General features: G+C 71.6%; 105 protein-coding genes, 2 pseudogenes and 1 riboswitch (2 of these 108 cut by a window edge). Of the genes and pseudogenes, 60 read left to right on the top strand and 47 right to left on the bottom strand.

Going from position 1 to position 112,795, the window contains the following annotated elements; all coding sequences use genetic code 11:
* From ACIO1C_RS25570 to ACIO1C_RS25605, 8 genes are all read left to right on the top strand, one after another.
* On the top strand, positions 1–344 hold the end of the coding sequence (locus tag ACIO1C_RS25570) for an alpha-galactosidase (RefSeq protein WP_401867439.1). It extends 1,756 nt beyond the left edge of the window; the window shows 344 of its 2,100 coding nt (coding positions 1,757–2,100); its start codon lies beyond the left edge, outside the window; its stop codon occupies positions 342–344.
* 150 nt (positions 345–494) lie between these two features.
* Entirely contained in the window at positions 495–1,253 is a 759-nt protein-coding gene (locus ACIO1C_RS25575; protein ID WP_401867209.1) for an SDR family NAD(P)-dependent oxidoreductase, read from the top strand.
* A 97-nt stretch (positions 1,254–1,350) separates the two neighbouring features.
* The gene (locus ACIO1C_RS25580; RefSeq protein ID WP_401867211.1) at positions 1,351–2,148 is read left to right on the top strand and encodes a FadR/GntR family transcriptional regulator; all 798 of its coding nucleotides are present in this window, start codon (positions 1,351–1,353) and stop codon (positions 2,146–2,148) included.
* Positions 2,145–3,290, top strand: coding sequence for a galactonate dehydratase (dgoD, locus tag ACIO1C_RS25585; RefSeq protein ID WP_401867213.1), 1,146 nt, complete (start codon positions 2,145–2,147; stop codon positions 3,288–3,290). Before ACIO1C_RS25580 ends, dgoD begins: the two co-directional genes overlap by 4 nt.
* Complete coding sequence (locus ACIO1C_RS25590) at positions 3,284–4,108, top strand: hypothetical protein (RefSeq protein ID WP_401867215.1); 825 nt, start codon at positions 3,284–3,286, stop codon at positions 4,106–4,108. The genes dgoD and ACIO1C_RS25590 overlap by 7 nt, the downstream gene beginning before the upstream one ends.
* 74 nt (positions 4,109–4,182) lie before the next feature.
* The gene (locus tag ACIO1C_RS25595; protein ID WP_401867217.1) at positions 4,183–4,824 is read left to right on the top strand and encodes a bifunctional 4-hydroxy-2-oxoglutarate aldolase/2-dehydro-3-deoxy-phosphogluconate aldolase; all 642 of its coding nucleotides are present in this window, start codon (positions 4,183–4,185) and stop codon (positions 4,822–4,824) included.
* Complete coding sequence (locus ACIO1C_RS25600) at positions 4,821–5,732, top strand: SMP-30/gluconolactonase/LRE family protein (protein ID WP_401867218.1); 912 nt, start codon at positions 4,821–4,823, stop codon at positions 5,730–5,732. The genes ACIO1C_RS25595 and ACIO1C_RS25600 overlap by 4 nt, the downstream gene beginning before the upstream one ends.
* A gap of 281 nt (positions 5,733–6,013) precedes the next feature.
* Positions 6,014–6,952, top strand: a complete 939-nt coding sequence (locus ACIO1C_RS25605) for a sugar kinase (protein ID WP_401867442.1) — start codon at positions 6,014–6,016, stop codon at positions 6,950–6,952.
* 43 nt (positions 6,953–6,995) lie between these two features.
* Here ACIO1C_RS25605 and ACIO1C_RS25610 read toward each other — a convergent pair whose 3' ends face one another.
* The gene (locus ACIO1C_RS25610; RefSeq protein WP_401867220.1) at positions 6,996–7,436 is read right to left on the bottom strand and encodes a hypothetical protein; all 441 of its coding nucleotides are present in this window, start codon (positions 7,434–7,436) and stop codon (positions 6,996–6,998) included.
* Positions 7,430–7,930, bottom strand: a complete 501-nt coding sequence (locus ACIO1C_RS25615) for an ATP-binding protein (RefSeq protein WP_401867221.1) — start codon at positions 7,928–7,930, stop codon at positions 7,430–7,432. The genes ACIO1C_RS25610 and ACIO1C_RS25615 overlap by 7 nt, the downstream gene beginning before the upstream one ends.
* 208 nt (positions 7,931–8,138) lie before the next feature.
* Here ACIO1C_RS25615 and ACIO1C_RS25620 point away from each other — a divergent pair, with 208 nt between their 5' ends.
* From ACIO1C_RS25620 to ACIO1C_RS25630, 3 genes are all read left to right on the top strand, one after another.
* Positions 8,139–9,002: a helix-turn-helix domain-containing protein gene (locus ACIO1C_RS25620; protein WP_401867223.1), complete on the top strand. Its 864-nt coding sequence runs from the start codon at positions 8,139–8,141 to the stop codon at positions 9,000–9,002.
* Positions 9,003–9,239: a DUF397 domain-containing protein gene (locus ACIO1C_RS25625; RefSeq protein WP_161312563.1), complete on the top strand. Its 237-nt coding sequence runs from the start codon at positions 9,003–9,005 to the stop codon at positions 9,237–9,239.
* 109 nt (positions 9,240–9,348) lie between these two features.
* Positions 9,349–10,149 (top strand): SAM-dependent methyltransferase, encoded by an 801-nt coding sequence (locus ACIO1C_RS25630; protein ID WP_401867225.1) that lies wholly within the window; start codon positions 9,349–9,351, stop codon positions 10,147–10,149.
* A 164-nt stretch (positions 10,150–10,313) separates the two neighbouring features.
* On the opposite strand, the gene ACIO1C_RS25635 is transcribed toward ACIO1C_RS25630, so the two are convergent.
* The 7 genes from ACIO1C_RS25635 to ACIO1C_RS25665 all read right to left on the bottom strand — a co-directional run bounded on the left by ACIO1C_RS25635 (position 10,314) and on the right by ACIO1C_RS25665 (position 18,990).
* Positions 10,314–11,675 carry a 6-phospho-beta-glucosidase gene (locus ACIO1C_RS25635; RefSeq protein ID WP_401867226.1) on the bottom strand — a complete coding sequence of 454 codons (1,362 nt, stop codon included), beginning with the start codon at positions 11,673–11,675 and terminating at the stop codon, positions 10,314–10,316.
* Between the two features lie 82 nt (positions 11,676–11,757).
* Positions 11,758–13,011, bottom strand: coding sequence for a multiple monosaccharide ABC transporter permease (gene mmsB, locus ACIO1C_RS25640; RefSeq protein WP_401867228.1), 1,254 nt, complete (start codon positions 13,009–13,011; stop codon positions 11,758–11,760).
* A 5-nt stretch (positions 13,012–13,016) separates the two neighbouring features.
* Entirely contained in the window at positions 13,017–14,558 is a 1,542-nt protein-coding gene (mmsA, locus tag ACIO1C_RS25645) for a multiple monosaccharide ABC transporter ATP-binding protein (protein ID WP_401867230.1), read from the bottom strand.
* Complete coding sequence (gene chvE, locus ACIO1C_RS25650) at positions 14,555–15,661, bottom strand: multiple monosaccharide ABC transporter substrate-binding protein (RefSeq protein WP_401867231.1); 1,107 nt, start codon at positions 15,659–15,661, stop codon at positions 14,555–14,557. The genes mmsA and chvE overlap by 4 nt, the downstream gene beginning before the upstream one ends.
* A 7-nt stretch (positions 15,662–15,668) precedes the next feature.
* The gene (locus ACIO1C_RS25655) at positions 15,669–16,661 is read right to left on the bottom strand and encodes a hypothetical protein (RefSeq protein ID WP_401867233.1); all 993 of its coding nucleotides are present in this window, start codon (positions 16,659–16,661) and stop codon (positions 15,669–15,671) included.
* Between the two features lie 110 nt (positions 16,662–16,771).
* Complete coding sequence (locus ACIO1C_RS25660) at positions 16,772–17,830, bottom strand: zinc-binding dehydrogenase (RefSeq protein WP_401867236.1); 1,059 nt, start codon at positions 17,828–17,830, stop codon at positions 16,772–16,774.
* Positions 17,827–18,990, bottom strand: a complete 1,164-nt coding sequence (locus ACIO1C_RS25665; protein WP_401867238.1) for a mandelate racemase/muconate lactonizing enzyme family protein — start codon at positions 18,988–18,990, stop codon at positions 17,827–17,829. The genes ACIO1C_RS25660 and ACIO1C_RS25665 overlap by 4 nt, the downstream gene beginning before the upstream one ends.
* Positions 18,991–19,178: 188 nt before the next feature.
* On the opposite strand from ACIO1C_RS25665, the gene ACIO1C_RS25670 reads away from it, so the two are divergent.
* The gene (locus ACIO1C_RS25670; protein WP_401867240.1) at positions 19,179–19,982 is read left to right on the top strand and encodes an IclR family transcriptional regulator; all 804 of its coding nucleotides are present in this window, start codon (positions 19,179–19,181) and stop codon (positions 19,980–19,982) included.
* Positions 19,979–20,866, top strand: coding sequence for an SMP-30/gluconolactonase/LRE family protein (locus tag ACIO1C_RS25675; RefSeq protein ID WP_401867242.1), 888 nt, complete (start codon positions 19,979–19,981; stop codon positions 20,864–20,866). Before ACIO1C_RS25670 ends, ACIO1C_RS25675 begins: the two co-directional genes overlap by 4 nt.
* Before the next feature lie 27 nt (positions 20,867–20,893).
* Here the strand turns inward: ACIO1C_RS25675 and araD are convergent, their stop codons facing one another.
* The 4 genes from araD to ACIO1C_RS25695 all read right to left on the bottom strand — a co-directional run bounded on the left by araD (position 20,894) and on the right by ACIO1C_RS25695 (position 24,785).
* Positions 20,894–22,621, bottom strand: coding sequence for an L-arabinonate dehydratase (araD, locus tag ACIO1C_RS25680; RefSeq protein ID WP_401867245.1), 1,728 nt, complete (start codon positions 22,619–22,621; stop codon positions 20,894–20,896).
* A complete protein-coding gene (locus tag ACIO1C_RS25685) occupies positions 22,609–23,601 on the bottom strand; it encodes a dihydrodipicolinate synthase family protein (RefSeq protein ID WP_401867248.1) in 993 nt (330 codons plus the stop codon). Before ACIO1C_RS25685 ends, araD begins: the two co-directional genes overlap by 13 nt.
* Positions 23,598–24,269: a GntR family transcriptional regulator gene (locus ACIO1C_RS25690; protein WP_401867250.1), complete on the bottom strand. Its 672-nt coding sequence runs from the start codon at positions 24,267–24,269 to the stop codon at positions 23,598–23,600. The genes ACIO1C_RS25685 and ACIO1C_RS25690 overlap by 4 nt, the downstream gene beginning before the upstream one ends.
* 108 nt (positions 24,270–24,377) lie before the next feature.
* Positions 24,378–24,785, bottom strand: coding sequence for a cupin domain-containing protein (locus ACIO1C_RS25695; protein WP_401867253.1), 408 nt, complete (start codon positions 24,783–24,785; stop codon positions 24,378–24,380).
* A gap of 51 nt (positions 24,786–24,836) precedes the next feature.
* On the opposite strand from ACIO1C_RS25695, the gene ACIO1C_RS25700 reads away from it, so the two are divergent.
* The 4 genes from ACIO1C_RS25700 (at position 24,837) to ACIO1C_RS25715 (ending at position 28,967) form a co-directional block, all read left to right on the top strand.
* On the top strand, positions 24,837–25,799 hold the full coding sequence (locus ACIO1C_RS25700; RefSeq protein WP_401867255.1) for a helix-turn-helix domain-containing protein: 963 nt from the start codon (positions 24,837–24,839) through the stop codon (positions 25,797–25,799).
* Positions 25,800–25,891: 92 nt separating this feature from the next.
* Positions 25,892–26,347, top strand: a complete 456-nt coding sequence (locus ACIO1C_RS25705; protein ID WP_401867257.1) for a YchJ family protein — start codon at positions 25,892–25,894, stop codon at positions 26,345–26,347.
* 301 nt (positions 26,348–26,648) lie between these two features.
* Complete coding sequence (locus ACIO1C_RS25710) at positions 26,649–27,695, top strand: ketopantoate reductase family protein (protein WP_401867259.1); 1,047 nt, start codon at positions 26,649–26,651, stop codon at positions 27,693–27,695.
* A gap of 231 nt (positions 27,696–27,926) precedes the next feature.
* Positions 27,927–28,967, top strand: coding sequence for a GlxA family transcriptional regulator (locus tag ACIO1C_RS25715; RefSeq protein ID WP_401867261.1), 1,041 nt, complete (start codon positions 27,927–27,929; stop codon positions 28,965–28,967).
* Positions 28,968–29,000: 33 nt separating this feature from the next.
* Here the strand turns inward: ACIO1C_RS25715 and ACIO1C_RS25720 are convergent, their stop codons facing one another.
* Complete coding sequence (locus tag ACIO1C_RS25720) at positions 29,001–29,360, bottom strand: cupin domain-containing protein (protein WP_401867263.1); 360 nt, start codon at positions 29,358–29,360, stop codon at positions 29,001–29,003.
* On the opposite strand from ACIO1C_RS25720, the gene ACIO1C_RS25725 reads away from it, so the two are divergent.
* The gene (locus tag ACIO1C_RS25725; RefSeq protein WP_401867265.1) at positions 29,256–30,461 is read left to right on the top strand and encodes an SDR family NAD(P)-dependent oxidoreductase; all 1,206 of its coding nucleotides are present in this window, start codon (positions 29,256–29,258) and stop codon (positions 30,459–30,461) included. The two genes, ACIO1C_RS25720 and ACIO1C_RS25725, sit on opposite strands and share 105 nt — an antisense overlap.
* Here the strand turns inward: ACIO1C_RS25725 and ACIO1C_RS25730 are convergent.
* Positions 30,368–30,850: a nuclear transport factor 2 family protein gene (locus tag ACIO1C_RS25730; protein WP_401867268.1), complete on the bottom strand. Its 483-nt coding sequence runs from the start codon at positions 30,848–30,850 to the stop codon at positions 30,368–30,370. The two genes, ACIO1C_RS25725 and ACIO1C_RS25730, sit on opposite strands and share 94 nt — an antisense overlap.
* A gap of 122 nt (positions 30,851–30,972) precedes the next feature.
* Here ACIO1C_RS25730 and ACIO1C_RS25735 point away from each other — a divergent pair, with 122 nt between their 5' ends.
* Entirely contained in the window at positions 30,973–31,785 is an 813-nt protein-coding gene (locus ACIO1C_RS25735) for a LysR family transcriptional regulator (protein WP_401867270.1), read from the top strand.
* Between the two features lie 293 nt (positions 31,786–32,078).
* Here the strand turns inward: ACIO1C_RS25735 and ACIO1C_RS25740 are convergent, their stop codons facing one another.
* From ACIO1C_RS25740 to ACIO1C_RS25760, 5 genes are all read right to left on the bottom strand, one after another.
* Positions 32,079–32,843 (bottom strand): class I SAM-dependent methyltransferase, encoded by a 765-nt coding sequence (locus ACIO1C_RS25740; protein WP_401867272.1) that lies wholly within the window; start codon positions 32,841–32,843, stop codon positions 32,079–32,081.
* Positions 32,844–32,845: 2 nt separating this feature from the next.
* Positions 32,846–33,517: a DUF2064 domain-containing protein gene (locus ACIO1C_RS25745; RefSeq protein ID WP_401867444.1), complete on the bottom strand. Its 672-nt coding sequence runs from the start codon at positions 33,515–33,517 to the stop codon at positions 32,846–32,848.
* A 14-nt stretch (positions 33,518–33,531) separates the two neighbouring features.
* On the bottom strand, positions 33,532–34,293 hold the full coding sequence (locus tag ACIO1C_RS25750) for a glycosyltransferase family 2 protein (protein WP_401867447.1): 762 nt from the start codon (positions 34,291–34,293) through the stop codon (positions 33,532–33,534).
* Positions 34,294–34,454: 161 nt separating this feature from the next.
* Positions 34,455–35,516: an NAD-dependent epimerase/dehydratase family protein gene (locus ACIO1C_RS25755; RefSeq protein ID WP_401867275.1), complete on the bottom strand. Its 1,062-nt coding sequence runs from the start codon at positions 35,514–35,516 to the stop codon at positions 34,455–34,457.
* A gap of 219 nt (positions 35,517–35,735) precedes the next feature.
* Positions 35,736–36,803, bottom strand: coding sequence for an ATP-dependent DNA ligase (locus ACIO1C_RS25760; RefSeq protein WP_401867277.1), 1,068 nt, complete (start codon positions 36,801–36,803; stop codon positions 35,736–35,738).
* Positions 36,804–36,877: 74 nt separating this feature from the next.
* Here ACIO1C_RS25760 and ligD point away from each other — a divergent pair, with 74 nt between their 5' ends.
* Positions 36,878–37,906, top strand: a complete 1,029-nt coding sequence (ligD, locus tag ACIO1C_RS25765; protein WP_401867279.1) for a non-homologous end-joining DNA ligase — start codon at positions 36,878–36,880, stop codon at positions 37,904–37,906.
* Between the two features lie 93 nt (positions 37,907–37,999).
* Here ligD and ACIO1C_RS25770 read toward each other — a convergent pair whose 3' ends face one another.
* Both ACIO1C_RS25770 and ACIO1C_RS25775 read right to left on the bottom strand, forming a co-directional pair.
* Positions 38,000–40,165, bottom strand: a complete 2,166-nt coding sequence (locus ACIO1C_RS25770) for an OmpL47-type beta-barrel domain-containing protein (RefSeq protein WP_401867450.1) — start codon at positions 40,163–40,165, stop codon at positions 38,000–38,002.
* 62 nt (positions 40,166–40,227) lie between these two features.
* Positions 40,228–42,708, bottom strand: coding sequence for a ThuA domain-containing protein (locus ACIO1C_RS25775; RefSeq protein WP_401867281.1), 2,481 nt, complete (start codon positions 42,706–42,708; stop codon positions 40,228–40,230).
* Between the two features lie 202 nt (positions 42,709–42,910).
* On the opposite strand from ACIO1C_RS25775, the gene ACIO1C_RS25780 reads away from it, so the two are divergent.
* On the top strand, positions 42,911–43,903 hold the full coding sequence (locus ACIO1C_RS25780; protein WP_401867453.1) for a multicopper oxidase domain-containing protein: 993 nt from the start codon (positions 42,911–42,913) through the stop codon (positions 43,901–43,903).
* Between the two features lie 10 nt (positions 43,904–43,913).
* On the opposite strand, the gene ACIO1C_RS25785 is transcribed toward ACIO1C_RS25780, so the two are convergent.
* A complete protein-coding gene (locus ACIO1C_RS25785) occupies positions 43,914–45,959 on the bottom strand; it encodes an NAD-binding lipoprotein (RefSeq protein ID WP_401867284.1) in 2,046 nt (681 codons plus the stop codon).
* 163 nt (positions 45,960–46,122) lie between these two features.
* Positions 46,123–46,839: a TetR/AcrR family transcriptional regulator gene (locus ACIO1C_RS25790; RefSeq protein WP_401867286.1), complete on the bottom strand. Its 717-nt coding sequence runs from the start codon at positions 46,837–46,839 to the stop codon at positions 46,123–46,125.
* 129 nt (positions 46,840–46,968) lie between these two features.
* Between ACIO1C_RS25790 and ACIO1C_RS25795 the strand changes: the two genes are divergently transcribed.
* A complete protein-coding gene (locus ACIO1C_RS25795; RefSeq protein WP_401867289.1) occupies positions 46,969–47,766 on the top strand; it encodes a VOC family protein in 798 nt (265 codons plus the stop codon).
* Positions 47,767–47,824: 58 nt separating this feature from the next.
* Complete coding sequence (locus tag ACIO1C_RS25800; protein ID WP_401867291.1) at positions 47,825–48,103, top strand: WhiB family transcriptional regulator; 279 nt, start codon at positions 47,825–47,827, stop codon at positions 48,101–48,103.
* A gap of 108 nt (positions 48,104–48,211) precedes the next feature.
* On the opposite strand, the gene ACIO1C_RS25805 is transcribed toward ACIO1C_RS25800, so the two are convergent.
* The 4 genes from ACIO1C_RS25805 to ACIO1C_RS25820 form a co-directional block, all read right to left on the bottom strand.
* Positions 48,212–49,186, bottom strand: a complete 975-nt coding sequence (locus tag ACIO1C_RS25805) for an acyl-ACP desaturase (RefSeq protein WP_401867294.1) — start codon at positions 49,184–49,186, stop codon at positions 48,212–48,214.
* 254 nt (positions 49,187–49,440) lie between these two features.
* Complete coding sequence (ddaH, locus tag ACIO1C_RS25810; RefSeq protein ID WP_401867297.1) at positions 49,441–50,217, bottom strand: dimethylargininase; 777 nt, start codon at positions 50,215–50,217, stop codon at positions 49,441–49,443.
* A 206-nt stretch (positions 50,218–50,423) separates the two neighbouring features.
* Entirely contained in the window at positions 50,424–51,041 is a 618-nt protein-coding gene (locus ACIO1C_RS25815) for an ATP-binding protein (RefSeq protein ID WP_401867299.1), read from the bottom strand.
* Positions 51,038–51,331 (bottom strand): recombinase family protein, encoded by a 294-nt coding sequence (locus ACIO1C_RS25820; RefSeq protein ID WP_401867301.1) that lies wholly within the window; start codon positions 51,329–51,331, stop codon positions 51,038–51,040. Before ACIO1C_RS25820 ends, ACIO1C_RS25815 begins: the two co-directional genes overlap by 4 nt.
* A 241-nt stretch (positions 51,332–51,572) precedes the next feature.
* Between ACIO1C_RS25820 and ACIO1C_RS25825 the strand changes: the two genes are divergently transcribed.
* Together ACIO1C_RS25825 and ACIO1C_RS25830 are read left to right on the top strand one after the other, a co-directional pair.
* Positions 51,573–52,457: a helix-turn-helix domain-containing protein gene (locus ACIO1C_RS25825; RefSeq protein WP_401867304.1), complete on the top strand. Its 885-nt coding sequence runs from the start codon at positions 51,573–51,575 to the stop codon at positions 52,455–52,457.
* Positions 52,454–52,666, top strand: a complete 213-nt coding sequence (locus ACIO1C_RS25830; RefSeq protein WP_401867306.1) for a DUF397 domain-containing protein — start codon at positions 52,454–52,456, stop codon at positions 52,664–52,666. Before ACIO1C_RS25825 ends, ACIO1C_RS25830 begins: the two co-directional genes overlap by 4 nt.
* A gap of 93 nt (positions 52,667–52,759) precedes the next feature.
* Here the strand turns inward: ACIO1C_RS25830 and ACIO1C_RS25835 are convergent, their stop codons facing one another.
* On the bottom strand, positions 52,760–53,176 hold the full coding sequence (locus tag ACIO1C_RS25835) for an SsgA family sporulation/cell division regulator (RefSeq protein WP_161312318.1): 417 nt from the start codon (positions 53,174–53,176) through the stop codon (positions 52,760–52,762).
* Positions 53,177–53,365: 189 nt separating this feature from the next.
* Between ACIO1C_RS25835 and ACIO1C_RS25840 the strand changes: the two genes are divergently transcribed.
* The gene (locus ACIO1C_RS25840) at positions 53,366–54,550 is read left to right on the top strand and encodes a WD40/YVTN/BNR-like repeat-containing protein (protein WP_401867309.1); all 1,185 of its coding nucleotides are present in this window, start codon (positions 53,366–53,368) and stop codon (positions 54,548–54,550) included.
* Between the two features lie 40 nt (positions 54,551–54,590).
* Here ACIO1C_RS25840 and ACIO1C_RS25845 read toward each other — a convergent pair whose 3' ends face one another.
* A complete protein-coding gene (locus ACIO1C_RS25845) occupies positions 54,591–54,890 on the bottom strand; it encodes a YciI family protein (protein ID WP_401867312.1) in 300 nt (99 codons plus the stop codon).
* A gap of 67 nt (positions 54,891–54,957) precedes the next feature.
* Between ACIO1C_RS25845 and ACIO1C_RS25850 the strand changes: the two genes are divergently transcribed.
* On the top strand, positions 54,958–55,638 hold the full coding sequence (locus ACIO1C_RS25850) for an endonuclease V (protein ID WP_401867315.1): 681 nt from the start codon (positions 54,958–54,960) through the stop codon (positions 55,636–55,638).
* Between the two features lie 34 nt (positions 55,639–55,672).
* Here ACIO1C_RS25850 and ACIO1C_RS25855 read toward each other — a convergent pair.
* Together ACIO1C_RS25855 and ACIO1C_RS25860 are read right to left on the bottom strand one after the other, a co-directional pair.
* Positions 55,673–56,738, bottom strand: a pseudogene (locus ACIO1C_RS25855) (transposase); the annotation flags it as partial.
* Positions 56,739–56,869: 131 nt separating this feature from the next.
* Positions 56,870–57,370 carry a hypothetical protein gene (locus ACIO1C_RS25860; protein ID WP_401867318.1) on the bottom strand — a complete coding sequence of 167 codons (501 nt, stop codon included), beginning with the start codon at positions 57,368–57,370 and terminating at the stop codon, positions 56,870–56,872.
* Between the two features lie 159 nt (positions 57,371–57,529).
* Between ACIO1C_RS25860 and ACIO1C_RS25865 the strand changes: the two genes are divergently transcribed.
* The 5 genes from ACIO1C_RS25865 (at position 57,530) to ACIO1C_RS25885 (ending at position 65,249) form a co-directional block, all read left to right on the top strand.
* Positions 57,530–57,682, top strand: coding sequence for a hypothetical protein (locus ACIO1C_RS25865; protein WP_401867321.1), 153 nt, complete (start codon positions 57,530–57,532; stop codon positions 57,680–57,682).
* Between the two features lie 399 nt (positions 57,683–58,081).
* Complete coding sequence (locus tag ACIO1C_RS25870) at positions 58,082–59,206, top strand: CaiB/BaiF CoA transferase family protein (protein WP_401867324.1); 1,125 nt, start codon at positions 58,082–58,084, stop codon at positions 59,204–59,206.
* Positions 59,207–59,323: 117 nt separating this feature from the next.
* Positions 59,324–60,538, top strand: a complete 1,215-nt coding sequence (locus tag ACIO1C_RS25875) for an acetyl-CoA C-acetyltransferase (RefSeq protein WP_401867326.1) — start codon at positions 59,324–59,326, stop codon at positions 60,536–60,538.
* An 89-nt stretch (positions 60,539–60,627) separates the two neighbouring features.
* Positions 60,628–62,811 (top strand): 3-hydroxyacyl-CoA dehydrogenase NAD-binding domain-containing protein, encoded by a 2,184-nt coding sequence (locus tag ACIO1C_RS25880; RefSeq protein ID WP_401867329.1) that lies wholly within the window; start codon positions 60,628–60,630, stop codon positions 62,809–62,811.
* A gap of 182 nt (positions 62,812–62,993) precedes the next feature.
* Positions 62,994–65,249, top strand: a complete 2,256-nt coding sequence (locus ACIO1C_RS25885; RefSeq protein ID WP_401867332.1) for a glycosyl hydrolase — start codon at positions 62,994–62,996, stop codon at positions 65,247–65,249.
* 58 nt (positions 65,250–65,307) lie between these two features.
* Here the strand turns inward: ACIO1C_RS25885 and ACIO1C_RS25890 are convergent, their stop codons facing one another.
* Entirely contained in the window at positions 65,308–66,348 is a 1,041-nt protein-coding gene (locus tag ACIO1C_RS25890; protein WP_401867456.1) for a LacI family DNA-binding transcriptional regulator, read from the bottom strand.
* A gap of 132 nt (positions 66,349–66,480) precedes the next feature.
* Positions 66,481–68,007, bottom strand: a complete 1,527-nt coding sequence (locus tag ACIO1C_RS25895; RefSeq protein ID WP_401867458.1) for a M1 family metallopeptidase — start codon at positions 68,005–68,007, stop codon at positions 66,481–66,483.
* 231 nt (positions 68,008–68,238) lie between these two features.
* On the opposite strand from ACIO1C_RS25895, the gene ACIO1C_RS25900 reads away from it, so the two are divergent.
* Together ACIO1C_RS25900 and ACIO1C_RS25905 are read left to right on the top strand one after the other, a co-directional pair.
* Positions 68,239–70,233 carry a Xaa-Pro dipeptidyl-peptidase gene (locus ACIO1C_RS25900; RefSeq protein ID WP_401867335.1) on the top strand — a complete coding sequence of 665 codons (1,995 nt, stop codon included), beginning with the start codon at positions 68,239–68,241 and terminating at the stop codon, positions 70,231–70,233.
* Positions 70,233–71,516, top strand: a complete 1,284-nt coding sequence (locus tag ACIO1C_RS25905; RefSeq protein ID WP_401867337.1) for a M14 family metallocarboxypeptidase — start codon at positions 70,233–70,235, stop codon at positions 71,514–71,516. The genes ACIO1C_RS25900 and ACIO1C_RS25905 overlap by 1 nt, the downstream gene beginning before the upstream one ends.
* Before the next feature lie 10 nt (positions 71,517–71,526).
* On the opposite strand, the gene ACIO1C_RS25910 is transcribed toward ACIO1C_RS25905, so the two are convergent.
* Positions 71,527–72,480, bottom strand: a complete 954-nt coding sequence (locus ACIO1C_RS25910; protein ID WP_401867339.1) for an NAD(P)/FAD-dependent oxidoreductase — start codon at positions 72,478–72,480, stop codon at positions 71,527–71,529.
* A gap of 91 nt (positions 72,481–72,571) precedes the next feature.
* Between ACIO1C_RS25910 and ACIO1C_RS25915 the strand changes: the two genes are divergently transcribed.
* Both ACIO1C_RS25915 and ACIO1C_RS25920 read left to right on the top strand, forming a co-directional pair.
* Positions 72,572–74,209, top strand: a complete 1,638-nt coding sequence (locus tag ACIO1C_RS25915; RefSeq protein WP_401867342.1) for an ABC-F family ATP-binding cassette domain-containing protein — start codon at positions 72,572–72,574, stop codon at positions 74,207–74,209.
* A 156-nt stretch (positions 74,210–74,365) separates the two neighbouring features.
* Positions 74,366–76,018 carry a glycosyltransferase gene (locus tag ACIO1C_RS25920; RefSeq protein ID WP_401867344.1) on the top strand — a complete coding sequence of 551 codons (1,653 nt, stop codon included), beginning with the start codon at positions 74,366–74,368 and terminating at the stop codon, positions 76,016–76,018.
* Positions 76,019–76,237: 219 nt separating this feature from the next.
* Here the strand turns inward: ACIO1C_RS25920 and ACIO1C_RS25925 are convergent, their stop codons facing one another.
* From ACIO1C_RS25925 to ACIO1C_RS25935, 3 genes are all read right to left on the bottom strand, one after another.
* Positions 76,238–78,595 carry a Tex family protein gene (locus ACIO1C_RS25925; RefSeq protein WP_401867346.1) on the bottom strand — a complete coding sequence of 786 codons (2,358 nt, stop codon included), beginning with the start codon at positions 78,593–78,595 and terminating at the stop codon, positions 76,238–76,240.
* Positions 78,596–78,737: 142 nt separating this feature from the next.
* Complete coding sequence (locus tag ACIO1C_RS25930; RefSeq protein ID WP_327233438.1) at positions 78,738–78,857, bottom strand: LPFR motif small protein; 120 nt, start codon at positions 78,855–78,857, stop codon at positions 78,738–78,740.
* 116 nt (positions 78,858–78,973) lie between these two features.
* Positions 78,974–79,837 carry a hypothetical protein gene (locus tag ACIO1C_RS25935; protein WP_401867348.1) on the bottom strand — a complete coding sequence of 288 codons (864 nt, stop codon included), beginning with the start codon at positions 79,835–79,837 and terminating at the stop codon, positions 78,974–78,976.
* Between the two features lie 111 nt (positions 79,838–79,948).
* Between ACIO1C_RS25935 and ACIO1C_RS25940 the strand changes: the two genes are divergently transcribed.
* Together ACIO1C_RS25940 and ACIO1C_RS25945 are read left to right on the top strand one after the other, a co-directional pair.
* On the top strand, positions 79,949–80,917 hold the full coding sequence (locus ACIO1C_RS25940) for a GlxA family transcriptional regulator (protein ID WP_401867351.1): 969 nt from the start codon (positions 79,949–79,951) through the stop codon (positions 80,915–80,917).
* A gap of 26 nt (positions 80,918–80,943) precedes the next feature.
* Positions 80,944–81,591 (top strand): DJ-1/PfpI family protein, encoded by a 648-nt coding sequence (locus tag ACIO1C_RS25945; protein WP_401867354.1) that lies wholly within the window; start codon positions 80,944–80,946, stop codon positions 81,589–81,591.
* Here the strand turns inward: ACIO1C_RS25945 and ACIO1C_RS25950 are convergent.
* Complete coding sequence (locus tag ACIO1C_RS25950) at positions 81,572–82,318, bottom strand: enoyl-CoA hydratase/isomerase family protein (RefSeq protein ID WP_401867357.1); 747 nt, start codon at positions 82,316–82,318, stop codon at positions 81,572–81,574. The genes ACIO1C_RS25945 and ACIO1C_RS25950 overlap by 20 nt on opposite strands.
* Positions 82,319–82,569: 251 nt before the next feature.
* On the opposite strand from ACIO1C_RS25950, the gene ACIO1C_RS25955 reads away from it, so the two are divergent.
* The gene (locus ACIO1C_RS25955; RefSeq protein ID WP_401867461.1) at positions 82,570–83,073 is read left to right on the top strand and encodes an ATP-binding protein; all 504 of its coding nucleotides are present in this window, start codon (positions 82,570–82,572) and stop codon (positions 83,071–83,073) included.
* Here ACIO1C_RS25955 and idi read toward each other — a convergent pair.
* The 3 genes from idi to galE all read right to left on the bottom strand — a co-directional run bounded on the left by idi (position 83,048) and on the right by galE (position 85,885).
* Positions 83,048–83,662, bottom strand: a complete 615-nt coding sequence (gene idi, locus ACIO1C_RS25960; protein WP_401867360.1) for an isopentenyl-diphosphate Delta-isomerase — start codon at positions 83,660–83,662, stop codon at positions 83,048–83,050. The genes ACIO1C_RS25955 and idi overlap by 26 nt on opposite strands.
* Before the next feature lie 110 nt (positions 83,663–83,772).
* Positions 83,773–84,714: a cation diffusion facilitator family transporter gene (locus tag ACIO1C_RS25965; RefSeq protein WP_401867362.1), complete on the bottom strand. Its 942-nt coding sequence runs from the start codon at positions 84,712–84,714 to the stop codon at positions 83,773–83,775.
* 187 nt (positions 84,715–84,901) lie between these two features.
* On the bottom strand, positions 84,902–85,885 hold the full coding sequence (galE, locus tag ACIO1C_RS25970; RefSeq protein ID WP_401867365.1) for a UDP-glucose 4-epimerase GalE: 984 nt from the start codon (positions 85,883–85,885) through the stop codon (positions 84,902–84,904).
* Between the two features lie 325 nt (positions 85,886–86,210).
* Between galE and ACIO1C_RS25975 the strand changes: the two genes are divergently transcribed.
* The 19 genes and pseudogenes from ACIO1C_RS25975 to ACIO1C_RS26065 all read left to right on the top strand — a co-directional run bounded on the left by ACIO1C_RS25975 (position 86,211) and on the right by ACIO1C_RS26065 (position 105,235).
* Positions 86,211–88,058: a DUF5941 domain-containing protein gene (locus ACIO1C_RS25975; RefSeq protein WP_401867463.1), complete on the top strand. Its 1,848-nt coding sequence runs from the start codon at positions 86,211–86,213 to the stop codon at positions 88,056–88,058.
* On the top strand, positions 88,055–88,804 hold the full coding sequence (locus tag ACIO1C_RS25980; protein ID WP_401867368.1) for a sugar phosphate nucleotidyltransferase: 750 nt from the start codon (positions 88,055–88,057) through the stop codon (positions 88,802–88,804). Before ACIO1C_RS25975 ends, ACIO1C_RS25980 begins: the two co-directional genes overlap by 4 nt.
* Positions 88,792–89,853, top strand: coding sequence for an iron-containing alcohol dehydrogenase family protein (locus ACIO1C_RS25985; RefSeq protein WP_327233429.1), 1,062 nt, complete (start codon positions 88,792–88,794; stop codon positions 89,851–89,853). Before ACIO1C_RS25980 ends, ACIO1C_RS25985 begins: the two co-directional genes overlap by 13 nt.
* Positions 89,831–90,616, top strand: coding sequence for a CDP-alcohol phosphatidyltransferase family protein (locus tag ACIO1C_RS25990; RefSeq protein ID WP_401867371.1), 786 nt, complete (start codon positions 89,831–89,833; stop codon positions 90,614–90,616). The genes ACIO1C_RS25985 and ACIO1C_RS25990 overlap by 23 nt, the downstream gene beginning before the upstream one ends.
* A gap of 5 nt (positions 90,617–90,621) precedes the next feature.
* Positions 90,622–91,494 carry a glycosyltransferase family 2 protein gene (locus tag ACIO1C_RS25995; protein WP_401867466.1) on the top strand — a complete coding sequence of 291 codons (873 nt, stop codon included), beginning with the start codon at positions 90,622–90,624 and terminating at the stop codon, positions 91,492–91,494.
* Between the two features lie 153 nt (positions 91,495–91,647).
* Entirely contained in the window at positions 91,648–92,577 is a 930-nt protein-coding gene (locus tag ACIO1C_RS26000; protein ID WP_401867374.1) for an ABC transporter permease, read from the top strand.
* Positions 92,570–93,358 carry an ABC transporter ATP-binding protein gene (locus ACIO1C_RS26005; RefSeq protein ID WP_161307945.1) on the top strand — a complete coding sequence of 263 codons (789 nt, stop codon included), beginning with the start codon at positions 92,570–92,572 and terminating at the stop codon, positions 93,356–93,358. The genes ACIO1C_RS26000 and ACIO1C_RS26005 overlap by 8 nt, the downstream gene beginning before the upstream one ends.
* A 529-nt stretch (positions 93,359–93,887) precedes the next feature.
* Positions 93,888–94,808 carry a squalene synthase HpnC gene (hpnC, locus tag ACIO1C_RS26010; RefSeq protein WP_401867377.1) on the top strand — a complete coding sequence of 307 codons (921 nt, stop codon included), beginning with the start codon at positions 93,888–93,890 and terminating at the stop codon, positions 94,806–94,808.
* On the top strand, positions 94,805–95,755 hold the full coding sequence (hpnD, locus tag ACIO1C_RS26015) for a presqualene diphosphate synthase HpnD (protein WP_401867379.1): 951 nt from the start codon (positions 94,805–94,807) through the stop codon (positions 95,753–95,755). The genes hpnC and hpnD overlap by 4 nt, the downstream gene beginning before the upstream one ends.
* Positions 95,756–95,885: 130 nt before the next feature.
* Positions 95,886–97,274, top strand: coding sequence for a hydroxysqualene dehydroxylase HpnE (hpnE, locus tag ACIO1C_RS26020; protein WP_401867381.1), 1,389 nt, complete (start codon positions 95,886–95,888; stop codon positions 97,272–97,274).
* A gap of 53 nt (positions 97,275–97,327) precedes the next feature.
* On the top strand, positions 97,328–98,386 hold the full coding sequence (locus ACIO1C_RS26025; RefSeq protein WP_401867468.1) for a polyprenyl synthetase family protein: 1,059 nt from the start codon (positions 97,328–97,330) through the stop codon (positions 98,384–98,386).
* A gap of 128 nt (positions 98,387–98,514) precedes the next feature.
* Complete coding sequence (shc, locus tag ACIO1C_RS26030; protein ID WP_401867384.1) at positions 98,515–100,518, top strand: squalene--hopene cyclase; 2,004 nt, start codon at positions 98,515–98,517, stop codon at positions 100,516–100,518.
* Entirely contained in the window at positions 100,518–101,150 is a 633-nt protein-coding gene (locus ACIO1C_RS26035) for a 1-hydroxy-2-methyl-2-butenyl 4-diphosphate reductase (protein WP_401867387.1), read from the top strand. The genes shc and ACIO1C_RS26035 overlap by 1 nt, the downstream gene beginning before the upstream one ends.
* A gap of 5 nt (positions 101,151–101,155) precedes the next feature.
* Positions 101,156–102,175, top strand: coding sequence for an adenosyl-hopene transferase HpnH (gene hpnH, locus ACIO1C_RS26040; RefSeq protein WP_401867389.1), 1,020 nt, complete (start codon positions 101,156–101,158; stop codon positions 102,173–102,175).
* Between the two features lie 117 nt (positions 102,176–102,292).
* Positions 102,293–102,676: pseudogene (locus tag ACIO1C_RS26045) on the top strand (1-deoxy-D-xylulose-5-phosphate synthase N-terminal domain-containing protein); the annotation flags it as partial.
* Between the two features lie 101 nt (positions 102,677–102,777).
* A complete protein-coding gene (locus ACIO1C_RS26050) occupies positions 102,778–102,966 on the top strand; it encodes a hypothetical protein (RefSeq protein WP_401867392.1) in 189 nt (62 codons plus the stop codon).
* Positions 102,963–104,348 (top strand): aspartate aminotransferase family protein, encoded by a 1,386-nt coding sequence (locus ACIO1C_RS26055; RefSeq protein WP_401867394.1) that lies wholly within the window; start codon positions 102,963–102,965, stop codon positions 104,346–104,348. The genes ACIO1C_RS26050 and ACIO1C_RS26055 overlap by 4 nt, the downstream gene beginning before the upstream one ends.
* A gap of 141 nt (positions 104,349–104,489) precedes the next feature.
* Positions 104,490–105,065 carry a helix-turn-helix domain-containing protein gene (locus ACIO1C_RS26060; protein ID WP_401867471.1) on the top strand — a complete coding sequence of 192 codons (576 nt, stop codon included), beginning with the start codon at positions 104,490–104,492 and terminating at the stop codon, positions 105,063–105,065.
* Positions 105,066–105,112: 47 nt separating this feature from the next.
* Positions 105,113–105,235 carry a DUF6126 family protein gene (locus tag ACIO1C_RS26065; RefSeq protein ID WP_237530559.1) on the top strand — a complete coding sequence of 41 codons (123 nt, stop codon included), beginning with the start codon at positions 105,113–105,115 and terminating at the stop codon, positions 105,233–105,235.
* 21 nt (positions 105,236–105,256) lie between these two features.
* On the opposite strand, the gene ACIO1C_RS26070 is transcribed toward ACIO1C_RS26065, so the two are convergent.
* Complete coding sequence (locus ACIO1C_RS26070; protein WP_401867396.1) at positions 105,257–106,069, bottom strand: tyrosine-protein phosphatase; 813 nt, start codon at positions 106,067–106,069, stop codon at positions 105,257–105,259.
* Positions 106,070–106,443: 374 nt separating this feature from the next.
* Positions 106,444–106,605: riboswitch (cyclic di-AMP (ydaO/yuaA leader) on the top strand.
* Positions 106,606–106,609: 4 nt separating this feature from the next.
* Here ACIO1C_RS26070 and ACIO1C_RS26075 point away from each other — a divergent pair.
* Both ACIO1C_RS26075 and ACIO1C_RS26080 read left to right on the top strand, forming a co-directional pair.
* Positions 106,610–107,524: a peptidoglycan DD-metalloendopeptidase family protein gene (locus tag ACIO1C_RS26075; RefSeq protein WP_401867398.1), complete on the top strand. Its 915-nt coding sequence runs from the start codon at positions 106,610–106,612 to the stop codon at positions 107,522–107,524.
* Between the two features lie 159 nt (positions 107,525–107,683).
* Positions 107,684–108,517 carry an SGNH/GDSL hydrolase family protein gene (locus ACIO1C_RS26080; protein ID WP_401867400.1) on the top strand — a complete coding sequence of 278 codons (834 nt, stop codon included), beginning with the start codon at positions 107,684–107,686 and terminating at the stop codon, positions 108,515–108,517.
* On the opposite strand, the gene ACIO1C_RS26085 is transcribed toward ACIO1C_RS26080, so the two are convergent.
* From ACIO1C_RS26085 to ACIO1C_RS26100, 4 genes are all read right to left on the bottom strand, one after another.
* Positions 108,507–109,421, bottom strand: a complete 915-nt coding sequence (locus ACIO1C_RS26085; protein WP_401867403.1) for an STM4011 family radical SAM protein — start codon at positions 109,419–109,421, stop codon at positions 108,507–108,509. The genes ACIO1C_RS26080 and ACIO1C_RS26085 overlap by 11 nt on opposite strands.
* Before the next feature lie 8 nt (positions 109,422–109,429).
* Positions 109,430–110,803 (bottom strand): STM4012 family radical SAM protein, encoded by a 1,374-nt coding sequence (locus tag ACIO1C_RS26090; protein WP_401867405.1) that lies wholly within the window; start codon positions 110,801–110,803, stop codon positions 109,430–109,432.
* Positions 110,800–111,612: an STM4013/SEN3800 family hydrolase gene (locus ACIO1C_RS26095; protein WP_401867473.1), complete on the bottom strand. Its 813-nt coding sequence runs from the start codon at positions 111,610–111,612 to the stop codon at positions 110,800–110,802. The genes ACIO1C_RS26090 and ACIO1C_RS26095 overlap by 4 nt, the downstream gene beginning before the upstream one ends.
* Positions 111,613–111,709: 97 nt before the next feature.
* Positions 111,710–112,795, bottom strand: the 3' portion of a protein-coding gene (locus tag ACIO1C_RS26100; protein WP_401867408.1) for an STM4014 family protein. The gene runs 117 nt beyond the window's last position; the window shows 1,086 of its 1,203 coding nt (coding positions 118–1,203); the start codon falls outside the window, past its right edge; its stop codon occupies positions 111,710–111,712.

The following is a 112,795-nucleotide window of genomic DNA, read 5'->3' on the forward strand; positions in this document are numbered from 1 at the left end:
CGGCGGGGTGGATCGCCCGTTACAAGGATGTGCGTGATGTCGTCCATCACGGAGAGGTCCACCTGCTGAACACCCCGGCCGACGCGACCTGCGGGATCCAGTACGAGGAACCGGGCGGCGGACGGGTTGTCGTCACCGCGTGGAACACCGGCCGCCTCGACGGCGCGCCGCTGGTCCCCGGGCGCGCGGCCCGGCTGCGGCTGCGCGGACTCGAACCGACGGCCCGTTACCTCGACACGGCGTCAGGCATCACCTACAGCGGCGCCCATCTGGTCCATTCCGGCGTCCCGTTCGCGTGGACGGAGCGGTACGACGCGGAGCTGGTCGTACTCACCCGGGAGTGACCGGGCCGGAGTGATCCGGCCGGAGTGACCGGTCCGGGACCGTCGGTCACTAAAGTCTTCACGTCGCCCCCAGGCCCCGTACCGCCGCACAGCCGTCCCACCGTCCCACCGCAGAACAGCCCCCCGCATCCCAAGGAGTCGACCCGCCCCATGAACGGAACCGCCCGCTTCACCGACCGCGTCGCCGTGGTCACCGGAGCCGCCTCGGGCATCGGCGCCGCCACCGCGGAACGGCTTGCCGCCGAAGGCGCGGCCGTGGTCCTCGCCGATGTCGCCACCGAGCGCGGGGAGGCCGTCGCGGCCGGTGTCCGCGCGGCCGGCGGACGCGCCGTGTTCGTCACGGCCGACGTCTCCGACGAGGGCGACTGGGACCGGATCGTGGCCGCCGCGCACACCTACGGCCCGGTCGGCGTGCTCGTCAGCAACGCCTACACCGTGGACGTCGCGCCCGCCCACACGATGACCCTCGCCTCCTGGGAACGACAGCTCGCCGTCAATCTCACCGGCGGGTTCCTCGGCTTCCGCGCCGTCCTGCCCGATCTGCGCGAGCGGCGCGGCGCGGTGGTCCTGACCTCGTCCGTCCACGCCCACAAGGGCATCCCCGGCCACCCCGCGTACGCCGCCTCCAAGGGCGCGCTGCTCTCGCTGTGCGGACAGCTCGCCGTGGAGTACGGCCCCGAGGTACGGGTCAACGCGGTCCTGCCGGGACCGATCCTCACCGCCGCCTGGGACCGGGTGCCGGCGGAGGACCGGGAGCGCAGCGTCGCCGAGACCGCCGCCCGCCGCTTCGGCAGACCGGAGGAGGTCGCCGCCGCGATCGCCTTCCTGGCCGCGGAGGAAGCCTCGTACATCACCGGATCGAGCCTGCTCGTGGACGGCGGCTGGAGTGTGGTGAAGGCGTCGGCCTGACCGCCGGCGCCCGCAGGGCCCTGTCCGGCGGATCGGACAGGCCCCAGGGCACCACCCCACCGCCGGACCCGACCGACCAGCAGAAAGGCATAACGACATGACGCCATACGCGCGCCGCGGAGTGCACGGCCAGACCGTGGAGACTCTTGCGCGCCGGGTGCTCAGCGGGGAGATTCCCGAGGGGGCGACACTCGATCTCGTGGCGTTGCAGAGCGAGTTGGACGTCAGTCTGACCGCCCTGCGCGAATCGCTGAAGGTGCTCGCCGCCAAGGGGATGGTCGACGCTCGCCAGAAACGGGGGACGTTCGTCCGGGCCCGCGCCGACTGGAACCTGCTCGACGCGGACGTGCTGCGCTGGCAGTTCGCGGGCGGCACCAGCTCGGACGCCGACCTCGGCCTGCTGCGCAACCTCGGCGAGGTGCGCGGGATCGTCGAGCCGGCCGCCGTACGGCTGGCGGCCCGGCGCCGCACCGACGCCGACCTCGCGGAGCTGGAGGCGGCCCTGGCCGCGATGGGCGACGGCGGGGGCGAGGCCGCCCACGCGGTCGAGGCCGACCTCGCCTTCCACCGCGCGCTGCTCGCCGCCACCCACAACGAGCTGCTCGAACGGATGGAGATGGTCATCGAGTCCGGGCTGGCCCACCGCGACCAGATCGTGCACAGCTCCCCGCACGGCGAGGACCCCGTGCCCAGCCACCGCGCCGTCCTCGACGCGGTACGGGCGGGGGACCAGGACGCGGCGGAGACGGCCATGCGCGCCCTGCTCGACCAGGCCGTACGCGACCTGGACAAGGTCCACGGGACGCCGGGGGACAGCGACGCGCGGGACACCGGGGCCCGGGGCGGCGACGCGCGGGGCACCACCACCGACACGAAAGGCGCCGAGGCGAAGTGAAGATCGTTCGCGTCGAAACGTTCCTCGTCCCGCCCCGCTGGCTGTTCTGCCGCGTCGAGACCGACGAAGGTGTGGTCGGCTGGGGCGAGCCGGTGGTCGAGGGCCGCGCCGAGGTCGTACGGGCCGCGGTGGACGTCCTCGCCGAGTACCTGGTCGGCCAGGACCCCCTGCGGATCGAGGACCACTGGCAGGTCCTCAGCAAGGCCGGCTTCTACCGGGGCGGCCCGGTGCTCTCCAGCGCCGTCGCCGGCATCGACCAGGCGCTGTGGGACATCGCGGGCAAGACGTACGGCGCCCCCGTGCACGCCCTGCTCGGCGGTCCCGTACGGGACTCCGTCCGGGTGTACGCGTGGGTCGGCGGCGACGAACCCGCCCGGCTCACCGAGGAGATAACCGAGCAGGTCGAGGCCGGTTTCACCGCCGTGAAGATGAACGCGGCCGGCCGCACCTCCTCCCTCACCACCCCGGCCGAGACGGCGGCGGTGGTGGACCGGGTGGCCGCCGCCCGCGCCGTCCTCGGCCCGCACCGCGACGTCGCCGTGGACTTCCACGGCCGGTTCAGCCCGGCGAGCGCCCGCCGCGTCCTGCACGAAATCGGCCCGCTGCACCCGCTGTTCGCCGAGGAACCGCTGCTGCCCGAGCACGGTCACCTGCTGCCGGCCCTGGTGGCCGCCAGCCAGGTGCCGATCGCCACCGGTGAACGGCTGTACGGGCGGGCCGAGTTCCTGCCCGCGCTCGCGGCGGGCATCGCCGTGGCCCAGCCGGACCTCTCGCACGCGGGCGGCATCTCGGAGGTGCACCGGATCGCCTCCCTCGCGGACGCGTACGGCGCGCAGCTCGCCCCGCACTGCCCGCTGGGGCCGATCGCGCTCGCCGCCAGCCTCCAAATTGCCTTCTGCACACCGAACTTCCTCATCCAGGAACAGAGCAGGGGCATCCACTACAACAAGGACGCCGACCTGCTGTCGTACGTGGTCGACCCGGAGCCGTTCCGTTTTGTCGGCGGCCAGGCCCGGCGCACGGAGCTGCCCGGCCTCGGGATCACGGTGGACGAGGCGGCGGTACGGGCCGCCGACCGGACGGGGCACGCCTGGCGCAATCCGGTGTGGCGGCACGCGGACGGCTCGTTCGCGGAATGGTGAGCGCCGTGCCCGCGTCCGTACCGGACGAACCGCCCGCGCCCCGCATCGTCACCGACCCTGCCCACGGCGGCCGTTGGACCTCGCTCACCGCCGGTGGCCGGGAGTGGCTCTGGCACCGCGACGAGCCCCGCAGGGCGGTCGTCCTGCCCGGGGATCCCTTCGCCGACGCCGGAGGCCTGGAGGAGTGTGTCCCCACGGTCCGCGGGACCCCCGACCACGGCGACGCCTGGTCGCGGCCCTGGCGGCGCGACAGCTACGACGAGTCCGAGTCGGTCGACTGCCCCGACTTCCGCCTCACCCGGCGCGTCTCCGCCGGGGCGGGCAGGACCGTGGTCGACTACCGGCTGACCGCCGCCCCCGGCTACCGCTTCCTCTGGGCCGCGCACGCGCTGCTGGAGGTCTCCGGGCGGGCCCGCGCCGTGATGACCGGGGGAGCGGCGGTCCGGCTCTACCCCGACGGGGGCGCCCGGTGGGTCCCGGGCAGTTGGCCGGAGGTGGCGGGGGTACGGCTCGACCGTCTCGGACCCGACGACGGCACGGCGCTCGGCGCGGTGGTCGACGCGCGTGAGGTGTCCGTACGGGACGGCGCCGACGCGCTCCATTTCGCCCTGGAGGCCGGGGACCAGCCGGTCTCCGTGGCCCTGTGGCGCAATCTTGGCGGCTTCCCCGAGGACACGCCGTACCGCTCCATCGGTGTCGAGCCGATGCTCGGCCGGGTCTTCGACCTGGCCGGGGCCGGTGCGGCGGACGCGGCCCGGGTCGGGCCGTCCGGCGAGGTCCGCTGGCGGCTGACCGTGACGGCGACCCGCCACCGCTGACGAGCACGCGGTCATCGTGCCTGCCTGCCTGCCTGCCCGTCCGCTCCGAACCTGAACGAGAGAGGAACCACTCCGTGGATCTGCTGAGCGCCCTGCGCGCCCACCGCCTGGTCGCCATCGTGCGCGGCCAGGACCCCGAGGCCGCGCTGCGGACCGTACTGACCCTGGTCGCGGAAGGCGTCGAACTGGTGGAGGTCTCGCTCTCCGGCCGGGACGCCCTCCGCGTCCTCGCCGGCGCCCGGGCGGCGCTGGGCCCCGACGCGCCGCTCGGCGCGGGCACCGTCCTCACCCCCGAGGACGCGTGGGCCGCGCACGAGGCGGGAGCGGACTTCGTCGTCACCCCGGCGCTCGGCGACGGCGTCACCGCCGCCAAGGAACTGGGCCTGCCGGTCCTCGCCGGGGTGATGACCCCGACGGACGTCGTGGCCGCCCTGCGCCTCGGCGCCGACGCGCTCAAGATCTTCCCGGCCGCGCAGGCGGGCGGCCCCGACTACCTGAAGGCACTGCGCGGCCCCTTCCCCCACCTCCCGTTCGTGCCGGTCGGAGGCGTGGACGCGGCGGCGGCCCGCGCCTACCTGGCGCACGGCGCGACGGCGGTGGGCGTCGGCTCACCGCTGATCGGGGACGCGGCGGACGGCGGGAGCCAGGACGCGCTGCGCGAGCGGGCGCGCGCGTTCCTCGCGGTGGTACGGGACGCGGGGGACGGCACCCGATGAACACGGGCACAGGCATGGACACTCCGGCGTACGCCCCCGTCCCCTGCTGGTCCGACCGCCTCGAACTGGGCGAGGGGATCCGCTGGGTCGACGGGCGGATCGTCCTGACCGACATCCTCACCGGCCGGCTGCTCACCGCCCCGCCCGGCGACCCCGGCCGTACGGGCCCGCTGGATGTCCTGGCCCAGCTGCCGGTGCCCCTCGGCGCGGTCGCCCCCGTCGGGGGCCGCCCCGGCAGCTGGATCGCGGCGGCCGGCACCGGTGTCTGCCTGCTCGAAGCGGACGGGACGACCCGGTGGCGGGGCAGGCCGGAGGACGGCGCGTCCCCGGCGGCCCGGATGAACGACGGGGTCGCCGACCCGCAGGGCCGCTTCTGGGCGGGCAGCATGGCGTACGACGCCGTGGACGGCGCGGGATCGCTGTACCGCCTCGACCGCGACGGCACGCTCACCCGGGTCCTGACCGGCATCACCGTCCCGAACGGCCCCGCGTTCTCCGCCGACGGGACGGTCCTCTTCCTCGCGGACAGCGCGCGTGGCGTCATCAGGACGTACCCCGTCGACCCGGCCACCGGCGGCCTGGGCGAGCCGTCCGTCTTCACCACGCTCGACGCGGGCAGCCCCGACGGCCTGGCCGTCGACCGGGAGGGCGGGCTGTGGACCGCCGTCTGGGGCCGGGGCGTGGTCCACCGCTACCGCGCGGACGGCACGCTCGACCGCGTCGTACCCCTGCCCGCCGTACAGCCCGCCGGGGTGTGCCTGGGCGGGGACGACGGCCGGACGCTGTACATCACCAGCGCACGGACGGGACTCGCGCGCCCCGGCCCGCTCGACGGCGCGGTGTTCGCGGTACGGGTCGAGGTCCCGGGCCCGCCGACGGCGTACTACCGCCCGGTGAGCGCCTCATGAGCGCGTACCCCGTCAACCCGAGCGCCCCCGCCGCCGACCGCGCGCCGGCTCCCGCCGACCGGGCGCCGGCTCCCCGGGGCGGGACGCCCGCTCTCGACCCGAGCGCCCCCGCCGCCGACCGCGCGTCGGCCACCGGCGACCGCGTCTCGGCTTCCCGCAGCGGGACGCCCGCTCTCGACCCGAGCGCTTCCGCCCCCGACCGCGCGCCGGCTCCCGGCACCCGCCCACCCGCTCCCCGTGAACTCACGCCCCCTCCCCGCCCGTTCGGGCCAGGCCCGGTCGTGTGTGTCGGCGAGACGATGGCCGCCCTGGCGCCCGAACCGGTCGCCCCGCTCGACAGCGCCGACCTCCTGCGCCTCGACATCGCGGGCGCCGAGTCGAACGTCGCGATGTACCTGGCCGACCACGGCGTGCCCGCCCGCTGGGTGTCGGCGGTCGGTGACGATCCCTTCGGGCGGCGGATACGGCGACGGATCGCGGCCTTCGGCGTGGACGTCTCCGGGGTACGGACCGACCCGGCGCGCCCCACGGGTCTCCTGGTCAAGAACCCGGGAACGGACGGGACCCGCGTCCACTACTACCGGCGCGGCTCGGCCGCCGCCGCGCTCGGCCCCGAGGTGCTGCGCTCAACGGCCCTGCGCGGAGCGGGACTTGTCCACCTCAGCGGCATCACCCCCGCCCTGTCGGCCAGTTGCCTCGCCCTGGTGGAGGCGGCGCTCGCGCCGGACCGGCCGTACCCCGTCAGCTTCGACGTCAACCACCGCCCCGCGCTGTGGAACGACCGGTCCGCGCCGGAGACTCTGCTCGCGCTCGCCGACCGCGCGGACCTCGTCCTCGTCGGCCTGGACGAGGCCCAGGCGCTGTGGGGTCCCGCCGTCACGGACGCGTCGGCGGTACGCGCGCTGCTGCCGGGCCCGTACACCCTGGTGGTCAAGGACGGTTCCCGTGGGGCGACGGCCTTCCTCGGCCCCGTGCCGTACACCGTGCCGGCCCTGACGGTCGAGGTCGTCGAGCCGGTCGGTGCGGGGGACGCCTTCGCGGCGGGCTTCCTGGCGGGGCTGCGGGACTCGGGTGATCCGGTACGGGCCCTGCGCCTGGGCCACCTCACCGCGGCGTCCGCGCTGCGCGTCTCCTCGGACCACGGACCTCTGCCGTCCGCCGCCCGGATCCACCACTTGCTGGGGGCGGACGACGGGACGTGGGCGACGGCGATGACGTAGCGGCCGCGTGTCCCACGGCCGCGTGCCCCACGGCCGCGTGTCCCTACTGTGCCGCGACCGTCCCCGTGTCCTGCGCCCGCGCCTCGGACCCCCACGCGGGAGTGGTGCCGGCCAGCTGGCACACCATCAGGTAGAACGGGATCGGCGGGGTGTAGGGCGAGGGTGAGTCCGGCCAGTGGATCAGCCGGGGATGCTCCGCCGGTACGTTCGTCCCCACCACGTACCGCGCCGGGGCGGGCCACTTCAGATCGAGGTCGGAGCCGGCCGGCACGATCCACCACCACCAGTCGGTGTCGGCGAAGACGCAGCCCGTCCTGGGCAGCCGGGCCAGCAGCCGGAAGCCGTGCCGCGCCGGGACGCCCACCGCGTCACAGCCCAGCGAGGCGGGCAGCGTGGCCGGCAGGGCCAGCTCCACGCGGCCGGTGTATTCGGGATGGTCGCCGCGCAGCCCACGGGAGAGCCGGTGCAGCGCCGTCCTCAGCACACCGGCTCCGACGCGTGGCCGGGCCAGGCCGGCCGTACCTGCCGTGTCACTCCGTGCGGCAACTCGGCCCAGACGACCCGCCCGGGACCGTATCCCGACGTGTCGTGGGCCCCCCAGCCCGTACACAGGGAATCGATCAGGAAGAGTCCGCGGCCGCCCTCGTCGTCCGAGTGGGGGTGCATCTGGGGCCCGGTCGGGCCGTACCCCTGGTCCTCCACCGCTATGCGCAGGTGGCCCTCGCCCTCCCGTATCTCACAGACGACGTGGTCCCCGGCGGCGTGCACGACCGCGTTGGTCACCAGCTCGGACACGACAAGGATCGCGGTCTGGCAGGTGTCGTCGTCCATTCCCCACCGGGCGAGCCGCTCGGCGGTCAGTTTCCTGGCCCGGCCGACCGACTCCGCGCGGGCCGGCAATTCGAATCCGTAACGCCGGACAACGTTGCCAGGACGCTGGGTGATGAGCTGGGGGGTGGGCGCGTTACCAGGTGCCACGACCGATTCCTAACGGTGGGGAGCCGGCAGACGCGCACAAAACCTCTCCCGTGGCAAGGCGCGGCGACCGTGTGAACTGGTTCACGCCACCACTCTCCACCCGCCGGAGACACTTGGCAAGTAGCACTCTGAATTTTCCAGAGTGCCGTGTTCTTCGTGCTCCGGGCATGGCAGACTGCTGGCATCCGTGCATGGGGAGGTCCCAAAAGTGAGTGAACCGCGGTCAGCCCCGACCGTGGGTCAGGTCGTCCTCGGCAGACGTCTCCAGGACCTGCGTGAGCGTTCCGGGCTCAAACGCGAGGAAGCCGCCAAGCTTCTGCGCGTGGCCCCGGCGACGGTACGCAGGATGGAGACCGCCGAGGTCACTCTCAAGATTCCCTATGTACAGCTGCTGCTCAAGGCTTACGGAATCAACGAGGCGGAGGCCGAGGCCTTCGTCGAGCTCACGGAGGAGGCGAACAAGCCCGGCTGGTGGCAGCGGTTCCACGACATCCTGCCGGACTGGTTCAGCATGTACGTCAGCCTGGAGGGCGCCGCTGCCCTCCTGAGGACGTACGAGCCGCACTTTGTCCCCGGACTGCTCCAGACCGAGGACTACGCACGATCCGTCATGCGGGCAGGCGCCGTGGGACAGGCCAGGCCCGAGGACATCGAGCGCCACGTGGCGCTCCGTATGGAACGCCAGTCGCTGCTCACCCGTCCCGACGCGCCCAGATTCTGGGTCATCATGGACGAGACGGTGCTGCGGCGCCCGGTGGGCGACAGTCCGGAGATCATGCGGGAGCAGATCGACCGGTTGCTCGACACGTCCGCCCTGCCCAACGTGACCCTCCAGATCGCGGAGTTCTCGAGCGGGCACCATCCCGGTACGTACGGGCCGTTCGTGATCTTCCGCTTCGCCGTACCGGAGCTGCCCGACATGGTCTACAGCGAGTACCTGACCGGCGCCGTCTACCTCGACGCGCGACCGGAGGTGGCCACTCACCTGGAGGTCATGGACCGGATGGCGGCCCAGGCCGCCACTGCACCACGCACGAAGGAGATCCTCCGGGATGTCCGCAAGGAGCTGTGAATGGATCCCATATACAACGGCATGCCCGCCGCCGACCTCGGCGCCGAAGGCTGGCACAAGCCGTGGAGCGGCGGCAACGGCGGCAACTGCATCGAGGCCATGAAGCTGGCCGACGGCAGGGTCGCGGTACGCCAGTCCGCCGACCCTGACGGCCCCGCACTGATCTACACCACCGGAGAGATCGCCGCTTTCATCCAGGGCGCCAAGTCGGGCCAGGCGGACTTCCTGCTCACCTGAACCGGGTCCGTTCACCGTTCCCGTCCCACCCGTCCGAAGTTCCCGCTCACAAGTTCCCGCTCACAGACCGCAGTTCCCGCTCACAGACCCTGAGACTCATGGAGCGCACATGACCGGGCACGACGCCATCGACACCACCAGGCCCCACCCGGCCCGGGTGTACGACTGGCTTCTCGGCGGCAAGGACAACTATCCGGTCGACGAGCAGATGGCGCAGCAGTTGCTCGCGCTGGACGCCAGAGCCCCGGAGATGGCCCGCGTCAACCGGGCCTTCATGCACCGCGCCACCCGCTGGCTCGGCATGACGGGCGGGGTGCGGCAGTACCTCGACATCGGTACGGGCATCCCGACGGCGCCCAATCTCCACCAGATCGCCCAGGAGGTCGCCCCCGACTCCCGGATCGTCTACACGGACAACGACCCGATCGTCCTCCGGCACGCGGAAGCCCTGCTCCGCAGTACCCCGGAGGGTGTGACGGAGTACGTCCAGGCCGACGCGCGGGAGCCGGGCGCCATCATCGAGGCGGCCGGCAAGAGCCTCGACCTGAGCAAGCCGGTGGCGCTCTCGCTGATCGCGCTGCTCCACTTCATCTCGGACGAGGACGGCGCGCACGATCTGGTGCGCGCCCTCCTCGCCCCCCTGGCACCCGGCAGTTATCTGGTCCTGTCCCATGTCACCGGCGACTTCGCGCCGGAGACGTCGGACCGGGCGCGCGAGCTGTACAAGCAGCGGGGCCTCACGTTGGTCCCGCGCACGCGCGACGAGTTCGCGGCCTTCTTCGAAGGACTCGAACTGGTCGGGCCGGGTGTTTCCCTTGCCACGCACTGGCGTCCCGAGCTGGGTGAGGTCATCCCTCTCTCCGGCGACGGGCCCATCCCCGGATACGCGGGCGTGGCACGCAAACCGTAAGTGGGTGGGGTACGGGCGGGTGGCGCCGCAGCACTTTTCAGGTGCGCTGCGGCGCCTCGCGCGTCCCCTCCCATCCGCAGGGGACTGGCGCCGGTCTTGGGGGACCGGCGTCAGTCCCGTCAGTTCTTTCCGCCCTGTTCTTTCGGTCCCGTTCTTCTGGCCCGTCAGCTCCGCAGGTACGCCAGCCCGGGGTGGACGTCCGTGTAGGCGTCGAGCAGCCGCCGGGCCACGGCGACCGAGTCGACCAGCGGATGCAGCGCGAACGCGCGTACCGCGTCCTCGCGTGAACCACTCTCCGCCGCCGCGAGCACTGCCCGTTCCACCGCCTTGACCGCCGTCACCAGACCCACCGCGTGGTACGGCAGGGGGTCGACCGACACCGGATGCGCGCCGTTCGCGTCGACCAGGCAGGGCACTTCGATGACGGCGTCCGCGTCCAGCACCGACAGGGTGGTGCGGTTGCGGACGTTGAGGATCAGGGTCGCGCTCTCGTTGCGCGCGACGGCCCGCATCAGGGCCAGCGCGACCTGTTCGTACCCGCCCGATCCCAGGTCCTCGTCGTCCCGTTCACCCACCCCGGCGGCGTCACGGTTGGCCGCCATGTAGGTCGCCTCACGGTCGGCGAGGGTACGGTGCCACGCGCCGAGCGCCGAGCCGTCACCCCCGACAGTGCCGCCGTGGTCCGCCAACTCCGCGTAGAAACCGGCCTGCTGGTCCCGCAGATACGCGCCGCGCGTCCGCTCGGCGCCCCGATAGGCCCGTACGGCCTCGCGGTTGAAGTAGTAGTAGTGCAGATACTCGTTGGGGATGGCCCCGACCGACCGCAGCCACTCCGGACCGAAGAGCTTGCCCTCCTCGAAGGAGCCCAGCAGCTCCGGATCGGCGAGCAGCCGGGGCAGCTGGTCACGCCCCGCCACCCACAGCCCGCGCAGCCAGCCCAGATGGTTCAGCCCCACGTAGTCGATCCACGCCCGGTCCGGGTCCACCCCGAGCACCCGGGCGACCCGCCGCCCCAGGCCGACGGGGGAGTCGCAGATACCGATGACCCGGTCGCCGAGCACCCGGGACATCGCCTCCGTCACCAGCCCGGCCGGATTGGTGAAGTTGATGACCCAGGCGTCCGGGGCCAGCGCCGCCACCCGCCGCGCGATGTCCACCGCGACCGGGACGGTCCGCAGCCCGTACGCGATCCCGCCCGCCCCCACGGTCTCCTGACCGAGCACCCCCTCCGCCAGCGCGACCCGCTCGTCGGCCGCGCGCCCCTCCAGACCGCCCACCCGGATCGCGGAGAACACGAAGTCCGTGCCGCGCAGCGCGTCGTCCAGGTCGGTGGTGACGGTGACCTCCGGCGCGTCCGCCACCCCGTCGGCCTGCTCGGCCAGGACCCGCGCGACGGCCCCGAGCCGGGCCGCGTCCACGTCGTACAGGGTGACGCGGTCGACCCGGCCCTCCGCACGGTCGCGGAGCAGCGCCCCGTACACCAGCGGGACCCGGAAACCGCCCCCGCCCAGAATCGTCAGCCTCATACCCGGTCCGCCTCCACCTCGGTCGCCTGCATGGACCGATCATCCACGAAACGACCGTTGAAGCCGCGGCGAGCCCCGCCCGTCAGGCACCCACCCTGCGTTTGTTCCAGACGTCGAACCCGACGGCGGCGAGCAGCACCAGGCCCTTGATGACCTGCTGGTAGTCCGTGCCGATGCCCACCAGCGACATGCCGTTGTTGAGCACCCCCAGCACCAGCCCGCCGATGATCGCGCCGAACACCGTGCCGACCCCGCCGCTCATCGAGGCCCCGCCGATGAAGGCGGCGGCGATGGCCTCCAGTTCGAAGTTCACCCCGGCCTGCGGCACCCCCGCGTTGAGGCGCGCCGCGTAGACGATGCCGGCCAGGGCGGCGAGCACGCCCATGGTGACGAAGACGAGGAAGGTGACACGCCGGTCCTTCACCCCGGAGAGCTTCGCCGCCGCCTGGTTGCCGCCCAGCGCGTACACGTGACGGCCGACCACCGCGTTGCGCATCACGAAGCCGAAGCCGAGGAGCAGCGCCGCGAGCAGGAGCAGCACGACCGGCACGCCCCGGTAGCTGGCCAGCGTCAGGGTGAAGGCGGCCACGGCCGCCGCCAGCGCCACGCACTTGATCAGGAAAAGATTGCGGGGGAGCACCTCCAGGTCGTACGTCTGCTGCCGCCGCCGGTCCCTGACCTCCTGGAACAGCGCGAAGGCGAGCAGTGCCAGCCCCAGCAGCAGGGTCAGGTTGTGGTAGTTGGTGGACGGCCCGACCTCGGGGAGGTAGCCCGTGGAGATCTTCTGGAAGCCCTCGGGGAACGGGCCGAGCGAGCGGGAGCCCAGGAAGATTTGAGTGGCGCCGCGGAAGAGCAGCATGCCGGCGAGGGTGACGATGAACGACGGGATGCCGACGTACGCGATCCAGAAGCCCTGCCAGGCCCCCGCCACCGCCCCGATGAGCAGGCCGAGGACCAGGGCGAGCACCCAGGGCATCTTGTGCTCGACCATCATCACCGCGCAGGCGGCGGAGACGAACGCGGCCAGCGAGCCCACCGACAGGTCGATGTGGCCGGCGATGATGACGATCATCATCCCGATGGCGAGGACCAGGATGTAGCTGTTCTGGAGCACCAGGTTGGTGACGTTGTTCGGCTTGAGCAGCACCCCGTCGGTCCATATCTGGAACAGCACGACGATCAGGGCGAGCGCGATGAGCATCCCGTACTGCCGCATGTTGCGCCGCGCGGCGTCCAGCAGCAGCGCACCGGTCGTGGTGCGCCCGGAGCCGGACGACGCGGGGCGCGTGCCCTTCGGCGGCGTGCCGCTCGGTGTGTCGGTGGTGACCGGACCCATGTCGACTACCTCGTGTTCTTGGTCATGTGGCGCATCAGGACTTCCTGGGTCGCCTCCGCCCGGGGGATCTCCCCGGTGAGCCGGCCGGCCGCCATCGTGTAGATGCGGTCGCACATGCCCAGCAGCTCGGGGAGTTCGGAGGAGATGAAGACAACGGCCTTGCCCTCGGCGGCGAGCCGGTCGATGACGGTGTAGATCTCGTACTTCGCCCCGACGTCGATCCCGCGCGTCGGCTCGTCCAGGATCAGCACGTCGGGACCGGCGAAGATCCATTTGCTGAGGACGACCTTCTGCTGGTTGCCGCCGGAGAGCCGGCCGGCCTGCTCGAAGACGGTCGGCGCCTTGATGTTCATGCTGGTGCGGTACGACTCGGCGACGCGGGTCTCCTCGTGCTCGTCCACGATGCCGTGGCGGGCGACCTTGGACAGCGCGCCCAGGGTGATGTTCCTGCCGATCGTGTCGATGAGGTTGAGGCCGTACTTCTTGCGGTCCTCGGTGACGTACGCGATGCCGTGCGCGACCGCCTCGGGCACCGTCCGCGTCCGGATCTCCCGGCCGTCCTTGAGGACCGTCCCGCTGATGTCGCGGCCGTAACTGCGCCCGAACACACTCATCGCCAGCTCGGTGCGCCCCGCGCCCATCAGCCCCGCGATGCCGACGATCTCGCCCCTGCGGACCCGTACCGAGACGCCGTCGACCACCTTGCGCTGCTGGTCGATGGGGTGGTGCACGGTCCAGTCCCGTACCTCCAGCGCCGGCTGGGCCGCCGGATCGCCGGCGTACGGGGTGCGTTCGGGGAAGCGGTGGTCGAGGTCGCGGCCGACCATGCCCCGGATGATCCGGTCCTCGGTGAACGACTCCGCCCGCACGTCGAGCGTCTCGATGGTCCTGCCGTCCCGCAGGACGGTCACGGAGTCGGCCACCTCCGCGATCTCGTTCAGCTTGTGCGAGATGATGATCGACGTGATGCCCTGCGCCTTCAACTCCCCGATCAGACGGAGGAGATGGGCGCTGTCGCCGTCGTTGAGCGCGGCGGTCGGCTCGTCCAGGATCAGCAGCTTCACCTTCTTCGCGAGCGCCTTCGCGATCTCCACGAGCTGCTGTTTGCCGACCCCGATGTCCGCGACCCGGGTCTGCGGATGCTCGGCCAGGCCCACCCGCCGCAGCAGGGAGGTGGCGTGCAGGAGCGTCCTGTTCCAGTCGATGACACCCCGGGTGGCGTGTTCGTTGCCGAGGAAGAGGTTCTCCGCGATCGACAGGTACGGGATCAGGGCCAGTTCCTGATGGATGATCACAATGCCCCGGGACTCGCTGGCGCTGATGTCCCTGAAGGCGCAGGGCGATCCCTCGAAGAGGATCTCGCCCTCGTAACTCCCGTGCGGGTGAACGCCGCTGAGCACCTTCATCAGGGTGGACTTGCCCGCGCCGTTCTCCCCGCAGATGGCGTGCACCTCCCCGGGGGCGACCGTGAGGCTGACGTCGGAGAGCGCCCTGACCCCGGGGAAGGTCTTCACGATGGAGCGCATCTCCAGTACGGGGGAGGTCACTTCAGGTCACTCGCCTTGATGTAACCGGAGTCGACCAGCTCGGCCTGGTAGTTGGACTTGTCGACGCTCACCGGGTCCAGCAGGAAGGCCGGGACGACCTTCTTCTCGTTGTTGTAGGTCTTCTCGTCGTTGACCTCGGGCTTCTTGCCGTTGAGTACGGCGTCGGCCATCTGCACGGCCTGCCCGGCCAGCGCCCTGGTGTCCTTGTAGACGGTCATCGTCTGCTGGCCCGCGATGATTGACTTCACCGACGCCACCTCGGCGTCCTGCCCGGTGACCAGCGGATACGGCTTCGCGGACGTCCCGTACCCGTCGGACTTCAGGGCGGACAGGATGCCGATCGAGATGCCGTCGTACGGCGAGAGCACCGCGTCCACATCCTCGGTGCCGTACGCCTTGGTCAGCAGGTCGTCCATCCGCTTCTGGGCCGTGCCGCCGTCCCAGCGCAGGGTGGTGACCTGGTCCAGCGCGGTCTGGTTGCTCCTGACGACCAACTGCTTGGAGTCGAGGTACGGCTTGAGGGTCTTCCACGCGCCCTGGAAGAAGTAGCGGGTGTTGTTGTCGTCGGGCGATCCCGCGAACAGCTCGATGGAGAACGGCCCCTTCCCGCTTCCGTCCTTGAGCCCGAGCTTGTCGACGAGGTAGGAGGCCTGGAGGACGCCGACCTTCTCGTTGTCGAAGGACGCGTAGTAGTCCACGTGGGGGCTGCCGAGGATCAGCCGGTCGTAGGAGATCACCTTGATGTCCTGGTCGGCGGCCTGCTGGAGGACGTCACTGAGCGCCCGGCCGTCGATGGCCGCGATCACCAGCACGTCGACGCCCTTGGTGATCATGTTCTCGACCTGGGACACCTGCTGGTCGACGTCGTCCTCGCCGTACTGGAGGTCGGTCTTGTACCCCAGCTTCTTGAACTGGGCGACCATGTTGTCGCCGTCGGCGATCCAGCGCTCCGACGACTTCGTGGGCATCGCGATGCCGATGGTGGACCCTTCGCCGCCCTTCCTCTTCTCCTTGCCGCCGCCGTCGCCGCTCTGCCCGCAGGCGGCGAGGGAGAGGACGAGGGACGCGGCGGTGACGGTCAGTGCGGCTCGGCGGATACGCATGGGGGCATCAGTCCTTGTCATGGGTGACGGGGAAGCGGGTGAGCGGACCCGGCAGGCGGGAGCCGAGCGGCGACATCGCGCCGTCGGCGCCGTGCCGGCCGAGCAGATCGAGGACGAGCCGTCCGCGGCGCACCCGTTCACGGGCGCCGCTGAGGGCGGTGTCGCGCAGGTGCGCGCCGTACGGGTAGATGGACGGGAACTTCGAGAGGCCGAACTTGAGGTAGAGCGGCGCGCCGCGCCGGATCAACTCCGCCGTCTCGTACATCCGCACATAGCCGCCGAGGTCGTCGGGGGCCTCGATGTAGAGGTCCATGGGGGCGCGGCTGACGCGGCGGATCTCGGTGAGATGGGCGAGCGAGAGGTCGGACGGGACGTTGACGGAGTCCGCGCCCAGACCCTCGAACACCGCGTAGGAGGCCGGGTTGACCGGGCCGATGAGGGCCGAGACCTTGAACGTGGTGTCGGCGGGCAGCACCCCCTGGGCGCGCAGCCGGTGCAGCGACCACAGGACGCCCTCGTCGGCCACGAGCAGGCAGCGGACGCCGAGTTCGGTGGCGCGCAGGGCGTCCTCGACGCAGCCGGCCACCCCGTCGTGGCCGCGGGCCCGCAGTCCGGCCCCGCCCGATCCCGTACGGGTGGAGCCGCCGATGTCCCAGGTGCCGCGCGGTCCGGTGAACAGGCACAGCTCGACGTTCCCGGCCGCGCAGGCGTCCACCATCTCGGTGATGTCGGCGTCCGAGAGCATCCAGACGCCGCTGCCCTGGCTGACGCGGTGGACCGGCACGTCGAGGCGGGACGCCTCCTTGAAGACCTCGGCGAGCGCCTCGGGGCCTTCGACGGACGGGATCTCGGTGCGCCACAGGCCGCCGTCGGGGAAGGAGTGGCGGGAGGCGTCCCCGGGGTGGTCGGGGGGCGCGCCCAGGCCGAGCGCGGCGAGCGCCCGGTCGCCGGGGCGGCGGGGGCCCGGGGGCCGCGGGCCGGGGGGTGGGGCGTCGATCACGGACACGTCCTTACGTTGTTGTTCGGTATGTCGAACGTAGTTCGACATGAGGAGCGGGGGCCGGGCCGGCCGGTGGCGGACCGGCTTTCCGCCGGGTGGCGGACCGGCCGTCAGGGGCGCAGCAGCACCTTTCCGGTGGCGGGATCACCGCCACCGACGCAGGCGATCGCCTCGGCGTACCGCTCCAGCGGGTATTCGTGGCTGATCAGCGGGCCCGGATCCAGCAGCCCGGTGGTGAAGGCCCGGACCGCGAAGGTCCAGGCGCTCGACGGCGCGCCGAACACACTGCGGACCGTCAGCTGGCTCAGCGAGAGGTGCACGGGGTCGATCCCGGCGGCGCCGGCCGCGAACATGCCGGTCAGCACCACCCGGCCGCCGCGCCGGGCGAGCAGGCACGACGAAGCCGCGGTGGTGGGCGCCCCGGCGGTCTCCAGGACGACGTCGAAGTGACCGAAGAGTTTGTCCGCCTCCTCCGGGTGGCGCACCCAGGTCGCGCCGAAGTCCGTGGCCAGGGAGGCCCGTTCGGTGCGGGGGTCGATGACCGTCAGCTCGCCGGGGGAGTGGGCGGCGAGCAACTGGACGGCGAGCAGGCCCAGTGTCCCGGCTCCCACCACCGCGACGCGCATGCCCGGCTCCGGCGCGCCGGCCCGGACAGCGGCGGCGACCACCGCGGCCGGCTCCAACAGCGCGGCGGCCCGCAGGTCGGCGTCGTCGGGGAGCGGATGCAACAGCCGTACGGGGACGACCACATGGTCCGCGAAGCCGCCCGGACGGGTGAAGCCCGTCTCGTCGTACCCGGCCGAGCACAACGACGTCTCGCCGGACCGGCACCGTACGCACACCCCGCAGGCCCGGAAGCCCTCCGCCACGGTCCGGCGGCCGACCAGCTCCGTCCCGACGCCCTCGCCCACCGCCTCGACGGTCCCCGACCACTCGTGGCCCGGGGTGAGGGGGTAGCGGACGTACGCCGCGTCGCGCCGGCCGTCGTACACCTCGCGGTCGCTCAGGCAGACACCGGCGGCGGCGACCCGCACCCGCACCTCGCCCGGCCCCGGCTCCGGTGCGGCCCCGCTCACCAGACGGTGGACGCGGGGCCGGTCGACGACGATCGCGCGGCTGCCCGTCGCGGGAGGTGTCCCCGTGGGCGCGGTCGTCGCGGGCGGGGTCATCGCGGAGCCTTGGGGGCGCGCTTCTCCCACCCCTCGGCCCACAGGTCGAACCGCGCCTGCTGCTGGGGGAATTCGGCCGCCGCGTCCACGTCGAACTCCACGCCGAGCCCCGGCGCGTGGGACACCGGGAAGCACCCGTCCACGGGATCGACCTGGGGCGCCCCCTTCACCACCTTCTTGATCTCCGCGTCGGCGAAGTCGTTGAAGTGTTCGAGGATCTTGAAGTTCGGTGTGCAGGCGGCCAGTTGGAGGCTCGCGGCGGTGAGCACCGAGCCGCCGACGTTGTGCGGGGCGACCAGTACGTAGTGTGTCTCGGCGGTGGCGGCCAGCTTCCTGGCCTCCAGGATGCCGCCGATGTGCCCCACGTCCGGCTGGATGATGTCGGCGGCCCGCGACGCGAACAACTCACGGAACTCGATGCGGTCGTGGACCCGTTCGCCGGTCGCGATGGGCATGTCCACCTTCTCCGCGACCGTGCGCAGCGCCTCGAAGTTCTCCGGCGGTACGGGCTCCTCCAGCCAGGCCGGGTCGTACGGGGCGAGTTCACGCGCGAGCCGTACGGCGGTGGCCGGGCTGAACCGCCCGTGCATCTCCAGCATCAGCTCGGTGTCGGGCCCGATCGCGTCCCTGACCGCCTCGATCAGCGCCACCGCGTCACGGGTCGCGGGCCGGTCCAGCTCGAAGTGCCCGGTGCCGAACGGGTCGATCTTCAGGGCCCGGTAGCCGCGGTCGACAACCGCCCGCGCCGCCTTGTGGTAGGCGTCCGGGGTGCGCTCGGTGGTGTACCAGCCGTTCGCGTACGCCTTCACCCGGTCGGTGACCTTGCCACCGAGCAGCTGCCACACCGGCACGCCGAGCGCCTTGCCCTTGATGTCCCAACAGGCCATCTCCACCACCGCGATGCCCGACATCACGATCTCGCCGGCCCGCCCGAAGTCGCCGTACTTCATGCGCCGTACGAGATCCTCCACGGCGAACGGGTCGGAGCCGGCGACATGGTTGGCCTCGGCCTCGCGCAGATAGCCGATCAGCGCGTCCGTCCTGCCGAGCATCCGGGTCTCACCGACCCCCGTCAGGCCCTCGTCGGTGTGGACGAGGACGTAGGTGAGGTTGCGCCAGGGAGTGCCGACGACATGGGTGCTGATTCCCGTGATGCGCACAGCGGTTACCCCTCGGTCTGTTCGATATTTCGTCACTCGTTCGAAATCGTGGCGTGACCGTATTCAGGGCGCACGAGGGTGTCAATGGGTCGCGCGGCGGTTAACCTGTGTTCGTCATTCCGGTCCATGGCCGGGATACCGAACAGCCGGTGGTCGAAGTACCGATGAGAAGGGGTGGGTGGTCGGTCATGGGACGCTTGGTCCCCGCGGTCACGCGGGCCCTGGACGTGCTCGAACTGTTCCTGGAGAGCGAGGGCCCGCTCTCCGCGCCGGACGTGATCCGCAGGCTCCAACTCCCGCGCACGACCGTGCATGAGCTGCTCACCACCCTGGCCGCCCGCTCCTACCTGGACCCTCTCCCCGGCCAGCCCGGCCGCTACCGCCTCGGGGTCCGTACGTACCAACTGGGCAGCCGGTACGCCGAGCAGCTCGACCTCGCGGCCGAGGGGCAGCAGGTCGCGCGCGAGGTCGCGGAGACGTGCGACGAGACCGTGCACGTGGCCGTCCTCGAAGACACCGACGTCATCTACATCGCGAAGGTGGACTCCACGCACGCCGTCCGGATGGTCTCCGCGGCCGGCCGCCGGCTGCCCGCCCACTGCACGTCGGTCGGCAAGATGCTCCTCGCGTCCCTCACCGAGGACGAGTTGGAGCGGCGCTTCTCGGACGACGCCTCGACGGCGATGTCGGCGGCCACGACGTTGACGCTGACGGCGATGACCCCGGACAGCATCACGGACCCCGAGGTGCTGCGGGCGGAGCTGGCGAGGACCAGGGAGCGCGGGGTGGCCGTCGAGCACCGCGAGTCCAACCCGGACGTGAGCTGTGTGGCGGCGCCGGTACGGGACAGCGCGGGCCGGGTGGTCGCGGCCCTGTCCATCTCCGTGCCGATGATCCGCTGGAGCGACCGACGCGAGGAGGAACTGGCCCGGCTGGCGGTCGAGGGGGCGGACGCGCTCTCCGTACGCCTCGGCCACCGGGGCCGGCGGTGACGGCGCGCGCGACGGGCCCCGTGCACCGGCGCGCGCGGGTCGACGTCGCCGTACGGGAGCGTGCGGTGCTGGGCGAGGGCCCCACCTGGGACCCGGCGACCGGCCGCCTGATCTGGGTCGACATCCTCGGCTCCCGCGTCCACACCCACACCCCGGCCGACGGCAGCCGTACGGTCATGGCCACCGGGCAGCACGTCGGGGCCGCGGCACCGCGCGCCGGCGGGGGACTGGTGGTCAACCTCAGGGACGGCGTGGGGCTGTACGGTCCGGACGGCACGTTCTCCTGGCTGGTCCACGACCCCGTGCCGGGCCGCAGGGGCAACGACGCGGCGGTCGCCCCCGACGGCTCGCTCTGGGCGGGGAGCATGCGCTACGACGAGGCGCCGGGCGGCGGCAGGCTGACCCGGGTGGCGCCGGACGGCACGGCGACCGGACAGCTCACGGTCGGGGTCGGCAACGGCACGGGGTGGAGCCCGGACGGCAGGACGATGTTCTACATCGACAGCCTCACCCGCCGGATCGACACCTACCGCGTCGAGGGCGACGCGGACCACCCCCGCGTCACCGGCCGCCGCACGCTGGCCGTGATCGAGGACGGGGCCGGCTTCCCCGACGGGCTGACCGTCGACGCGGACGGCTGCGTCTGGGTCGCGCTCTGGGACGGCGGGCAGATCCGCCGCTACACCCCGCGCGGCGCACTCGACCGTGTCCTCGAACTCCCCGTACGCCGCCCGACGTCGTGCGCCTTCGGCGGTCCCGGCCTGCGCGACCTCTACCTCACCTCGGCCCGCGTGGGCCTCGCACGCCCGCACCCCCTGTCGGGATCCCTGCTGGTCCTCCCCGACGCGGGGCAGGGGTTGCCGGCCACCCCGTTCGCGGGCTGAGACCGCGCGGCGCGCCCACGCCGGCCCTCAGCCCGCGTACGGATCCGGCACCTCCCCCTCCCGGGACAGGAAGTCGAAGTCGCAGCCCGTGTCGGCCTGGGTGATGTGCTCGTTGTAGAGCGCGCCGTACCCCCGGCCGTATCGCGGCGGCGGCGCGACCCACTCCGCGCGCCGCCGTGCCAGCTCCTCGTCGGACACCTCCAGCCGCAGCGAGCGGGCCGCCACGTCGAGTGTGATCAGGTCGCCGGTACGGACGAGCGCGAGCGGGCCGCCGACGTACGACTCCGGCGCGACATGCAGCACACACGCGCCGTAACTCGTGCCGCTCATCCGGGCGTCGGAGATCCGCACCATGTCCCGCACCCCCTGCTTGAGCAGATGGTCCGGGATCGGCAGCATGCCGTACTCGGGCATCCCGGGGCCGCCCTTCGGGCCCGCGCCGCGCAACACCAGCACATGCCCGGCCGTGATGCCGAGCGCCGGATCGTCGATGGTGCGCTGCATCGTGCGGTAGTCGTCGAAGACGATCGCGGGACCGGTGTGGCGCAGCAGCGCGGGATCGGCGGCGATGTGCTTGATCACGGCCCCGTCGGGGCAGAGGTTGCCGCGCAGCACCGCCACTCCGCCCTCGTCCGCGAGGGGACGGTCACGCGGCCGGATCACCTCCGGGTTGTGGACCACCGCCCCCGCCAACTGCGCGCGCAGGGTGGGGTGTCCCACCGTCGGCCGGTCCAGGTGCAGCAGATCCGTCAACCGCCCCAGGAACGCGGGGAGTCCGCCCGCGAAGTGGAAGTCCTCCATCAAGTACCGCCCGCCGGGCCGCAGATCGGCCAGCACGGGGACCGTACGGGCGATCCGGTCGAAGTCGTCCAGCGTGAGCCGTACCCCGCTGCGCCCGGCCATGGCGATCAGATGGATGACGGCGTTGGTCGAACCGCCCAGCGCCAGCACGGTGGTGACGGCGTCCTCGTACGCCTCCCGCGTCAGCACCCGCGACAGCGTGAGGTCCCGCCCGACGAGGTCCACGATCAGCCGCCCCGACGCGGCGGCCATCCGCTCGTGACCGGAGTCCACGGCCGGTACGGACGACGCGCCGGGCACGGTCACGCCCAGCGCCTCGGCCGCCGCCGTCAGGGTGGAGGCGGTGCCCATCGTCATGCAGTGGCCGGGGGAGCGCGCCAACCCGCTCTCCAGCTCGGCCAGTTCACGGTCCCCGATCAGACCGGCCCGCCGGTCGTCCCAGTACTTCCACATGTCCGTCCCGGAGCCCAGCACCTGGTCGCGCCAGTGACCCGGCAGCATCGGCCCGGCGGGCACGAACACGGTCGGCAGATCCACACTCGCCGCGCCCATCAGCAGGGCGGGGGTGGTCTTGTCGCAGCCGCCCATCAGGACCGCGCCGTCCACGGGGTACGAGCGCAGCAACTCCTCGGTCTCCAGGGCGAGAAGGTTGCGATAGAGCATGGGCGTCGGCTTCTGGAACGTCTCCGACAGGGTGGAGACGGGGAACTCCAGCGGGAAGCCGCCGGCCTGCCACACCCCCCGCTTCACCGCCTGCGCGCGCTCGCGCAGATGGACGTGGCAGGGGTTGATGTCGCTCCAGGTGTTGAGGATCGCGACGACGGGCTTGCCGAGGTGCTCCTCGGGGAGGTAGCCGAGCTGGCGGGTGCGGGCGCGGTGGCTGAACGACCGCAGCCCGGCGGTGCCGTACCACTGGTGGCTGCGCAGTTCGTGCGGGGCCTTCACACGCCCCACGCCCTGACGAGCGCCGCGACCTCGGCCCGGGTCCCGGCGGGCAGGGGACTGCTCGGCGGGCGTACGTCACGGCGGCAGAGGCCGAGCACGGCGAGGGCCTCCTTGACGACGGACACGTTGTCGGCGGAGTGCCGGGCGGCGCGCAGCTCCTCGAACGGGCGGATCCGCTCCCAGACCGCCCGCGCGGCCGGGACGTCCCCGGCGCGCAGGGCGGAGAGCAGGGCGAGGGAGAGTTCCGGCGCCACATTGACCAGTCCGGAGGTGAAGCCGGTGGCGCCGCCGGCCCAGTAGGCGGGCGCGTACAGCTCGGCGAGGCCGGCGATCCATACGAAGCGGTCGGGGCCGGTCCCGGCGGTCCCGCCGACTTCGCCGACCCCGCCGGTCCGGACGTCCCCGCCGGTCTCGCCGGTCCCGCCGGTCGCGTCCCGTCCGGCGTCCTGGGCGAAGGCCGCGAAGCGGGTCGCGTCGGGGACCGCGTACTTCACCCCCACGACGTTGGGGCACAGCGCCCCGAGCCGGGCCAGCGCCCCGGCCGTGATCAGTGGGTCGCGGAGGTACGGGACAACCCCGAGGCCGGGGACCGCGTCGGCGACGGTCCGCTGGTACGCGACCCACCCCTCCTGCGACACGTACGGGTGCACGGGCTGATGCACCATGATCATCGACGCCCCGGTGTCCCTGGCGTGCCGGGCGGCGGCGACCGCCGTGACCAGGTCGTGGCCCACCCCGACGACCACCTCGGCGCGGCCGCCCACCTCCGCCACGGTCAACTCCGTGACGAGGAGGCGTTCTTCGGGGGAGAGGGCGTAGAACTCGCCGGTGTTCCCGTTGGGGGTGACGGTCCGTACACCCGCGTCCAGCAAGCGGCGCAGCAGCGCGCGGTACGCGGCGGTGTCGATGGTTCCGTCGGCGGCGAAGGGGGTCACGGGGATGGCCACGACGCCGGCGAGAGCGGCCCGCACCCGGGAGAGGTCAGTCATGCTTTCCCCTCCGACGCCGAGGGCACTTCCTCCGCCCCCGCCGGGAACGCTCCCCGGACGAAGCGGTCGATGTGGCCGTGGAGCGCCCGCGCCGCGCCGTCCGCGTCGCCCGCGCGCGCCAGCCGCAGGATGTCGCGGTGCTCGGCCGCCTCGCGCTCCCAGGTGGCGTCGGCGGACCAGGCGACCGTGGCCACCAGCGCGGCCTGGTCGCTGACCTCGTCCAGCATCCGCACCAGCAGCGGATTGCCGCACGCGACATGCAGCGCACGGTGGAAGTCCCGGTTGGCGAGGGACCGTTCGGCCGCGTCGTCGGCGGCCCCGGCCCGTACCAGCGCGTCCGCCGCCGCGTCGAACGGGTCCGCCGCGACCACCGAGCGCCGCAGCGCCTCCGGCTCCAGCAGCAGCCGTACGTCGTACACCTCACGCGCCATCGCCGCGTCGACCGTACGGACAGTGACGCCCTTGTACTGGCTCATCACGACCAGGCCGCTGCCCGCGAGCGTCTTCAGCGCCTCGCGCACCGGGGTCTTGGAGACGCCGAACCGCGCGGCCAGGTCCGCCTCGACCAGCGGCTGCCCCGGTGGCAGCCCGCCGGTCAGGATGTGGTGTCTGACGGCCTCCAGCACAAACTGCGTACGGGAGGGGATCGGGACCGGCGTGAAGACCATGGGCGCTCCTCGCTCATCTCACAGATCGTGACTCATATATGACGTATGAAGTACGACGGAGAGGGAGGCTAGGCCCAGGACGCGGCGGCGTCAATGGCACACGGATCGTCAGAGGGCGTGCCCCACGGTCACGTCCACCTGGTCCGGCACCTCCTCGTGCCGGTCGCCCACCGACAGCGTGCCGCTCGGCTCAAATAGGAGGATCGACGCGCCCCGCGCCGAGGACGGCTTGTGCCAGGTGCCGCGCGGGACGACGAACACCGATCCGCGGGCGAGGGTGACGGTCCGCTCGGCGCCGTCCTCGCGCAGGGCGATGAGCAGCTCCCCGTCGAGGACCTGGAAGAACTCGTCGGTGTTCTCGTGTACGTGCCAGACGTGCTCGCCCGCGACCTTCGCGACGCGCACGTCGTAGTCGTTGACGCGCGTGACGATGCGCGGGCTCCAGAGGGCGTCGAAGGAGTCGAGGGCGGTGCTCAGCGCGAGCGGTTCGGCGGATTCGCGGGGTTCGGTGGTCATGTGTCCATGGTCGTTCTGGCGACGGATGAGCGAAAGTGCTAGGAATCGCACATGGCGCAAGATTTCTCGCACCGGGTGGTCATGATCGTCGCTGAGGGCTCGAACCCCTTCGAGATGGGCGTGGCGACGGAGCTGTTCGGCCTGGCCCGACCCGAGCTCGACACGTCCTGGTACGACTTCGAGCTGTGCGCGGAGAGCCCGTCGGTCACGATGCACGCCGGGTTCTTCCAGCTCTCCGGGGTGTCCGGCCTTGAGGCGGTCGACCGGGCGGACACCGTGATCGTCCCGAACCGCCCGGACCCCGGGAACGACCCCTCGCCGGCGGTCCTGGACGCGGTACGCCGGGCGGCGGCGCGCGGCGCCCGGCTGGCGAGCTTCTGCACGGGTTCCTTCGTCCTGGCGGCGGCGGGGGTGCTGGACGGGCGGCGGGCGACGACGCACTGGCGGTGGGCGGACCTGTTCGCGGCGCGGTTCCCCGCCGTACGGCTCGACCCGGACGTCCTCTTCGTGGACGAGGGGGACATCGTCACGGCGGCGGGCAGCGCGGCCGCGCTCGACGCGTGCCTCCAGCTGATCAGGAACGACCACGGGGCGCGGACGGCTGTCGCGGTGAGCCGCCGGCTGGTCTTCGCGCTGCACCGCGACGGGGGCCAGCAGCAGTTCGTGGAACAGCCACTCCCCGAGGTCCCCGACACCTCCCTCTCCCCCCTGCTGACCTGGGCGGCGGCCCGTCTGGCGGCCCCGCTCACCACGGCGGACCTGGCAGCCCACGCCACGATCAGCCAGGCCACCCTGCACCGCCGCTTCCGCACCCAACTGGGCACCACTCCACTGGCGTGGCTCACCACCCAGCGGGTGGCGCTGGCCTGCCGCCTGATGGAGGAGGGAGAGGTACGCCTGGACAGGGTGGCCCGCCTGAGCGGCCTGGGCACGGCGACAAACCTGAGGTCCCAGCTCAAACGCCGCACGGGACTGCCCCCGACGGCCTACCGCGACCGCTTCGCCCCCACGTGACACGGGCACTGACGGCGTCGCTCCCGCCCGTTCCAGCGCCGGGCGGTCGGCGCGCGTCCCGGGCCTCCACGTCCGCGAGGCAGAATGGGGACATGGCCCGACGCCCCCACCGCCAGGCGCGCCCCGCGCGCACCACGCCCGCCTCCTCCCCGGTCTCGCCCTCGACCGCCTCACCCTGTCCCTGCGGTAGGCCCGCGTCGTACGGAGAGTGCTGCGGGCGCTACCACGTCGGCCCCGCCACCGCGCCCACGGCCGAGGCGCTGATGCGTTCCCGCTACAGCGCGTTTGTCGTGCTGGACGCGTCGTACCTGCTCAGGACGTGGGATCCGGCCACCCGCCCCAACGGCCTCGAACTGGACCCCACCACCCGCTGGACCGGACTGGACATCCTGGAGACCACGGACGGCACCCCGTTCCACACCACGGGCACGGTCACCTTCCGCGCCTCGTACACCCAGCAGGGCCATCCGGGCGCCCTCCACGAACGCAGCCGCTTCACCCGCCACGACGGCGCCTGGGTCTACGTGGACGGCACGTACCTGGACTAGAGGGACGGCACGTACCGGGACCAATGGCTGTCCGGGCGGATCGTGCCTGCGAGGCGCCTCCGGCCGGACCTCGCACGATCGTCGTCGCCGCGCGCTCAGCTCCGCGTGGTCGCCGCCGTTGCCGGCACGTCGCGCATTTCCATGGTGTGCCCGAGCGCGCTCCACGCCGTTGCGAGGATGTGAGGCCGGACCTGTACGGGCGTGGCCGCGGGGGCGTAGTCCGGCGTGGCGACGGCGAGTGCGCGGTGACCGCGTCCGACTTGGCCCGCGGTCAGCCATGCCTTCGACCGCAGGGAGCACCATGTCCCATGACACACCGCCGACCTTCCGCGTCTTGATCGTCGGAGCCGGAGCGATGGGCATCGTGTCCGGGTATCACCTGCGACTGGCCGGCGCCGAGGTGACGTTCCTGGTGCGCCCCGAGCGCGTGGAGAAGCTGTCTCGGCCCCAGGTGCTGTACTCCTACGACGACACGGACTTGAAGTACCTCTCCGGCTACCGGGTCCTCTCCGATGTCACGGACGCCGGCGACCGGACCTACGACTACGTCGTCGTGACCCTCGACGGCGCTTCCACGCGATCGGCCGAGGGTACGGCCCTGCTGAACAGCCTCGGGAACGCCGTACGCGGCACTGCCGCCGTCGTCGTCATCGGGGGCATCGGCCTCGGTCTGCGCCAGTACTGTCGTGCCGCGCTCGGCCTCGACGAGGAGCGCGTCATCAGTGGAACGCTCGGCGTCCTGGCCCACCAGGTCGCCTTCACGGACCTTCCGGTCCGCCCGCCCACCCATCCTGACGTCCTGGCGCGGGCCGACGTGGCCTTCCGTCACTGCGGCGGGGGCGGCTTCGCGGTCGAGGACAGATTCCCCGCCGTCGCCGAACGCTTCAAGGCGCTCTACGACGGCTGCGGTGTTTCGTACTGCGACGTCATCGACCACAACCAGTTCCCGCCCCAAGTAGCCCTGGTGTTCCCGATCTTCGCAGCGTCCGAGCTGATGGGCTGGCCCCCGGCCGCACAGTTCACCGATCACAAGGACACCTGGGCACTCGCCGTCGAGGCGGCCCGGGAGGTCGCCTCCGTCGACGAGTACGGCGCCGCGGGCCGGACGGCTGCCGCGCGGTTGAGCGGCGAGAGTCTGACGCGGATGCTGTCGGACTACGAGGAGAAATCCCTGCCGCTGGACTGGAACGCGTTCAACGCCTTCCACCACGGCGGCAAAGTCGCACAGCAGGATCTCGAACTGTTGCGGGACCACGTCACAGCCGGCGAGCGGCAGGGGAGGCCCACGGTGGCGCTGAAACAACTGATCGCCGAATTGACGGCCTTCCGCCGGCGGGAAACCGTCTGACGACCTGCCCGCGCGGCGGGTTCTGGGCACATTCCAGGCGGTCCTTCGGATCGCGCCGCCGCCGGAAGGACGATTCCCCAGGTCCGAATGTGCGGGTTCCGTGTCCCTGTGGGACTGGCCGGCGGGGAGAGGTCGGGTGGAACGTTGTAGAAAGGGGTCGGGCGCCAGGTCGGCCTGGGCCGCCGACGCCGTGCCGGAGCTTGCCGATGGGGGAGAGGTGCTGTGCCGCACATGAGTACGCGCCTCGCCGCCCCGGACCCGGCGCAGCGGTCCAGGAAGCGTGGCGCCCCGGGCCGGGGCACCGGCGCCGCGTCGTCTCCCCGTACGGCTCCGCACGCGGTCGGGATCCTGCTGTACGACGAGATGACCCTCCTGGACGTCGCCGGCCCGCTCGACGTGTTCACCACCGCCAACACCCGCGGCGCCCGTTACGAGATCCGCCTGCTCTCCCTGGACGGCGGACCTGTCACCACGTCGTCGGGCGCGCGCATGCTCGCCGACCTGACCGTGGACGAGGCCGCGGAGTACGACACGCTCATCGTCCCCGGCGCCTGCGCGCTGCCGCCCGCCGGCGCCGATCTGCTGGCAGCCGTCCGGACCCTCCACCGCGGCGCCGCCCGCACGGCGGGCGTGTGCACCGCCGCCTTCCTGCTGGCCCACGAGGGAATCCTCACCGGGCGGGCCGCCACTACTCACTGGCAGTACGCCGAACTCCTCCAGCGCAGCTACCCCGCCGTAAAGGTCGATCCGGACGCCATCTACGTCCAGGACGGCCCTGTCATCACCTCGGCCGGAGTCACCGCCGGCATCGACCTCGCTCTCGCGCTCGTACGGGAGGACCACGGCGCGGCCCTGGCGCGCGACGTCGCCCGCGAACTGGTCGTATTCCTCCAACGCCCCGGCGGACAGTCGCAGTTCACCACCCTGTCCCGGGTCCCCGCCGCCACCAGCGATGCCGTGCGACGCGTCGTCGACGACGTCCTGGCCGCACCCCAGCTCGCCCATACCACCGGCACCATGGCCCGGCTCGCCGGTCTGAGCACGCGCCACCTCACCCGTACACTGCACGCCGAACTCGGCATGACACCGGCCACCTTCGTCGAGGCCGCCCGGCTGGAACTCGCCAAGACGCTTCTCCTGTCCGGCGAGTCCATCACGGCCACCGCGCGGGCGGCGGGCTTCGGCAGCGACGACACACTGCGCCGCAGCTTCACCCGGCACCTCGGCATCACCCCGAGCGACTACCGCCACCGCTTCTCCGCACCCCTCTGACAGCGGGGCCGGCTCCTCTGTCCCGCCCTGATGTCAGCCGTTGATGACGAAGAGCTTCTTGAACGACTTGACGACCGTCCACGTTGTCACCGTGTCCTTGGTGAACGACGCGATGTCGCCCGGAACCATGGTCAGCGTCTCGCCGTCGGGGTACTCGATCAGAAGCTCACCGTCCAGGACGATGACGGTCTCATCGGCGGCGAAGGGGTAGGCGAACGTCCGCGGCTCCGACCGCCACAACCCGGTGAGCAGGGTCCGCTCGCTGTCCGCCGCGGTCGTGCGCAGCCAGTGCACTTCACCGGTGGCCTTGCCGCCTACGACGAACGGTTCCCAGACGGTGGTGTCCGTCGTGGAACGGACGTAGGCAGGGGTGGCCACGGGGGCTTCGGACATGGTGATCCTTCTTCCGTACATTGCTTCTGGCGTGGAACTCGGTCTGAGAAGAGGCGCTCACGCGTTTTTCCTCCCCTCCAGTCTCGAAGCAACGCCGGTACCCGGCCATGGCTGAACGGCCATGGAACACGCACATTCGGACATGCCCCAGATCAGCCCGCGAGCCGTCGGCCATACGCCCGCCTGGCGGGCGGCGTCCTCCAGCGATTAGCCTTCTGGAGGGGGGTCCAGGGCGAGAGGACGCCGCGAGTCGAATGGAGGACAGGCCCGTGTCACGCACACCCTTCGGCCGGGGGTCGACCGCTGACGAGGCCATCACCGGGATCCGGCTCGACGGCGTCCGCGCCGCTCGACCTCGCGGATCCCGCATCCGTGGCCACCTTCACCGATGCGTGGACCGGCCCGCTGCACCTGCTCGTCAACAACGCGGGCGTCATGGCGCTGCCTGAACGACGGCTCAGCCCCACGGGGTGGGAGATGCAGTTCGCCACCAACCACCTCGGACACTTCGCTCTGGCCACCGGTCTGCACGACGCACTGGCGGCCGCGGGAGGCGCGCGCATCGTGTCGCTGAGTTCCCGTGGACATCTGCGGGCCCCCGTCGACTTCGACGATGTGAACTTCGCGACCCGCGCGTACGACCCCCTCGTCGCCTATGGGCAGTCCAAGACCGCGAATGTGCTGTTCGCCGTCGAGGCGGCCAGGCGGTGGGCCGAGGACGGGATCATCGCGAACACGGTGCACCCCGGGGCGGACATGGGGACAAACCTGTCCCGGCACATGCCCGACGAAGTTCTCGACCACACCAGAACCACCAGCCACCAGGCATTCAAAACCCTCGGCCAGGGCGCGGCGACGACCGTCGTGGTCGCGACCTCGCCCCTGCTCGCCCACGTGACGGGGCAGTACTTCGAGGACTGCGACCAAGCAGAAGTGATCGGCCCCGAAGACACCGACATCCCGTCCCACGCCCGCAGTGTTGTCGTACCGGCCGGCCTTCCCCAGGCCTACGCTCCCGGGAACGCCATGGGCTGGTCGAGGATGACGCGGTGGTGGGAGATCTTCCACACCCCGTCCGTGCGGCGCAGTGTGGGGCGGTAGTACCCGCTCTCGATCGGTGTGATCGTGCCCTGTGCGCCGACCGCGCCCGGCGGCCAGCCACCTTCGGGCCGCTCGTCGCCGACGGTGTTGTACACCACGAACTGCGCGTCGATGGTGGCACTGTCCCGGTCCACCTCGATGAGGTGGTCGTGAGTCGTGTGGTGGCTCCAGCCGCGCGGCGGGTGCGGTGTCATCAGCCCAGCGATCGCACCACCGATCGCCTCGGCCCCGACCAGCTCGGTGATCTTCTCCGGGGTGCCGGCGCGGTTGTAGAAGATCTCCGCGGTGGCAGCGGTCTCGAACAGCGCGGACATGGCCGCCCCGTCGCGATGGTCGGCGGCACGCACATAACGGGCGAGGACCTGCTGTACCTGGCGTTCGTCGCTCATGGTGTCTCTCTCCTGAAAGGCTCGGCGGAGACGGGCGGCTCACACCGCCTCCGCTGTCGATATCACCACCTCCGGGCCCGGAGAGCCATGATCATTCAGGCATGAACCGGTACCCTGAAGGTATGGATCGGCTGGAGACGCGGGAACTGGGCTATTTCGTCGCCGTGGCGCGCGAGCTGCACTTCGGCCGTGCGGCGGCGACCCTGGGCATCTCCCAGCCCCCGCTGTCCCGGGCGATCAGCCAACTGGAGCGCCGGATGGGGGTGCCGTTGTTCGAGCGGACGAGCCGGCGGGTGACGCTCACCCCGGCCGGGGAGGTCTTCCTCGTGGAGGCGTACGGGATCCTCGACGCCATGGACCGGGCGGTGGCACGCGCGCGGCACGCCTGCCGCTCGGGACCTCTGCTGATCGCCACCAACCCCGGCACGGGCTCCGGCCTGCTACGGGATCTGGTCGCGGCCCACTCCGGCCTGCCCGGCGGCGGTCCGGTGAAGATGGTGTTCACCCGCGACCAGGCCGCCGCGCTGCGCGCCGGAGACGCCGACGTCGGGATCCTGTGCGCCGGCGACGACCTCAGCGGTCTGGACCGTACGGAGCTGGCCACCGAGCGGACCGTCGCCCTGCTGCCGGCGGGACACCGCCTCGCGAAACGTGCCGCCGTGACGCTGGCGGACCTGCGGGCCGAGGACACCTACCGTCCCGAGCCGCCTGTCGCGGCGGTGGACGAACTGGTCGACCTGGTCTCCGTCGGACAGCTGATCGTGGTGGTGGGGGAGAGCGCCGCCGACCGGTCCGGCCGCGCCGTCGTTCCCGTACCCGTGGCCGATCTCCCGGACACACTCCTGCTGCTGGCCTGGCGCGACGGCGGGCTCACCGAACCGATCGGCGCCTTCCTGCGGGCGGCGCGAGAGGTGACGGCTTCCCCGAGCCGCTGAGGCCGTGGGGCCGGCGGGGCGGGTACGCCCCGAGGTCCCCGAGGCCCAGGCGCGCGGCGCCGCCCACGCGGTCTTCGGCCTGCTGAATGCCACCCCGCACCGCGGGTCAGGCGGGTTCAGGTCTCATGCCGTGCCGCATGGCCACGTACCGGAGCCACCCCACTCCGCATCGCCGGAGGGCGAGATGCCCGCCTGGACGCACACGGCGTCTCGCCCGGCGAGCAGAGCGAGTTGAAGGAGCCCCACCGGACCACGGTGGATCTGGAGGGGCGGACAGCGGTCGTCCGTATGCCTCACGCCGGTCGACAGGCAGGACGGACCGTTACCGGATCCGCCTCCTGACGCAGCGTCACAAACCGCCGCCCCTCCGCCGTCCACTGCTCGGCCGGGACCCAGCCGGTGGTACGGGCCCGGCGCACCAGGGCCCGCGCCCCGACGCGGGACCAGTAGAACGCCTCTCCGGGCGCGCCGTTGCCGTTGTCCACCCGCACCCGCACCCGCTCGTCGAGATCCGGGTCGACCCCGGTGGCCGCGGTCTCGACGATCAGCGAGCCGCCCGGTCCGACGATCCCGGCGAGCCGCCGCAGCAACGCCGACGGGTCGCCGTCGATGCCGATGTTGCCGTCGATCAGCAGCGCCGTGTCCCAATCCCCCTCGCGCGGCAGCGGATCGAACACCGACCTGAGCAGCGCGCTGCCGCCCCCGCGCACGGTGTGTGCCACCGCCGCCGGGCTGATGTCGATGCCGAGCGCGGTACGGCCCCGCGCGGCGAGCGCCGCGACCAGCCGGCCGGGGCCGCAGCCGATGTCGAGGACGGTGCCCCGGCACCGCTCCAGCACCGTCAGATCGGCGCTGTCCGGACCGCCGCACCACCGCTCCACCTCCAGCGGCAGCAGCCACCCGTCGGACCGGCGCAGGAAGAGCGGACCGCGTCCGGCGCGCAGGGCGTCCGTGTACGGGTCGGCGTGCCAGGGCGTGTCGGGAGTACGGCGCCGGCGCGGCGGAACGGCCGACCGGGGCACCGCGGCGGACGTCGTACGGATCTTGGCAAGGCCCATGGTCAACGCACCCCGGCCCGGGATGCCCGGGCGGCCGACCCGGCACCGGTCTCGGTCGCAGCCTGGCCGCGCGCCCCCGTGAACCGCCCCAGCACCGCCGCGAACCGGCTGGCCGGCGCCTCGGCCGCCACCAGCTCCGCGTCCTGCGCGGTGTCGACGTCCCGCAGGACCGGCAGGTCCCGTACCGCGAGCCCCGCCCCGGTCAGCCGCGCCCGCTGCACCGCCCCCGTCTCGGGCACGGACATCGGTACGCCCAGCAGCAGCGAGGGATCCGGTACGGCGAGCCCGAGCGCCCAGAACCCCCCGTCGACCGCCGGTCCGAACCACGCGTCGCACCCCAGCCAGGCGTCCGGCGCGAGCGCCGGTTCCAGCAGCTCGGGGGTGACCTGGGGGGTGTCCATGCCGATGAGCACGGCGGGGCCGCCACAGCCCGCGAACGCGGCGGCGAGCCGCTCGTCCAGCCCGCCCGCCACCTGCGCGACGACCTCGACCCCGTCCGGCAGCCACGCGCCCGGCGCCCCGTCGAGGACAAGCACCCGGTGCCGAACGGGCGCGGCCAGGACGGCGGCCAGCGTGTCGCACAACGCGGCCTCGGCCAGCGCGGCGGCCTCCTCGGCCCGGAAGGGCGGAGTGAGCCGCGTCTTGACCCGCCCGGGCACGGGGGCCTTGGCCATCACCAGGATCGTGGTCACCGCACACCCGCCCGCTCGTCACGAACGTCCCCGGAGAGACCAGCCGCAGCCCCGCTCCCACCGGCCCCGGCCCCCGCCACCGGCTCCTGCGCCAGCACCGCGCGCATGTCGTGGACCGCCTGCCACGTCCCGCGCCACGTGCCCGTCACCTTCGACCTGCCCGTACGCGGCAGATACGGCACGTCCCGCTCCGTCACCCGCCAGCCCGCGTCCGCCGCGCGGACGACCATCTGGAGCGGATAGCCGCTGCGCCGGTCCGTCAGCGACAGGTCCAGCAGCGCCTCCCGGCGGGCCGCCCGCATCGGGCCCAGGTCGTGCAGGCGCAGGCCCGTCCTGCGGCGCAGCATCCGGGACAGCGCGAAATTCCCCGCCCTGGCGTGCGCCGGCCACGCCCCGCGTGTCTGTGGCCTGCGGCGGCCCAGCACCAGATCCGCCCGGCCGGCCGCCACCTCCGCCACAAACGCGGGCAGCAGCCCCGGATCGAGCGACGCGTCGCAGTCGCAGAAGCAGACGAACTCCGCCTCGGCGGCGAGCAGTCCGGCGTGGCACGCGGCACCGAAGCCGCGCCGCGGTTCGTGCACGACGGTCGCGCCGAGCCCGGCGGCGATCTCCGCCGAGCCGTCGGCCGAGCCGTTGTCGACGACGATCGCCCGCCAGCCCGCGGGCAGCCGGTCCAGCACCCAGGGCAGCGCCCGGGCCTCGTCGAGACAGGGAAGTACGACGTCAACCGTCGTGGGGATCGAGTACGTCACGTCCATCACCGTATGAATTCTGAAACCGAGAACAGGGATGCGAGGCCTTACGAAACAGGGACAGCGCCGAGGGCGCGAGCCGCTCCGCCCGTTCGGCCCAAAAACGGGACGAAGCGCTACGGAACGGACTCCGGGGCGGGCCCCGTCTGAGCGGGGGAAGCCCCCGCTCACGGCACCGCCGCCGCCCGCTGCCCCGACCGCGCGAACTCCGCCATGCCCGCCGCGAACCCGACCTCGGGCCGCCACCCCAGCTCCGCCCGCAGCCGCCGCGACGAGGCGGTGATGTGCCGTACGTCGCCCAGCCGGTACTCCCCGGTGACCACCGGATCGGGCCCCCCGTGCGCCGCCGCCAGCGCCCCGGCCATCTCGCCGACGGTGTGCGGCTCGCCGCTGCCGGTGTTGTACGCGCCCAGCGTGCCGGGCTCCCTCGTCCGTACGAACGCCAGCGCCAGCGCGTTCGCCGTCGCCACGTCCCGTACATGCACGAAGTCCCGCCGCTGCCCGCCGTCCTCGAACACCTGCGGCGCCTCGCCCCTGGCCAGCGAGGAGCGGAAGAACGACGCGACCCCCGCGTACGGGGTGTCGCGGGGCATCCCCGGCCCGTACACGTTGTGGTAGCGCAACGAGAGCGCCCGGCCGCCCGTGGCCCTGGCCCACGACGCCGCGAGGTGCTCCTGGGCCAGCTTGGTCACCGCGTACACGTTGCGCGGGTCGGTGCGCGCGTCCTCGTCGATCAGACCCGGCGTCAACTCCGCCCCGCACAGCGGGCATCCGGGCTCGAAGCGGCCCGCCACCAGATCCTCCTCCGCGCGGGGTCCCGGCGCGACGCGGCCGTGCGCGGGGCAGTCGTAGCGGCCTTCCCCGTACACGACCATCGACCCGGCGAGCGTCAGATCCCGTACCCCCGCATCCGCCATGGCGGCCAGCAGGGTGGCGGTCCCCAGGTCGTTGCAGCTCACGTAGTCCGGGGCGTCCGCGAAGTCCTTGCCGAGGCCGACCATCGCCGCCTGGTGGCAGACCGCCTCCACCCCGCGCAGCGCACGGTCGAGGGCCGCCCGGTCCCGTACGTCGGCGTGGATCCACTCCACCTCCGGCGGACGCGCGGGCGGCACGGGATGCGCCGACGACAGCAGGGCGTCCAGGACGACGGCCTCGTGGCCGAGCGCCGTGAGGGCCGTGACGATGTGTGAGCCGATGAAGCCGGCTCCTCCGGTGACAAGTACACGCATGCCGGTGACGCTATGCGCCGGACGGCCCCGCCGCGCCGACGCACGCCGGTGCGTCACCGGTCCGTAAGATCGCGGTCCGCGGCATCGGGGGCGTGCCGGACCGGCGCCCCGCGGGCCGCGCACGCCCGCTCACGAACACCCGCACGCCCGCTCACGAACACCCGCACGCCCGCTCACGAACACCCGCGCGTTTTCCCGCGACGCCCCGCGCCGGGCGCGCTACGCCAGCCCGCTCAGCACCGACGCCAGGTCGTACCCCACCGGCTCCTCCAGTTGCGCGTACGTGCAGCTCTCCGGCGTCCTGTCCGGACGCCACCTCCGGAACTGCGCCGTGTGCCGGAAGCGGTCGCCCTCCATGTGGTCGTACGCCACCTCGCACACCAGCTCGGGCCGCAGCGCGATCCACGACAGGTCCTTCGTGCCGGACCAGCGGCTCGGACCGCCCGGCAGCCGCGCCCCCTCGTGCGCCGCCTCCTCGGCCCACGCGCCCCACGGATGGCCCTCCGCCGTCTCCATCCGCAGCGGCGCCAGCTCCTCGACCAGCTCCGCCCTGCGCCGCATCGAGAACGCCGCGCACACCCCCACGTGCTGGAGCACGCCCCGTGCGTCGTGCAGGCCGAGCAGCAGCGAGCCCACCACGGGACCGCTCTTGTGCAGGCGGTACCCGGCGACCACCGCGTCCGCCGTCCGCTCGTGCTTGATCTTGTACATCGCCCGGAAGTCCGGCCGGTACGGCAGGTCCAGCGGCTTGGCGATCACCCCGTCGAGCCCGGCGCCCTCGTACTGCTCGAACCACTCCCGCGCCCGCTCGATGTCCGTGGTGGCGGGCGCGAGATACACCGGCGGCTCTACGCCGATCAGGGCCGCCTCCAGCGCCTCCCTCCGCTGCGCCTGCTCGATGTCGATCAGCGTGCCGTCCCCGAGGGCCAGCAGGTCGAAGGCGACAAAACTCGCCGGCGTGCGCTCGGCCAGCATGTCCACGCGCGACTTCGCGGGGTGGATGCGCTCCGTGAGCTTGTCGAAGTCCAGCCGCCCGTCGTGGACGATCACGATCTCCCCGTCGAACACGCACCGCTCCGGCAGCCGGTCCCGTACCGCCGTCACCAGTTCGGGGAAGTAGCGGGTCAGCGGCTTGCCGGTCCTGCTGCCGATCACCACCTCGTCGCCGTCGCGATGGATGATCGCCCGGAAGCCGTCCCACTTGGCCTCGTACTGCATCCCGGGCGGGATCGCGGCCACGGACTTGGCGAGCATCGGTTTCACGGGAGGCATCACCGGCAGATCCATGCCCCGATTGTGTCCGGGAACGGTCCGCTCCGCCCGATATGCGCTCCCGGGCCGCCCGGCCTACGGTGGCGCTCATGGGTGCAGCGGGTGCGGCGGTGGAGCTGGAGGCGGGCGGCAGAGCGGTACGGCTGTCCAGCCCGGCCAAGATCTATTTTCCGGAGCGCGGCTTCACGAAGCTCGACGTCGCGCGCTACTACCTGGCCGTGGGCCCCGGGATCCTCCGGGCCCTGCGGGACCGGCCGACAACGCTGGAGCGGTACCCGGAGGGCGTCGAGGGTGAGTTCTTCTACCAGAAGCGGGCCCCGAAGAACCTGCCCGACTGGATCCCCACCGCCCGGATCGAGTTCCCCAGCGGCCGTTCGGCCGACGAGATCTGCCCGACCGAGGTGGCTGCCGTCATCTGGGCGGCGAACCTCGGCGCCCTCACCTTCCACCCGTGGCCGGTACGGCGCGGGCGCACCGATCACCCGGACGAGCTGCGGATCGACCTCGACCCCCAGCCCGGCACGGACTTCAAGGACGCCGTCAGGACCGCGCACGAGCTGCACGGCTTCCTCGACGAGCTGGGGATGCGCGGCTGGCCCAAGACGTCCGGCGGGCGCGGCCTCCACGTGTTCGTACCGATCGAGCCGCGCTGGACGTTCACCGAGGTGCGGCGGGCCGCCATCACGATCGGCCGCCACCTGGAGCGCAGGAACCCGGGGCGGGTGACCACCGCGTGGTGGAAGGAGGAGCGCGGCGAGAAGATCTTCGTCGACTACAACCAGACCGCGCGGGACCGCACGATCGCCTGCGCCTACTCCGTACGGCCCCGTCCGCACGCCCCGGTCTCCGCGCCGCTGCGCTGGGAGGAGCTGGACGACGTGGCCCCGCAGGACTTCGACATCGCGACCATGCCGGTGCGCTACGCCGAACTGGGGGATGTGCACGCGGACATGGAGGAGCACGCGTACAGCCTGGAAGGGCTGCTGGAACTGGCGGACCGGCACGAGCGGGACCAGGGCCTCGGCGACCTCCCGTACCCGCCGGACTACCCGAAGATGCCGGGGGAGCCGAAGCGGGTCCAGCCGAGCCGGGCGCGGCCGGAGGACGAGGACGGCTGACCGGGACGCCGGCGCGCGGCGGTACGGCGAAGGCCCCCACCGCCGGGTGCGGTGAGGGCCTCGGTGTGAAGCCGTGTGCGAAGTGCGGTGTGTCTACAGCTCCTTGATACGGATGTTGCGGTACGAGATCACGTCCGTCGTGCTGTGCACCTGGAGGCCGACGTAACCGGTGGCGTACCGCCGTCCGTCCGTCCCCGGGTCACCGGCGCGCGGCGGCGTGAAGGCCTGTCCGCCGACGTTGTCGAACTCGTTGATCACCACACCGTTGCGCAGGATCGTGAAGTGCTGACCCTCCGCGCGGATCTCGTAGTCGTTCCAGCTGCCCTTCGGGGTGACCCCCGCGCCGCCCAGGCCCACCCGGTCGAAGCCGTACACCGAGCCGGTCTTGTACATGTCGCCGACGGGGTTGTCGAGGATCTGCATCTCGTGCCCGTAGTTGATGGCGACCCACTCGGGCCGGGACTCCTCGGGGTGGTTGTGGACGTTCGGGAAGCGCACGAACACACCGCCGTTGGCGTTGCCCGTGCCCGGGGCGTCGTCGCGGAACTGGAGCTTGAGCGAGAAGTCGCCGTACTTGCGCTCCGGGAACCACAACATGCCCATGCCGTTCACCGTCGTACTGCTGGTGATGGCACCCTCGCCGGACAGCGCGAACTTGCCGCCACCGACCTGCTCCCACTGCGCCAGGGACGCCGCGGTGCCGTCGAAGAGGTCGCGGTAGCCCTCGGTCTGGCCGGGCTTGCCGATCTTCGACTGCTTGGCCGCCTTGGTGATCTTGTTGAACTCGCGCTGGTCGATGACGTTGTCGGCCAGCAGCTTGTCGAGGACGCCGTCCACGTGCTTGAGGAACAGCGCCGCCGAGGACCAGTCCTTCTCGTCCTCGATCAGCTCGTTGATCGTGCACCGGCTACGGGTGAGCCGGTTCGGCACACCGGTGTCGACCGCGCCCACGATGACCGTCAACCGCTCGTCGAACTCAGGGCAGTTGGGCGCCGGGACGCCACCGCCCTGCGCGATGGTGAAGGACACCTGTTTGGCCGCGGACGTGTTGCCGGCCTTGTCCGTCGCCCGGTGCGCCAGCGTGTGGTAGCCGAGCGCGTCGACGATGACGGGGGTGGTGTACGCGAGGTAGGGACCGCCGTCCAGCGAGTACTCGGTCCTGTCCACCCCGGACCCGCCGGCGTCGGTCGCCGAGAGGGTGACCTTGGCGCTGGTGACGTAGGCACCGCTGGAGTTCAGGGTGCCGCTGACGGCGGCCGTGGTCACCGGCGCGGTCGTGTCCTGCGCGGGCGGCGCCACGACGGTGAAGGCGACGGACTTCTCGGCCGTCACGTTCCCCGCCTTGTCGGTCGCCCGGTAGCGGACGGTGTGCGAGCCGACCTGGTGGACCATCACCGGCGCGGTGTACGGCTGCCACGCCGCGCCCGCCCCGAGCGCGTACTCGATGGTGTTGACCCCCGAGCCGGTGTCCGAGGCGGTGACGGTGACCGTGGCCATCGTCAGGTAGTTGCCCGCCGGGTCCTTGTCGCCGCTCACCGTCGCCGAGGTCTCCGGCGCGGTGGAGTCACCGCTCGGTGGCGCCACCACGGCGAAGGAGACGGACTTCTCGGCCGCCGCGTTGCCGGCCTGGTCGGTCGCTCGGTACCGCACGGTGTGCGAGCCGACGGTGTTGACCACCACGGGTGCGGTGTACGGCTGCCACGCGCCGTCCGCGCCGAGCGCGAACTCCGTCGACGCCACCCCGGAGCCCTCGTCGGTGGCCGACACGGCGACCGTGGCGGAGCCGACGTACGCGCCGTCCGTGTTCTGCTGGCCCGTCACGGCGGCCGAGGTGGTGGGGGCGGTGGTGTCCTCACCGCCGCCCGCCTCGGTCACGGTCAGGATGCCCTGCATCTGGCCGTGGCCCGGAATGGTGCAGAAGAAGCGGTAACGGCCCGGGGTCAGGTTGACCTCGACGGTGTACTTGCCGCCGTTGTCGTCACTGGGATTGGCCAGGATGTTGAGCGGTACGTCGTTGTTGTACTCGGGGTCCGACACGTCGAAGGTCAGCGTGTGCGGCATCCCGATGTCATTGCCGGTGGCCACGCTGTTCTCGAAGACGATGGTCGTCGCGCCCGCCACCGCGGTGGTCGGGAAGGTGAGGTACCGGTCGGTACGGCCGCTCGTCGTCCAGTTGAGCACCTGGGCCGCCGCCGTACTGTCGGCCGTACGGTCGCCGGTCCGCCCGTAGGCGGCCGTCGACGTCAGCCCCAGCACCATCAGCAACGCGCCCAGGAGGGCCGTCCACAGGCGTAGAGGCCGGTGTCTCACTGATGGGTGTCTCACTGAGTCGCCTTCCTGGCCAGATCCGCGGCGGCGGGCGTCGCCTCGCCGCCCTTGTACGTCACACGCCACAGCGCGGACTGGGAGTCGGAGGTGAAGAACCCGCGCCCGTAGTCCAGGACGTAGAGCGAGCCGTCCGGCGCGAACTTCCAGTCCATGAGGTTGCGGATGCCGCCGTTGCCGACCGGGATGATCTTCTTCAACGACTCGGCGGTGATGGGCAGTCCGCCCTTGCCGACCGTCTTGGGATCGGTCAGCACCGCGTGGCGCGGATTGTCGGCGTCGTAGAAGTCACCGACGAACCACTTGCCGTCCCAGTACTCCGGCCACGCGTCGGCCGTCGCGGTCGCCGCGTTGTAGCGGTAGAGCGGGCCGTCCATGGTGGCCTGGCCGCCGCCCTTGAGCCACGGCAGCAGGAAGGTGCCTTCCTCGGCCTTGTAGCTGGGTACGCCGTTGGCGTCCCGGGGGAAGTCGGGGCCGCCGCCCTGCGGGGAGTACCAGATGGTATTGCCCGTGATGGGAGGCAGGTTCACCAGGCCGTCGTTGTTGGGGGACTCGTTCTTCGGAGCGTCGCAGTTGTACCAGCCCAGCGGCTTGGTCGGGTCGGGGAGGTTGCGGTCCCGGTACGGCTGCTTGTTGCCCATGCAGAACGGCCAGCCGTGATTGCCCGCCTTGGTGATCGCCGCGAACGTGTCGTACTTCGCGGGACCCCACGTTGTGCTCGGGGCGCCCGCGTCGGGGCCGACCCAGCCCGCGTAGAGGATGTCGGTCTTCTGGTCGACCGAGATGCGTGCCGGGTTGCGCACGCCCATCACATAGATCTCGCCCCGGGTCTTGTCGCCGCCCTCGTCCTGCTCCTCACCTGTGAAGAGGTTCCCGGCCGGCAGGGTGTACGTCCCGTCGGGCTGCGGGTGGATGCGCAGGATCTTGCCGTTGAGGTTGTTCGTGTTGCCCGCGGTCCTGCGGGCGTCCGCGAACGACAGGCCCTTGTAGTTGGGCTGCGGGTTGTTGCCCGAGTAACCGTCGCTGAAACCGGACGAGTTGTTGTCGCCGGTCGCGATGTAGAGGTTGCCCTTCGAGTCCCAGGCCATCCCGCCGCCGGCGTGGCAGCAGCTGTTGACCTGTACGGGCCACTTGAGCAGGACCTTCTCGGACGCCAGGTCCAGCTTGTTCGTCGCCGGGTCCAGTGTGAAGCGCGAGACGCGCCGTTCGGCGATCCGCTTGTCACGGTCGAGCCCGGAGTGCGGGGTGTAGTGCAGGTAGACCCAGCCGTTGGTCGCGAAGGCGGGGTCCAGCTCGATGCCGAGCAACCCCTCCTCGACCTTGATGAGTTCGTCGCCGCCGCCCTTGTTGCCGAAGACGGTCAGCGCGCCCGCGAGCGTGACCTTCTTGGTCACGGGGTCGTAGATGTGGACCTGGCCGAGGCCCTTGCCCATCTCCGGGTTGTTCCAGTCGGTGACGACGGGAGCGCCGTTCGCCCCGCCGCCGCGGCCGATGTACAGCACGCGCCCGTCGGGTGCGACGACCAGGCCGTGCGGCTCGCCGATCTGGTCCTGCTGGCCCGCCTGGTTGGGCTGGGTCACCTTCGCCGCCGTGTAGTTGGCGTCGATGGTCGCCTTGCAGTCGGCGCGCGAGAGGCGCGTGGTCCACTGGAGGGCGCCGCGCAGGTGCTCGCGGAAGTCGGTCTCGGCGTACGACTCGGCCGTACCGCCCATCCCGGTGTAGAAGGACCGGCCGCCGTCGTAGTCACGGCACCAGGAGACCGGGTGGTCGACGCCGTTGGCGCCCGCACCCGGCCGGTAACTGCTCTCCCTGACCTTGGCGACGGTGTGCACCTTGCCGGTCGGGTTGGTCGCCCAGTTGATCCACTTGTCGGGCCGCTTCCACTCCACGGGAAGGCTCTTCGTGGCCGGATTCACCCGGTCGGCGACCTCGACGGTCGCGCGCTGCACGGTGGCCGGGCTGGTGGCCGCGGGCCGCGCGCCGATCAGGCCGGTGAACCAGTCGGAGTACGGCTCGGTACGGGCCGCGTCATGGATGCCGAGGAAGCCGCCGCCGGCCTCCACGTACGACTCAAGACCGGCCTCCTGCTCCGGTTCGAGCACGTCGCCGCCGCCGGTGAGGAAGACGACCGCGTTGTACTTGCCGAGCTTCTTCTCGTTGGTGAAGACCGAACCGTCGTCCGTGGCCTCGGTCTTGAAGCGCCCGGCCGCCGGTCCCGCGAGGCCGATGGCCTCGATGGCCTCGATCCCGGCGTTGACGAGCGGTGACTCCTCGGTGGCCGAGGCGTGGAACACGAGGACCTTGACGTTCTGGCCGCCCGGCGGCGACGGAAGGGCCAAGGCTGTCGGTGGCGGCTCAGGGAACGGTCTCGCCGTGGCGGCGGTGCCGCCCAGCAGGGACGCCGCCATGGTGCCGGCGACCAGGAAAGCGGCCGCCCCGCGCCTGGATCTTGACCGGTGATGTGGTGCGCGCTGCATTGTTCACCCACCCAACTTTGGTCACAGCAACAGCGCTTGAAGCTAGACGTCTTTCGGCGGTCAGCCAATAGCTATGGACGGAATCCCACCAACTTTGTCCTGAGTGTGGATAAACGAAGATCACTGCTCTACCGTGTGGCCGTCCCCGGGGACTCCTGCGCCCCGTCCATCTCCTTACGGCACAGGGGAGTTCGTTATGGCCATGGACAGAAGGAGCTTCAGCCGGCGCCTGTTGGCGGGCGGTGCGGTCGCCGCCACCGGAGCGGCCTCGTTGTCGGTGGCGTCCGCGCCCGCCGCGAGTTCGGCGGAGGCGCCGCCTCCCACCGCGCCCGCCGGGGGCCAGGTGCGCCATCTCAAGCTGTACGCCGAGAAGCTGGCGGACGGTCAGCTGGGCTACGGCTTCGAGAAGGGCGCGGCGACCGTCCCGGGTCCGCTGATCGAGCTGACCGAGGGCGACACCCTCCACATCGAGTTCGAGAACACGACGGACGTGGCGGCGAGCCTCCACGTCCACGGCGTGGACTACGACGTCGCCAGCGACGGCACCCGGATGAACCGGAGCCACGTGGAGCCCGGCGCGACCCGGACGTACACCTGGCGCACGCACACGCCGGGCAAGCGCCCAGACGGCACCTGGCGGCCGGGCAGCGCGGGGTACTGGCACTACCACGACCACGTCGTGGGCACGGACCACGGCACCGGCGGCATCCGCAAGGGTCTGTACGGCCCCGTCGTCGTGCGCCGGAAGGGCGACATCCTGCCCGACAAGCAGTTCACGATCGTCTTCAACGACATGACGATCAACAACAAGACCGGCGCCGCCACGCCCAACTTCGAGGCCACGGTGGGGGATCGTGTCGAGGTCATCATGATCACGCACGGCGAGTACTACCACACGTTCCACATCCACGGTCACCGCTGGGCGGACAACAGGACGGGCCTGCTCACCGGACCCGACGACCCGAGCCGCGTGGTCGACAACAAGATCACAGGGCCGGCCGACTCGTTCGGCTTCCAGATCATCGCGGGCGAACACGTCGGCGCGGGCGCGTGGATGTACCACTGCCACGTCCAGAGCCACTCGGACATGGGGATGGCGGGACTCTTCCTGGTCGCCAAACCGGACGGCACCATCCCGGGCTACGAACCGCACCACCCCGGAACCCCGGCGGACGGGGATCACACGGGCCACTGAGGGGCGCGTGTCAGCGGGTTTCCGGTTCGGGGCGGCCCTTCTCCGGTGGACGTCCTTCCCCGTCCTCCCGGACGGAGCCGGCCGCGGGGGCCCGGACGGTCTCAGCCGCCCGGGCGGGCACGGTCGGGTCGGTCGTGACGACCACCACGTGGTCCCCGGCACCCCACTCACGTCGTTCCCCCTTGCGTGGGTTGAGCCGGATCCCGTAGTCGGGCGCCGACGTCCGCCGGTCGTGACGGCGGTAGCCGATGGCGCATTCGCCGCGGTCGCGGGCGGCGGCCACGACCGTGGCGAAGGTCGCCTCGCACCCCACGCGCACGTACGTCCCCGCCGGACGCAGGCAGAGCAGGCTGCCCTCGGCGGAGAACAACTCGTCGAACACGGGGGCCAGATGGTGGTTCTGCGCGATCTGCGCCATGAGCAGTCCGGTCAGTTCGCCGCTGACGATGACGTCGGAGCCGGGGTTGACGGGTGCGAGGGGGCGGTTGCGGTCGTCGGTGAGCTCGCTGACAACCCGTAACTCCCGCCCTCCGGCCCGTTCCTCCAGCAGTCGCAGCGCCAGCAGGGCGACCAGCGTCCAGTCGTCGGGCCGGTCCGGTCCGTCGCCGGGGTCGGGGCCGAGGACAACCAGACCGTCGTACGGGGCGAGGTCGAGCCCGAGCAGGGTCTCGGGCCGCGACAGGGTGGCGGACCGGAACCGAACGGCCAGCCGGTCCACGCCCTGCGCCGCCTCCGCGTCCGCCCCCGCAGCCGTCGCCGCTACCGCCTCCGGCTCCCGTGGCCCCGGCAGGGCCCGGTCCGTCACGATGTCCAGGACGGAACCGGGCCTGGCCGTGTGCCGGAGCTGCTCCACGACCAGGGGAGCCCGGCGATTCCAGCCGAGCATCAGCAGGTGCGCGGGATTCTCCGGCGGTGGCCGGTCCCCGGCGATCGCCGACGTGTCGACGAGGTGCCGGCAGTCCTCCGGCCCCGCGCCGGCCTCGTCGCGGGCCAGGACGATCAGCCGGCTCCCCGGTGTGACCGTCGTGTCGGCGGGCGGGTTCAGCAGGGTACGGCCCTGCGGGGTGAGCAGCCCGATCACGCAGGAGTCGGCGTGGCCCAGCAGTGCCGTACCGAAAGGAGCGCCGGAGAACGCGGCGGCGTCGGTGAGGTGGAACTCGTCACCGGCGAAGTCGAGGAGGTCGCGCAGGACGAGGGAGAGACCGGGGCGGCCGACACACTGCGCGACGAGCCGGGCCGTGACCGCGTCCGTCTCCAGGATCGTGGCGCGTGGCCCCCCGGCCAGCCGGGCCGCCGCGCGGTAACGGTCGTCCCGTACCGCCGCCAGCACCGGTGGGCCGTCCGGCCCCTCGCCGGCGACCGCGCGCAGCGCGAGCAGGACCCGCAAAACCTCGGGGTCGGACGCAGGCCCGCCCGGGGGCAGCACCAGCACGGTGCTCGCCGTCCGCGGGCTGACCAGTGCCAGTACGGCGGGGTCGCTCGGCGGACCGCTGCGGCAGATGAGCCGGGCGCGGCCGGCCCGGGCGGCCAGTGCCCGCTCCATCCCGGTCTTGTCCCGGTCGGCGAGCAGGACGATGGCCCGGGACCGGTGGGAGGCCTGTGCCGCGACCAACTCTGCTACAACAGTGGCTACTTGGTCGGACCAGCCGAGTACCACCACATGGCCGTGCTCCAGAACCGTCGACCGCCCGCGGCTCAACTCCGCCATCCGTTCGGCCAGGCTGTTGGTGATCACTCCGATCAGGGTCGACACGCACAGCAGGGCGACCAGTCCGAGCAGCGCCGACAGGACCATGCGCAGCGGCGTTCCGGAGATCGCGCCCAGCCGCAGCGTCTCCGCGCTGGTCCGCCACGCCGCCGTCAGCCGGCCCGACAGCGAGTGCGGCGCATCGGGGTCCGTCCACACCAGCAGTGCGCTCACCGGCACGACGACGGCCAGGCAGGTGAGCATCAGCCAGCCCATCAGTGTGCCGGTGCTGCGGGCCAGCGTGCGGTCGAACCGGTAGCGCGCCCGGTCCCGCAGCGAGACCGGGCCCCTCCCCTGGGTGCGTGCCACTCCCACCCCTTCCCCTGTGCCGGTGCCGGTGCGGCGGGTGTGGAGCTGGTCGCCCGCCCCTGCACAGTGCTGCCTCCGGCGGCCGAACACGCCGTGTCCGGGGACCGGTTCACTCTTTCGTGCGGGGGCGCCCACCGCGTACCGGTCTCGGCCACCGGCCGGATCACGCCGTCTCCGGCACCCCGATCTCCCCGGGCCCCTCCGGCAGCGCCCCGGGATCGGTCGCCACCCCGCGCAGCCGGTGCAGGATGCCCTGGCCCGCGCGCTCGTACGCGATCGTCTCGCCGTGCAGCACCGACCGCGCGTTGGCCGCCTCCATCAACGCGACGATCTCGAAGGCCACTTGCGGCACGTCCGTGCCCGCCACGAGGCCGCCCGCCCGCCGCGCCGCGTCCAGGGTGCGTTCGACGTAACTCACCCAGTCCGCACGAGCCTTGGCGATCGCGTCGTGCACCGGGCCGCCGCGCGCGTCGAACTCCGCCGAGACACCGTAGAAGAAGCAGCCGCCGCGGAAGACGCGGTTCGCGGAGTACAGCAGCCAGTTGCGGCACAGCGCCCACACCCGCTCCGCCCCCGGCGCCAGCTCACGCGCGGGCCGTACGACATGCGCGACGTAGACGTCCACGGCCGCCCGTACCGTCGCCAGCTGGAGCTCCTCCTTGGAGCCGAAGAGGGCGAACACCCCGCTCTTGCTCAGCGACAGCTCGGTCGCGATACGGCCCAGGGAGAGGCCTTCGAGCCCCTCCACCGACGCCACGTCCATCGTGCGGTCGAGCACCAGCCGGCGTGTCCGGTTCCCGCGCTCGACGCGCCCGTCCCTGTGTCCGGCCCGCCCGGCGCCGCCCCCGGCCGCCGTTCCGTCCGTCCGTGTGCCGCTCATCCGTCCAGTCTACTGAACGCACGGTCGTGCGGTCATCGTGCGCGGGCGCGGTGCGGTCGCCCGGCATCGGGAGGAGACTCGGAAAACAGGCACCAGGGACCCGAGGGACCCCATGAAGGAGCGCGCGCCATGCTCACCACCCCGTTTGTCACAGGCTCCCCCAACTGGACCGATCTCGCCACACCCGACCTGGAGGGGGCGATCGGCTTCTACCGGGGCGTCTTCGGCTGGGAGTACGTGTCGGCGGGGTCCGACACGGGCGGCTACGGCATGTTCCAGCTGGGCGGGGGGACCGTCGCCGGTGTGATGCCGGTTCCGGAGGGGCAGGCGCCGCCGGCCTGGTCGCTGTACTTCCAGACGCCCGACGCCGAGGCCGCGGCGAAGGCCGTCGAGGAGGGCGGCGGGTCCGTCGTGTACGGGCCGATGGACGTCATGGACCTCGGCAGGATGGCGGTCTTCACCGACCGGGCGGGCGCGGGCTTCGCGGTCTGGCAGCCCGGCGGGAACAAGGGTCTCGACCTGGTCAACGTGCCGGGCGCTCTCACGTGGGGCGAGCTGTACACCCCGGACGAGGACGCCGCGTTCAGCTTCTACAGCGCGGTCTTCGGCTGGGAGGCGATCAGCATGCCGATCCCGGGCGGCAAAGGCACGTACCGGATGGTCAATCCCGCGGGCCAGGGTTCGGACGCCATGTTCGGAGGCTTCGTACCGCTCGGCTCCGACCCGACCGAGGCGGACAGTGACCCGCACTGGCTTCTTTACTTCGCGGTCACGGACTGCGACGCTACAGTCACGAGGGCACGGACACTCGGCGGTACGGTCCGGACGCCACCGGTCGATCTGGAGGGCGTGGGCCGGTTCGCGAAGCTCACGGATCCGTACGGGGCGTCCTTCGCGGTCATGCAGGGCGTCACGCCGGTGATCTGACGGAGCCGGCGATCTTTCGTCCATCAGATGTTTATCGCCGTACGGCAGCCTGTGGCGCATGTCGATCAACACCACGGGGACCAGTACCACCACGAACGGCGTCATCAGCCTGGAACGTGAACTCTCCTGGCAGGAGAGCGCGTTGTGCGCCCAGACCGGGGCGGACTTCTTCTTTCCCGCCCCCGGCTCCTCCACCCGCGAGGCCAAACAGCTCTGTGGCGCGTGCGAGGGCCGCGAGGCATGCCTGTCGTACGCGCTCGACAACGACGAGCGGTTCGGCGTGTGGGGCGGACTCTCCGAGAAGGAGCGCCAGCGCCTGCGCAGGAACCGCGCGTGACACCGGACCCTGCCACCGCCCCCTTACCCGCCTTACAGCGCGACCACCCCGCCGGCCGGGCGTGACAGCACGCCCGGCCGGCAGAAGTGACAGGTGAACGGCTCCGGATCAGCCGGCCGCGCGCGCCGCCATCCGTGCCTTGCGGGCCGCGAGCTTCTCGTCGAACTTGCTGGCCTCTGTGTCCAGCCCGCCCATGTACAACCCCAGCTCCTCCTGCGCCTTGAGACCCTCGGCGCCGAGCCCGTCGATGTCCAAAACCTTGAGGTAGCGCAGCACCGGCTGGAGCACGTCGTCGTGGTGGATCCGCATGTTGTAGATCTCACCTATGGCCATCTGCGCGGCCGCGCGCTCGAAGCCCGGCATGCCGTGTCCCGGCATCCGGAAGTCCACGACCACGTCACGCACGGCCTGCATGGTCATGTCGGGGGCGATCTCGAAGGCCGCGCCCAGCAGGTTCCGGTAGAAGACCATGTGCAGGTTCTCGTCCGTGGCGATGCGGGCCAGCATCCGGTCGCAGACCGGATCGCCCGACTGGTGGCCGGTGTTGCGGTGCGAGACGCGGGTCGCCAGCTCCTGGAACGCCACGTACGCCACCGAGTGCAGCATCGAGTGGCGGTTGTCGGACGTGAAGCCCTCCGACATGTGCGTCATCCGGAACTGCTCCAGCTTGTCCGGGTCGACGGCCCGCGACGTGAGCAGGTAGTCGCGCATCACGATGCCGTGCCGGCCCTCCTCCGCGGTCCAGCGGTGCACCCAGGTGCCCCACGCTCCGTCGCGGCCGAAGAGGGAGGCGATCTCGTGGTGGTAGCTGGGGAGGTTGTCCTCGGTGAGGAGGTTGACCACAAGCGCGATCTTGCCGATGTCGGTGACCTTGGACTGAGCGGGGTCCCAGGCTTCACCGTCCTCGAAGATCCCGGTGAAGTTGCGGCCGTCCGAGAAGGGGACGTACTCGTGCGGCATCCAGTCTTTTGCCACCTTGAGATGACGGTTGAGTTCCTTCTCCACGACCTCTTCCAGCGCGTACAGCAGTCGCGCGTCGGTCCACGCGTCCGAACTGCCGAGGTGGGGAGAGGTGATCGTCACGGGTGCTCCTGGGGACGGGAGGTATTACCTACGGATTCGTAGGTTACGAGACCGTAGGTTAAAGGCACGGTAAGCCGCAGGCCAAGCCTCGGGAACCACGGACCGTCCCGGAGGTGCTGACCTGCGGGGATGAACCGGCGAACAAATACGGATCTACCGGGTGAATGTGCCTCTGTTCCGCCGTTCCGGGCCTGCCCGCCGCTCTCAGGGAGTGACCGACGCCGCGTGAGGTGCGGACGCCGATTCAGGTGTCTTCAGGTGTAGAGGTCCCGCAGCCGCACCGACAGACAGGTCACGCACCCTTCGAGCTTCTCGAACTCGCTGATGTCCACCGGCACCGGCTCGTAGCCGAGATCGGTGAACAGCTCCGCCGTCCTGGGCGCGCTCGCCGCCAGCAGCAGCTTCCCGCCGCCGAGCAGCACCACGTGCCCGCCGGCCTCCTCGGGGACGGGCAGGAAGCGCGGATAGACGGAGTGCACGTCCACCAGTGGCTCGTACCCGATGACCGTGGAGTCGGGCAGCGCCGTCACCGCGGACTTGAGGTGCAGCACCTTGCTCACCGGTACGGCCACGACGCGCGCGCCCAGCGGCTCGAACACCGCACGCAGCTGCTGCACACCGGCCGCGTTCGTCCGGCCGCCCTGCCCCACGTAGATCGTGTCGCCGATCTTGAGGACGTCACCGCCCTCCAGTGTGCCCGGCTCCCACACCCAGTTCACCGAGCAGCCGAGCCGCCCCAGCTCCTCCTCCACCGCGCTGGTCTCGGGCCTGCGGGAGGCGGCGCCCGGCCGGGCTATCAGCGCCACGTTCCGGAACATCACGACGGTGTCCTCGACGAACACCGCGTCCGGGCAGTCGTCGGCCGGTGCCACCTCGACCGTCTCCCAGTCGTGCTCGCGCAGTGTCTCGACGTACCGCTCCCACTGCCGCAGGGCCAGCTCGGTGTCGACGGGAGTGCGTTCGAGATGGGTGACCAGGCCCTCGGCGAGGAGCGGTCCTGGGCGGCGGATCAAGGCTTTCCTGCTGGGCACGGGCGATTCTCCAGGTCCGTGAAGGGTCCGGTTCGTGAAGGGCCCGGTGTGTGACGGGGCCGGTCGCGCCCATCATGACCCGGCGTACCACCGCGATGGAATGCCCCACGGTGCTACGGATGTGCCAGATCCTTCCGGAGGTGGGTGGCGGGCGTGCCGCCCGACGCGTGACCGTGGGGCCGCGTCCGGTACGGCGGTCGAAGCCGTCAGGCCGTTTCGAGCCCCGTGAGTACGCGGCGCAGCAGCGCGACATCCGGCCCCGCGTCCGGCCCCGCGTCCGGCCCCGCGTCCGGCCCCGCGTCCGGGCCGGCGTCCGGCCCGGCGGCAGGCCGCGCCGATGACCGCCGTCGCGGTAGCGGCGCCGAGTGTGGCGGACGAACGGCCAGCTCGGCCCAGACCACCTTGCCGCCTTCGGCGGGGCAGGAACCCCAGCGCTCGGCGAGCCGCTGTACGAGCAGAAGCCCGCGCCCGTGGTCGGCGTCGTCGTCGGCCCGCTTGAGCACGGGTGGTGCGTCCGACGCGTCCCACACCTCGATGACGACGCTGTCCCGCAGGCCGATGAGGCGGACCGTGACGAGAGGGGACTTCTCCCGCCGGTCCCACCCCGGGTTCTTCGTCAGTGTTCCGGTGGCCGCGATGGCGTTGGTGACCAGTTCCGAGGCGATCAGCAGAGCGTCGTCCTCGATGAAGACCGACTCCCACTTGGGCAGGGAGAGCCGGAGGAAGTGACGCGATGTCGAGACAGCCGACCGCACTGCGGACAGGGACAGTTGGTCGAGGAAGTGCACGCTCTGGGTCCGGTACGGCGGTTCCTGGATCGTCATGAGCACTCGTCCAGGCTGATGACCTCTGCGCCGGTGACGTAGGACAGGTGCGTCAGCATGGCGTCCTGGAGCGACCTGTTGAGTGCTAACTCCCGGTAGGAGGGCACGAGTACGTGTTTCGCCTCGGCGTGCCCGACCGCCGCGACCAACTCCGTGAACGCCGAATGTGCTCCCGGCACGTACTCGTAGAACACGGTCGCCAGTTGGAAGCCGTTGGCTTCGGCGTAAGTGTTCAGCTCGTCCTGTTTCTGCTTCGCCTCCTCGTCGCTCATGTCGTCGGGCACACGCATGTAGCCAAAGATCAGCGGATCCATCGCGCTTCGGTCTCCCTTGCCGTGCCTGCGGTCACGCAGTGTGTTCGCAGGGGTTCTGTGGGGTTACCGAGTGAAGCATTGGATTACTCGAATCTGCAACACTCCAGATTGGAAATCTGGAAACAGAATCATCGAACATGCGTCTCCCATTCCACAATGGATATGTGTGTGCTTCCATTTCGGATGTAAGATTGACTCCAGATCAGAGGTAGGCCAAGTGGTGGAAGTGGCAAGCGGTTCGACCGTGCCCCGCCGTCAACTGGGGCGACACCTGCGTGAGCTGCGCAATCGCGCGCGGTTGACCGTACGTGCGGCGGCGACGGCTCTCGAGTGGTCGGATCAGAAGATCTGGCGCATTGAGACCGGGCAAACGTCCATGCGCAGCCTGGATGTTGAGGCCATGTGTCGTGTGTACGGCGCTGACGCCGAGTTGACCAAGGGGCTGATGGGTCTGGCCAAGGAGACAAAGAACCGGGGCTGGTGGCACGCCTACGGCGATGTGATCCCGGAAGGCTTTGACCTCTTCATCGGGCTGGAAGGGGCGGCTGCGAGCCTGCGTCAGTACATCAAGGACCTGGTGCCGGGTCTTGTTCAGACGGAGGACTACGCCCGATCGTTGATCCAGAAGGACAACCCTCGCGTTGACCATGACGAGATCGAACGGCGCGTGCACGTCCGCTTGGCGCGACAGGAACTGCTGACCAGGGTGACCGCGCCGCCTACCTTGGAACTGGCGCTCGGTGAAGCGGTGCTCCGGCAACCGGTCGGCGGAGGTGAGGTAATGGCTCGCCAGTTGCATCGCCTGGCGGAGACGATGGAACTGCCGAACGTTTCACTGCGGATCGTGCCGTTCGCAGCGGGCTTGCACCATGGACTCATGTCCGGGCCATTCACCATCTTGCGATTTCCTGTCAACGGCGACGGCCACCCGATGGAGCCACCCACCGTCTACATGGAGGGCTTCACCGGCGATCTGTACCTCGACAAGCCGCAAGAGATCGAGCGGTACGACCAGGCGTTCACGTCGATCTGGGACGCGGCTCTGAACGCCAAGGACACGCAGAACATGCTTCTACAAGCGGCAAAGGAGTTTGCGCAATGATGAGTTCAGAGCTCACGGGCGCGGTGTGGCGTAAGTCCAGCCGATCCCAGAACAACGGCCAATGCGTCGAAGTCGCCTTTCTTGACGATGGTCGCGTGGCCATGCGCGACACCAAGGACAGCGGAAACGGCCCGGCGCTCGTCTTCACCCCCGGAGAGTGGGCCGCCTTTGAAAGCGGGGTGGTGGACGGCGAGTTCAGGCGGCGTTAGCCGCGGCCGGCCGTGCGCGGCCCAAGGGCGCCCGATCAGCCACTTCGGTCGGGCGCTTCCTGGTGTCCGGCGACGACCCTTCGCGACCGCGCCTCAGCAGGCGTCGCGCAGCAGCACCTTGAGGTCGTGGTCCAGGTCCAGATAGAGGTGCTCGCGGCCGACGGGCACCAGCCCCTGCGTACGTTCCAGGAAGCGGCGCAGCTCCGACGTCCGCAGGTGGACCATCGCCGTCCCCTCCGGGGCGTGGAACTCCACGACCGTCCTGCCGTACCCGAAGGGGCGCACGCGCACGTCCCCCACCCCGCACGGTTCTGTCATCCCGAGCGCCAGCAGCTCACGGGAGAACTCCCAGGTGACGTCAGTGCCTTCCAGCGTCGCCGGGGGTGGGAACGCCATCCGCACCGCGAAGGGGTCCCCCTGGTCGTAGTGCAGCGTCGCGGGGACGGTCTCCATGCGGGGCACGGACGCGACCAGCCGGGCCTGCACGGCCTGTTCGATGACGGGTGACACGGCGTGCTCCCCTTCGACGGATCTGACATGGACCGCGAACGGTCGACTGCTACTTGGAAGACGGCCGGGAGCCCCGATCCGTGCTCGAAATCGAGAGTGACCTGCGTCACCTCTTCGACGGCGCCGCCCGTCGCGGCCGGGACGGCCCGCTCTGGACGGCGCCGGGCGGGTGGGCTAGCTTCCAGCGCCATGAGACCCATGGGGAAGTTGCGGCGAACGGTGCTGGCGGGACTGGCAGTCGGGGTGAGCGGTACGGCACTCGCGGCCGCGCTCGCCGTACCGGCCCAGGCGGACGGCGCGTCACGGCCGGACGCACGGCCGGACGGTACGTCACGCGCCGACCGCGCGGGCGGGGCGCCGGAGGGCCCGGAGCGGACCGGCGGCGGGGCGCTCGACTGGCGGCTGACCGACACCGGCACCGACGCGCGGTTCCGCGGCCTGGCCGCCGTCAGCCGTACGAGCGCCTGGGTCGCCGGCTCGAAGGGCACCGTGCTGCGCACCTCCGACGGAGGCCGCACCTGGCGTGACGTGTCGCCCGCGGGCGCGGCGGAGGCGGAGCTGGAGTTCCGGGACATCGAGGCGTTCGACGGGCGGCGCGCGGTGGCGCTGGCGATCGGGGAGGGCGAGGCGTCCCGCATCTTCCGTACGGAGGACGGCGGCAAGAGCTGGACCGAGTCCTTCCGGAACACCGACGCCCGCGCCTTCTACGACTGCGTCACGTTCTTCGACAGCCGGCACGGGCTCGCCATGAGCGATCCGGTCGACGGCAAGTTCCGCATCCTGTCCACCCAGGACGGCGGTGCGTCCTGGAAGGTCCTGCCGGACGCGGGCATGCCGGCCGCCCTGCCGGGCGAGGCCGGGTTCGCGGCGAGCGGCCAGTGCCTGGTCGCGTCGGGGCCGAAGGACGTCTGGCTGGCGACGGGCGGCGCCGCGACGGCGCGGGTGCTGCACTCCGCCGACCGGGGTCTGCACTGGACGGTCACCGACTCCACCATCCCGGCCGGCGATCCGGCGCGGGGTGTCTTCGGCCTCGCCTTCCGCGACCGGAAGCACGGTCTGGCGGTCGGCGGCGACTACCGCGCCGACCAGGCGTCACCGCGCGCCGCGTCGGTCACCGGGGACGGCGGCCGCACCTGGCGGCAGGCCACGACCCCGCCGCCCGCCTACCGTTCGGGCGTGGCGTGGCTCCCGTACAGCCGCTCCGCGGCCCTGGCGGTCGGTCCGACGGGGACGGACCTGACGACGGACGGCGGCCGCACCTGGCGCACGGTCGACACCGGTTCGTACGACACCGTCGACTGCACCCCGGACCTGGGCTGCTGGGCGGCGGGGGAGAAGGGGCGGGTGGCCCGGCTGGCACCGGCGAAACGCTGAGGACGGGGGCGGCCGGCGACGGAGATTCGGCCCGGCCGCACTACCCGGGCAGCTCCTCGCGGTACGAGGCGAGCGCGGGGGCGGCCTTCGTCGCGGCGAACTCCGTGATCCGGTAGGCGCACACCCCGCCGGTCACGAACGGATCCGTCGCGGCGAGCCGCTCGATCTCCGCGCGGTCGCCGCCCACCGCCAGGATCACGCCGCCGTCGCGGGGGTTCTTGCGGCCGGAGACGAGGAAGACCCCGGAGTCGTACAGGGCGTCGAGCCACGACACATGGGCGGTCAGCAGGGCGTCCACCCGCTCGACGGGCGCGGTGTAGGTCAATTCGAGTACGAACATGATCACCAGACTAACCAACCGCCTCCGGACCACGCCCTGGAATGGCGGATCCCTAAAATGACGGATCATGACACCGTTCGAGATGCCCGCCGACGAGACGGCGGCCCGCGCCGTCCAGGACGAACTGCGCGGGCTGGTCGTCCTGGACGAGCCGGGACCGGAGCCCGGCACCGGCCTGGTGACCGGCGTCGACGTGGCGTACGACGACGAACGGGACGTCGTCGTGGCGGCGGCCGTGGTCCTGGACGCCGCGACCCTCACCGTGGTCGACGAGGCCACCGCGGTCGGCCGCGTCACCTTCCCGTACGTGCCGGGGCTGTTGGCGTTCCGCGAGATCCCGACCGTCCTGGCCGCCCTCGCGGCGCTCACCTCGCCGCCCGGCCTGGTGGTCTGCGACGGCTACGGCCGCGCCCACCCCCGCCGCTTCGGCCTCGCCAGCCACCTCGGCGTGGTCACGGGGCTGCCGGTGATCGGGGTCGCGAAGAACCCGTTCCTGTTCACGTACGACGAACCGGGCGTCGAGCGCGGCGACTCCACCCCGCTCTTGGCGGACGACACCGAAGAGGTAGGCCGTGCGCTGCGCACCCAGAAGGCCGTCAAACCGGTCTTCGTCTCGGTGGGCCACCGCGTCACCCTCCCCACAGCCTGCGCCCACACTCTCTGGCTCGCTGCCGACTACCGCCTCCCGGAAACCACCCGCCGAGCCGACGCCCTCTGCCGCCGAGCGCTGCGCGAGGCGACCGCCTAACGTTCGGCGGACACGGGCGGGGGTCAGCTGCCCGGGTGGGGTCGGCGTCGAAGCGGCGGAGATGGACCTGCCAGCAGCGGTCGACGTCCTGCATGCCGGCGCCGGTCTTGGAGGACCACAGCCATACCGGCGGTGCTTCGCGGTCCTTGGAGAGGTGCTCGACCTTCAGCCGCATCAACGTGCCCTCGACCAGGGGAAGTTCACCGTCGTGGTCGAGCCATGAGGAGCGGTGGGTGAGCCGGGGGTGGACCCGGTCCCATGCCTGGGTCTCAGCCTTGCCGTAGTTGGTGGTGGCGGTGACCGTGGTGATCGCGGGCTCGGGCCAGGTCTCCGGCTGGGTGAACCGGAATTCCGGTCCGTGCCTGGGCGGCCGGCCGCTGACGCCGGGCATCCGCGTCGGCTTCGGCAGCCGCATCACCCGGTCGGAGCGGACCCTGCCGACCAGCTCGACCGGCAGGTCGCGCAGAACCCGGGCCAGGCGGGTGACGTCGTAGCCAGCATCGCTGACAATCACGATAGGCGGGTCCCCCACCTGCCACTGGCCGGCGGAGACGAGCCGTTCAACGACCCCTCGGAGCTGGGCGGCGGTGACCGCGGTCGCGTCGTCTGCCGGGCCGAGCCGGACCGCGTCCAGGAGCGCGGTCCAGGACGTGGCGCCCGGCTCCAGCGCGGCCACGAAGGAGTAGGGCCAGCCGGGGACGAACTGCGAGGCGGTCTTCGCCCGGCCGTAGACGTGGCAGAACAGGCGCTCTGCCGAACACGGTGCATCCGAGCGAAGCCATGGCGACACGTCGACTGCCAAGACCAGGCGTCCGCCGTCGAAACGCGGCAGCGGCGGGCCGGCCAGCACCGTCCGCAGCCGGCCGACGTCGATCCGGCCGTGGTTCAGGCCGCCGTACATCGCTCCGTGCCCACGACGGTGCTCGGGCAGCAGTGTCAAGTCCACCGGGGACTTCACCGCGCCGTCCGCGCACAGCACCGCGTCCGCCCAGTTCGAACAACTCATCGCGCCGAGCGGTCAGACACTCGTAGAACTCGCCCCGGAAGCGTGACGCCTCCGCGAACGCTTCCCTCCGACCAGCATCAGGCAGCAGACTCACTCTCACGGCCTTCGTCTCGTTCACGTGCACCTTGGTCGGAGCACATGATCAGACGAAGGCCGCCCCCACGTCAGCTGAACCGCATAGCCAGAGATCAAGTTCGAGCGGCGTTCGGACGCCTTTTGTGCAGCTCAGGCGGCAACCAGCGAGGCATGGATCCGGCTGACGGCACGCAGGACCTCGTCCCGGTTCTTCGCGCGCTTGATCCATACCGGGAGGCGGGCGGCCAAAGTCATCTTCTGTCCGGTGTCGTACCAGGGCGCTCGTTCGCGCAGCGACGCTTGGACGAAGCGGCGGATCAGGTCGAGATGTTCGAGGTTGTAGGCCCACAACCACCCATGCCGGGTCTCAATCTGGAGCCACAGCGGCATACCGAAATACGGATCCGTCGCGGGTTGAGCGGTGCCACGGGAGAGCGTGACATGACGACCGCTCCACACCCGTGACAGTCCGCAGCTACCACAGACCAGACGTCGCGGCCTGAACAGCATCCGCCCGCTGGGATCGCAGTCTTCGGGCGCTGGAACGACCCGAGCGGCCTTCGCGCAACTGGGGCATCGCACAATGATCGAGCTGATGAAGTCGTACTCGGTACTGCGCGGATCGCGGAACCGACCGGAGAACAAGGCCATCTGGTGAGTATGCAACTGCACCGCAGACCAGCGCATCCCGATTCGACTGGTCACTCCCGGGGCCGCCGGCCACCCCGCCAGGAGCCGGACGAAGGTTGAAGAACAAGCTGAGTATCTGTACGGATATCGCACCGCGCCACCGCCAGGCAGCCTGGGTGCATGACTAACGAGCAGTTCTGCGCCGGACCGGTGGAACCCAGCAAGGCCGAGCGCGCTCTCACCGTCGTGACGGTCGTCGCGGGCGTCCTGATGCTGGTGGGCACGATCGCGGCGATATCCGTCGTGGCTCTCCTCTCCTACGGCCTGGACTAGTCCTGCCACCGCGGGGGATTGAGAGGCGCGAGTCGGACCGTGGCTCGTCCCTGTACGGGCGAGTCCTGGACGCGAACCGGGGCCGCACCGACCTGACGCCCGCCCCGCTCACCAGCGGGCCCGAGGACTGCCTCGAAGAGCTGTTCCGGGGCTTCGGCTGATCATCCCCGCCCGTCGGCGACCGGGAAACCCGAGGATCCGAAGCGGTTTCCGAGCCGCGGACCTCGGCCGAATCCACGCCGACCCGGGAGCCGGGGACCGGATCGGCGGCGTATCCCTCGTACTATCGGGAATCAGGGCTGAGCGCTTGCTCTGGCCGGAAGGCTTGTGCGGCGTGGTGCCCGTTCCTGCCCTCACGGCTGTTCCAGCGGCTGTGCCCCAGTGTTGAGGAGAGCCCCCATGGCCCACGCGGCAGCGACGGGAATCGGTCCGCTGGCGGGTGTACGTGTGGTCGAGCTGGCCGGCATCGGGCCCGGGCCGTTCGCCGCCATGACGCTCGCCGACCTCGGTGCCGATGTCGTACGGGTGGACCGTCCCGGCGGCACCGGCCTCGGCATCGACCCCGCCGCCGACCTCACCAACCGGAACAAGCGCTCCGTACTGATCGACCTCAAGTCGCCCGACGGCGCCGCCCGTGTCCTCGACCTGGTCGAGCGGGCGGACCTGCTGATCGAGGGGAACAGGCCCGGGGTCGCCGAACGGCTCGGCATCGGCCCCGAGGAGTGCCTCGCCCGCAACCCCCGCCTGGTGTACGGCCGGATGACCGGCTGGGGCCAGGACGGCCCGCTCGCCCAGAGCGCCGGGCACGACATCGGCTACATCGCCCTCTCCGGCGCGCTCTCCATGATCGGCAAGGCCGACGAGCCTCCCGCGCTCCCCGCCAACGTCCTCGGTGACTACGCGGGCGGCGCGCTCTACCTCGTCATCGGGCTGCTCGCCGCCCTCCAGCACGCCAGGACCCCGGACGGCGCGGGCCAGGTGGTCGACGCGGCCGTCGTCGACGGCACCGCCCACCTCACCACCATGATCCACGCCATGATGTCCGCCGGCGGCTGGCAGGACCGGCGCGGCGGCAACCTGCTGGACGGCGGCGCCCCCTTCTACGGCTCGTACGAGACCGCCGACGGCGCGTACATGGCGGTCGGCGCGCTGGAGACCCGGTTCTACGACCTGTTCATCGAGCTGCTCGGCATCAAGGACGACGTCCCCGCCCGCAAGGACTTCGGGCGCTGGGACGAGCTGCGCGCCGCCGTCGCCGCCCGCTTCAAGGAGAGGACACGCGCGGAGTGGACGGCGGTCTTCGAGGGGACGGACGCGTGTGTCACCCCCGTACTGACCCTGCGTGAGGCCCCCGCGCACCCGCATCTCGCCACTCGCGCCACCTTCACCGAGCACGCGGGCGTCACCCAGCCCGCGCCCGCGCCGCGCTTCTCCGCCACGCCGGGATCCGTACGCAGATCGCCCGCCCTGCCCGGCGCCGACACCGCCGAGGTGGCCCGGGACTGGGACCTGCCCACCCGGTGAACCACCCGGTGAACCACCCGCTGAACCACCCGGTGGACCCCCGCCGAGCCACTTGCTGAACCACCCGCCGGACCACCTGCCCCCGCCCCTGTGACCGTCTCCGGAAAGGCAGTTGCCGTGAGTACCGAAGCGTATGTCTACGACGCGATCCGCACCCCGCGCGGCCGCGGCAAGGCCAACGGCGCCCTGCACGGCACCAAGCCGATCGACCTCGTCGTGGGCCTCATCCACGAGATGCGGGCCCGCTTCCCCGGCCTCGACCCGGCCGCGATCGACGACATCGTGCTCGGCGTCGTGAGCCCGCTCGGCGACCAGGGCTCCGACATCGCCCGGATCGCCGCCATCGCCGCCGGACTCCCCGACACCGTGGCCGGGGTGCAGGAGAACCGCTTCTGTGCCTCCGGGCTCGAAGCCGTCAACCTCGCCGCCGCCAAGGTCCGTTCCGGCTGGGAGGACCTGATCCTCGCCGGCGGGGTCGAATCCATGTCCCGCGTCCCGATGGGCTCCGACGGCGGCGCGTGGGCGATGGACCCGATGACCAACCTCGCCACCGGCTTCGCCCCGCAGGGCATCGGCGCGGACCTGATCGCCACCCTCGGCGGCTTCACGCGCCGCGACGTGGACGAATTCGCCGCGCTGTCCCAGGAACGGGCCGCCACCGCCTGGAAGGAAGGGCGCTTCCAGCGCTCCGTCGTGCCGGTCCTGGACCGCAACGGACTCACCGTCCTCGACCACGACGAGCACCTCCGCCCCGGCACCACCGCAGACACCCTGGCCGCGCTCAAGCCCTCGTTCGCCGGGATCGGCGAGGCGGGCGGGTTCGACGCCGTCGTCCTCCAGAAGTACCACTGGGTCGAGGCGATCGACCACGTCCACCACGCGGGCAACTCCTCCGGCATCGTGGACGGCGCCGCCCTCGTCGCGATCGGTTCCCGGGAGATCGGGGAGCGGTACGGGCTCACGCCCCGCGCCCGGATCGTCTCCGCCGCCGTCTCCGGATCCGAGCCCACCATCATGCTCACCGGCCCCGCCCCCGCCAGCCGCAAGGCCCTCGCCAAGGCCGGGCTGACCATCGGCGACATCGACCTCGTGGAGATCAACGAGGCCTTCGCGGCGGTCGTCCTGCGATTCGTCGGGGAGATGGGGATCTCGCTCGACAAGGTCAACGTCAACGGCGGGGCCATCGCCCTCGGCCACCCCCTCGGCGCGACCGGCGCAATGCTCGTCGGCACGCTCGTGGACGAACTGGAACGCCAGGACAAGCGGTACGGCCTCGCCACCCTCTGCGTGGGCGGCGGCATGGGAGTGGCCACCGTGGTGGAACGCCTCTGAGCCGCAGGTCCCGCCCCGCGCCCCACGTCCTCACCCCCCTTCTTTCCGTCCGGCCCGTCCCGACCCCTACGGAGCAACGGAGCAGCAGCATGAACGAGTCCGCGTCCCCCACCATCCGCTGGGAGCAGGACAACACCGGCGTGGTCACCCTCGTCCTGGACGACCCGAGCCAGTCCACCAACACGATGAACGAGGCGTTCCGCCGGTCCCTCGTCGCGACCGCCGACCGCGCCGAGGCCGAGAAGGACAGCGTCCGCGGCTTCATCGTCACCTCCGCCAAGAAGACCTTCTTCGCCGGCGGCGACCTCAAGGACATGATCAAGGCGGGCCCCGGTGACGCCCGGCGGATCTTCGAGGGCGGCCTCGCCATGAAGCGCGCCCTGCGGCGCCTGGAGACCCTCGGCAAGCCCGTCGTCGGCGCCCTCAACGGCGCGGCCCTGGGCGGCGGTTACGAGATCGCCCTCGCCTGCCACCACCGCATCGCCCTCGACGCGCCGGGCTCCCGGATCGGCCTGCCCGAGGTCACGCTCGGACTGCTGCCCGGAGGCGGTGGGGTCACCCGTGCGGTACGGCTCCTGGGCATCACGGACGCCCTGCTCAAGGTGCTGCTCCAGGGCACGCAGTACTCCCCGCGCCGCGCCCTCGACAACGGTCTCGTCCATGAGGTCGCCGCCACCCGAGAGGAGATGCTGGACCGGGCGCGCGCGTTCATCGACGCCCACCCCGAGTCCCGGCAGCCGTGGGACGAGAAGGGCTACCGCATCCCCGGCGGCACCCCGTCCAGCCCGCGCTTCGCCGCCAACCTCCCCGCGTTCCCGGCCAGTCTGAGCAAGCAGCTCGCCGGGGCCCCCTTCCCCGCCCCGCGCAACATCCTCGCGGCGGCCGTCGAGGGCTCGCAGGTCGACTTCGAGACGGCGCAGACCGTGGAGTCCCGCTACTTCACCGAGCTGGTCACGGGACAGACCGCGAAGAACATGATCCAGGCGTTCTTCTTCGACCTCAGGGCCGTCAACTCCGGCGGCAGCCGCCCGCGCGGGGTCCCGCCGCGCGAGGCCCGCAAGGTCGCGGTCCTCGGCGCCGGGATGATGGGCGCGGGCATCGCGTACGCGTGCGCACGCGCCGGGCTCGACGTGCTGCTGAAGGACGTCACCCAGGACGCGGCGGAACGGGGCAAGGCGCACGCGGCGAAGGTCCTCGCGAAGGCGGTCTCCCGGGGCCGTACGACCGGGGCCGAACGGGACCGGGTGCTCGCCCGCATCACCCCGACCGCCGACCCCGCCGACCTGGCGGACTGTGACACGGTGATCGAGGCGGTCTTCGAGGACCCGGCGCTCAAGCACAAGGTGTTCCAGGAGATCCAGGAGATCGTCGCGCCGGACGCGCTGCTCTGTTCCAACACCTCCACGCTGCCCATCACGGCGCTCGCCGAAGGGGTGGCGCGCCCGGCCGACTTCATCGGGCTGCACTTCTTCTCACCCGTCGACAAGATGCCCCTGGTCGAGATCATCAGGGGCGAGCGGACCGGTGACGAGGCCCTGGCGCGCGCGTTCGACCTGGTCCGCCGGATCAAGAAGACCCCGATCGTCGTGAACGACGCGCGCGGCTTTTTCACCTCGCGGGTGATCGGGCAGTTCATCAACGAGGGTGTCGCCATGGTCGGTGAGGGCATCGAGCCCGCGTCGGTCGAACAGGCCGCCGCGCAGGCCGGCTACCCGGCCAAGGTGCTCGCCCTGATGGACGAACTGACCCTGACCCTGGCGCGCAGGATCCGCGGGGAGTCGCGCCGCGCGGTCGAGGAGGCCGGCGGTACGTGGACCGGGCACCCGGCGGACGCCGTGATCGACCGGATGGTGGACGAGTTCGGCCGCCCGGGACGCGGCGGCGGGGCCGGCTTCTACGAGTACGCGGAGGACGGCACCCGTACCCGCCTCTGGCCGGGCCTGCGCGAGCACTTCGCCTCGGCGGCGGGCGCCGAGGTCCCCTTCCCGGACCTCCAGGAACGGATGCTGTTCTCCGAGGCACTGGACGCCGTCCGCTGCCTGGAGGAGAACGTCCTGACGTCCGTGGCCGACGCCAACATCGGCTCGATCATGGGCATCGGCTTCCCGGCGTGGACGGGCGGGGTGCTCCAGTACATCAACGGCTACGAAGGCGGCCCGGCCGGATTTGCCACCAGGGCACGGCAGCTGGCGGAACGCTACGGCGAACGCTTCACCCCGCCCGCCCTGCTGGTCGAAAAGGCGACGAAGGGCGAGAGGTTCACGGACGGGTAGGGAGCGTCCGGGGGGACGCCGCAGGGGGTGGGTGTCAGGGGATCCGGATGGGATCGGTCATGACTCACAACTTCCTTGTGTGTCAGCTGTATTGACACTTCCATTTCAAGAGTTTTACGTTCCTTGTACCTGAGAGAGCGCTCTCCGACGACCCTTCCCCCCATGTCTTCGAGGTGCCGTCCATGTCCTTCTCCCGTGCCCGGCCCGTGTCCGCGCTGGTTCTTGTCACCGCGCTCGCCGCCGTCGGGCTGGTCCCCACGGCCACGCCCGCCGCGGCGGCCACCGTGCCCGTGGGCTCCGGCAGTTACACCGACACGCGTCCCGCGGGGACCTCCGGGCCCACCACCGGGACCGGGACCCCGGTCACCCCCAAGGTGACCCCGGCCGCGCGGGCCAAGCCGCTGCCCACCAATGACTGGTGGTCCTCGCTGGCCTTCCAGCGCTACGCCGACAACCCCTGGTCCACGCCGATGTACGGTCATCCGCTCACGTACCAGGCGGTGGCCGGCGGTCTGGAGGTCGGGTATCCGACCGCGCCGACCGTCAGCGGTGACGGCCGGCAGTACGAGTACGCGCACAAGCGCGACCTCACCCTCGGGCTGACCGGGCTCAACTCCGCCGACACCAAGGCCGACGCGTGGTCCGACTGGACCGTCACGCCCTACTGGTCCGACGGCGCCCGCACCCTGCGCGCGACCATCGGCCACGGCCTGCCTTTCGTATACGCCAAGGGCACCGGCGGCGACGCCCGGATCACCACCGCCGCCGCCCCCGCCGTCTTCGCCGACCAGGGCAACGTCCTCGGCATCACCGTCGCGGGCCACCACTACGCGCTGTTCGCGCCGACCGGCGCCGACTGGACGGTCTCCGGCTCCACCGTCACGGCCGGGCTCGGCGCCAAGGACTACTTCTCGGTCGCCGTCCTGCCCTCCACCGATGCCCTGGCCACATACCGGAAGTACGCGTACAGCTTCGTGACCGGTTCCAAGGTGACCTGGAGCAACACGGGCGGCACGGTCAGAGCCACCTACAGCCTCACCACCGCGCCCCAGGAAGGCACCGAGACGGGCACGCTCCAGGCCCTCTACCGCCACCAGTGGCTGTACACCACCGACGCGTTGACGCCGTACACCTACGTCTCGCCGCGCGGCACGATGAAGGTCAGGGAAGCGGCCTCGTTCACCACGAGCCAGCAGGGCTCCGGGGTGCTGCCCACGCTGCCCGCCTCGACCGGCGTCGACCGGGCCCGCCTCAGGGGCTACCTGAACGAGGTCGCGAACGCGGCCGACCCGTTCTCCGGCGCGCGGGACACGTACTGGACGGGCAAGGCACTCGGCAAGCTCGCCCAACTCGTGCCCATGGCCGACCAGATCGGCGAGACCGCCACCCGCGACAAGCTCCTCGGACTCCTCAAGGGCAGGCTCCAGGAGTGGTTCACGGCGGGCGGCGCGAGTGAGTTCTCGTACGACCGGACGTGGAAGACGCTGATCGGCTACCCGGCCTCGTACGGCAGCGACACCGAGCTGAACGACCATCACTTCCACTACAGCTACTACGTGTACGCGGCGGCGATCGTCGCGCAGTACGACCAGGCGTGGGCCGCCGACCCGGCCTGGGGCGGCATGGTCAAGACGCTGATACGGGACGCGGCCAACCCGAGCCGTACCGACGCCGACTTCCCGTTCCTGCGCGGCTTCGACATCTACGCGGGCCACAGCTGGGCCTCGGGCCACCAGGGCTTCGCCGCGGGCAACAACCAGGAGTCGTCGTCGGAGTCCACCAACCTCAGCGCCGCGCTGGTGCTGTGGGGCTCGGCCACCGGCAACAACGAGCTGCGCGACCTGGGCAGTTATCTGCTGACGACGGAGTCCGAGGCGATCGCCCAGTACTGGTTCGACGCCGACCAGCAGGTCTTCCCGGCTTCCTTCGGCCATGACACGGTCGGCATGGTGTGGGGCAGCGGCGGCGCGTACTCCACCTGGTGGACCGCCAACCCGGAGGAGATCCACGGCATCAACGTCCTCCCGGTGACGGGCGGTTCGCTCCACCTGGCCCGCAGGAAGGACGCGATCAACCGCAACCTGGCCGAGCTGCAACGGGAGAACGGCGGCCCGGCCGTCGAATGGCGCGACATCCTCTGGGAGTTCGAGGCGCTCTCCACCCCCGCCACCGCGAAGACCAAGTGGGACGCGGGCAACGCCGGTTACGGCCCCGAGGCGGGCGAGTCCAAGGCGCACACGTACCACTGGATCAACACCCTGGCCGCGGTCGGCGCCCCGGACGCCACGGTCACCGGATCGATCCCGACGTCCGCCGTCTTCTCGAAGGGCGGGGTACGGACCTACGCGGCGCACAACTTCGAGTCGGTGGCGAGGACCGTCACCTTCTCGGACGGGGCGACACTGACGGTCCCGGCCCGCTCGACGGCGAGCAGGTAGCGACCAGCTAGCGAACAGGCACGACATCCAGCGGCGGGTCCCGGCCGGGCGCAACGCCCTACGCCGAGGCCCGCCGTACCAGCGTCGTCGGGGTGATCACCGGATCCGGGGCCGGGGCCCCCGCCCGCTCGTGGTCCAGGCCCCGCAGCAGCAGCCGGGCCATCAGCCGGCCCTGGCCCTCGATGTCCTGCTGGACGGTGGTCAGCGGCGGATCCGTGCCCTCCGCGATCGAGTCCATGTCGTCGAAGCCCACCAGCGCCACCTCCCCGGGCACCGCCCGCCCGCGCTCCTTGAGCACCCGCAGGGCGCCCGACGCCATCAGGTCGTTGGCCGCGAACACCGCGTCCAGGTCGGGGCACCGCTCCAGCAGCTCCGCCATCGCCCGCTCCCCGCTCGCGGCCGTGAACTCCCCCTCGGCGATCAGCGCCGGGTCCCCGGCGGGCAGCACGTCGCGGTAGCCGTCGAGGCGGTCGGTGGCCGACGTCTGGTCCAGCGGCCCCCCGATGTGCGCGATCCGCCGCCGCCCCAGGTCCCACAGATACCGGACGGCCGCCCGCGCGCCCCCGCGGTTGTCCGCGTCGACGTACGGCACGGTCTGGTGCTCGGAGGGCACGCTCCAGTTGGGCCGCCCGCCGTACACCGTCGGGATCCCGGCACGCCGGGTGATCGCGGGGATCGGGTCGTCGGTGTGCAGCGAGAAGGCGAGCGCGCCGTCCACATGGCCGCCCGCCAGATACCGCGCGATCCGGTCGTAGTCACCGGGCCCTTCGAGCAGCAGCAGCACCAACTGCGTGTCGTGCGCGGTCAGTTCCTTGCTGATGCCACGGATCTGCTGGGAGAAGAACGGGTCGGAGAAGATGCGGATCTCCGGCTCGGCGATGATCACCGCGACCGCGCCGGTCCGCCGGGTGACCAGGGTGCGCGCCGCGTGGTTCGGTACGTATCCCAGCTCCTCGACGGCCCTGGTCACCTTCTCCACCAGGGGCTGCCGCACCCCCGCGCCACCGTTGACCACCCGCGAGGCCGTGGCCCGCGAGACACCGGCTCGGGCGGCGACGGCTTCCAGGGTGGGCCGGGCCCCTGCGAGCGACTCGGGCAAGGTGTGCTCCTCGTCGGCGGACATGGTGGGTACGACCCACCACCGTACGAGGACAGGGTATCCGGCCCGCCCGCGCGGGAGAGCGCTTTCTCCCCGCCCCCGCAGGTCGGGGGCGGGGAGAAGCCGTGGTCGTCAGCCGCCGTGGACCGAGTGGGTCGCGGCGATCTGCTTCCAGGACTTGGGCGGTGCCGGGACCGCGGCGGTCCTGGCACCCCGCGCGGCGGAGGAGGCGGCCGGGGAAGCCGACGCCGCCGACCCCGCCGCCGACCCCGCCGCCGGCTTCGACGGCTGGAAGAGCCACGTGTCGAACAGGGCGTCGAGCTGCTCGCCGGAGACCCGCTCCGCGTACGCCACGAAGTCGCCCACCGACGCGTTCCCGTACGCCCGCTCCGCCGGCCAGCCCTTGAGGATCGCGAAGAAGTCCTCGTCACCGATCCTGTTCCGCAGCGCCTGGAGTGCCAGCGCGCCCCGGTCGTACACCGCGCCCGCGAACTGGTTCTCCGGCCCCGGGTCGGCCGGCTTCACCGTCCAGAACGGGTCGTCGGCGGGGTACAACGCGTACACGTAGTCGGCCAGTTGCTGCGCCGTGCCCTCGCCCTCCTTCTCCGACCAGAGCCACTGGCTGTAGCTGGCGAAGCCCTCGTTGAGCCAGATGTCCTTCCAGCCCTTGACCGACACGCTGTCGCCGTACCACTGGTGTGCCAGCTCGTGCACGACGACGGAGACGTTCGAGCCCTTCGCGAACTGCCGGGGGCTGTAGAAGACCCGGGTCTGCGTCTCCAGGGCGAAGCCGCTGGGCACGTTGGGCACGTACCCGCCCACCGCGTTGAAGGGGTACGGGCCGAAGACGCCGCTCAGCCAGTCCACGACCTCGCCGGTGCGCTCCACGCTCGCCCGCGCCGCGCCCGCGTTGTCGCCCAGGTCCTTGCTGTACGCGTTGACGATCGGCAGCCCGTTCGCCGTCGTGTCCGTCGTGATGTCGAACTTGCCGACCGCGAGGGTGGTCAGGTACGTCGCCTGCGGCTTGTTGGAGCGCCAGCTGTAGCGGGTCCAGCCCAGCTTCGAGGTCTGCGACTGGAGCACGCCGTTGCTGATCGCCTGGGTGCCGTCCGGCACCGAGACCGAGACGTCGTACGTCGCCTTGTCCAGCGGGTGGTCGTTGGACGGGAACCACCACGCGGCCGAGTCCGGCTCCTGCGCCGCGACCCCGCCGTCCGGGGTGCGCTGCCACGCCGTGTAGCCGCCGATCGAGAACGCGGAGGGCTTGCCCGCGTACCGCACGACCACCGTGGCCGACTGGCCCTGCTTCAGCGGGGCCGCCGGGGTGATCTCCAGCTCCTGGTCGCCGCTCTTCACGAACGCCGCCTTCTTCCCGTTCACCAGCACCTCGTCGACCGTGAGGCCGAAGTCGAGGTTGAACCGCGAGAGGTTCTGCGTCGCGGTGGTGAGCAGGGTCGCCGTGCCCTGGAGCAGGTCCGTGGCGGGCTGGTAGGTGAGCCGGAGGTCGTAGTGGGACACGTCGTACCCGCCGTTGCCGCTGGCCGGGTAATAGGGGTCGCCGATGCCCGGTGCGCCCGGTGTGAAGCCCGCGGCCGACGCCGGGACCGCCAGCAGGAGGGAGGCCGCCAGGACGCCAGGGACGATGAGTCTGCGGTGCACGAAGAGCTCCAAGGTGTGGGGGTCGAAGATCCCTTCGACTGTATGCAGCGCCCCGTGTGTGGTCATGCTCATGGCTCCCTCCGTCACATGATTGCCATCCGGTGGACACGGCCCCGTACTTCACGTGCGCGCGGCCCCTCACTTCACGGCCGTCCCCAAACGGGACTTCACTCCGCGCGCCCCCGACTGCCCCCTGTTGCACGGGAGTTGACCGGGGTACCTTTCCGCCCCATGGAGATCCGTGCGCGGGGAGCCCGCTGGTCGTACAGAACGCTGGTGGCGGCGGCCGCCGCCGCGCTGCTGGGGGTCCTGCTCACCCCGGCGGGAGCACAGGGCGCACCACAGACGCCCCACGGCGCGGTGAAGGTGAGTCAGCCCGTCTATTCGTACGCGGACGCCGTCCGCGAGTCCGTCTGGGTGGACACCGGGCTCGACGGCGACGCCGACGGCGCGTCCGACCGCGTCGCGGTCGACATCGTACGGCCGGCCGAACCGGCGCGGCAGGGCCGGAAGATCCCGGTGATCATGGACGCCAGTCCGTACTACTCCTGCTGCGGACGCGGCAACGAGAGCCAGAAGAAGACGTACGACGCCGACGGCAACCCGCTCTCCTTCCCCCTCCACTACGACAACTACTTCGTCCCGCGCGGCTACGCCTTCGTCGCCGTCGACCTCGCCGGCACCAACCGCTCCGACGGCTGCGCCGACGTCGGCGGACAGTCCGACGTGCAGTCGGCCAAGGCCGTCGTGGACTGGCTGAACGGCCGCGCCCGCGCGTACACCACCCTCACCGGGACCACACGCGCCAAGGCCGGGTGGACCAACGGCAGGACCGGCATGATCGGGAAGAGTTACGACGGCACGATCGCCAACGGCGTCGCCGCCACCGGCGTCCGCGGCCTGGAGACCATCGTCCCGATCAGCGCCATCAGCTCGTGGTACGACTACTACTTCCAGCAGGGCGCGGCCCTCCAGGGCTCCGGCCCCGACTGGCTGTCCAACTACGTGGAGAGCCCGGCCGCCCGCGCCCGCTGCCAGGCCGTTCAGCAGCGCCTGGTGGACGAGGCTCCGCGTACGGGCGACCTCACCTCGCTGTGGGCCGCGCGCGACTACGTGAAGAACGCCGACCGCGTCACCGCCAGTGTCTTCGCCGTCCATGGCGCGCAGGACCTCAACGTCCGTACGAAACACCTCGGCCAGTGGTGGGACGCGCTCGCCGACGCGGGCGTCGAGCGCAAGATCTGGCTCTCCCGGACCGGCCACGTCGACCCCTTCGACTTCCGCCGCGCCGAGTGGGTCGACACCCTCCACCGGTGGTTCGACCACTACCTGCTCGGCTACGACAACGGCATCGAGCGCGCGCCGATGGCGGACATCGAGCGCGCCCCCGGCCAGTGGACCACCGACCGGGTGTGGCCGCCGCGCGGCACGGACACCACGACCCTGCGCCCCGCCCAGGGTCCGGCCGCCGGGGTCGGCAGCCTCGGGCGCACCGCCGCGAGGCCCGGCACGACCGCGACGTTCACCGACAACCCCCGCCTCGACGAGGACGACTGGGCGGAGGCCGTCGACCTGAACACCCCCGAGAAGTCAGGCTTCGTGACCCGCCCCCTCAGCCACGACCTGCGGCTCTCCGGCTCCTCCACCGTCACGGTCGCCGCCACCCCGTCCACCGCGACCGCCCACCTCTCGGCGGTCCTCGTGGACCTCGGCCCCGACACGATCCGCGACTACAACGCGGCGGGCGAGGGCATCACCACCCTCACCGAACGCACCTGCTGGGGCCCGAGCACCGCCACCGACAGCTCCTGCTACCGCGAGACCGCGCCCCGCACCGCCGACGTCACCCACACCGTCCTCAGCCGTGGCTGGGCCGACCTCGGCACCTACGCGTCCGCGTCCCACGGCCGGCCGCTCACCCCCGGCAAGCGCTACACGCTCACCATCGACCTCGCCGCGACCGACCACGTCGTCCCGGCCGGACACCGGCTCGCCCTGATCGTCGCCGGTACGGACCGGGGCCTCATCGACCCGCCGTCCACGACCCCCACCCTCACCCTCGACCTGGCCCGCACCTCCGCGCACCTCCCGCTCGTCGGCGGCGCGCGGGCGTTCACCCGGGCCACGACCGGCGCCGCCCCCACGGCCCCCGCCCCCCGCCGGTCCCGACCCGACGGCGTGTCCGAGCTGCGCCGTACACCCCCGATCCCCGGAAAGAGCGGCTGATGGTCCCCGGCTTCCGTACCCTCGTCCTCGCGGCCACCGCCGCGGCCCTGGTCATGCCCCTGACCGTGACCGTCCCCGCCCAGGCCGCCCACACCCCGCCGCGCACCGCGTTCGAGACCGGTGGCGGGGCCGACTGGACCGGCCAGGCCCAGGAGCAGGAGTTCCTCACCGCCGTCGACCGGGGGAGCGCCCGCACCACGCTCACCACGATCGGCACGACCACGCAGGGCCGCCCGCTCCAGCTCGTCCGGGTCGGCGCCGAACGCGCGCCCACCACCGTGCTGCTGGTGTGCAGCCAGCACGGCGACGAACCGTCGGGCCGCGAGGCGTGCCTCACCGAGATCCGCGACCTCGCCTACGCCGAGGACCGGGACACCCGGCGCTTCCTCGACCGTACGACCGTGCTCGTCGTCCCCACCGCCAACCCCGACGGCCGGGCCGCCGACACCCGGGGGAACTCCGCCGGGGTCGACATCAACCGCGACCACATCGCGCTCAGGACGGCCGAGGCCCGCGCGCTGGCCGCCGTCGTCCGCGACCGGCGTCCCGACGTGATCTACGACCTGCACGAGTACGGCGCCACCCCGCCGTACTACGACAAGGACCTCTTCGACCTCTGGCCGCGCAACCTCAATACCGACCCCCGCGTCCACGACGAGTCGAAGACCCTCTCGGAGACGTACGTCCGCCCCGCCGCGCGGGCCGGGGGCTTCTCCATCGGTACGTACGGCATCTGGACCGACCCCGTCACCGACGAGCCGATCCGCCAGACGGCGGGCGACGGCCAGGAACGCATCCTGCGCAACGCGGCCGGGATCAAGCACGCCGTCGGCCTGCTCATCGAGAGCCGCACCGACCCGGTGACCGACGCCGAGAAGGCCGACCCCGCGCTGAACAACCGCCGACGGGTACGGAGCCAACTCGACGCCCTGACCGGCCTGTTCGACTTCGCCGACCGGCGCAGGGCCCGCATCGTGGCCGCCACGGCCACGGCCAGGGCCGCCGGTCTCGCCGACCGGGGACCCGTGTACCTCGGCGGCGCCGACAACGAGCCCGCGGCCCCCGAGGCGATCCTCCAGGACCCGCCCTGCGGCTACCGGCTGGACGCGGCGCAGTACGACGACGTCAAGGACGAACTGGCCCTGCACGGCGTACGGGTGGTGCCGGACCGCTCCGGGGCGTTCGTACCGCTGAGGCAGTCGCAGCGCGACCTGGTCCCGCTGCTGCTGGACGGCCGGGCGACCTACCACCTCACGGCCGCGCGACCGGTGGAGGACTGCTGATGAACAGGCACTAACCGATCGCGAGCCGCGCCGCGTCCTCCGCGCACCCCCACGCCACCGTGACGCCCGCGCCACCGTGCCCGTAGTTGTGCACCAGCCGCCCGCCGCCCGGCAGCGGGTCCGCCTCCAGGCGGACCCGTGGCCGGGCCGGGCGCAGCCCCACCCGGTGCTCCAGCACCCGCGCCCCCGCCAGGGCGGGCCAGATCCGCGCGCAGCGCGCGACGACGGCCGCCGCGTCGGCCGGATCGGGGGCCAGGTCCCAGTCGTTCTCCGTCGACGTACCGCCGAGGAGCACCCCGTACGGCTGCGGCATGATGTACGTCATGTCCGGGGAGCCGGCGACGGCCGACACGAACCACTCGTCGACGCCCGGGTTCTCCACCACCACCAACTGGCCGCGCACCGGCCGGACGGACGCGTCCGCCGCCAGCTCCCGGGCCCCCAGACCGGTGCAGTTGACCACCACCGGCGCTTCGGCCGCCGGTTCGGCCAACCCCGCCGTCGCCCGCAGCTCGACGGTGCCGCCCGCCGCCCTCAACCGCCCCTTCAGATACCGCAGATGAGCCGGCATGTCGATCAGCGGAACGGCGGCCCGCAACCCCTGCCGGAAGCCCTCGGGCAGCTCGTCAGGACGGGCCTCGCGCAGCTCCCCGAGCCGTGCCGCCCAGGCGCCGAGGCCGTCCGGCGAGGTGTCCGTCATCAGCCCCGCGACCACCCGGACCCCCGTCTCGTCCGGCCGCCGCGCCATCTCCTCGTACCGGGTCAGCGAGCGCTCCAGCCACGTGCCCACCAGCTCGGCGGGCTCTATCCGGTACGGCCAGAACAGCGCGCCGGCCACCGCGGAGGTGGTCCGCGCGACCGGATCACGGGTCCACACCCTGACCCGGTGGCCGCTCTCCGCGAGCACCAGCGCGGTGGTCAGTCCGATGACCCCGCCCCCGACCACGATCACATCGCCGCTCATGCCGGGACCGTAGCCGAATTCCGGCCGGGGGTCGCACACGGCGGCCGTTGTGGACGCCCTCCCTTACCACCCCGTTAGGATCGGCGGTCTGATGACTGCCACGCTCGTAGCCAAGGAACTCGCCGCCGGACACGGCGACCGCTCGCTCTTCTCCGGACTCGACCTCGTGGTCGCGCCCGGAGACGTGATCGGGCTCGTCGGTGCCAACGGCGCCGGGAAGTCGACCCTGCTCCGGCTGCTCGCCGGACTCGACACCCCCGAGGAGGGAGAGCTGCGGCTCTCCCCGCCGACCGCCGCCGTCGGCCACCTCCCGCAGGAGCCGGAACGGCGCGCGGGCGAGACCGTACGGGCCTTCCTCGGCCGCCGCACCGGTGTCGCCGCCGCGCAGACCGCGCTGGACGAAGCCACCCAGGCGCTGGTGGACGGTTCTCCCGGCGCGGACGACGCGTACGCCACGGGGCTGGACCGCTGGCTCGGGCTCGGCGGCGCCGACCTGGACGAACGCGCGGAGGACGTCGCCGCCTCCCTCGGCCTCACCGTCGATCTCGACCAGCCGATGACCACCCTCTCCGGCGGCCAGGCGGCCCGCGCCGGCCTCGCGTCCCTGCTGCTCTCCCGCTACGACGTCTTCCTCCTGGACGAGCCCACCAACGACCTCGACCTCGACGGGCTCGAACGCCTCGAATCCTTCGTCTCCGGGCTGCGCGCCGGCGTCGTGGTGGTGAGTCACGACCGCGAGTTCCTCGTCCGTACGGTCACGAAGATCCTCGAACTCGACCTCGTCCAGCAGAAGATCACCCTCTTCGGCGGCGGGTACGAGGCGTATCTGGAGGAGCGGGAGACCGCGCGGCGGCACGCCCGCGAAGAGTTCGAGGAGTACGCGGACAAGAAGTCGTCCCTGGAGTCCCGCGCCCACACCCAGCGGTCCTGGATGGAGAAGGGCGTCAAGAACGCCCGGCGCAAGGCCACGGACAACGACAAGATCGGCCGTAACCTCCGGACCGAGTCCACTGAGAAGCAGGCCGCGAAGGCCCGCCAGACCCAGCGCATGATCGAGCGCCTCGACGTGGTCGAGGAGCCCCGCAAGGAGTGGGAACTCCGGATGGAGATCGCCTCCGCGGACCGCTCGGGCGCGGTGGTGGCGACCCTCAACTCGGCGGAGGTCGCGCGGGGCGACTTCCGCTTCGGGCCCGTCACGCTCCAGGTCGACCGGGGGGACCGGGTCGCCATCACCGGGGTCAACGGCTCCGGCAAGTCCACGCTCCTGGCCGCGCTGCTGGGCCGCCTGCCCCTGGACGCGGGGCACGCGACGCTCGGCTCCGGTGTGGTGGTGGGCGAGGTCGACCAGGCCCGCGCGCTGTTCCACGGGCCTGACACCCTGCTGGACGCGTTCCGGGGGGCCGTACCCGACACGGAACCGGCCGAGATCCGCACGCTCCTCGCGAAATTCGGCCTCAAGTCGCATCACCTGACCCGGCCGGCGACGACGCTCTCGCCGGGCGAGCGGACCCGCTCGGCGCTCGCCCTTCTCCAGGGCAGGGGAGTGAACCTCCTCGTCCTGGACGAACCGACGAACCACCTCGATCTCCCGGCGATCGAACAGCTGGAGTCCGCGATGGAGTCGTACGACGGCACGCTCCTGCTCGTCACCCACGACCGCCGCATGCTGAACGCGGTCCGCACGACCCGCCGCCTGAATGTGGCCGGGGGCCGGGTAACGGAATCCTGACGGCACAAGGAATGCGGGCCCGAATGCGGGCCCGAACCCTGGCCGGAATGCGGACCCGACACCCAGCGGATAAGATCATCGGCATGGCATGACACCCGCCACAGCCCTACCCGGTCGCCGGTTTATCCCGGCGGCCGGATCGCTGAGGGAGGTCCGATGCTCAGAGCGAGTGTTGTCGTTCCGGTGTACAACGCGGGAGAACACCTCGACCGGTGTGCCGCGTCCCTGACCACCCAGAGTCTGTCGCCCGACAGCTACGAAATCCTTTTCGTGAATGACGGGTCGACCGACGATTCGGCGGACCGGCTGCACAGGATCGCCTCGATGCACGCGCACGTACGGGTGCACCACCAGGAGAATTCCGGCTGGCCCGGCAAGCCGCGCAACGTGGGCGTCGAGCTGGCCAGGGGTGCGTACGTGCAGTTTGTCGACCAGGACGACGAACTGGCCCCGGAATCCCTCGAACGCCTTCTCGCGCTCGCGGAGCGCAATGGGTCGGACATCGTGCTGGGCAAGGTATTCGGCACCATGGCGGGACCGAGCAATGTGTTCAAACGGACAGTGGAACGCTGCACCGTCAAGGACGCCCCGCTGATGGAAAGCCTCACCCCGCACAAAATGTTCCGCAGGTCCTTTCTGCTGGAACACGGCATCAAATTCCCCGAAGGCCGCGTGCGGCTGGAGGACCAGCTGTTCATGGCGCGTGCTTATGTACGGGCCAAGACGGTGTCCATTCTCGGGGATTACCCGGCCTACCAATGGGTGCGCCGGGAGGACGGGGGGAACAACAGCGGCGGCGCCACGACCGCCACGGAGTACTACGGCCACCTGCGCGGTGTCGTGGAGGCGATCCACGAGGGCACGGAGCCCGGCGAGCTGCGTGATCACCTGCTGCGGCGCTCGTACCGGGTGGAACTGCTGCGGCCGGTGACCGAGCCGCGCGTCCTCCAGCGCAAGGGGAAGCAGCTGGCGGAGTACTTCGACGTCGTCCGCCGCATGGCCCTGGAGTGCTACCCCCCGGGCGTCCGGAACGGCCTGCCGGCCGTCACCGGCCTGCGCGCGGCCCTGCTGGAGGAGGGCCGCCTCGACTCACTGGTCGAGCTGGCCACCAGGACGCGCCGGATCAAGCCCCGGGTCGCGGTCGACCCGCCGGTCTGGCGGGACGGCAAGCTGGTGGTACGGGTGGTCGTCCACCATGTGCGCGGCGACGGCGAACCGCTGTGCCTCGTGCGCCGCGACGGCGACTGGTATCTGGACCCGGAGCTGGTACGCGGGATCGAGGGCGCGGAGGACTGGAAGGTCGACGACCCGTTCGCGTACGCGGCCGGTGAACTGCTCCTCCAGGACACCGGGACCGGGCACTGGTGGTTCCCGGACGCCGAACTCACCCCGGAGCTCCGGGGGCTGGGCGCCGGGCGCTACCAGGTGGTGATGGCGGGGGAGACCCTGATCGACCCGGCGGTGGTGTCGGGCGGCGAGGCGCTTACGCGTGGCGTGCATGAGGTGTGGCTGAACTCCCAGATGCTGGGCGTGGGCCGCCGGGCCCGGGTGGCGTCTCCTCTGCGCCCCCACGTGGCGCCGGGGGCGGTGGGCCGACAGGTGATCGCGCCGCGGTGGGCGGGGCCGCATGCGCAGCTCCGCCTGGTGGCGGGGGGCCACGGGGCGCGTCTGGCGCCGAGGCTGCGGCGCGCCCTTGCGGCGACGGCGTCGCACCCGGGGGGCCGGCGGTGGGCCCGTCGCTTGCCGAAGGGTCTGCGCCGGAGGGCCCGCTCCCTGGCGTCCCGCACGCATAGCTGGTGCCTGTTGTAGTGGCGGTCTGGGGCCGGGGGGCCGCGCGTTCTCGGTGACCGGGTTGCGGTTCGTGTTGTCCTCAATCGCCGGACGGGCTTGATTTTGCCCGCTGCGGGCCGGCTTTTAAGCCCGTCCGGCGATTGAGGACGCAGTGAGCCGCGCCAAAATCAAGCCCGTCCGGCGTTTGAGGACAACTGTCCGGCCGCCAGGCCGGGCGCATCGCCCGCCGGGCAGACGCTAGCCCTCGCTCAGGCCCGCCCGCCTCAGCGCGTCAGCCATCGCGCTGTTCCCCGGGGGCGGCCCAGACGCAGAGCCACCCTGACGCCCGCGCGCCGCAGGCGAAGGCGTGCTGGAACGGCCCCCACGCTGACGCGGCGCAGACGCGGACGCAGACGTCCGCTCCGGCTTCGTCGTGGTCGGCGCCGCGTCGTCCAGGCGCAGCGTCAACGAGATCCGCTTACGCGGAAGGTCCACCTCCTGGACCTTCACCCGCACCACGTCCCCCGGCTTCACCACATCCCGTGGATCCTTCACGAACGTCCGCGACATCGCGGACACATGCACCAGCCCGTCCTGATGCACGCCCACATCCACAAACGCCCCGAACGCCGCGACGTTTGTCACGACGCCCTCCAGGATCATGCCCGGCTCCAGGTCGGCGAGCTTCTCCACGCCGTCCTTGAACGTGGCCGTCTTGAACGCCGGACGCGGGTCCCGCCCCGGCTTCTCCAGCTCGCGCAGGATGTCCGTCACGGTCGGCAGCCCGAAGGAGTCGTTCACGAAGTCCGCCGGCTTCAGCGACCGCAGCACCGGCGTGTTGCCGATGAGCGACGAGACCTCGCTGCCCGCCGACTTCACCATGGCGCGGACCACCGGGTACGCCTCCGGGTGGACCGACGACGCGTCGAGCGGATCGTCGCCGTCGCGGATCCGCAGGAAGCCCGCGCACTGCTCGTACGCCTTGGGGCCGAGCCTGGCGACGTCCTTGAGCGCCCGCCGGGACCGGAAGGGCCCGTGCGCGTCGCGGTGGGCCACGATGTTCTCCGCGAGGCCCGCGCTGATGCCGGAGACCCGGGAGAGCAGCGGCGTGGACGCGGTGTTGACGTCGACCCCCACCCCGTTCACACAGTCCTCGACCACCGTGTCGAGGGAGCGGGACAGCTTCACCTCGGAGAGGTCGTGCTGGTACTGGCCGACGCCGATGGACTTGGGGTCGATCTTCACCAGCTCGGCGAGCGGGTCCTGGAGCCGCCGCGCGATCGAGACGGCGCCCCGGATCGACACGTCCAGGTCGGGCAGCTCCTGCGAGGCGAACGCCGACGCGGAGTACACGGAGGCGCCCGCCTCCGAGACCATCACCTTCGTGAGCTTCAGCTCCGGATGCGCCGCGCACAGCTCGGTCGCCAGCTTGTCGGTCTCGCGGGACGCCGTGCCGTTGCCGATGGCGATCAGGTCGACCGCGTGTTCCTTCGCGAGCCGCGCGAGCTTCGCCAGGGACTCGTCCCACTTGTTGGCCGGCACGTGCGGGTAGATCGTGTCGATGGCGACGACCTTGCCCGTCGCGTCCACGACGGCGACCTTCACCCCCGTACGGAACCCGGGGTCCAGGCCGAGCGTCGCGCGTGTCCCCGCCGGGGCCGCGAGGAGCAGGTCGCGCAGGTTCGACGCGAAGATCCGGACCGCCTCGTCCTCGGCCGCCGTCCGCAGCCGGAGCCGCAGGTCGATCCCGAGGTGCACGAGGATCCGGGTGCGCCAGGCCCATCGCACGGTGTCCGCGAGCCACTTGTCACCGGGGCGGCCCCGGTCGGCGACACCGAAGCGCCGCGCGATCATGTTCTCGTACATCGTCGGGCCGGGCAGGTCCGAGGGCTCCTCGGGCTCCAGGGACAGGTCGAGGATGTCCTCCTTCTCGCCCCGGAGCATCGCCAGCACACGGTGCGAGGGCAGCGCGGTGAACGGCTCGGCGAAGTCGAAGTAGTCGGCGAACTTCGCGCCGGCCTCCTCCTTGCCCGCCCGCACCTTCGCGGTCAGCCGCCCCTTGGTCCACATCCGCTCGCGCGCCTCGCCGATGAGGTCGGCGTCCTCGGAGAACCGCTCGGTGAGGATCGAGCGTGCCCCCTCCAGCGCGGCGGCCGGATCGGCGACGCCCTTGTCCGCGTCCACGAACGCCGCTGCCGCCGCCAGGGGGTCGGCCGAAGGGTCCGTCAACAGCGCCTCGGCGAGCGGCCCGAGACCGGCCTCGCGGGCGATCTGCGCCTTCGTGCGCCGCTTGGGCTTGAACGGCAGGTAGATGTCCTCCAGCCGCGCCTTGGTGTCGGCGCCCCGGATCTGCGCCTCCAGGGCCGCATCCAGCTTCCCCTGGTCCCGTACGGACTCCAGGATCGCCGTCCGCCGCTCCTCCAGCTCGCGCAGATAGCGCAGCCGCTCCTCCAGGGTGCGCAGCTGCGTGTCGTCGAGCATCTCGGTCGCTTCCTTGCGGTAGCGAGCGATGAACGGCACGGTCGACCCGCCGTCGAGCAGCTCGACGGCCGCCCTCACCTGTCGCTCCCGTACGCCGATTTCCTCGGCGATCCTGCCTTCGATGGACGTCGTCACGATCACGCTCCGCTGTTCTGTGGTCCGCCGTCTGCATTGTGGCAGGTGGCTGTGACAGCGAGGGGCGCGACCGGGGGTCAGGACAGCCGCCGGCCCGGTCCCGAGAGCGGATCGGGACCGGGCCGGCGAATCCGGGGGCGGGTCAGGCGTGCCCGCGGGAAGCGCCGCCGAAGAGCCGCGCGAGCGCGCGGAAGGGCAGCGTCACCACGGAGGCGATCGTCGATCCGATCGCGCGGAGTACGTCGGCGATGGCACGGAACACGGGGGCCTCCTGGTGTCGGTCGTCGGGCCGCCGACCACGGGGACTTGGCTGAACGCGGTCGGTCACTGTCTTCTCGGGTGTCCTCCTTCGCGCGTCGTAAACGGCCGCTCGGCCGGTCAGTGCTTGCCGATGAGGTCCGCCGGGAACGCCCCGGCCGTCAGCGCGGTGCCCGTGAAGCCGCCGGCCAGCTCGGTGAGGCGGGCCACCCCCGCCGCGCCCAGCCGTTCGTAGGGCGCCACGTCCAGCCGGTTCGTCTCCTCCTCCAGGGCCTTGCGCAGCTCCGCACCGGCCTCGGTCAACTCCCCGTCGGCCGCCAGCAGACCGCGCTCGCGCAGCCGCTCCCGGGCCGCCTCCCAATCCCCGGCGGTCCAGCCACGGCTGGAGATGGCCCACTTCGGCGACATGCCCCGGCCGCTCGCGGTGTGACTGACGAGTGCCTCCACGGGGTCCAGCCCCGAGGCCAGCAGAGCCGCCAGGTGGCCGTCGCCGCGGTGTTCCCGCAGCAGGGTGGCGGCGTGCCAGTACGCCAGGTGCGGCGCGTCCGGTACGGGCAGGTCGGCGTTGGCCGCGTACAGCGGGCGGGCGTGGCGGGTGCACCCCTCGGCGGCCCGCAGCGCCAGTTCCGCCGCCTCGGCCATCTCCTTGGACGCGACGGTCTCCTCGCCGAGGAGCCGGCGCAGCAGCGAGTCGACGGCCCGCAGCCGGGCGTCGAGGGCGGCCTGCGGGGAGAGGGTGTCCCAGACGGCGGGCACGTGCCGGGCGATCAGCTCGTGGTTGAAGTTGTAGAAGGTAGCGGCGACCACACCCGCGCCGACCCGGCCGAGGGGTGCCGCCCGGGCGGCGAAGTAGACGGCGTCGGAGTCCCGGACACCTTCCTCGGTGAACTCGCGCCCGAGGTCGGGGGAGAAGTACAGGGTCGAGTGGATCGGGTTCATGGCGGCGTAACAGCGTCGGGCGGCCCGCTCGGGCAGAGTGGTCATGCCCATATATTACTGACCGGTCGGTACGGAGTGGGGCGGGCGGCGAGGATGGCAGGAAAGGAGGGGTACTCGTCATTGCGGCCATCTCCGCGGGGCGAAAGGATGCCAGGCATGACAGAGCGATCCGTGCTGGTCGTCCTCTTCGACGACGTGCAGAGCCTCGATGTGACGGGCCCGGTGGAGGTGTTCGCCGGCGCCGCGCGCTTCACCGGTGACCCCGGCGCGTACCGCATCCGTACGGCCTCGCTCGACGGCGCTCCCGTCCGTACGTCCAGCGGGCTGACGATCGTCCCCGACGCCACGCTCGACGCGGCCGCCATGCCGTACACCCTGCTGGTGCCGGGCGGCTCCGGCACCCGCACGCCCGATCCACGGCTCATCGCGTGGTTACGGGAGAACGCGCCGCGCGCCCGGCGGCTGGTGTCGGTCTGTACCGGCGCGCTGCTCCTCGCGGAGGCGGGGCTGCTCGACGGGCGCCGGGCGACCACCCACTGGGTGGCGACCGACCTGCTGTCCCGGAAGTATCCGGCCGTGGACGTGGACCCGGACCCGATCTTCGTACGGGACGGACGGGTCTCCACCTCCGCCGGGGTGACGTCGGGCATCGATCTGGCGCTGGCCCTGGTCGAGGAGGACCTCGGCCGCGACGCGGCGCTGACGGTCGCCCGTCATCTGGTGGTGTTCCTGCGACGGCCGGGCAACCAGGCGCAGTTCAGTGCCCGGCTCGCGGCCCAGACAGCCCAGCGCGGCCCGCTGCGTGACGTGCAGGCGTGGATCGGGGAACACCCGGGCGGCGATCTGTCCGTCGAGTCGCTGGCCGAGCGCGCGCGGCTCTCACCCCGCCACTTCGCCCGCGCCTTCCGCGCGGAGACGGGCACCACCCCGGGCCGGTACGTGGACCGTGTCCGGCTCGAACACGCGCGGATGCTGCTGGAGGACAGCGCCGACGGGGTCGAGGAGATCTCCCGGGCGAGCGGCTACGGCACCCCGGAAGCGATGCGCCGGGCCTTCGTGAAGTCCCTGGGCACCTCCCCGGCGGAGTACCGCCGCCGCTTCCAACCCCATCCGGCCTCGCCCTAACCCCGACCCACCACCGAAAGGCCCCCATGCAGATCGCGATCCTGCTCTTCGACCGGTTCACCGCCCTCGACGCCGTCGGGCCCTACGAGATCCTCGGCCGGACCCCCGGCGCCCGCACCGTGTTCGTCGCCGAGCACGCCGGACCGGTGGCCAACGACCAGGGCAGCCTTTCGCTCGTCGCGGAGCGGACACTCGCCGAGGTGACCCGCCCCGACGTCGTCGTGGTGCCCGGCGGGCCCGGCCAGGGCGCGCAGATGGAGAACGAGGCCGTCCTCGGCTGGCTGCGGGCCGTCGACGCCACCACCACCTGGACCACCTCCGTCTGCACCGGCTCCCTCCTGCTCGCCGCCGCCGGGCTGCTCACGGGGCGGCGCGCCACCACGCACTGGCTCTCGCTCGACCGGCTCGCGGGCCTCGGGGCCGAACCGACCGGCGAGCGGGTCGTCTTCGACGGCAAGTACGTCACCGCCGCCGGCGTCTCGTCCGGCATCGACATGGGCCTCGGCCTGCTCGGGCGGATCGCGGGCGACCGGGTCGCCCAGTCCGTACAGCTGATGACCGAGTACGACCCCCAGCCGCCCTACGCCGCGGGGTCGCCAGAGAAGGCGCCCGCCGACCTCGTCGCGGAGTTCCGGGCGGAGTGGCGGCCCCCCGTCACGACGCCGTCCAGCTGAACCGCGGCTCACGCCGTTCCAGGAAGGCGGCGACCCCCTCCGCGGTGTCGCCGCTGCCGCGTGCCTGCTCCGTCCAGTACGCGTCACGCTCGTCCAGGCCGGCGGCGAACTCCTTCGCCGCCGCCTGGGTCAGCTGCGAGCGCGAGACCAGCACCCGCGCGAACCGCGCCACGCGCGCCTCCAGTTCGCCCGCCGGCAGCACCTCGTCCACCAGACCGGTGCGCAGCGCCCGTTCCGTATCGATCAACTCGGCGGAGAACAGCAGGTACTTGGCGGTCGCGGGACCCACCAGCGACGCCAACCGCCGTGTGGAGGAGGCCGCGTACACGATCCCGAGCCGCGCCGGCGTCACCCCGAACCGCGCCCCCTCCTCCGCGAACCGCAGATCGCACGCGGCGGCCAACTGGCAGCCCCCGCCCACGCACGACCCGCGTACGGCGGCCAGCGTCGGCTTGGGGAAGGCCGCCAGCGCGTCCTCCGCCGCCACCGCGAGCGACCGCGTGTCCTCACCGGGCTCCCCCAGCGTGGAGATGTCCGCGCCCGCGCAGAAGTGCGCGCCCTCGCCGGTCAGCACCAGCGCCCGTACGGCGGGGTCCGGGGCGAGCCGCCCGAGCAGCGGCGGCAGGTCCCGCCACATCCGGGCCGTCATCGCGTTGCGCTTCGCCGGATGGTGGATGACGACGGTCGCGATGCCGTCCGCGACGCTGTGCAGCAACTGGGGCTCCATGCGCCGGATGGTATCCGGGGCGCCGGACCGGCCCCACGGACAGGCCTCACCGAACGGACGAAGGACGACACCGGACGATCAGAGGCGGTCAGGTGTCCGAGGTGTCCGTAACGAGGTGGTCGGACACCATCAATAACGGCTGACTTCTGTTCAGTGGCCCGGGCGGGACCCGCCCGTTCCCAAGACTCGGTGTCCGATGGACGTCGCCGGCGGAAACAGCCGGTCAAGCCGAGGGTGGGTGCCGCAGGATGGTGGAGAGCCGCGGAAGTGTTCCGGCCCGGCCGCTGTCGTACGAAGGGGTGTGGCGATTCACCGCTCCCACCGTCGACGTCTCCGTACCGCAGGCCAGGCATGCCGTGCGGGATCTGCTGAAACGCCAGGGGGTGCCGGTCAGGGACGACGTCGTCCAAGGGGTGCTGCTGATCGTCTCCGAGCTGGTCACCAACGCCGTGCGGCACGCGGCCCTGCTCTCGCCCGAGGTCGCCGTCGAGGTGGCCATCGAGGCGGAGTGGATCCGGGTGGCGGTGGAGGACAACCACCCGTACCGCCCCAAGGCGCTGGAGACCGACTACGCGCAGACCGGCGGGCGCGGGCTGCTTCTCGTACGGGAGATCGTCCGCGAGGCGGGCGGCGGCTTCGACGTGGAACAGACCGCCGGTGGCGGGAAGATCATCTGGGCGGCGCTTCCCCTCAGGTCACCGCTCGACGATCCCCCGCTCCGGGAAGGGGTCACCAGCCCCCGGCCGGCCCTGTGAGCTCTCTGATCGCCGGGCGCGCCGCGTCCAGCACGCTCATGAACCACGCGGAGAAGCGCGCTTCGTCGTGACGTTTCGTCAGCTCCGCGGGGGTGACGAACACCGTCTCGCCGACCTCTTCCGGGTCGGGCAGCGGCGGCGCCTGCGCCATGCCGACGAAGAGGTGGTTGTACTCCTGCTCCACCAGTCCGGAGTCCGGGTCCGGGTGGTTGTAGCGCACCGTGCCGGCCTCGGCGAGCAGCGACGGCGAGATGCCCAGCTCCTCGTAGGTCCGCCGGGCGGCGGCGGCGAACGGCGCCTCGCCCGGGTACGGGTGCCCGCAGCAGGTGTTCGACCAGACGCCGGGGGAGTGGTACTTGCCGAGCGCGCGGCGCTGGATGAGCAGCCGGCCCTGCTCGTCGAAGAGGAAGACGGAGAACGCCCGGTGCAGCTTCCCGGGCGGCTGGTGGGCGGAGAGCTTCTCGGCGGTGCCGACGGTGTTGCCGAGCTCGTCGACCAGCTCCAGCAGGATTGGCTCTGGCACCCCGTTCGACGAGTCCGGTACCCCGTTCGGCGAGCTGCTCGCCTCAGTGACTGGTGTGGTCGGCATAACCATCCTTCGCTTCGGGCCTCGAGCCCCAAGTCTGCCGTACAAAAGCCCCGTGTCCGCACTTCGAACGTGTGGGCATGTCTGTTCGCCCGGCCGGTCGGCCGAGCGCCTCAGTGGCAGAGTTTCGCCTCGTGCTCGGCGTGTCCCCGGGGTTCCAGCTGGAACGTGCAGTGCTCCACGTCGAAGTGGGTCCCGAGGCATCCCTGGAGGTCGTGCAGCATCTTCTCGTGCCCCACCGCGTCCAGCGCGTCCTGGTTCACCACCACGTGCGCGGAGAGCACCGGCATGCCCGAGGTGATCGTCCAGGCGTGCAGGTCGTGGACGTCGGCCACCCCGGGCAGCGCGAGCATGTGGGCCCGTACCTCCGCCATGTCGACATCCTTGGGCGCCGCCTCCAGCAGCACGTTGAGCGTCTCTCTGAGGAGCTTCACCGTACGCGGGACGATCATCACACCGATCAGCAGGCCCGCGATCGGGTCGGCCGTCTGCCACCCCGTGGTCAGGATGATCACGGACGACACGAGCACGGTGAATGAGCCGAGCGTGTCGGCGAGGACCTCCAGATAGGCCCCGCGCACGTTGAGGCTCTCCTTCTGCCCGCGCATCAGCAGGAAGAGGGAGACCATGTTGGCGGCCATGCCGATCAGCGCGAAGACGATCGCCAGTCCGCCCCGCGTGTCCGGCGGCACGATGAACCGCTCGATCGCCTCGTACAGCAGATAGCCGCCGACCCCCAGCAGCAGGAGGCAGTTGGCCAGCGCGGCGAGGATCTCGGCCCGCGCGTAGCCGAAGGTGCGGCTGGTGTCGGCGGGCCGGCCCGCGAAGTGGATCGCCAGCAGCGCCAGGCCGAGGCCGACCGCGTCGGTCGCCATGTGCGCGGCGTCGGCGACCAGGGCGAGCGAGTCGGCCGCGATGCCACCGATGATCTCCACGACCATCACGGACAGCGTGATGCCGAGGGCGATCCGCAGCCTTCCCCGGTACGCGGCGGCGGCCGTCCCGGTCGGCGGTGGCCCTCCGTGTGTGTGGCCGTGGTCGTGCCCTGCCCCCATGGGGACGCCTCCCGGTCGTCTTGTGAAGTGCCGACCACGTCAGTGAACTACGGACGGGGGGTATCCGACAACACGGGACTGAACACCGTTGTCATATGCTCTGACCTGCGGAAACGGCCACGGAGTGGTTCGTTGGGGTGATCCGCCGGAAGGACGGGAAAGCCCGCAGGTCAGAGCCCTGACAAGATCATCCGACCGGCGCGGGGCGGTGGTGCGCCTGCCAGCCCTCCCACGCCGACGCGACCATCTCCCGTACGTCACGGGTGGCCGTCCAGCCCAGCTCGCGCGCGATCAGCTCCACCGACGCCACGGCCTTCGCCGCGTCCCCGGGGCGCCGGGCCTCGATCACCGGAGGCGTCCGGTGACCGGTGACCTCCGCGACCAGGTCGGCGAGTTCCCGGACGGAGACGCCGACCCCGCGTCCGATGTTCAGGGTCAGATCACCCGGTCCCGGCCGCTCGGCCAGCCGCCGGGCCGCCGCCAGATGCGCGTCGGCGAGATCCGCCACATGGATGTAGTCCCGGACCCCCGTGCCGTCCGGCGTCGGGTAGTCGTCGCCGAAGATACGGGGAGCCTCGCCCCGGCTGACCCGGTCGAAGAACATCGGGATGATGTTGAACACCCCGGTGTCCGCCAGCTCGGGCCGCGCGGCGCCCGCCACGTTGAAGTAGCGCAGACAGCCGGTGGCGATCGCGTGCGCCTTCCCGGTCGCCCGCACCAGCCACTCGCCCGCGAGCTTCGTCTCGCCGTACGGGTTGATCGGAACGGCCGGCGTCTCCTCCGTGATCAACTCCACATCCGGTACGCCGTACACGGCGGCGGACGAGGAGAAGAGGAAGCGCCCGACCCCGGCCGCGACCACCGCGTCGAGCAGCACCGTCAGCCCGTGCAGGTTCTCCCGGTAGTACCGCAGCGGCTGCTCGACGGACTCGCCGACCTGCTTCTTCGCCGCCAGGTGCACCACACCGGTGACCTCGTGCCCGGCCAGGGCCTCGTCCACCGCGTCCCGGTCCAGCAGCGAGCCCCGTACCAGCGGAATCTCCGCGGGCAGCCGCTCGGCGACGCCCGTCGACAGATCGTCGAACACCACCACCCGCTCGCCCGCCCCGCTCATGGCCCGCGCCACGTGCGCCCCGATGTACCCCGCCCCACCTGTGATCAGCCACGTCATGCCGCCACCCTAAGGGCTGCCACCCGGCCGCCGAGGGCGGTACGGCGGCGGTCCCGGCCCGGCGGCGGTTTGTGGGCCGCGCGGTGATCGACAATGATGATCTCCGCCCGGGACCCTGTTCAGACCATGGCGTCCTTGGCGTAAACGCCCGGTGAACTCAGGCTTCCGTTCATCCGATAGCCTCTGCCGACGTGCCGCCGCCCGGAATCCCGGACAGGCCCTGGTTGCCGCGCACCCAACCCTGATCAGTGCCAAGGAGTGAGTTCGTCTGTCGACCGCCATCCTCACCGGTCTCCCGGTACCCGGATCGTCGCTCGCGCACGATCTGCGGTCGCTGGGATTCGACGTACGCACCGCCACCAGCACGGCCGAGACGGTCAGCCTGATCGCCGAGGTCCCGCCGGCCGAGCGTGTCGCCCTCGTCGACCCCCGCTTCGTCGGCCATCTCCACGCCCTGCGCCTCGCGCTGACCGACCCCCGCTTCCCGCTCGCCGCCGTGACCGGCGCGCTCACCGCCCAGCCCGAGGCCCGTACCGCGCTGGTACGCGCCGCGGGCGCCGTCGAGCGGAGCGCCACGCTGTCCCCGGCCGCCGCGGACCACCCGACGGGGACCGCCGGGACCACCCAGCTCTCCTCCGCGGTCCTGGCCGATGGCGGCTCCCTCGCCGACCGGGTCGCCGCCGCGCTCGACGCCGGGGGCACCCCCGTCCAGCGCCCCGAACTCGGTTCGCTCGTCGCCGCCGTCCCCCTCGACACCGCCTCCCACCAGGAGGCCGCCGCCGCCGTCGCGGCCGTCGACGACGAAGCCGTACGGCTGCGCTCCGCCGTGAAGGCCCGCGACGGCTTCTTCACGACCTACTGCATCAGCCCCTACTCCCGCTACCTCGCCCGCTGGTGCGCCCGCCGCGGCCTGACGCCCAACCAGGTCACCACCGCCTCCCTGGTCACCGCGCTCATCGCGGCGGCCTGCGCGGCCACCGGCACCCGGGGCGGCTACGTCGCCGCCGGAGTCCTGCTGCTCTTCTCCTTCGTGCTCGACTGCACCGACGGACAGCTCGCCCGCTACTCGCTCCAGTACTCCACGATGGGCGCCTGGCTGGACGCCACCTTCGACCGGGCCAAGGAGTACGCCTACTACGCGGGCCTCGCCCTCGGCGCCGCCAGGAACGGCGGAGGTGACGATGTATGGGCGCTCGCGCTCGGCGCGATGATCCTCCAGACCTGCCGCCACGTGGTCGACTTCTCCTTCAACGAGGCGAATGTCGACGCCACGGCCGCCACTTCCACCGGCAAGGCCGTCGTCGGGACCCCCACCGCCGCGCTCTCCAGCAAGCTCGACAGCGTCGGCTGGACCGTCTGGGTACGCCGGATGATCGTGCTCCCGATCGGCGAGCGCTGGGCGATGATCGCCGTCCTGACCGCCCTGACCACCCCGCGTGTCGTCTTCTACGCGCTGCTCATCGGCTGCGGATTCGCCGCCTGCTACACCAGCGCCGGCCGCGTACTGCGCTCGGTGACCCGCAAGGCCGTCCGCACCGAACGCGCCGCGCGGGCCCTCGCCGACCTCGCCGACTCCGGCCCGGTGGCCGAGACCGTCTCCCGGCTGCTGGCCCGCCTCAAGGCCCACCCGCCCTTCGGCCTGCGCCCGGTCGTCGCCTTCGTCGGCGGCGCCCTGCTGGTGGCCGCCGCCTGGTTCGAACCGTTCGGCAGCTCCTGGGTGGTCCTGGCCGCCGCGCTGTACGCCGTGCTCGCCGGCGCCGCCGTCACCCAGCCCCTCACCGGCGCGCTCGACTGGCTCGTCCCGCCGGTGCTCCGCGCCGCCGAGTACTCCACGATCCTCGTCCTCGCCGCGCGCTCCGAGGTGAACGGAGCGTTGCCCGCGGCCTTCGGGCTGGTGGCGGCCGTCGCCTACCATCACTACGACACGGTGTACCGCATCCGCGGAGGCACCGGCGCCCCGCCCCGCTGGCTGGTCAGGACCATAGGCGGACACGAGGGCCGCACGCTGGTGGTCACCGCCCTCGCCGCCGTCCTCGCGACGCGCGGCACGGACTTCCCCGTGGCCCTGACGGTGCTCGCGACCGTCGTGGCGCTGGTCGTGCTCTTCGAGTCCATCCGCTTCTGGGTGTCCTCCGGAGCCCCCGCCGTACATGACGAAGGAGAACCCGCATGATCGGCCTCGTACTGGCCGCCGGTGCCGGACGGCGTCTGCGCCCCTACACCGACACGCTCCCGAAGGCCCTCGTGCCCGTGGACCCGGCCGGGGAGGGGACCCTCACGGTCCTCGACCTCACCCTCGCCAACTTCGCCGAGGTCGGCCTGACCGAGGCGGCCGTCGTCGTCGGCTACCGCAAGGAGGCCGTGTACGCCCGCAAGGCCGCCCTGGAGGAGACGTACGGCATCCGGCTCACCCTCATCGACAACGACAAGGCCGAGGAGTGGAACAACGCCTACTCCCTCTGGTGCGCCCGTGACGTCCTGGCCAAGGGCGTGATTCTCGCCAACGGCGACACCGTCCACCCCGTCTCCGTCGAGAAGACCCTGCTCGCCGCGCGGGGCGAGGGCCGGCGGATCATCCTCGCCCTCGACACGGTCAAGCACCTCGCCGACGAGGAGATGAAGGTCATCACGGAGGGCACCAAGGGGGTGCGCCGCATCACCAAGCTGATGGACCCGGCCACCGCCACCGGTGAGTACATCGGCGTCACGCTGATCGAGGCCGAGGCCGCCGCGGACCTCGCCGACGCCCTGCGGACCACCTTCGAGCGCGACCCCGACCTCTACTACGAGGACGGCTACCAGGAACTGGTCGACCGCGGCTTCACGCTCGACGTGGCCCCCATCGGTGACGTCCCCTGGGTCGAGATCGACAACCACGCCGACCTCGCGAAGGGCCGTGAGATCGCGTGCCAGTACTGACCCGGCTGATCCCCTCCCCGGTCTCCGTCGACATCCGCCGCGGCGCGATGGACGACCTCGCCGGACTCCTCGCCGATCAGCGCATCTCCAGCTCGGGACGGCTCGCGTTCGCCATCAGCGGCGGATCGGGGGCGGCGCTGCGCGACAAGCTGGCGCCGGTCCTGCCCGACGCCGACTGGTTCGCCGTCGCCGACGGCACCATCGACTCCGCCGTCCGGCTCGCCGACGGCATCAAGGGCAAGCGGTACGACGCCGTCGTCGGCCTCGGCGGCGGCAAGATCATCGACGTGACGAAGTACGCGGCGGCCCGCCTCGGCCTGCCGATGGTGGCGGTCGCCACCAACCTGGCGCACGACGGCATCTGTTCACCCGTCGCCACCCTCGACAACGACAACGGCCGCGGCTCCTACGGCGTGCCGACCCCCATCGCCGTGGTCATCGACCTCGACGTCATCCGGGACGCGCCCGTCCGCTTCGTCCGCTCCGGCATCGGCGACGCCGTCTCCAACATCTCGGCCATCGCCGACTGGGAGTTGTCGCACCGGACCAACGGCGAACCCGTCGACGGCCTGGCCGCCGCCATGGCCCGCACGGCCGGCGAGGCGGTCCTGCGCCACCCCGGCGGCGTCGGTGACGACGAGTTCCTGACGGTCCTCGCCGAGGCGCTGGTCCTCACCGGCATCGCCATGTCGATCAGCGGGGACACCCGCCCCTCGTCCGGCGCCTGCCACGAGATCAGCCACGCCTTCGACCTGCTCCACCCCAAGCGCTCCGCGCTCCACGGCGAACAGGTCGGCCTCGGCGCCGCCTTCGCCATGCACCTGCGCGGTGCCCACGAGGAGTCGCGGCTGCTCGTCGAGGTTCTGCACCGGCACGGACTGCCCGTCCTGCCCGAGCAGATCGGCTTCACCGTCGACGAGTTCGTACGGGCCGTGGCCTACGCGCCGCAGACCCGCCCCGGCCGCTTCACGATCCTCGAACACCTCGACCTGTCCACCGATCAGATCAGGGACGCGTACGCCGACTATGCCAAGACCATCAGTAGCTGAACTCCGTCCGGTCGTCCACCCCGACGGAGTGAAGGACCGGCGCAGCGGGGAGCATTGGGCGGGGCGCATGTACATGCGGGAGATCTCGCTGCACATCGACCCGTACCTGGTGAACACCCGTGTCTCGCCCAACCAGCTCACGTACCTCATGGTGGTCGTGGGTGTCATAGGCGGCGCGACACTGCTCGTGCCCGGGCTCACCGGCGCGATCCTCGCGGTGGTCCTCTTCCAGGTCTACCTGCTCCTCGACTGCGTCGACGGCGAGGTGGCCCGCTGGCGCAAGCAGACCTCGATCACCGGCGTCTACCTCGACCGCGTGGGCCACTACCTGTGCGAGGCGGCCCTGCTGGTCGGCTTCGGGGTGCGCGGCGCGGACGTCTTCCACGACAACGGCGCGTCCACCAATTGGCTGTGGGCCTTCCTCGGCACACTCGCCGCGCTCGGCGCGATCCTGATCAAGGCCGAGACGGACCTGGTCGACGTGGCCCGCCAGCGCAGCGGCCTCCCGGCCGTCAAGGACGAGGCGTCCGTGCCCCGTTCGTCCGGTCTGGCGGTGGCCCGCCGCGCGGCGGCCATGCTCAAGTTCCACCGGCTCGTCGGCGGGATCGAGGCCAGCCTCTTCATCCTGGTCGTCGCCATCATCGACCAGGTGCGGGGCGATCTCTTCTTCACCCGCCTCGGCATCGCGGTCCTCGCAGGCATCGCCCTCGTCCAGACGCTGCTCCACCTGGTCTCCATCCTGGCGTCCAGCAGGCTGAAGTGAGCGACATGCGGCTCGGCGCGGTGATCATCACGATGGGTGAGCGCCCCGGCGAACTGCGTGCGCTCCTCGACTCGGTCGCCCGCCAGGAGGGCGACCCGGTCGACGTCGTCGTGGTCGGGAACGGCGCCCCGGTGGGGCCCGTTCCCGATGGGGTACGGACGGTCGAGCTGCCCGAGAACCTGGGCATCCCGGGCGGCCGCAACGTCGGCATCGAGGCCTTCGGCGCGGCCGGCTCGGAGGTCGACGCGCTGCTCTTCCTGGACGACGACGGCTCGCTGCCCCTCACGGACACGGCCCAGTTGGTACGGGAGGCCTTCGCGGCCGATCCCGTCCTCGGCATCGTGAGCTTCCGGATCGCCGACCCGGAGACGGGTCTGACGCAGCGCCGGCACGTCCCGCGCCTGCGCGCGTCCGACCCGCTGCGGTCCTCCCGGGTCACGACCTTCCTCGGGGGCGCCAACGCCGTACGCACGAAGGTCCTCGCGGAGGTCGGCCCGCTGCCGGACGACTTCTTCTACGCGCACGAGGAGACCGATCTCGCCTGGCGGGCGCTGGACGCCGGCTGGATGATCGACTACCGCGCGGACCTGGTGCTCCACCACCCGACGATGCCGCCGTCCCGGCACGCGGTCTACCACCGCATGGTGGCCCGCAATCGGGTCTGGCTGGCCCGCCGCAACCTCCCGGCCCCGGTCGTACCGGTCTATCTCGGGGTCTGGCTGCTGCTGACCCTGGTCAGGCGGCCGTCGGGACCGGCCCTCAAGGCCTGGTGGGGCGGCTTCAGGGAAGGCTGGTCCACCCCCTGCGGACCACGGAGGCCGATGAAATGGCGTACGGTCTGGCGACTGACCCGGCTGGGCCGTCCACCGGTCGTCTGAGATGCCCGGACTCTGAGAGCGTCCGGGGTCCGGGGGCGTCCGGGGTCTGCGAACATCTGGGGTCTGAGAACATCTCATCTCCTGTCCCTGAGGCCTGGCCGTCCGTGCCGGTGCCCGATCGTCTGCGCATCTTGAACACGAAAGTTTCAACTTGTGAGTGAGACAACCCATGACGGTGCGATCGCGATGAGCGCCCCGCCGTCTCCCGACGACCGTCTCTCCCCGGCGGAGGTCGCCGCCAAGTACGGCCTGGCGGTGAGCGGGGCGCGCCCCGGACTGGCCGAGTACGTGAGGCAGTTGTGGGGTCGCAGGCACTTCGTCCTGGCCTTCTCCAGCGCGAAGCTCACGGCCCAGTACAGCCAGGCCAAGCTCGGCCAGCTCTGGCAGGTGGCGACCCCGCTGCTCAACGCGGCCGTCTACTACCTGATCTTCGGCCTGATCCTCCAGAGCAGCCGGGGCATCCCGTCGGAGGTCTTCATCCCGTTCCTGGTGACGGGGGTGTTCGTCTTCACCTTCACGCAGAGTTCGGTGATGGCCGGGGTCCGTGCCATCTCGGGCAATCTGGGGCTGGTCAGGGCCCTGCACTTCCCCCGGGCCGCCCTGCCGGTCTCCTTCGCGCTCCAGCAGCTCCAGCAGCTGATGTACTCCATGATCGTGCTGCTGGTCGTGGCGGTGGCCTTCGGCAGCTATCCGTCACTGAGCTGGCTGCTGATCCTGCCCGCGCTGGTCCTCCAGTTCGTGTTCAACACCGGCCTGGCGCTGATCATGGCGAGGCTGGGCAGCAAGACCCCGGACCTCGCCCAGCTGATGCCGTTCGTGATGCGTACGTGGATGTACGCGTCGGGTGTGATGTTCTCCATCCCCGTGATGCTCAGGGACAAGCCCGCCTGGATCGGGGACGTCCTCCAGTACAACCCGGCCGCGATCTACATGGATCTGGTCAGGTTCGCGCTGATCGACGGCTACGGCTCGGAGAATCTGCCCGCGCACGTCTGGATGGTCGGTCTGCTCTGGGCCGTGGTCCTGGGCGCCGGGGGCTTCGTGTACTTCTGGAAAGCTGAGGAGCAGTACGGCCGTGGCTGACATCGAAAAGGGGCGCACCCCCACCGTCATCGCCGACGACGTGCACATCGTCTACCGGGTCAACGCCGGTGGCGGCGGCCGCGGCAGTGCCACCGCCGCGCTGAGCCGGATCGTCCGCCGGGAGAAGGAGAAGGGGGAGTCCCGCGGCGTCCGCAAGGTCCACGCCGTCCGGGGCGTCACCTTCACCGCCTACCGCGGCGAGGCGATCGGCCTGATCGGCACCAACGGCTCCGGCAAGTCGACCCTGCTGCGGGCCATCGCCGGGCTGCTGCCGACCGAGCGGGGGAAGGTCTACACCGACGGCCAGCCCTCGCTGCTCGGGGTCAACGCGGCGCTGATGAACGACCTGACCGGCGAACGCAACGTGATTCTCGGCGGTCTGGCCATGGGCATGTCGCGCGAGGAGGTCCGCGAGCGCTACCAGCAGATCGTCGACTTCTCCGGCATCAACGAGAAGGGCGACTTCATCACCCTTCCCATGCGGACGTACTCCTCCGGCATGGCGGCCCGGCTGCGGTTCTCCATCGCCGCCGCCAAGAACCACGACGTCCTGATGATCGACGAGGCGCTGGCCACCGGCGACCGCAAGTTCCAGATCCGCTCCGAGCAGCGGATCCGCGAGCTGCGCAAGGAGGCGGGCACGGTCTTCCTGGTGAGCCACAGCAACAAGTCGATCAGGGACACCTGTGACCGGGTGCTGTGGCTGGAGAAGGGCGAGCTGCTCATGGACGGCCCGACCGACGAGGTCATCAAGGCGTACGAGAAGGAGACGGGCAAGTAGTCCGTCCTCCCCGTGCCCCGTCAGCCCGACACGGCCCCCGCCGGAACACCGCGGCGGGGGCCGCGCCATGACGGCGGCCCGGCGCGCCCCCGGCGATCCCCGGCCGGCCGGGAGCATCATGGCGTACGGGGTTTCACCGGGGCGGGACCGGGCAGGCCGGGTGCGGCCACCGGCCATTTTCGTCAAACGTCGGTCAAGTCGGCCGGGTCGGGGGAAGGTTGACCGGCATTGCGATGTTCTTGTTATGCGCTCAACACCCCCGCGTGTTCCTCTGCGTTGTGCAACGTAAGCTGTGCGGGTGCTGATTCGTGGCATGTGGGGCGATTCCCCCGGGGCGTCCTGTCTGCCGGTGACCTCCGGGCAGGGGAGCGCCCAGGTGCGCGGGAGTGCGGAGGGACTGGGCCGAGCGGGCGGCGTGTCCGAAATGGGATGTATTGGGTCGGCAGTGTAGAACGGGAGATGTGACGGCAATGACGGAAAATCTCCAGATTCGCGAGGGTTTCGCCGTCCTTGCACCGGGAAGCTCGCGGTGACGGGCACCTCACAGGTGCGCCCCGACGCCACCTCGCGGACGACGCTGGACAAGGCCGCGGACGAGAACTTCCCCGTGGCGCCGTTCTTCCTGCCCCGCGCCTGGCGCGACGACCTGATGGCGGTCTACGGATTCGCCCGGCTCGTCGACGACATCGGCGACGGTGACCTCGCCCCCGGCGGCGGCGACGCGCGCCACCTCGGTGTCGATCCCGGGCAGGCCGGTGACCGGCTCGCGATGCTCGACGCGTTCGAGGCCGACCTGCGGCGCGTCTTCGACCCGGCCGGCCCCGCCCCCGGCCATCCGCTGCTGAGAGCGCTCGTCCCGACCGTACGGAACAGCTCGCTCACGCCCGAGCCGTTCCTCGGCCTGATCGGCGCCAACCGCCAGGACCAGCTGGTACGGCGCTACGAGACGTACGACGACCTCCTCGCGTACTGCGAACTGTCCGCGAACCCGGTCGGCCGGCTCGTCCTGGGCATCAGCGGCACCGCGACCCCGGAGCGCGTCCGCCTCTCCGACGCCGTCTGCACCGCGCTCCAGATCATCGAACATCTCCAGGACGTGACCGAGGACCTCGGGCGCGACCGGATCTACCTGCCCGCCGAGGACATGAAACGGTTCCGCGTCACCGAGGCGGACCTCGCCGTCCCCAGCGCGGGCGCCGCCGTGCGCCAGCTGGTGGCCTACGAGGCCGAACGGGCGGGGCAGCTGTTGAATGAAGGCACCCTGTTGGTGGGTAGCGTCCACGGCAGGCTCCGTCTGCTGCTCGCGGGATTTGTGGCCGGAGGGCGCGCCGCCCTCGCTTCGATCGCGGCCGCCGGGCACGATGTGCTCCCCGGACCGCCCAAACCCACCAAGCCGCGTCTGCTGCGCGAAGTGGGAGCCGTCTTGCGACGAGCGCACAGAGAGGGGTGAGCCGGAACGTGGAGGGACAGACGCCGATGTCCGCGCCGGTATTGGCGGCCTACAGCTACTGCGAGGCCGTCACGGGCCAGCAGGCCCGCAATTTCGCCTACGGCATCAGGCTGCTGCCGACCGACAAGCGGCAGGCCATGTCCGCGCTGTACGCCCTCTCCCGGCGGGTGGACGACATCGGCGACGGCACACTGGAGCCGGCGGCCAAGCAGGCCAGGCTGGAGGACACCCGTGTGCTCCTGGACCGGATCAGGGAAGGCGCCGTCGACGAGGACGACACCGACCCCGTCGCCGTGGCGCTCGCCGACGCGGCCCGCCGCTTCCCCATCCCCGTCGAAGGGCTCGACGAGCTGATCGACGGCGTCCTGATGGACGTCCGCGGCGAGACGTACGAGACCTGGGACGAGCTCAAGGTCTACTGCCGGTGTGTCGCGGGCGCCATCGGCCGCCTCTCGCTCGGCGTGTTCGGCACGTCCCCGGGCGCCCCGGGCGCCGAGCGCGCGTCCGAGTACGCCGACACGCTGGGCCTCGCCCTCCAGCTGACGAACATCCTCAGGGACGTACGCGAGGACGCGGGCAACGGGCGTACGTACCTGCCGTCCGACGACCTCGCCAAGTTCGGCTGCTCCGCCGGCTTCCACGGCAACACCCCCGCCCCCGGGGCCGACTTCGCCGGCCTGGTGCACTTCGAGGTCCGCCGCGCACGGGCCCTGTTCGCCGAGGGCTACCGGCTGCTGCCGCTGCTCGACCGGCGCAGCGGCGCCTGCGTCGCCGCCATGGCAGGCATCTACCGCAGGCTCCTCGACCGCATCGAGCGCGACCCCGGGGCCGTGCTGCGCGGGCGTGTCTCCCTGCCGGGACACGAGAAGGCGTACGTGGCGGTCCGCGGCCTCTCGGGTCTCGACGCCAGGAACGTCACCCGGCAGACGGTCAGGAGGCGCGCATGACGTGCCACAACACCCCGGCAGGACCCCGGGCCGGTACGAGCGGCACACCGGCGCCGCCGGCCGGGCCGGACCTGTCAACCATCCGCCGGCCTGACGCGTCCCTGACTGCGACACACCGAGGGGAGCAGGCATGACCACAGCCGACGGCACGCGGTCCCGGCACGCGGTCGTGGTCGGCGCGGGACTCGCCGGGACCACCGCCGCGCTCCAGCTCGCCGACGCCGGACTGGCCGTGACCCTGGTCGAGGGGCGGCCTCGCCTCGGCGGCCTCGCCTTCTCCTTCCGCCGCGGCGACCTCGACATCGACAACGGACAGCACGTGTACCTGCGCTGCTGCACCGCCTACCGCTGGTTCCTCGACCGGGTCGACGGCGCCGCGCTCGCCCCCCTCCAGGACCGCCTCGACGTGCCCGTGCTGGACGTCGGCACGCCGGGGAGGCCGCGCCTCGGCCGGATCCGCCGCAACGGCCTGCCCGTGCCGCTGCACCTCGCCGCGGGACTCGCGGCCTACCCGCACCTCTCCCTCGCCGAGCGCGCCTCCGTAGGACGCGCCGCGCTCGCCCTCAAGCGGCTCGACCTCGCCGACCCGGCGCTGGACGGGATCGACTTCGGCACCTGGCTCGGCCGACACGGCCAGTCGGCCCGGACGATCGAGGCGCTCTGGGACCTGGTGGGCGTCGCCACCCTCAACGCCACCGCGCCGAACGCCTCCCTCGGACTCGCCGCGATGGTCTTCAAGACCGGACTCCTCTCCGAGCCCGGCGCCGCCGACATCGGCTGGGCGCACGTCCCGCTCGGCGAGCTGCACGACACCCTCGCGCGCAAGGCCCTGGACTCCGCGGGCGTACGGACGCAGCTGCGCACCCGTGTCCACTCCGTCACCCGGGCGGAGAACGGCGGCTGGCACGTCGAGGTGGACGGCGAGCGCCTCGACGCGGACGCCGTCGTCCTCGCCGTACCCCAGCGCGAGGCACACGCGCTGCTGCCCGAGGGCGCCCTCGACGACCCGGACCGGCTGCTCGACATCGGCACCGCGCCGATCCTGAACATCCACGTCGTCTACGACCGGACGGTCCTGCGCCGGCCGTTCTTCGCCGCGCTCGGCAGCCCGGTCCAGTGGGTCTTCGACCGTACGGCCGCCTCAGGACTCCAGGAGGGCCAGTACCTGGCCCTCTCCCAGTCCGCGGCCGAGGACGAGATCGACACGCCCGTCTCCGCCCTGCGCACGCGCTACCTGCCCGAGCTGGAACGACTGCTTCCGGCGACCAGGGGCGCGGAGGTACGGGACTTCTTCGTCACCCGCGAGCGGACCGCCACCTTCGCCCCCACCCCGGGCGTGGGCCGGCTGCGTCCAGGGGCCCGTACGCACGCCCCCGGCCTCTACCTGGCCGGCGCGTGGACCGCCACCGGCTGGCCCGCGACCATGGAAAGCGCGGTCAGGAGCGGGTTCAGCGCCGCCGGCGCGGCCCTGGCCGGGCTGGGCGCCCGCCACGCACACCCGCTGGAGGAGGCGGCATGAGCCCGAGCACCGCCCCCACGAGTACTGGAACAAGAGGAGAGACCGTGCCGACCGTGCCCCCGGCGAACCCGGCTGTCGACACCGCCGACGTCTACGCACTGCTGGAGCGCGGACGGAGCATGTCGACCCCCGTGCTGCGCGCCGCGGTCGACCGGCTGGCCCCGCCCATGGACACCGTCGCCGCCTACCACTTCGGCTGGATCGACGCCGAGGGCAGGCCCGCCGACGGCGACGGCGGCAAGGCCGTGCGCCCGGCGCTCGCGCTGCTCTCCGCCGAGGCGGCCGGCGCCGACCCCCGCACGGGCGTCCCCGGCGCGGTCGCCGTGGAACTGGTCCACAACTTCTCGCTGCTGCACGACGACCTGATGGACGGCGACGAGCAGCGCCGCCACCGCGACACCGTCTGGAAGATGCACGGCCCCGCCCAGGCGATCCTCGTCGGCGACGCGCTCTTCGCGCTCGCCAACGAGGTGCTGCTGGAGCTCGGCACGGCCGAGGCGGGCCGGGCGACCCGCCGGCTGACCACCGCCAGCCGCAAACTGATCGACGGCCAGGCCCAGGACATCTCCTTCGAGCACCGCGAACGGGTCACCGTCGAGGAGTGTCTGGAGATGGAGGGCAACAAGACCGGCGCCCTGCTCGCCTGCGCCGCCTCCATCGGCGCGGTCCTCGGCGGCGCCGACGACCGGACGGCCGACACGCTGGAGGCGTACGGCCACCACCTCGGGCTCGCCTTCCAGGCCGTGGACGACCTGCTGGGCATCTGGGGCGACCCGGGGGCCACCGGCAAGCAGACCTGGAGCGACCTGCGCCAGCGGAAGAAGTCCCTGCCGGTCGTCGCCGCGCTCGCGGCGGGCGGTCCGGCGTCGGAACGGCTCGGCGAACTGCTCGCCGCCGATGCCAAGAGCAACGACTTCGAGCGTTTCTCGGAGGAGGAGTTCGCCACCAGGGCGGCACTGATCGAGGAGGCGGGCGGCCGGGAGTGGACCTCGCAGGAGGCCCGCAGGCAGCACACCGTCGCCATCGAGGCCCTGGACGGCGTGGACATGCCGGAACAGGTCAGGGCGCAGCTCACCGCGCTCGCCGACTTCGTCGTCGTACGAAAGAGATGATCATTATTCCCATATGCCTCGCAGTCGCCGTCCACGGCCCCTAGGGCGCAGCCCCAGGGGCAGCCCGACCGGGCATGGACGACGGAGACCCCAGCACAGCAGAAGCACCACTGCACGAAGGGGAAGCCATGACAGCGACGACCGACGGAAGCACCGGGGCCGTGGGACCCCGCGCAGCCGCGGCCAGTGAACCGACCGACACGACTACCGCCGCGGCGGGCGACCTCCTGGTGGCCGCCCGGCGGGCCACCGCACGATCCGTCGAGCACCTGCTCGGCCAACAGGACGCCCAGGGGTGGTGGAAGGGCGACCTGGAGACGAACGTCACCATGGACGCCGAGGACTTGTTGCTCCGTCAGTTCCTCGGGGTGCAGGACCCGCGTACCACCGAGGCCGCGGGCCTGTTCATCCGAGGCCAGCAACGCGCCGACGGCACGTGGGCCACCTTCTACGGCGGCCCCGGCGAACTCTCCGCCACCATCGAGGCGTACGTGGCCCTGCGGCTCGCCGGGGACAGCCCGGACGACCCGCACATGAAACGCGCCGCCACCTGGGTACGGGAGCAGGGCGGCATCGCCGCCGCCCGCGTCTTCACCCGGATCTGGCTGGCCCTCTTCGGCTGGTGGAAGTGGGACGACCTCCCCCAACTGCCCCCCGAACTGATCTTTTTCCCCAAGTGGTTCCCGCTCAACATCTACGACTTCGGCTGCTGGGCCCGGCAGACCATCGTGCCGCTCACCATCGTCTCGGCGAAGCGGCCCGTGCGGCCCGCCCCCTTCGCGCTCGACGAGCTGCACGCCGACCCCGGCACCCCCAACCCCGGCAAGCCGCTCGCGCCGGTGGCCAGTTGGGACGGCATGTTCCAGCGGCTCGACAAGGTCCTGCACGCCTACCACAAGGTGGCGCCGCGCCGCCTGCGCAGGACCGCGATGAACGCGGCCGCCCGCTGGATCATCGAGCGGCAGGAGAACGACGGCGCCTGGGGCGGGATCCAGCCGCCCGCCGTCTACTCCGTGATCGCCCTGCACCTCCTCGGCTACGACCTGGACCACCCGATCATGCGCGCGGGCCTCGAATCGCTCGACCGGTTCGCCGTGTGGCGCGAGGACGGCGCGCGGATGATCGAGGCCTGTCAGTCCCCGGTCTGGGACACCTGCCTGGCCACCATCGCCCTCGCCGACGCGGGCTTGAGCCCCGACCACCCGGCACTGGTCAAGGCCGCCGACTGGATGATCGCCGAGGAGATCTCCCGGCCGGGGGACTGGGCCGTGCGCAGACCCGAACTCGCCCCCGGCGGCTGGGCCTTCGAATTCCACAACGACAACTACCCGGACATCGACGACACCGCCGAGGTGATCCTCGCGCTGCGCCGGGTCAGGCACCCGGCGCCCGCGCGGCTCGACGCGGCCGTCGAGCGCGGTGCCCGGTGGACGCTGGGCATGCAGTCCAGGAACGGCGCGTGGGCGGCGTTCGACGCCGACAACACCAGCCCGTTCCCCAACCGGATGCCGTTCTGCGACTTCGGTGAGGTCATCGACCCGCCGTCCGCCGACGTCACCGCGCACGTCGTGGAGATGCTGGCGTACGAGGGCATGGCCCAACACCCCGACACCCGCCGGGGCATCGAGTGGCTCCTCGCCGAACAGGAAGCCTCCGGCGCCTGGTTCGGCCGCTGGGGCGTCAACTACGTCTACGGCACGGGCTCGGTGGTGCCCGCCCTGACCGCCGCCGGGCTGCCGGTCACCCACCCCGCGATCCGCCGGGCCGTCCGCTGGCTCGAATCCGTGCAGAACGACGACGGAGGCTGGGGCGAGGACCTGCGCTCGTACCGCGAGGAGAAGTGGATCGGGCACGGTGTCTCCACCGCCTCCCAGACCGCGTGGGCGCTGCTGGCGCTGCTCGCGGCCGGCGGGCGGGAGAGCGGGGCCGTCGAGCGGGGCGTCGCCTGGCTCGCCGAGACCCAGCGCGAGGACGGTTCGTGGGACGAGCCGTACTTCACCGGCACCGGCTTCCCGTGGGACTTCTCCATCAACTACCACCTCTACCGGCAGGTCTTCCCGCTCACGGCTCTCGGCCGGTACGTCAACGGGGAGCCCCTGGTCGGCGGCGCGATCAGCCGCAAGGGGAGCTGATGGAACAGTCCTCCGGTCTGCTGATCGCCTGCGCCCTGGGCATCGAGCGGTTCGCCCTGCGCAGCGGTGGACGCGCCGACGCGGCCGGTCCCGTGACCGTCCTGCGGACGGGCATGGGCCCCAAGAACGCCGAGCACGCGGTGGCACGCGCGCTCGGCGAGGCCAGGCACAGGGACGCGGCCGTCATCGCGTCCGGGTTCTGTGCCGGCCTCGCCCCGGGGATGAACCCCGGGGACCTGATCGTCGCCGACGAGACCCGGGGAGCCGGCGGCTCCACGCCCTGTACGGCCACCGAGCTGCTCGTCGAGGCGCTGACACGCGCAGTACCGGGACACGCGGTCCACACCGGACCGCTGACCGGCTCCGATCATGTGGTGCGCGGCGAGGAGCTGGTCGCGCTGCGCGCCACCGGGGCGGTCGCGGTGGACATGGAGTCCGCCACGACACTCCGTACCGCTCTGCGCGCCGGACCCCGTCCGGTTGCGGCCGTCCGGGTGGTCGTGGACGCTCCGGAGCACGAGCTCGTCCGGATCGGCACGGTGCGCGGTGGAATATCAGCTTTCCGTGTTCTTCGTGCCGTCCTTCCAGCTTTTTATGAATGGCACCGTTCTTTGCTGCTCCCCAGGAGGTGAGCTAGATGGCCATGCCGCTTCGCCAGACCATCAGGGTCGGGACTTATCTGGTCGAACAGAAGCTCAGAAAGCGGGAGAAGTTCCCGCTCATCGTGGAGCTCGAACCACTGTTCGCCTGCAATCTTGCCTGTGAGGGCTGCGGCAAGATCCAGCACCCGGCCGGCGTGCTCAAGCAGCGGATGCCCGTTGCCCAGGCGGTCGGCGCGGTGCTGGAGTCAGGGGCGCCGATGGTCTCCATCGCCGGCGGTGAGCCGCTGATGCACCCGCAGATCGACGAGATCGTCCGGCAGCTGGTCGCCAAGAAGAAGTACGTCTTCCTGTGCACCAACGCGATGCTGATGCGCAAGAAGCTCGACAAGTTCACCCCGTCGCCGTACTTCGCGTTCGCCGTGCACATCGACGGGCTGCGGGAGCGGCACGACGAGTCCGTCGCGAAGGAGGGGGTGTTCGACGAGGCGGTGGCGGCCATCAAGGCGGCCAAGGCGGCCGGTTTCCGGGTGACCACCAACTCGACCTTCTTCAACACCGACACCCCGCAGACCATCATCGAGGTGCTCAACTACCTCAATGACGACCTGAAGGTCGACGAGATGATGATCTCGCCCGCCTACGCCTACGAGAAGGCCCCCGACCAGGAGCACTTCCTGGGTGTCGAACAGACACGGGAGCTGTTCAAGAAGGCGTTCTCCGGCGGCAACCGCAGGCGCTGGCGTCTCAACCACTCACCGCTCTTCCTGGACTTCCTCGAAGGCAAGGCCGACTTCCCCTGCACGGCCTGGGCCATCCCGAACTACTCGCTCTTCGGCTGGCAGCGCCCCTGCTACCTGATGAGCGACGGGTACGTGCCGACGTACCGGGAGCTGATCGAGGAGACCGACTGGGACAAGTACGGGCGCGGCAAGGACCCCCGGTGCGCCAACTGCATGGCGCACTGCGGCTACGAGCCGACGGCCGTCCTCGCCACCATGGGATCCCTCAAAGAGTCCCTGCGGGCGGTCCGCGAAACGGTCGGCGGCACCCGCTGACCGTCGCGGGAGCGCACTGACGGAACGCTCCGCCCACCGCCGCCGGCCCGTCCGGCGGCGGTGGGCCGGGGCACCGCGTCGTGGTGAGCCGAGAAGCAGGGGAGAGGGGGCTCGATCGTGTCGATCTTGGAAGGGATCCGGGGGCCGCACGACCTCAAGGCGCGGACAGCGGGACAACTCGGCGAACTCGCCGGGGACATCAGGGAGTTCCTGGTCCGGGCGGTGGCCGGGACCGGTGGCCGTCCCGGCCCCACCCTCGGCGTGGTGGAACGCACCATCGCCCTGCACCGGGTCTTCGACTCGCCGGCCGACCGCGTCCTCTGGGGCACCGGCCACCGGAGCTACGTCCACACACTCCTGACCGGCCGGCAGGACTTCTCCAAACTGCGCGGCAAGGGCGGGCTCTCCGGCCACCGCGCGACCCTGCGCACCAGCGGCGGCTACGAGAGGTTCCTGAGCTGGGGCAGGGACGTCCTGCGGGGCACCCCCGTGGTCGACGGCCATGACATTGCCACCGTCGAGGCGGCGCCGTACAGCTCGCACCGCCGGCCGCCGCCCGCCGGCTCGTCGCGGTCGTCGAGGACAACAGCCGCAGCGGCGGCGTGGGCTGGGCCGTCGCCCAGGCGCTGCGCGACGCGGACGTCGGCGTACCCCTGCGGGCGTTCGGCATCCCGGAACAGTTCCTCCCCCACGCCAAGCGCAGTGAGGTGCTGGCCGACATCGGCCTCACACCGGTGGAGATCGCAGGACGGATCAGCGCCGCCCTGGCACACAAGGAGAACAGCGAATGACCAAGGGCTTCGACCTGACACGGCTGCTCGCGGAGCGCGGCGCCGAGCGGTACGACCTGCACACGAAGCACCTCAACCACCAACTCCCGCGCATGCTCCACACCATCGGCTTCGACCGCGTCTACGAACGGGCCGAGGGCGCCTACTTCTGGGACGCGGACGGCAACGACTACCTGGACATGCTCGCCGGGTTCGGTGTGATGGGGCTCGGGCGCCACCACCCCGTCGTACGGAAGGCGCTGCACGACGTCCTCGACGCCTCGCTCGCCGACCTCACCCGCTTCGACTGCCAGCCGCTGCCCGGGCTGCTCGCCGAGAAGCTGCTGGCCCACAGCCCGCACCTGGACCGGGTGTTCTTCGGCAACAGCGGTACGGAAGCGGTCGAGACGGCGCTGAAGTTCGCGCGGTACGCCACCGGCCGCCCCAGGATCCTGTACTGCTCCCACGCCTTCCACGGGCTGACCACCGGGTCGCTGTCCGTCAACGGCGAGGACGGCTTCCGGGACGGCTTCGCGCCGCTGCTGCCCGACACGGCGATCGAGATGGGCGACCTCGACGCGCTGGAGCGCGAGCTGAAGCGCGGTGACGTCGCCGGGTTCGTGATCGAACCGATCCAGGGCAAGGGCGTGTACGCGGCGCCGCCCGGCTTCCTGCGCGGCGCGCAGGAACTGCTGCGCCGCCACAAGAGCCTGCTCATCGTGGACGAGGTGCAGACCGGCCTCGGCAGGACCGGTGACTTCTACGCGTACCAGCACGAGGACGGTGTCGAGCCCGACCTCATCTGTGTCGCGAAGGCACTGTCCGGCGGCTATGTGCCCGTCGGCGCGACCCTCGGCCGGGACTGGATCTTCAAGAAGGTCTACTCGTCGATGGACCGGGTGCTGGTCCACTCGGCGAGTTTCGGCTCCAACGCGCAGGCGATGGCGGCTGGCCTGGCCGTCCTGTCGGTGATCGAGGACGAGCAGGTCGTCGCCAACGCGCGGGTCACCGGCGATCTGCTCAGGACACGGCTGGCGGCGCTCGTGGACCGCTACGAACTGCTGCACGACGTGCGCGGGCGCGGGCTGATGATCGGGATCGAGTTCGGCCGGCCGAACTCGATCAAGCTGCGGGGGCGCTGGACGATGCTCCAGGCCGCCCGCAAGGGGCTCTTCGCCCAGATGGTGGTCGTACCGCTGCTCCAGAAGCACCGGATCCTCACCCAGGTCTCCGGTGACCACCTGGAAGTGATCAAGCTGATCCCGCCGCTGACGATCGGCGAGCGGGAGGTCGAGCGCTTCGTGGACGCCTTCACGGCCGTGATGGACGACGCGCACGGCGGCGGCGGGCTGATGTGGGACTTCGGCAGGACGCTGGTGAAGCAGGCCGTCGCGAACCGGTAGCCGTCGGCCCGTCGTCGACGGCGGCCTCTGCTTTACCTCGGAGGCAAAAAAGTTGCCTCCGAGGTACGTTCCTGGCGCAATAGAGGCATGAACACGCCTGAGGGCGCGGCTCCGGGCCGGTCCGACGAGCTGCCGCACATCATGCCGGACACCTTGCCGGAAAAGCTCCCCGACGTCGCACCGCGCCTGCGCGAGCTGCGGCGCGACCGCCGGCTGACACTGGAGACCGTCGCCGCGCGGGCGGGTCTGTCACCCGCCCACCTCTCCCGGCTGGAGACCGGCCGGCGCCAGCCCTCGCTGCCGATGCTGCTGGCCCTGGCCCGCATCTACGGCACGACCGTCGCCGACCTGCTCGGCGAGGCGCCCGCCGAGCGCGATCCGGTCATCCGCGCCGGACGTCAGGAGCCGGTCGAGGCCGACGGCTGGACGTACCACCGCGCGGGCGGCTCGGGCCGGGCCATGCAGCCGCTGCGGGTCGTGGTGCCGTACGGGGCGCAGGGCGACCTCGTCCGCGTACACCCCGGGGAGGAGTGGCTCTACGTCCTCGGCGGGCGGCTGCGGCTCGGCCTCGGGGACGCGACGCACATCCTCGGGCCCGGGGACAGCGCGCACTTCGACTCGCTCACCCCCCACCGGCTCGCCGCCGCGGACGCCGGCGGGACCGAGCTGCTGTTCGTCCACACCCTGCTCCAGAGCCCCGCCGCCGATCTCCACTGACGGCTCCGCCGGTCTTCACCGACGGCCTTCGAGAAAGGTTCGACACCATGCCGGAGAACAAGAAGAACCGCACCCTGCCCCGGGGGCTCGTCATCCGCCTCTTCGCCTACCTGATCGCGGGCCACCTCTTCGCGGGCTTCCTCTACCTGCTGTTCAGCGTCGGCTCCTAGGGCAGCCTTCCGGGGTGCGTCCTAGGACGCGTCCAGCAGGCCCTCGCGCAGCCGTTCGCGGGTCTCCGGGGTGAGGCCGAGGCCCTCGGAGAGGTAGCGGTCGGTGGAGCCCCAGGTGGTCGTGATCGTGTCGAAGGCCGCTTCGAGGTACGCGGCGCGCGCGTCGAAGAGCGGGCCCAGCAGCTCCATCACCTCCGCGGACATCCCGGCGGGTGAGGTGTCGCTGCGGCGGACCTTGTAGCGGCGGCTCGGCTCGTTCGACTTGAGGTAGTCCTCCTCGATCGCGTCCCGCTCCACACCGACCGCGAGCAGCGACACCGCGACCGACAGGCCGGCGCGGTCCTTGCCCGCCGCGCAGTGCATGAGCGCGGGGACGTTGTTGTCGGCGAGGGCGTGCAGGACCCTGCTGTGCTCGGCGGTGCGGTCCCTGATGATCGTGCGGTACGAACCGATCATCCGGGCCACCGCCTTCCCGTCCGCGAGCAGCGACCGCAGCTGGCCGAGGTCGCCGTCCCGGACCATCCGCCAGAACTCGGCGCCGTCCGCCGGGTCCGTGAGCGGGATGTTCACGTTCCGTACGCCGGGCAGCTCGATGTCCTCCCCGTCGAGGCGCACGTCGGCCGCGTTGCGGAAGTCGAAGACCGTGTGCAGGCCCAGTGACGCGAGGTGAGCGGCGTCCGCCGGGGTGGCCCCCGCGAGGTGCCCGCTGCGGTAGAGCCGCCCGTACCGCACCTTCCTGCCGTCCGTGGTCGGCAGCCCGCCCACGTCGCGGAAGTTGCGTACCCCTGTCAGCTCCGGCTCGACCGGTGGCACGTGCGGCAGATTCTGGGTCACGGGCTGCTCCTCCGTGTCTGCCGTCGGCGCGGCTCGCCGACGATGTCGACTGAGACCCTACGACATGGGCGCCCGGGTAATTGGTGACATCTGTCCGTATTGAGGCATTACGCATAACCTGCCCCGATCGAGGGGGAGATGGCCCTCGACCCGTGAGCAGGATCATATCCGTGACGGTGCGTGGTGGTCACGGAAAACGGAATTGCGTCGTCAGAAGGAAAGCGAAGATCGCATATCCACGCAGGGTGACCGGAAAGGCCGGAAGATATCGGAGCGTGCACGAATGAGAGGAACCAGCGGCTTGTACCGGCCGTCCGCGTCGGTTTACGTTCACCCTCAATCCGAGCGGAACGCCTAATCCTGCCGCCGCCCGGAATTCGTACCCACCCACCATCCACGCGTGGCAGGAGCGGGGGACCCAGGTAGTACGCCGTTCCGTTTCCGCGGACGGCTTGGGGTGAAGTCGCGCGGCAACCGCGACCGGGCATCTCCAGCCCGAACCCGACAGCTCACCTCGTAGGCGCCGGAGAGGAATTCGCCATGCCCGCCAAGGGTAAGCACCGCCGTCCCAAGAGCAACCCGATCACCCGCGGATTTGTCCTGGCCGGAACGGGCGGAGCCGCAGTCGTGCTTCCGCTCATCGGCGCCACCGGGGCGCACGCCGCACCGGCCGCCGCCGCCGGATCCGTCACCGCGTCCGCCGCGTCCGCCGTCCACGCCGCTCCCGCGTCCGTGACGCGGGCCGCCGCCGCGAAGACCGCCGCGACCTACCGCGTGGTCTCCGGCGACTCCCTGTCGAAGATCGCCAAGAAGAAGAAGATCGCGGGCGGCTGGAAGAAGCTGTACGCGGACAACAAGCGCGTCATCGGCTCCGACCCGTCGCTGATCCACCCCGGCCAGAAGCTGACCCTCGGCGCCAAGGCCCCCGCGGCCGACCGCGCCAAGGCCCCCACCACGGCCTCCCGCTCCGCCGAGCGCACCGCGCCCAAGAAGGCCGCGCCGGTGAAGAAGGCCGCCCCGGCGGCCGAGACGGCCGTGAAGAAGGCCTCCGCCTTCACACTGCCGGTCTCCGGCATCGCCATCGGCACGCCGTACCACGCCTCGGGCAGCAACTGGTCGAGCGGCTACCACACCGGCGTGGACTTCCTGGCGCCCTCGGGCACCGTGGTGAAGGCCGTCGGCGCGGGCACCGTCGTGAGCGCCGGTGACGGCGGCTCGTACGGCAACCAGGTCGTCATCCGGCACGCGGACGGGATGTACTCGCAGTACGCCCACCTGTCCTCGATCGCCGTCTCCGCCGGACAGTCCGTCAGCGAGGGCCAGCAGCTGGGGCTCTCCGGCGCCACCGGCAACGTGACGGGACCGCACCTGCACTTCGAGATCCGTACCGGCCCCGACTACGGCTCGGACGTCGACCCGCTGGCCTTCCTGCGCCAGCAGGGCGTCGTCATCTGATCCCCTCCGGGCTCTCTTCGGCCCCGCTCCGGTGATTCCTTTTCACCGGAGCGGGGCTATTCCCGTTTGGGCCAAACTTGACCGATGGCATATCTCACCCTGCGTCAATCTCTTGTTACGGTCGCGTAGGTCACATCCCCGGGTGAATGATGTGCTGCTGTGGCAGACGATTCGAGAACGAGAAGACGTGGCACATTCGGGTCGTACGCAGCGCTCGGTGACAGTTTCACGGAGGGCGTGGGCGATCCGGGGCCTGACGGGACGTATGTGGGCTGGGCGGACCGGCTCGCCGTTCTGCTCGCCGACCAACTCCCCGTTCCCGGCGAGCCGGGAAAGGCCGCGGACACCGTCCACGGCGATTTCCGGTACGCGAATCTCGCGATACGGGGCCGGCTGCTCGACCACATCGTCGAGGAACAGATCCCGCGGGCCCGTGAACTCGCCCCGGACCTGGTGACCTTCTGCGCGGGCGGCAACGACATCATCCGGCCGGGCTCCGACCCCGACGACGTGGCCGAGCGCTTCGAGCGGGCCGTCGCCGACCTGTCCGGCGCGGTCGGAACGGTCATGGTGACGACCGGCTTCGACCCCAGGAACGTACCCGTGCTGCGGCATCTGCGCGGCAAGATCGCCACCTACACCGCGCACGTCCGGTCCATCGCCGACCGGTACGACTGCCCGGTCCTCGACCTGTGGTCGCTCAAGTCCGTCCAGGACCGGCGGGCCTGGGGCAGCGACCGCCTCCACCTGTCGCCCGAGGGCCACACCCGGGTCGCGCTGCGCGCCGGGCAGGTGCTCGGCCTCGACGTGCCCGCCGACCCGGACCAGCCGTGGCCGCCGCAGGTGCCGCGCGGCACGTTCGAGGTGCGGCGCGACGACATCCACTGGGCCAGGGAGCACCTGGTGCCCTGGATCGGCCGGCGGCTGCGCGGCGAGTCCTCCGGTGATCACGTGGCGGCCAAACGTCCCGACCTGCTGCCGCTCAAGTGCTGATGCGCCCCGCGAGGGACGGGGATATGGACAGGGACACCGGTACGGGGCCGGCCTGCGCGGCGGGCCCGGCCGGGACGCGCTCCAGCACCCCGCCCGCGAACACGTCGTACAACGGCAGCGTCTCCAGGTGCACATAGCCGATGTGGCAGTCGCACACGGCCAGCGGACAGCCCCGGGGACCGAGGGCCGCGCGGTACGAACCGTCGTACAGGTTGCCCAGCTCGGCGCGGACGAAGTGGCAGCGCCGTACCGTACCGTCGCCGTCCACGGAGATGACCGACTCGCCCGTGCGGCAGGGCAGCCCGGCCGAGCGGTGCGGATGGCGGCTGTACGGGAACAGCGGGTCGAGGTCCGTCCACCGGGCGGCCTCGTCGTCGCCGTACGTGTGCCCCTCGGCCGCGTTGATCCAGAGATAGACGTGCTCCGGCAGCTCCGCGCGGAGCCGGCGCGCGTGCTCCAGATGCTCGGGCAGGCCGACCACGCCGACGCTGAACCGCACCCCACGGGCCGCCAGGTCATGGCACTTGGCGAGGAAGCGGTCGTACGGCGTCTGTCCCGGGTGGTACGTGCACCAGAGGGCGAGGGTCTCCGGATCGGCGTCCGCCAGCCAGTCGGTACGGCAGCTCAGGTTCGTCTGGACGGCGACCCGGCGGATGTGCGGCAGATGCGACAACTCGGTGAGCGTGCGCCGGTACCAGGACCTGACCAGGCTCTCGCCCCAGGGGGTGAAGAGGACCGACAGCCGGTCGTCCGTGGGCTCCGAGGCCCAGCCGGCGAACCGGGCGAGGGCGGTCCGGTCGGCGCGCAGCTGCTCCCGGCTGTCCCGCCGCTTGGCGAACGGGCAGTAGGGGCAGTCGTAGTCGCAGGACGCGAGTGGACCGCGGTAGAGGATCGTCAGGTCCATCGCGGGTCTCATTTCAGCGCGTACGCGGCCATGGCGGCCCGTACGGCGGGGGAGAAGAGCGCGGGGCCCAGGGCGTCGGAGTGCGCGAGGCCTTCGGGGGAGAGCCGCAGCAGGCCGGGACCCGTACTCCCGTCGAGCCAGCCGTACGCCTCGAACCGGGCCAGTTCGCCGGGGAAGTCGTCGGCGGGACCGCTGCCGAACCGCGCGCGGTAGTCGGCCGTCTCCATGCCCTGGGCCTGGAGGAGCGACTGGAGCAGGTGGCGGCGGCGGGCCTCGTCGCCGTCGCCGTCCATGCGGTGACCCACCAGGGCGCGGGAGAAGTCCTGGGTCTCCGTGTAGGTGTCGATGATGGTCCGGATCTCACGCATCTCGACCGCGTAGTCGAAGGAGTAGTGCAGGCGCGAGGTGTACGAACGGGCGCCGCAGCCCAGGCCGATCATGCCGTCCGTCTGGCAGGCGTGGTCGTCGGGACCCTGCGCGGGGGATCCCGGGCGGCGGAACATCCGCATCGACACCTGCTCGTACCCCTCGGCGAGGAGATGGTCACGGCCCTGCCGGTAGAGGCGCAGCCGCCGCTCGTCCCAGGCGGTGTCGTCCTCCTCCCGGCCGCCGTCCCCGCCCGTTCTCCCGAGGCCGGTGAGCGGGCGTACGTACAGCGGATAGAGGTACAGCTCCTCGGGGCGCCAGGCGAGCGCGGCGTCCAGGGAATGGCGCCAGGAGCGCTCGGTCTGGCCGTCGATGCCGTAGATCAGGTCGATGTTGAGGACCGGGATCCGGGCGTCCCTGATCCGGCCGAGCGCCGCTTCGACCTCGGCGCGGCGCTGCGGGCGTACCGCCGCTCTCGCCTCCGCGTCGACGAAGCTCTGCACGCCGATGCTCAGCCGGGTGGCGCCCCGGTCGGCGAGGACGGCGAGCCGGTCGGCGGTGGCCGTCGAGGGGGACGTCTCGACCGAGAGCGGAACGGCCCGCAGATCGGCGCCCGTCCGCTTCTCGGCGATGTCGCACAGCCGCTCCAGCTCGCCCGCGTCGAGGAAGGTGGGGGTGCCGCCGCCGAACGCCGCGGCGGCGAACCGCAACGGCTCGCTGTCACCGAGCGCGTCCCGCACGGCGACCGCCTGCCGGTCCAGCGCGTCGAGGTAACGGGTGGTCAGTTCGTCCGGCGCGCCGATCCGGGTGAAGAGATTGCAGAAGCCGCACCGCACCTCGCAGAACGGGATGTGGAGATAGAGGGAGAGCGCGTCCTTGCGCTCGCCCGCCCACTCGTCGGCCAGCGCGGGAGGGTCGGGGAACTCGCGGTACGCCGTCTTGTGCGGGTAGGCGTAGACGTAACTCTCGTACGGACGGGGGCGGTGCCGGTCGGTCGGTCGGTGTTGGTCGGTCATGAGAGAGCCCCCGGTTCCAGGAAGAAATGGGCGTACGGCACGGTCCAGACGCTGTCGTGGCCCAGCCGGTGTCCGGTCCAGCCGTCGTCGCCGTACGCCGTGCCGTGGTCGGAACAGACGATCGTGAAGCACCGGCGACGGCTGCTCGCGGCGGCGAAGAGCCGTCCGATGTGGCGGTCGACGTATTCGAGGGCGGCCGCGTGGGTGGCGCGGGAGTCACCCGCCTCGTGGGTGGCGCCCGGCAGATGGAACCAGTTGGGCTGGTGCAGCGCCGCCACGTTCACGAACATGAACAGCCGCCGCTCGGCGGGCAGGGCGGCGACCACCTCCTCCGCCCGGGCGACCTGCGCCTCGAACGAGGTGGGGGAGGGCACGCCGAACTCCGGCTCCCAGTGGCTCTCCTGGAACAGTCCCGGCAGGACGGAACCGAGAGCGCCCTGTCTGTTGAAGAACCCGACCCCGCCCACGCACACCGTGCGGTAGCCGGCGGCGGCCAGGCCCGAGACCAGGTCCGGGGTGTCGAAGACGAAGGTCCGGCCCGCGGTGGACTCGCTGCCCGCGAAGCGCGCGGCGAACAGCCGCGGGTGCGGGCCCGGGGACGCGGGGGTGGGCAGGAAACCGGCGAACATCGCCTGGTGCGAGGCATAGGTGAAACTGCCCGGCGCGTGCCTCTTCTCCCAGCGTCCGGCGGGGAGGTGGCGTGCGAGGTGCGGGATCCGGCCCGCGGCGGCCAGCTCCCGCGCCACGTCGAAGCGCAGGGTGTCGAGGGTGACGAGGAGCAGGTCGTCCCGGCCCACGACGTCGTTCATGTCGGGCGCCATGTCGGGGCCCCTGCCGGAGTCCCTGCCGGAGTCCCTGCCGGGGTTCAGGTCAGGGTTCAGGTCAGGGTTCAGGTCGGAGTTCGGGTCAGGGGCCGACACGGTCCCGTCCTCTCCGTACTCCGGGGGCGTCCGCCAGGGCGGCGACCTGCGCCCCGTACGTGTCCAGGCCCTCGGCCCCGCTTCCCGGCAGTCCGGTCAGGCGTGGCAGGAGATCGCCGAAGGCGTTCACCTCGCCGACCGCGAAACGCCGCCAGCCGGCGAACGGCAGCAGGTCGACCCCGACGCAGTGGGTGCCGGGGAAGCAGGCGGCGGCCTGCTCGCAGATGGAGAGTGCTTCGTCGAAGCCGCTGCCCGCCGCGGCCATCGCGGCGCGGGCGGCGTCGAGATCGCCCCTGGTCCCGCCGAGATGCAGATTGGTCATGGGCGAGCGGCTGGTCCGTACGACCGCGTGAGTGGCGCGGCCCGCGACCACAACCACGCGCAGGTCGGCCGCCCGGCCGTGCTGGCCGGCCTTGGGGAGCCACCGCTCGATGTGCAGACCGTCGGGTGCGAGGGTGTCGATGATCGCCGCCACCTCGCGCTCGGTGGTGTAGGACCGGACCCGGAGCGAGTTGAACAGCCGCCCCTCGGGGTCGCGCTCGACCGAGGTGGTGGCACGGACCCGGCCCGGTCCTGCCGTCTCGACGGCCAGGACGCCGGACGCCGAGGAGCCGTGGGCCGGCTTGACGAAGGCGCGCCGCAGCCCGGCCTCCGCCATCAGGGCGCGCACGTCGGCCCAGCCGGACACGGCGGGGGCGGTGGGCACCGAGGTGGGTGCGGAGGTGCCCGAGGCGGGTCCGGAGGTGGGGGAGAGCGGGACGGGCACCCCGGCGCGGTCCAGCAGACCGTGGCAGAGCCGCTTGTCGAAGAGGACCGCCAGCTCACCGGGATCGTTGAGCACGGTGGCTCCGGCCGCGACCGCCTCCCGCGCCAGCGCGTGAGCGGCGGCCGTGAAGCGTCCGTACCAACGCGCCGTGCCCTCCACCCTGGTGGGGTCGCCCGCCCCGCGCAGCAGCAGTTCCACCTCCCGGTCCTCGCCCGGCGAATCGATCCGTACGGTCTCACCCGCCGCGAACCCGGCCCTCGCGGCGAAGCCTTCCCCGGCCACGCCGTCCGCGCGCAGCACGTCGCG

The sequence above is a fragment of the Streptomyces sp. NPDC087420 genome (genome assembly GCF_044744165.1).
GTDB lineage: Bacteria > Actinomycetota > Actinomycetes > Streptomycetales > Streptomycetaceae > Streptomyces.

Excerpts from the sequence above, each read along its gene's own strand:
- ACIO1C_RS25845 (WP_401867312.1), bottom strand. The coding sequence starts at position 54,890 with ATGTTCGTACTCGAATTGACCTACACCGCGCCCGTCGAGCGGGTGGAC.
- ligD (WP_401867279.1), top strand. The coding sequence starts at position 36,878 with ATGGGTGCAGCGGGTGCGGCGGTGGAGCTGGAGGCGGGCGGCAGAGCG.
- ACIO1C_RS25580 (WP_401867211.1), top strand. The coding sequence starts at position 1,351 with ATGACGCCATACGCGCGCCGCGGAGTGCACGGCCAGACCGTGGAGACT.
- ACIO1C_RS26090 (WP_401867405.1), bottom strand. The coding sequence starts at position 110,803 with ATGACCGACCAACACCGACCGACCGACCGGCACCGCCCCCGTCCGTAC.
- ACIO1C_RS25755 (WP_401867275.1), bottom strand. The coding sequence starts at position 35,516 with ATGCGTGTACTTGTCACCGGAGGAGCCGGCTTCATCGGCTCACACATC.
- ACIO1C_RS25965 (WP_401867362.1), bottom strand. The coding sequence starts at position 84,714 with ATGGGGGCAGGGCACGACCACGGCCACACACACGGAGGGCCACCGCCG.
- ACIO1C_RS25885 (WP_401867332.1), top strand. The coding sequence starts at position 62,994 with ATGTCCTTCTCCCGTGCCCGGCCCGTGTCCGCGCTGGTTCTTGTCACC.
- ACIO1C_RS25950 (WP_401867357.1), bottom strand. The coding sequence starts at position 82,318 with ATGGAGCCCCAGTTGCTGCACAGCGTCGCGGACGGCATCGCGACCGTC.
- chvE (WP_401867231.1), bottom strand. The coding sequence starts at position 15,661 with ATGCGTATCCGCCGAGCCGCACTGACCGTCACCGCCGCGTCCCTCGTC.
- mmsB (WP_401867228.1), bottom strand. The coding sequence starts at position 13,011 with ATGGGTCCGGTCACCACCGACACACCGAGCGGCACGCCGCCGAAGGGC.
- ACIO1C_RS25720 (WP_401867263.1), bottom strand. The coding sequence starts at position 29,360 with ATGTCCGAAGCCCCCGTGGCCACCCCTGCCTACGTCCGTTCCACGACG.
- ACIO1C_RS25980 (WP_401867368.1), top strand. The coding sequence starts at position 88,055 with ATGATCGGCCTCGTACTGGCCGCCGGTGCCGGACGGCGTCTGCGCCCC.
- ACIO1C_RS25600 (WP_401867218.1), top strand. The coding sequence starts at position 4,821 with ATGAACACGGGCACAGGCATGGACACTCCGGCGTACGCCCCCGTCCCC.
- ACIO1C_RS25820 (WP_401867301.1), bottom strand. The coding sequence starts at position 51,331 with ATGCGTGTGCCCGACGACATGAGCGACGAGGAGGCGAAGCAGAAACAG.
- ACIO1C_RS25920 (WP_401867344.1), top strand. The coding sequence starts at position 74,366 with ATGCTCAGAGCGAGTGTTGTCGTTCCGGTGTACAACGCGGGAGAACAC.
- ACIO1C_RS25695 (WP_401867253.1), bottom strand. The coding sequence starts at position 24,785 with ATGACCACCGAACCCCGCGAATCCGCCGAACCGCTCGCGCTGAGCACC.
- ACIO1C_RS26095 (WP_401867473.1), bottom strand. The coding sequence starts at position 111,612 with ATGAACGACGTCGTGGGCCGGGACGACCTGCTCCTCGTCACCCTCGAC.
- ACIO1C_RS25900 (WP_401867335.1), top strand. The coding sequence starts at position 68,239 with ATGGAGATCCGTGCGCGGGGAGCCCGCTGGTCGTACAGAACGCTGGTG.
- ACIO1C_RS25815 (WP_401867299.1), bottom strand. The coding sequence starts at position 51,041 with ATGACGATCCAGGAACCGCCGTACCGGACCCAGAGCGTGCACTTCCTC.
- ACIO1C_RS26075 (WP_401867398.1), top strand. The coding sequence starts at position 106,610 with ATGCCCGCCAAGGGTAAGCACCGCCGTCCCAAGAGCAACCCGATCACC.
- ACIO1C_RS25705 (WP_401867257.1), top strand. The coding sequence starts at position 25,892 with ATGGCCCGACGCCCCCACCGCCAGGCGCGCCCCGCGCGCACCACGCCC.
- ACIO1C_RS25870 (WP_401867324.1), top strand. The coding sequence starts at position 58,082 with ATGGCCCACGCGGCAGCGACGGGAATCGGTCCGCTGGCGGGTGTACGT.
- ACIO1C_RS25865 (WP_401867321.1), top strand. The coding sequence starts at position 57,530 with ATGACTAACGAGCAGTTCTGCGCCGGACCGGTGGAACCCAGCAAGGCC.
- shc (WP_401867384.1), top strand. The coding sequence starts at position 98,515 with ATGACAGCGACGACCGACGGAAGCACCGGGGCCGTGGGACCCCGCGCA.
- ACIO1C_RS25990 (WP_401867371.1), top strand. The coding sequence starts at position 89,831 with ATGCCAAGACCATCAGTAGCTGAACTCCGTCCGGTCGTCCACCCCGAC.
- ACIO1C_RS26065 (WP_237530559.1), top strand. The coding sequence starts at position 105,113 with ATGCCGGAGAACAAGAAGAACCGCACCCTGCCCCGGGGGCTCGTCATC.
- ACIO1C_RS25670 (WP_401867240.1), top strand. The coding sequence starts at position 19,179 with ATGGGACGCTTGGTCCCCGCGGTCACGCGGGCCCTGGACGTGCTCGAA.
- ACIO1C_RS25905 (WP_401867337.1), top strand. The coding sequence starts at position 70,233 with ATGGTCCCCGGCTTCCGTACCCTCGTCCTCGCGGCCACCGCCGCGGCC.
- ACIO1C_RS25630 (WP_401867225.1), top strand. The coding sequence starts at position 9,349 with ATGACCGGGCACGACGCCATCGACACCACCAGGCCCCACCCGGCCCGG.
- hpnH (WP_401867389.1), top strand. The coding sequence starts at position 101,156 with ATGGCCATGCCGCTTCGCCAGACCATCAGGGTCGGGACTTATCTGGTC.
- ACIO1C_RS25660 (WP_401867236.1), bottom strand. The coding sequence starts at position 17,830 with ATGACCCCGCCCGCGACGACCGCGCCCACGGGGACACCTCCCGCGACG.
- ACIO1C_RS26060 (WP_401867471.1), top strand. The coding sequence starts at position 104,490 with ATGCCGGACACCTTGCCGGAAAAGCTCCCCGACGTCGCACCGCGCCTG.
- ACIO1C_RS25625 (WP_161312563.1), top strand. The coding sequence starts at position 9,003 with ATGGATCCCATATACAACGGCATGCCCGCCGCCGACCTCGGCGCCGAA.
- ACIO1C_RS25935 (WP_401867348.1), bottom strand. The coding sequence starts at position 79,837 with ATGACCACTCTGCCCGAGCGGGCCGCCCGACGCTGTTACGCCGCCATG.
- ACIO1C_RS25850 (WP_401867315.1), top strand. The coding sequence starts at position 54,958 with ATGACACCGTTCGAGATGCCCGCCGACGAGACGGCGGCCCGCGCCGTC.
- ACIO1C_RS25940 (WP_401867351.1), top strand. The coding sequence starts at position 79,949 with ATGACAGAGCGATCCGTGCTGGTCGTCCTCTTCGACGACGTGCAGAGC.
- hpnE (WP_401867381.1), top strand. The coding sequence starts at position 95,886 with ATGACCACAGCCGACGGCACGCGGTCCCGGCACGCGGTCGTGGTCGGC.
- ACIO1C_RS25730 (WP_401867268.1), bottom strand. The coding sequence starts at position 30,850 with ATGAGCGACGAACGCCAGGTACAGCAGGTCCTCGCCCGTTATGTGCGT.
- ACIO1C_RS26035 (WP_401867387.1), top strand. The coding sequence starts at position 100,518 with ATGGAACAGTCCTCCGGTCTGCTGATCGCCTGCGCCCTGGGCATCGAG.
- ACIO1C_RS25575 (WP_401867209.1), top strand. The coding sequence starts at position 495 with ATGAACGGAACCGCCCGCTTCACCGACCGCGTCGCCGTGGTCACCGGA.
- ACIO1C_RS25700 (WP_401867255.1), top strand. The coding sequence starts at position 24,837 with ATGGCGCAAGATTTCTCGCACCGGGTGGTCATGATCGTCGCTGAGGGC.
- ACIO1C_RS25790 (WP_401867286.1), bottom strand. The coding sequence starts at position 46,839 with ATGAGCGGCACACGGACGGACGGAACGGCGGCCGGGGGCGGCGCCGGG.
- ACIO1C_RS25710 (WP_401867259.1), top strand. The coding sequence starts at position 26,649 with ATGTCCCATGACACACCGCCGACCTTCCGCGTCTTGATCGTCGGAGCC.
- galE (WP_401867365.1), bottom strand. The coding sequence starts at position 85,885 with ATGACGTGGCTGATCACAGGTGGGGCGGGGTACATCGGGGCGCACGTG.
- ACIO1C_RS25760 (WP_401867277.1), bottom strand. The coding sequence starts at position 36,803 with ATGGATCTGCCGGTGATGCCTCCCGTGAAACCGATGCTCGCCAAGTCC.
- idi (WP_401867360.1), bottom strand. The coding sequence starts at position 83,662 with ATGCCGACCACACCAGTCACTGAGGCGAGCAGCTCGCCGAACGGGGTA.
- ACIO1C_RS25910 (WP_401867339.1), bottom strand. The coding sequence starts at position 72,480 with ATGAGCGGCGATGTGATCGTGGTCGGGGGCGGGGTCATCGGACTGACC.
- ACIO1C_RS25685 (WP_401867248.1), bottom strand. The coding sequence starts at position 23,601 with ATGACTGACCTCTCCCGGGTGCGGGCCGCTCTCGCCGGCGTCGTGGCC.
- ACIO1C_RS25995 (WP_401867466.1), top strand. The coding sequence starts at position 90,622 with ATGCGGCTCGGCGCGGTGATCATCACGATGGGTGAGCGCCCCGGCGAA.
- ACIO1C_RS25690 (WP_401867250.1), bottom strand. The coding sequence starts at position 24,269 with ATGGTCTTCACGCCGGTCCCGATCCCCTCCCGTACGCAGTTTGTGCTG.
- ACIO1C_RS25840 (WP_401867309.1), top strand. The coding sequence starts at position 53,366 with ATGAGACCCATGGGGAAGTTGCGGCGAACGGTGCTGGCGGGACTGGCA.
- ACIO1C_RS25780 (WP_401867453.1), top strand. The coding sequence starts at position 42,911 with ATGGACAGAAGGAGCTTCAGCCGGCGCCTGTTGGCGGGCGGTGCGGTC.
- ACIO1C_RS25860 (WP_401867318.1), bottom strand. The coding sequence starts at position 57,370 with ATGGCCTTGTTCTCCGGTCGGTTCCGCGATCCGCGCAGTACCGAGTAC.
- ACIO1C_RS25635 (WP_401867226.1), bottom strand. The coding sequence starts at position 11,675 with ATGAGGCTGACGATTCTGGGCGGGGGCGGTTTCCGGGTCCCGCTGGTG.
- ACIO1C_RS25800 (WP_401867291.1), top strand. The coding sequence starts at position 47,825 with ATGTCGATCAACACCACGGGGACCAGTACCACCACGAACGGCGTCATC.
- ACIO1C_RS25740 (WP_401867272.1), bottom strand. The coding sequence starts at position 32,843 with ATGGGCCTTGCCAAGATCCGTACGACGTCCGCCGCGGTGCCCCGGTCG.
- ACIO1C_RS25715 (WP_401867261.1), top strand. The coding sequence starts at position 27,927 with ATGAGTACGCGCCTCGCCGCCCCGGACCCGGCGCAGCGGTCCAGGAAG.
- ACIO1C_RS26055 (WP_401867394.1), top strand. The coding sequence starts at position 102,963 with ATGACCAAGGGCTTCGACCTGACACGGCTGCTCGCGGAGCGCGGCGCC.
- ACIO1C_RS25590 (WP_401867215.1), top strand. The coding sequence starts at position 3,284 with ATGGTGAGCGCCGTGCCCGCGTCCGTACCGGACGAACCGCCCGCGCCC.
- ACIO1C_RS26085 (WP_401867403.1), bottom strand. The coding sequence starts at position 109,421 with ATGGACCTGACGATCCTCTACCGCGGTCCACTCGCGTCCTGCGACTAC.
- ACIO1C_RS25795 (WP_401867289.1), top strand. The coding sequence starts at position 46,969 with ATGCTCACCACCCCGTTTGTCACAGGCTCCCCCAACTGGACCGATCTC.
- ACIO1C_RS25775 (WP_401867281.1), bottom strand. The coding sequence starts at position 42,708 with ATGCAGCGCGCACCACATCACCGGTCAAGATCCAGGCGCGGGGCGGCC.
- ACIO1C_RS25745 (WP_401867444.1), bottom strand. The coding sequence starts at position 33,517 with ATGGCCAAGGCCCCCGTGCCCGGGCGGGTCAAGACGCGGCTCACTCCG.
- ACIO1C_RS25830 (WP_401867306.1), top strand. The coding sequence starts at position 52,454 with ATGATGAGTTCAGAGCTCACGGGCGCGGTGTGGCGTAAGTCCAGCCGA.
- ACIO1C_RS25770 (WP_401867450.1), bottom strand. The coding sequence starts at position 40,165 with ATGGTGCTGGGGCTGACGTCGACGGCCGCCTACGGGCGGACCGGCGAC.
- ACIO1C_RS25750 (WP_401867447.1), bottom strand. The coding sequence starts at position 34,293 with ATGGACGTGACGTACTCGATCCCCACGACGGTTGACGTCGTACTTCCC.
- ACIO1C_RS25880 (WP_401867329.1), top strand. The coding sequence starts at position 60,628 with ATGAACGAGTCCGCGTCCCCCACCATCCGCTGGGAGCAGGACAACACC.
- ACIO1C_RS25915 (WP_401867342.1), top strand. The coding sequence starts at position 72,572 with ATGACTGCCACGCTCGTAGCCAAGGAACTCGCCGCCGGACACGGCGAC.
- ACIO1C_RS25945 (WP_401867354.1), top strand. The coding sequence starts at position 80,944 with ATGCAGATCGCGATCCTGCTCTTCGACCGGTTCACCGCCCTCGACGCC.
- ACIO1C_RS25735 (WP_401867270.1), top strand. The coding sequence starts at position 30,973 with ATGGATCGGCTGGAGACGCGGGAACTGGGCTATTTCGTCGCCGTGGCG.